Genomic DNA, 115,343 nt, shown 5'->3' on the forward strand with positions numbered 1-115,343 from the left:
CGCCATCCGGCGCTGCCCCAGGTGCGCCGTCCACTCCCCCTCGACCTCGGCGACCACGGCCCGCGCCACCACACCGGCGGCCAGGCCCCGTTCGGCGACCCGGACCAGGCGGGCGCGCGCGTCGGTGGGGTCGGCGGTGCGCTCCACGTAGCCGGCGCGCTCCAGCTGGTCGACCAGGAACCCCGCGGTCTGCCTGGTGACCTGCGCGGCCTCGGCCAGCTCGGCCAGCCGCGAGCCGTGGGGCGCGACGCGCTGGAACAGGCGCGCCTGCGCGGGTGTCACGTCGTCGAACCCGGCCTCCGCCAGCGCCGCGAACACCCGGTGCTCCAGTTCGAGGTGCGGGACGTGCAGCAGCAGGTCCATGTCGAGGTCCGCCAACGTCACTCCTCCCGGTGGTGGGAGCGCTGATTGAACCAGTCGCCGGCCCGTCTGCCACCTACGGCCCGAAGCCCTACCGCGGGCGGCGGGTGCGCCGCACGCCCGGGACGACCGGACCACCCGCCGGGCCGCCACCCGGACGGGTCGACGCCGGCGCGCCCGCGGCCCCGGCGGTGCTCCCGGGGGTGTCGCGGCGGCGCTCCGGGTGATCGCGGCCGGGCCGGGCGTCACGGCCGCCGCCCCAGCCGGGTGAGCTTGAGCGCCAGGTGCAGCTCCAGCCTGGCCGCCCCGTCGGCCAGGTCGCGCCCGGTCAGCTCGGCGATGCGGCCCAGCCGGTAGTACAGGCTGGTGCGGTGCAGGTGCAGGGCCCGCGCGGCGGCGCGGGCGTCGCACCCGCGGTCCAGGTAGACCTCCAGCGTCGTGCGCAGCACGTCGGACAGCCCGGCCAGCACCGCCGCCGGCTCCGCGCCCAGCAGCAGGCGGTAGGCGCCCAGGTCCGACCAGCGCGCGACCCGGGGCAGCGCCGGGTCCAGCGCGGACAGCTCGGCCGCCGCCAGCGCCTGCCGGTAGGCCGCGCCCGCCCGGTCCGGCGGGTGCGGGTCGCTCACCCCGACGTGCCCCGCCAGGTCGGGCGGCGGGTCGGCGGCGGGCACCGTGCGCACCACGCGCGGGTCCAGCGCCACCACGACCCGCACCGGCGCCCGCTCGCCCACCCGCACGGCGGCGGCCAGCACGGGCAGGTGGCCGGCCACCGCCGCCGGGTCCACCTCGCCGAGCACCCACAGGTGGCCGACCAGCGCCCCGTGGTGCCGCAGCGGGAAGCCGACGCGCCCCTGGAACCCCAGCGCCTCGTTCGCGGGCACCCGCACCGGCCCGGTCGCGGCGGCCACGCCGTGCCGGTCCTGCCACTCCGCGACCTCCGGCGGCACCCGCCGGGCCAGGATCGCGCGCACCCGCGCCGCGTCGACCTCGTCGGTCTGCGCGCTGTGCCCCACCACCCGGCCGGTCACGTCGTCCACGGACACCCCGCGGCCCAGCACCCGGGACAGCTCGTCGAGCAGCTCCTGCATTCCGACCACTGTAGGAACAACTCCCGACCGGGCGCGGTCGCGGCGCGGGTCCGGCCGGCCCTAGCGTCGGCGGCGTGACCGACAGCAGGATCGCCCCGTGGGCCTCGCCGCGCGCCCGCCGCCGCCTGGCCGAGGTGGAAACCGCCGTGTCCGCCGACCTGAGCGCCGCCGGGGTCGCCCGGACCGTGCGCGCCGCCCTGGACGCGCACGCCGCGCAGGTCGACGACGACGGCATCGTGCTCTACGCGGGCGCCAACGTGCTCAGCCCGACCGCCGCCGCGGCGATCCCGACCTCGCTGTCCGGCCGGCCCAGCATGGGCTGGCCGGGCGAGAAGTACCAGGTGGGCCTGGAGCACCTGGACACCCTGGAGGTGCTGGCCCCGCTGCTGGTCGCCGACCTGGTGGAGGGCGCCCACGCCGAGGTGCGGCTGCAGAGCGCGACCCTGGCCAACCTCGCGGTCTACACCGCCTTCGCCCGGCCCGGCGACACGATCGCCGTGCTGCCCGAGGCCGCCGGCGGGCACGCCAGCCACCACGCCCGAGGCGTGCCGGCGGTGCGCGGGCTGACCGTCGTGGACCTGCCCTACGACCCGGGGCGGTTCGACGTCGACCACGCGCGGCTGCCCGGCTTCCTGCACGCGCACCGGCCGCGGGTCGTGGTCCTCGGGGCCAGCCTGATGCTGTTCCCGCACGACGTGGCGGCGGTGCGGGCGGCGTGCGACGAGGTCGGCGCGATCCTGCTCTACGACGCCTCGCACGTGGCGGGCCTGGTGGCGGCCAAGGCGTTCCAGCGCCCGCTGCACGAGGGCGCGCACGTGCTGACGTTCTCCACCTACAAGTCCTTCGGCGGCCCCTCCGGCGGCTGCGTGGTCACCCGCGACCCCGGGCTGGCCGAGCGCGTCTCCACCGTGGCCTACCCCGGGATGCTGGCCAACTACGACGCCGGCCGCCTGGGCGCGCTGGCCGTGACCGCCGCCGAGCTGGCCGAGCGCGGCGCGGACTACGCGGCGGCGTGCGCGGCCAACGCCCGGGCGCTGGCCCGCGCCCTGCACGACGAGGGGTTCGCGGTGGCCGGGCGGGACGGCGAGTTCACCCGCTCCCACCACGTGGCCGTCGACGCGCTCGCCCTGGGCGGCGGCGAGGCGGCGGCGGTGCTGCTGGGCGAGGCCGGCGTCTACCTCAGCGGCATCGGCCTGCCGTGGCAGCGGCCCGACGAGGGCCTGCGCGGCCTGCGCGTCGGCACCCAGGAGATCACCCGGCGCGGCTTCACCCCGCGGGACCAGCCGGCCGTCGCGGCGCTGCTGCGCCGGGCCCTGCTGGACCGCGAGGCGCCCGACCGCGTCCGCGCCGACGCCGTCGCCCTGCGCCGGGAGGTCAACCGCCGGCCGGCGTGACCGGGGCCCCGTCGCCCTGCGGCCGAGCCGGGTGAGGCGCACGACACCCCCGGTTTTGGACGATCGTCCAGTACGATCGTCCAAAACCGGGAGGCACGATGTCACAGGTCAGGGAGCGGCTGCTCGGCGCGGCCGCGGAACTCATCGCCGAGAAGGGCTGGGGCGCGGTCAGCACCCGCGTGCTGGCCGAGCGGGCGGGCGTCGGGTCGGGCGTGGTGCACTACCACTTCGACTCCACGCAGGCCGTGCTGGTCGAGGCCGCCGTCGGCGCGCTGCGGGCGGCGCTGGCGGGCCTGCCCGACCTGCCGGCCGCCGCCGAGCCCGAGCAGGTCCTCGACGCGCTGCTGGCGGCCCTGGACGAGGCGGGCGGCCAGGAGCTGTTCACCGAGACCTTCCTCGCCGCCACCCGCAACGACGACCTGCGGCGCGCCGTCGCCGCGGTGCTGGCCGACTTCCGCCGCGTCCTGGCCGCGTGGCTGGCCGACCGCGGCGTCCCGTCCCCCGAGGCCACCGCGGCGGTGCTCGCGGCCTCGGTCGACGGCCTGCTGCTGCACCGCGCGCTGGACCCGGGGCTGACCCGCGCGGTCGTCGTGCCCGTCCTGGGCCGGGTCCTGCGATGAGGGTCGTGGTCTGCGGGGCCGGGATCACCGGCCTCACCCTCGCCGGCCTGCTCGCGGCCGACGGCCACGACGTCGTGGTGCTGGAGCGCTCCCCCGCCCCCCGCCCCGAGGGCTACATGATCGACTTCTTCGGGCCGGGCTACGACGTCGCCGAGCGGATGGGCCTGCTGCCCCGGTTCCACGAGCTGGGCTACCGGTTCGCCGAGGCCGGCTACCACGACGCGACCGGCAGGCGGCGGGCCGGGCTGAGCTTCCGGCGCTTCGCCGAGTCCGTGGGCGGGCGGATGGTCAGCATCATGCGCCCCGACGTGGAGCACGTCCTGCGCACCGCCCTGCCGGCGCGGGCGGCCCCGCGCTACGGCGTGTCCGTCGTCGGGGTGGACGACCGGGCCGACGGCGTGTCGGTCGCCCTGTCCGACGGCACCGCGCTGCGGGCCGACCTGCTGGTGGGCGCGGACGGCATCCACTCGACCGTGCGGCGGCTGGTGTTCGGCGAGGAGCGGCGGTTCCTGCGCCCCCTGGGCTTCCACACCGCCGCGTTCACCTTCACCGACCCCGAGGTGCACCGGCTGGTCGAGGACCGGTTCTGCCTGACCGACACGGTGGACAGGCAGGTCGGGTGCTACGGGCTGCGCGACGGGCGGGTGGCGGTGTTCACCGTGCACCGCACCCCGGACCGGACCCTGCCCGACGACCCCCGGGCGGCGGTGCGCGCGGCCTACGGCACGCTGGGCTGGATCGTGCCCCGGGCGCTGGACCGGTGCCCGCCGGAGGTCTACTACGACCTGGTCGCCCAGGTCGAGCTGCCCCGGTGGAGCACCGGCCGGGTCGTGCTGGCCGGCGACGCGTGCGGCGCGGTGTCCCTGCTGGCCGGGCAGGGCGCGTCGTTGGGCATGGGCGGGGCGTTCGCGCTGGCCGGGCACCTGGACGACCCGGCCGCCTACGAACGCCGCTGGCGCCCCGTCGTCACCGGCAAGCAGCAGGTCGCCCGGTCCGGCGCCCGCTGGTTCCTGCCCGCCACGGCCCTGCGCCTGCACGCCCGCCGGTGGATGATGCGCCTGGCCGGGCTGCCGTGGGTGGACCGCCGGATCGCCCGCAGCCTGGTCGGCAAACCGACCGCGCTGGTCGGCGACTGATCGCGCTGGTCGGCGACCGGCCGCGCGTCACGCCGACGGGTCCGCCCACCGCGCGCGGGCGGCCGGGACCTCGGCGGCCACCGCGGGGCGAACGCCGCCGAGGCCGGCTCAGCGGGGACCGGCCGCCGCGGCGCAGCGCCGGGCCAGCCGCGCGAAGGCCGCCCTCAGCTCGGGCGGGCCGACGACCTCGATGTCGGCGTCGAACCCGCCGAGGGCGGCGGCCAGCGCGGGCCACGACCAGGAGCCCAGCACGAGCCGGCAGCGGTCGGGGCCCAGTGGCTCGACCACCCCGTCGCGCAGGTGGCCGGACACGGCGTCGGCGGGCAGGCCGAGGACGACCTCGCCGCGGCAGGGCCAGTCCGCCGGGCCGGCGGAGCCGCGGAACCGGCCGGTCACGAAGGCCGGCACGTCGCCCCCGGGCACCTCGCGCGGGGTGAAGCGCGGCCCGGTCGGGACGCGCGGGGTGACCCGGTCGGCGCGGAAGATCCGCCAGTCCGCGCGGTCGAGGTCCCAGGCGAGCAGGTACCAGCGCCCGCCCCGGGCCACCAGGTGGTGGGGCTGCACCCGGCGCGGCGGCCGGTCGGCGGCCGGGGTGGTCGCGCCCTGCGGCGGGGAGACGGGGGCGTAGTCGAAGCGCAGCACCTCGCAGGCGTGGACGGCGGCGGCCAGGGTGGCCAGCACACCGCTGTCGACCTGCGGTTCCGGTCGGGGCCACGCGACGGTGGTGAACCCGAAGGTGTCGACGCGGCGGCGCAACCGCGCGGGCATCACCTGCCGCACGGTGTTCAGCGCGCGCACCGCGGCCTCCTCGATCCCCGCGCCCGCGGTGGTGGCGATCCGCAGCGCGACGGCGAGGGCCACGGCCTGCTCGTCGTCGAACAGCAGCGGCGGCAGCTCGGCCCCGGCGCCGAGCCGGTAGCCGCCGTCGGGCCCCTTGACCGCCGCGATGGGGTAGCCCAGCTCGCGCAACCGGTCGACGTCGCGGCGCACGGTGCGCGGGCTGACCCCCAGCCGCTCCGCCAGCAGCGCCCCGGGCCAGTCCCGGCGCGCCTGGAGCAGCGAGAGCATCGACAGCAGCCGCGCTGAGGTTTTCGGCATGACCCCCATCCTGCCCCAGGAAGCGGACACATCCTGGCCGCTTCCGCCCGCTGCCCGGCGAGACGCCGGCCGACGTCCTCCGCCGCCACGAGCAGGCCGCCGCCCGGACCGCGCAGGCCGCCGCCACCGTCGCCGACCTGTCGGCCACCCACCCGCTGCCGGCGGCGGCGTGGAACGAGTCGGGCGCGGTGTTCGGCGTGCGCCGCGTCCTGACGCACCTCATCGCGGAGACCGCCCATCACGCCGGGCTCGCCGACATCCTGCGCGAGGCGCTCGACGGACAGGAGTCGAGCTGCCCCCCGTCGCGGTGGGGCCGGGCGCTCGCCCGGCCCCACCGCGCCCGGGATCAGCCGGCGGGCTCGCCGAACCAGCGGGAGAGGTGCCCGTCCAGGTCCAGTTGGTCGTCGCCGATCCAGGCGACGTGGCCGTCGGGGCGCAGCAGGAGGCACGGGACGTCCAGGGCCGCGGTGGGGTCGGCGAGGTGGTCCACCCGGTCCGACCAGCCGCCGACGCCCAGGCGCCCGGTGCGGTCCAGCAGCAGGCCGCGGCCGCGGTGCAGCAGGTCGTAGAGGCGGCCCCGCCGCACGTCGATGTCGGGCAGGCGGCGGCCGAGCAGGTCGGGGCCCGCGCCGAAGTCGTAGCGGATGCCGACAGCGGTGATCTTCTCGATCAGGTGGCGGTTCACCACGTCGAACTCCACCAGCTCGGTGAGCAGCCTGCGCACCGCCCGCGGGCCCGGCCCGGTGGACAGCAGCTCCAGCTGGGCGCGGGTGTTGTCCAGCACGTCTTCGGCGACCGGGCGGCGTTCGGCCTGGTAGGTGTCCAGCAGCGGGTCCGGCGCCCAGCCGCGGACCTGAGCGGCCAGCTTCCAGCCGAGGTTGACCGCATCCTGGACCCCCAGGTTGAGGCCCTGCCCGCCGAGGGGCGGGTGGATGTGCGCCGCGTCGCCGGCCAGCAGCACCCGCCCGACCCGGTAGCGCTCGGCCAGCCGGGTGGCGTCCCCGAAGCGGGACGACCAGCGCGGGGAGTGCACGCCGAAATCGGTCCCGGCGACGGCGCGCAGCCGCTGCCGGAACTCCTCGACGGTGGGCGGCTGCGCGCGGTCGCCGACGCCCGCGGCGGGGACCACCACGCGGTAGACCCCTCCGCCGAAGGGCCTGAGGTCGAAGGACCCGGCGGTGTGGTGGACCTCGGCCACCTTGGCGGCGATCTCCGCCTGCGGCACGCCCACCTCCATCTCGCCCATCAGCGTCCAGTTCCGCGCGGGCTCGCCGGGGAAGCCGACGCCGAGCAGCTCGCGCACCGCGCTGCGCCCGCCGTCGCAGCCGACGAGGTAGCGCGAGCGCAGCCGCTCGCCGTCGGCCAGCTCGACGGTCACGCCCTCCTCGTCCTGTTCGAGGCCGACCACCGCGCACCCGTGCCGGACCCGCGCGCCCAGGTCGACGGCGTGCTCCTCGAGCAGTCGGACGATGACCGGTTGCGGGATGCCCAGCAGGTAGGCGTGCGCGGAGTCCAGGTTCCGGGGCGCGGGTGCGGCGATGGCGGCGAAGAACCCGCCGGCCGGGCGCCGCCGGCCGCGTTCGAGGATGCGCTCCAGCAGCCCGCGCATCGCCATCAGCTCGATGCTGCGGATGTGCAGACCGACCACGCGGACGAACGACGCGGGCTCGGTCTCCTTCTCCAGGACGAGCACCCGCACGCCGTGCAGCCGCAGTTCGGCGGCCAGCATCGCACCGGTCGGCCCGCAGCCGACGACGATCACGTCGGGCCGATCGGCGCCGTCCGCCGACGGCTCGGCGGTGACCTGCGGAAAGTTCATGGTGTTGCCTTTCGGGAGTGCCTTGTCGGCGGCGCTCCCGGCGACACCTACGTCAGTCGCCCGGCCGTGACGGGAAGGGGAGCACCCACAGCGCTACAGCGTTCACGGGTCTCACCTCCTCGGGCGGGGTCACGGTCCACCGCAAGCTACAAGTCCGAGCGCGACCCGTCCAACCCCTTTCCGACGTCGACGCGGGACCTGCGAGCAGGGTGACCGACCGCCCCGGTGGCCCTTGCACACCGCGTTGCGGAGCAGGCGGGGACACCACCGCCTTTCGTCACGGTGACGACCCTCTGGTTCCGGGGGGAACAGCGCGCCTATTCGCCCGGTGTCGGGAGCAGGGCCTGCCCGACGAGGTCGGCGGCGCTGCGGGAGGGGTCCCGGGCGGCGTGGTTGTAGACCTGTTCGGTGGTGTCGAGGCTGCTGTGGCCGACGTCGGCCTGGACGTGGACCAGCTCGGCGCCCGCTTCGACCGCGGTGGTGACGTAGAAGTGGCGCAGGGCGTGGGGGTGCATGGTGTCGGCGACATCGCGCAGCGGGTCGCCTGCCGCTGCGGCGATGCGGCGCAGCAGTTGCCAGATCGCCTGGCGTTGGTAGCGGTTGCCGGTGCGGGTGGTCAGCAGCGGCTGTGACCGTGCCGCGGCACGGCTGCCCGCCCGCGACACCTCGGTGCTGAGGCTGGTGCGGTGGTGCAGGTAGTCCATCAGGGCGGTGTCGGCGAGGGCGTGGAGGTAGACGATCCGGACCTTGCCGCCCTTGCCCCGCACGCGCAGGGCACGTCGGCCCCGGGTGACGTGCAGGTCGGAGCGGTCCAGGTGGCAGATTTCGCTGACGCGCAGGCCGAGGGTGAACAGGGCGACGACCGCGCCGGCGCGTGCGGTGTCCACGGGGCCGGCGCCGCGCCGGGGTGCGACGGCGGCGTCGTAGAGGGCGCGGACCTGCCGGTTGGTGAGGGTGACGGTGCTGGTGGTGCTGTCACGGGCGACGACCAGGCCCAGGCGGCGGCGGTCGAGCGCGGCGGGGTTGCCGGCGGCGAGTCCGACGTCGGCCAGGTGGGTGTAGAGGGCTTTGACGGTGGCCAGCATCCGGTCGCGGGTGGCGACGGCCGCTCCCGCGTCGGCCAGCCGGCCGAGCCAGGTTTTGACCTCGGTCGACCGGGCGCGCAGGGGGTCCAGCCCGTGGTGGGCGCACCAGCGGAACCAGTGCAGGTGCCGCAGGTGACCGCGTGGCGCGGGCGGTGGGCGACGCCCGTCGTCGCTGTCGGCGAGGGAGATGCCCACGGCGTCGGTGTAGCGGTGCACGGCCTGCGCCCAGGCGGTGTCGTGCCACGCCCACTCGCGGATGTCGGCGGCGCCGACCGGCAGGCCGAGACCTTCGGCGTAGGTGCGCCGGGTGGCGGGGTTGCCGTAGCCGGCGAGCCACTCGGCGATCTCGCCGAGCAGGGCCGCCGGGTCGTCCACCCCCGGCCACGGGCCGTCCGAGGGCCCCCGGTTTTTCCGGGTGTCGTCGACGCCGCCGCGGACAGCCTGGATATCACTCATCGTGCCAACCGTTCACCCAAGAGTAGCGAAGATCCGACCACCCTGATCTTAGCTACAAAAGCTTTGTTCTGTAGCTGAGTGATGTTGCGGTTACTCAACTCCAACATGGGGTTGATGGTTGGGTAACCTTCTACTAGGATTCGATCATGACTCAGACCGTGACCAGGACCGGGCGCTGCGCCTTCGAGCGCTGCCGCGAGCCGCTCCCGGCGCCGGGTCCCCGCGGGGGCCGGCCGTTCGAGTACTGCCCGGAGCGCGACTGGCCCGGCGGTTACACGTGCAAGCAGCTGGCCGCCGCCGAAGCCGCGTTGGCCGAAGCGCTCGGAACCGCCCCTTCTCCCCACCTCGCGGGCGCGACGAGCGCGTTCGTCGACACCGCCGACCGCGTGCTGGAGCCGCTGACCGCCCTCGCCTCGGCCCTGCAGGAGCTGCGCACCAGCGCCGCGGCGGAGGTGGCCGCCGCCGCCGAGCAGGCCGACCGGTCGCAGGAGGAGGCGGCACGGGAACGCGCGCTGCGCGAAGCGGCGACCAGGCGGGCCGACCAGGCCGTGGCCGACGGGGACACCGCCGAGCAGGAGAAGCTCGCGGCGCAGGCGGACCGGGAGCTGGCCCGGGAGGAAGCCCGCACCGCCCGCGAGGAGCGGGCCGAGGCGCTGCGCGCCCGCCAGGACGCCGAGGCCGCCAAGCACGAGGCCGACCTGGCCCTGGCCCGCGTCACCGCCGAACGCGACGCCGCCCGCCGGCAGGCCGACCAAGCCGCCGCCACCGCCACGGCGACCGTCGCCGCCATCACCGCCGCCGCCGACCAGCGGGTGCGGGCGGCGAGCACCGCGGAGACCGCGGCGCGCGAGCAGGCCGCCGAACTGCGCGCGGAGGTGAAGGCGCTGCGCCAACGGCTGGCCGAGCAGGAGCAGGAACTCCGGTCCGCCGAGCGGGCGTCCGAACGCCTGCGCGGCGAAACCGAGCAGCGCATCGAGCGGATCACCACCGACGCCGAGCGGCGCGTCGACCAAGCCCGAGCCGAAACCGCCGCGTTGCGCACCGACCAGGACCGGCGGGCCGGCGAACTCGGCGCCCAGACCGAACGCGCCGACCGCCTCCAACGAGCCTGCGACCACTACCTCGAACTGCTCGACCGGATCGCCGAGACCGCCGAGACCGCCGAGCAACCCCCGGGCGACGGCGGAACCGATCCCGCGGGGCAGCGGAGCCCGGCGCTGCGCGCCGTGGCCGTGCTCGCACGCACACGAGCGACCACAGGGGCATGACCCGACCGCGCGGTCCGGGGCCGTGACCGGCGCAAGCGCCTCGACCGACCACACGACCGGGCACACCATCCAGACCCGCCGCCCGCGCGGCGGCCTGCGGGGTGCGCTCCGACTCCAGCAACAGCGGCCGCCGCACCCCGGCACCCACGTGGCATTCGGGCCGGCCTGGCGACCGGGGTCCTCGCGGTCCGGGTTTCGTCAGGGCCGGGCAGTCGAGCCTCGTGCCCGGCTTGGCGCACTCCCCAATTCTGCGGTGGGCGCCCCGCCGACCGCCCCTACCCTGGCCGGGTGCGGCCCGACCGGAACGACCCGGAGCACCCGGCGGCTGACGGTCGCGGGCCCGGCAACGGGATCCGCGCCGACCGCATCGAGGGGCCGGTCGTCCAGGCCGGCACGGTGTACGGCGATGTCAACGTCCACCTGCGCCGGCAGCACCGGGTCGTGGACGAGGAACGGCGGCGCGAGCGGCGGGAATTGCTGAGGAACGGCGCCTCCGGGCTGGGCGCGCTGCTCGTGATCGCCGCGGCGATCACCCTGCCCCACACCCTCCCCTGGGCGAAGAGCGCGCTCACCGACGTCGGCCCCGAGGACGCCCCGAACGTGTCGACGTCCCACGTCGGGGACTGCGCCGCGTGGAACGCCCGTTCCGAGCCGGACCGCTCCGGCGGTCCTGTCCACGGCGGTGTGGCGGTGCTGGTGAAGGTCCCCTGCTGGCACCGGTCCGCCCTCTACCGCGTCACCGCGATCGTGCCCGAGACGGCGGTGCTCGACCGGGTGCGCGCCGGGGAGCAGTCGGGCGAGCAGGCGATCAAGGACCTGTGCCGATCCGAGCCCGGCTGGGGCAGCGGCACCTACGTCAGGTCGACCGACACCGTCTTCTGCCTGGCCCACGACTAGCCGCCCGCCCGGTTGCGGTCACGGCCGGACAGCCGCCCGGCCCGGCGCGGCCCGGGTGACCGGTCACCCGGGCCGCGGCGCCCCGCCGTCCGGGGCCGCCTCGGGGCCGGGCTCGTCCGGCGGCAGCCCGCCCAGGGCGGCGCGGTAGTCGCGGGTGAGGCGGGCGGGCCAGTCGGTGTGGGTGACGACCACGTCGTCGGCGTGGGTGAGCTGGTCGACGGCCCCGACCGGGGCCAGGTCGCGCAACCGGGGGTCGGTGATGCCCGAGCGCAGGGAGCGGACGTAGTCCGCGGCGTTGGCGACCTCGTAGGGGCGGACGGCGTCGTTGACGCCCACCTCGAACGGGGCGCGGCGGGGTGGGACGGGCGGCCCCAGCGCGAGGTCGTTGTGCCGCTCCCCCAGCCGGGTCAGCAGCCGGCCGAGCGCGGCGGTCGCGGTCGGCTCGTCGCCGGTCAGCGCCGCCTCCAGGTCGGGGGTGAGCGCCGGTGCGGCGTCGAGCCGGCCGAAGGCGGCCCCGTGCCACTTGTCGTAGGGCCGGTAGCGCCGCTCCTGGAGGAAGGCGAGGTCCATGGCCAGGCGGCACAGCTTCGCGGTCAGCAGGCGCGTGCCCAGCGCGTCGCCGGTCTCCGCGCAGCGGCCCCGCTGCGGTTCGGCGTTGCCGATCAGGTGCCAGCCGCTGAGCATCAGCCAGCGCCACACGTCCGGCGGGTACCAGCGCAGGGCGGCCCGGGTGCGGGTCAGCTCGCCGGTGTCGTCGCGGAACACGCGCCCGGCGGTGACGTGCAGCAGCCGCTGCTGCGGCAGGCCGAGCCAGTGCGCGGCGTCCAGCCCGGCGCGGGGGTCCAGGCCGAGCGCCCCGACGACCCACCGCCCGACGGTGCTCACCTCGACGTGGTGGGCGACCGACCCGGCGGCCAGGGAGAACCAGGCGGTGGCGAAGCCGTCGAACACCGGCGGCAGGCCCGCGTCGACCCGGGCCGCGACCTCCTCGACGTGCTCGGCGGCGACGAGGACCTGCACGCGCGGGCCCCACTCGTGGTCCTGCGACCGCGGGGTGTCGAAACCGAGCACCTCCGAGCCCTCGCCGAGCAGGCAGGCGGCGTGCGGGACGCCGACCAGCGGCGCCACCGCGCGGGTGTAGAAGGCTTCGGCGAGGTCGAGACCGGGGACGAAAGCGGCTGCCACTCCGACGAGGATATCGGCGCCGGCGGTATTCCGGGCGGCTTTTCGGGCGGCTTTCCGGGCGGCGCATTCCGGGCGCCGCTCCGCAACGGCGGCGGGTTCTCCCGTTCTCCGCGTTGCCCGCCGGTCCGATCGGGCACTAGGGTGTGTCGCGTGACTGCCGGGTCGGCCATGGGCCATTACCGAGACGGGCACCCGGCCGAGGCGTGAGCCCGGGGCGGGCCAGAGGCCCGCCGGTGCCCGCATCCCGCGCCCCGCGCGGTGCCCCGCATTTCCCGGGCGGTGTCGTCCGCCCTGTTCCCGCGCGCCCGACGCGCTTTTTCGGCACGCCTCCCCCCGGTGTGCCCGTTCTCGGCACGGCTTTTTCCCAGGCAGTCCCCAGCGCAAGAGGAGAGCGTTCACGCATGGATTTCAACCAGCAGGTCATCGAGGAGTTCCGCGCCAACCGCGGGCGGGTCGGCGGGTACTTCGAGGGGGGTCGCCTGATCCTGTTGACGACCACCGGCGCGCGGTCGGGCCTGCCGCGCACCACGCCGCTGGCCTACCTGCCCGACGGGGAGCGGATCCTGGTCATCGGGTCGGCCGGCGGGTCGGACAAGCACCCCGACTGGTACCACAACCTCCTGGCCGACCCGGTGGTGACGGTGGAGGACGGTGTCTTCACCTACACCGCGAAGGCGACGGTCCTCGCCGGGCAGGAGCGCGCGGCGGTGTTCGCCCGCGCGGTGGAGGCCGATCCCGGCTGGGGCGCCTACCAGGCCAGGACCTCGCGGGTGCTGCCGGTGGTGGCGCTGGAGCAGGTCGCGGGCGGCCCGCCGGAGGCCGGGTCGGCGGGCGAGGTGCTGCGGGTGGTGCACGACGCGTTCCGGCGGGAGCTGGGCATCATCCGCGGCGAGGTCGCGGCGGCGGCCCCGCGGCTGGGCGCGCAGCTGCGGATCAACTGCCTCACGTTCTGCCAGGGCCTGGAGTTCCACCACCGCATGAAGGACGGCGGGATGTTCCCGGCCCTGGGCGACCGGCACCCGGAGCTGGACGCGGTGTTCGCGCGGCTGCGCCGGGAGCACGAGCGGATGGCGGTGCTGCTGGCGGAGTTGGCGGAGGCGGTGTCGGGTGACGGCGAGGACGTGCCGGCCCGCGTGGACGGGCTGATCGCGGAACTGGAGGCGCACCTGACCTACGAGGAGGAGCAGGTGATCCCGCTGCTGGACGCGTGAGCGGATCCGGTGCGCCTCCCGGCCGTCGGGGTGGCGGCCGGGTCAGCCGGCCAGGAACGCGGTGAGCAGGGGGAGCACCCCCGGGGCGAGCTGGTCGAGCCGGGGCACGCCGGGCGCGGGGTCGGCGGTGAACAGGCCGTGGTCGGCGCCGGGGAACACGGCCAGGCCGGCGGTGTGCGGCGCGAACGCGGCGACGCTCTCGGGCACGGGGATGATGTCGTCCGCGCCGCCGAACAGCGCGAGCACGGGCAGGTCCAGCCCGGCCAGGTGCGCGACCGGGTCGACGTCCATGTTGCGGGCGAAGAACGCCACGCGCTCGGGCCGGTCGTAGACCAGCGACACCTGCGGGTACCAGGGCCGGTCGCGCCACCGCTCCTGGTCGGCGACGACCGCCGCGGGCGAGTGGCCCGCCCGCAGCCGGCGGGTGCGCTCGTCGACCCACGCCAGGGCCTCCCGCGTGGGCAGGCCGGCCAGGACGAGCGAGCGCTCGATGCGCCAGCGCTCCTGGTCGGCCATGGACATGCCCGGCCCGGAGACCACGACCACGTGGTCGACGGCCCCGGTGGCCGCGGCGAGCAGCGAGACCCAGCCGCCCTGGCTCCAGCCGATCACGCCCACCCGGCGGGGGTCGACGCCGGGCCGGTCGCGCAGCACCCGCACCGCGGTCAGCGCCTCGGCGGCGCGGTCGGCCAGCGACTGGTCGCGCCAGTTGCCCGGTGACGCGCCGCAGCCGGGCTTGTCGTGCCAGAGCACGGCCGCGCCGCAGGAGGACAACCACCGCGGCCAGTCGCCGTGGTCCTCCAGCGCCGAGTTGCCCGAGCCGTCGACCAGGACCAGGCCCGGCAGCGCCGGACCGGTGGCGGGTCGGCGCACGCGGGCCCGCAACGCGCCGACCTCGGCGTCCTCGGTGATCCACACCGGTTCCACGGTAGCGGCGGCCCGGTGGATTCCCGGTGACGTCGTCGTGCCCCGCTGCGGGGGTCCGCGCGGGGCCGGTCGAGCTGCCCCGCCCCGGCGGCGTCGCGACGGTGACCGCCACCCCTGCGCAGCACGGCCCCGAGGGCTGCGAGCCGGTCACCGGGGAGGTCGTCGGCTTCGTCCTGAGCGGCGCGGACCTGCCCACCGCCTGCGTCAGCGGCGACAACGCCTCCCTGGACGTGGTGCGGGAGGTCGCCCGGCGCGTCGGCCCGGTGGGCGCCGCGGTCCTGTTCGCCGGGGCCGCCCGCACCCCCTTCTTCGACGGCGCGCTGGTCACCCTCGACGGCGCGCTGGCCGCGGAGGCGGCCGTCGTCCTCGGCGCGCGCCGCGTGGTCGCGGCCCACTGCGACAGCCGGGGCCACTTCACCGAGGGCTACGACGACCTCGTCGCCGCCTTCACCGCCGCCGGGGTGCTCGACCGGCTCCAGGCGCGCTGACGGGCCGGGCCCGCGCCGCCGGCGGGGTCACCGATCGCCGGTGCGCCGCGCGACGATGGCGGCGTGGGGCCGCCGGCCCGGGTCGACGCGGCTCTCCGTCGCCTCCACCTGGAAACCCGCGTCCCGCAGCCGCCGCGCCATCTCCTCGACGGGCCAGAAGTAGGCGGTCGTCACGGCGTGCGGGAACGGCTCGACCCGCGGGCCCTCGAACAGGCCGAGCAGCAGGCCGCCGCCGGCGCGCAGGCACCGCGCGAACTCGCCGAGCACGCGGGGCACGTCCTCCGGGTCGGTGTGGATGATCGAGTACCACGACAGGATCCCGGCCAGCGAGCGGTCGGGGACGCCGAGCCGGTCCAGCTCGGCGACGCGGAAGGAGGCGTCGGGGAACCGCGAGCGGGCGTACTCGACGAAGTCCGGCACGAGGTCCACGCCCTCGACGTCGCAGCCCCGGCCGCGCAGGAAGTCGGTCCACTGCCCCGGACCGCACCCCGCGTCGACCACGCGCCCGGCCACCCCGTCGGCCCACCGGGACACCAGCTCCCGGTCCGGCTCGTCCATGGCCTCCGGCGAGCAGAACAGGTCGGCGTACTCCTGCGCCCGTCGGCTGTAGGCGTCCCGCACGTCCTGCACCGACACCGAGAACCCCCCGAACCCCGTGGCGCCCGGCCCCTCCCGGCGCGGGGACGATCATGCCGCAGCGCCCGCGCGCCCACCGCGGCGGGCACGTGCCCTGCCCCGCGCCGCCTCCCGGGGGTCGGGAAAGGCGGTGGTCCCGGCCCGGCGCGCGGCGATACTCGCCGCATGGGAAAAACCTACGAGCGGATCGACGGGCGGCTGCGGGAGTTCATCGAGGCGCAGCCGGTGTTCTTCACCGCCACCGCGCCGCTGGCGGCCGACGGGCGCGTCAACGTCTCCCCCAAGGGCCGCGCGGGGACGTTGCGGGTGCTCGACGAGCGGCGGCTGGCCTACCTCGACTTCGGCGGCAGCCACGCCGAGACGATCGCGCACCTGCGGGAGAACGGCCGGATCACGCTCATGTGGTGCGCCTTCGACGGCGCGCCGAACATCGTGCGCGTGCACGGCACGGGCGAGCCGGTGTTCCGCGACGACCCCCGCTTCGCGGTGCTGGCGGCGGGGTTCGGGCAGGCGGACGGGCCGGGGGTGCGGGCGATCGTGGTGGTGACGGCGGAGCTGGTCCAGGACACCTGCGGGTTCGCGGTGCCGCTCATGGACTACCGGGCGGAGCGGACCCTGCACGCGGACCTGTTCGGGCGCAAGTCCGAGGAGGAGTTCGCGCGGTACTGCGAGGGCAAGGAGTTCAACCGCAGCAGCATCGACGGCCTGCCGGCGCTGCCCCTGCCCCTGCCGCCGAGGCCGTGACCGCAGGACGTAACCGCAGGACGTGACCACAGGGCCGGGACGCAGGGCGGGGACGCGCGGAGGCGGGGTGCGCCGGGATCGGGGCTGCGGCGCCGGTGGGGCTCCGGCGCGGGGCGGGGGCGCCGCCCGGGTTCAGGGCACGACGCGGAAGTGGGTGGTCAGCCGGCCGTCGGCCAGGACGTGGAAGGCGAAGGCGGGCGGCTGGTCGAGGTCGACCTCCCGCTCGGACTCCCACGGCAGCGGCACCGCGGAGGCGAGGGCGGGCGCGACGAGCACCGGCCGGCCCGCGAAGGTGGTCGCGGCCCCGGTGTGGGCGTGCCCGCACAGCACGGCGACCGCGTTGTCGTGGCGGCGCAGCACCGCGGCGAAGCGGTCGGCGTCGCGCAGCCCGATGGCGTCGAGGGCGGGCTGGTGCAGCGGCGCCGGCGGGTGGTGCAGGCAGACCAGCGTGGGCGCGCCCTCGTCGAGCACCGCGTCCAGCCAGTCGAGGGTGTCGTCGGCGAGCCGACCCTCGGCGCGGCCGGGGACGGTGGAGTCGCACAGCGCCAGCACCGCGTCGCCGACCCGGGCGGTGCGGTCGACCGGGCCGTCGCCGGGCCCCTCGCCCAGCAGCGCCGCCCGGAAGCCCCCGCGCTCGTCGTGGTTGCCCGGCAGCAGCAGGACCGGGTACCTCGACCGGAGGTGTTCGCGGGCCTGCTCGTACTCGGCGGCGAGGCCGTGGTCGGCGATGTCGCCGGTGACCAGGACCGCGTCCACCGGGCCGGGCAGGGCGTCGAGGTGGTCCACGACGCGGCGGACGCGCCCGGTGGCGCGGGGGCCGCCGTCGAAGTGCGGGTCGCTCAGGTGCGCGATGACCATCACCGCGCCGAGGGTAGTCGCGTCGGCGGCGGGTCACCGGCGAGTCCGGCGAACCGGCCGCCGACGGGCCGGGCGCGACCTACCCTGGCAGGAGGGGGCGGGTGACGCCGATCACTCCGGGAAGGGGGCGGTCGTGCCGGTCGTGGCTCAGCGCAACCGCGCCGTCGTGCGCCGGGTGGCCGGCCTGGCCCGCAGCACACCGGGCCGGCTGAGCCTGCTGGCGCTGCTGCTGGTCGTGGCGAGCCTGGTCGCCGGGGCGGTGACGGCGGCCGCGGTGCAGCGCCGGTCGGCGGCGCTGGCGGCGCTGGCCGACCGCAGCGAGCCGCTGGCGTTCGCCGCGCAGGAGGTCTACCGGGCGATGGCCGACGCCGACGCGACGGCGGCCGGCGCGTTCCTGTCCGGCGGTGTGGGGTCCGCGGCGCTGCGCGAGCGGTACGAGGCGGACGTGGCCAGGGCCGCCGCGGCGCTGGCCGCCGCGGCCGGCGGGAACACGCGCTCACCCGGGCTCGCCGGGCCGCTGTCGACGATGTCCGGGCAGCTGCCGGTCTACACGGGGTTGGTGGAGACCGCGCGCACGCACAACCGGCAGGGCAACCCGGTCGGCGCGGCCTACCTGCGCGAGGCTTCGGACCTGATGCGGGAGCGGCTGCTGCCCGCGGCGGACGAGCTGTACCGGCTGGAGACCCGCAACGCGCGGCGGGACCTGGCCGACGCGGCCTCGCCGCCGTGGCCGGAGCTGGCGGCGGGGCTGCTGCTGCTGGCCGCGCTGGTCGCGGCGCAGCGCCACCTGACGCGCAGGACCAACCGCGTGTTCAACGTCGGGCTGGTGGCGGCGTCGGCGGCGTGCGTGGTCTCGCTGCTGTGGGTGCTGGTCGCGTCGCTGGTGGTGGTGCGGGGCGCGGCGCGCGGCGGGCAGGACGCGGCGCGGCTGGACCTGCTGGCCAGGGCGGGGATCGCGACCCTGGCCGCGCGCGGCAACGAGACGCTGGCCCTGGTCGCGCGCGGCAGCGGCGGCGAGTACGAGCGGCTGTACCGCTCGGCGAGCGGTGAGCTGGGGGACCTGCTGGGGCGGGCCGGCGCGACGCGGGGCCCGGTGGCCGAGGCGGGCGCGCAGCACCGCCGCTGGCAGGAGGCGCACGAGCGGGTGCGCGCGGCCGACGACGAGGGCGACTTCACCGCGGCGGTGGAGCTGGCGCTGGGTCCCGGCGAGGACGGCGCGGCGGTGGCGTTCGGCGAGCTGAGCTCGGACCTGGCCGAAGCGCTGGAGCTGACCAGGGCGGAGCTGACCGGCGGGATCGCCCGCGCGCGGGGCGCCCTGACCGGCGCGGTGCCGGTGGTGGCGCTGCTGGCGCTGCTGACGGCGGCGGCGTCGACGGCGGGGCTGTGGCAGCGGCTGAAGGAGTACCGATGACGGGTCGCGCGCGAGGTCTGCTGCTGTGGTCGGCCCTGGCCGGGCTGGTCGCCGGGTGCGCGCCGGTGCCCGGCGGCGCGCCGGGGATCGAGGCGTCGCCGGTCGTGCCCCGGCCGGCCGGGGTGGTGGAGCTGACCGCGCCGCCGAGCGCGGCGGCGGTCCCGGCGCCGTCCTGCGACCCCACCGCGAGCCTGCGGCCGACCGGCGCGCTGCCCGGGCCGGGGGCGCTGCCGGCCGGGTCGACGATGGCGCGCATCCGGCAGCGGGGCAGGCTGGTCGCCGGCGTCGACCAGAACACCTACCTGATGGGGTTCCGCAACCCGCTCTCCGGGGAGCTCGAGGGGTTCGACGTCGACATGGCCCGCGAGGTCGCCCGCGCGATCTTCGGCGACCCGACGCGCGTGAAGTTCCGGGTGCTGACCTCCGACCAGCGGATGCCCGCGCTGGAGGACGGCGACGTCGACGTCGTGGTGCGCACGATGACGGTCACCTGCGAGCGGTGGCAGCGGGTGGCGTTCTCCACGGTCTACTACGAGGCGGGGCAGCAGGTGCTGGTGCCCCGCTCCTCGGAGGCGACCGGCATCGAGTCGCTGGGCGGGCGGAGGGTGTGCGCCACCAAGGGGTCCAGCTCGCTGGCCAACGTCGCGAACTCCCCCGCCGGGCCGATCCCGGTGCAGGTGCGGGACTGGACCGACTGCCTGGTGCTGCTCCAGCAGGGCCAGGTGGACGCGATCTCCACCGACGACACGATCCTGGCGGGGTTCGCCGCGCAGGACCCCTACACGAAGGTGGTCGGGCCGAAGTTCACCGCCGAGCCCTACGGGATGGCGTTCCGCAAGCACGAGGAGGACTTCGTGCGGTTCGTCAACGCGCTGCTGGAGCGGTTGCGCGCGGACGGCACGTGGGCGGCGGTCCACCGCCGGTGGCTGGGCGAGCCGCCCGCGCCGCCGGTCGCGGCGTACCGGGACTGACCGGCGTGGGCGTCGGGGTGGACCGCGGTGCGGGGCCGGTCGGGCTGCCGGTCGGGGCGCGGGCGCGGCGGGCGGCGGGGCGGGGCCCGCGGGAGCGGGCCGTGGCGGGTGCGGCCGGGCGGCGCCCGCGGGCGCCGGGAGTTTCCGGCGCGGCGCGGGCACTGGAAGGGCCGCGCGCGCGTTTTCCCGAGGTGTGGGAACAGGAGGTGGCCGAGGTGGAGTCGGCGGCGCGCGAGGTGCCGTGCGGCCCGCGGGCGGGCGCGGTGGCGGCGTCCCGCTGCCGGCGGGCGGCGGCGGGGCGGACGGGGGCGGCCCGATGAGCGGGTGCCCACGGCCGGGGTGCCCACGGCCGGGGTGCGGCGGCGCGGTCGGCGGTGACGGGTGCTGCGACCGGTGCGGGCAGGCGGCGCCGGTCCCGGTGGGCACGGCCGCCGCGCCGGGCGTCGGGCAGGGGACGGCGCCGGGCACCGCGCCCTGGGCGGCGGCGGCGGCGGTCGCGGCGCCGGGCGGCCGGTCGCGGCGCTCCTCGGGGCGGTCGTCGGGGCGGGGCCGGCTGGGCGCGGGGCTGGTGGAGGTGCCGCCGGCGCCCTACCGGGACCCGGAGGCGGCGGTCCTGGCGAACCCGGAGGTGCCCGAGGCCAAGCGGTTCTGCTCCGGCTGCGGCAGGGAGGTCGGCCGCGGCCGGGACGGGCGGCCCGGCCGGGTGGAGGGGCACTGCGCGCACTGCGGGCACCGCTACTCGTTCACGCCGAAGCTGCGCCCCGGCGAGGTGCTGCACGGGCAGTACGAGGTGCTGGGGTGCCTGGCGCACGGCGGGCTGGGCTGGATCTACCTGGCGGCCGACCACGCGGTCAGCGACCGGTGGGTGGTGCTCAAGGGCCTGCTGGACTCCGGTGACGCGGACGCGATGGCCGCGGCGATGGCCGAGCGGCGGTTCCTGGCGGAGGTGGAGCACCCGAACATCGTCAAGATCCTCAACTTCGTGCGCCACGTCGACCGGGCCTCCGGCGAGCTGGTGGACTACATCGTGATGGAGTACGTGGGCGGCGCCTCGATCAGGGACATGGTCGAGCGGTCGCGGGCGGGCGGCACGGGCCGGGGGGCGCTGCCGGTGGCGCAGGCCATCGCCTACGCGCTGGAGGTGCTGCCGGCGCTGGGCTACCTGCACGGGGTGGGGCTGCTGTACTGCGACTTCAAGCCGGACAACGTGATCCAGACCGAGGAGCAGCTCAAGCTGATCGACCTGGGCGCGGTGCGGCGCGCCGACGACCGCCGCTCCCCCATCTACGGCACCCTCGGCTACCAGGCTCCCGAGATCGGCGCGGTCGGCCCGTCGGTGGCCTCGGACCTGTACACGGTGGGCCGGGCGCTGGCGGTGATGTGCTTCCCGTTCGACTTCCGCCACGCGCACCGGGAGTCGCTGCCCCCGGCGCGGGAGGAGCCGGTGCTCGCGCGGCACGACTCGCTGCGCCGGTTCCTGGCGCGCGCCACGCACCGCGACCCGGAGCGGCGCTTCGCCTCGGCGGAGGAGATGGCCGAGCAGCTGACCGGTGTGCTGCGGGAGGTGCTGGCCGAGCAGGACGGCGTGCCGCGGCCGGGGGTGTCGCGGCAGTTCACCCCGGAGCGGCGGGCGTTCGGCGTGGCCGGCGTGCCGGCGGCGCGGGCCGCGGCGGCGGGCCTGCCGGTGCCGCACGTGGACGCGGCGGACCCGGCGGCGGGGTTCCTGGCCACGGCCACCACCGGCGACCCGCACGAGCTGGTGGCGGCGCTGCGGGCGGCCCCGGCGCCGACGGTGGAGGTGCGGTTGCAGGTGGTGCGGGCGCTGGTCGAGGCGGACCGGGTGGCCGAGGCGGAGGCGGAGCTGGCCGACCTGGCCGACCTGGTCCACCCCGACGACTGGCGGCCGACCTGGTACCGGGGGTCGGCGGCGCTGGCGCGGGGCCGGGCCGACCCGGCGCGGGCGGAGTTCGAGCGGGTGTGCGACGTGCTGCCGGGCGAGGCCGCGCCGAAGCTGGCGGTGGCGGTGTGCGCGGAGCTGGCGGGCGACGCCGAGGCGGCGGCGGCCGGCTACCGGGTGGTGTGGCGCACCGACCGCGCCCACGTGAGCGCGGCGTTCGGGCTGGCGCGGGCGCTGCTGGCGGCCGGTGACCGGGCGGGGGCGGTGGCGGCGCTGCACTCGGTGCCGGAGACCTCCAGCCACCACGTGGCGGCGCAGGTGGCGGCGGTGCGCGCGCTGGCGGGCGGCGGGCGGGCCGACGTGCTGGCGGCGGGGGCGCGGCTGGCGGGGCTGGAGCTGGACGCGGCGCGGCGGGCGGCGCTGACCGCGGAGGTGCTGCGCGCGGCGCTGGGGTCGCCGGCGGACGGCGGTGGCGGGCCGCCCGGCCGGCTGCTGGGCTGCGAGCTGAGCGAGTCGGGGCTGCGGCTGGGCCTGGAGCGCTGCTACCGGCAGCTCGCGCGGCTGGCGGACAGCCCCGAGGAGCGCATCGCCCTGGTCGACCGCGCGAACGCGGTCCGGCCCAGGACGCTGGTGTGACGGCGGGGGGCGCGGTGGAGCTGTGCCCGGCGTGCTCGGCGGCGGTGGCGCCGCGGGACCGCTTCTGCGAGCGGTGCGGTCGCGGCCTGCTGGTGCGGCGCACGCCCGTGGGCGGGCCGGCGGCACGGGCCGCGGGGTGCGCGTGCGGCGGGTCGTTCGCCGCGGGCGGGTCCTGCGGGCGGTGCGGGCGGGCGCGGTCGGCGGCGCGCGACCGGGTGGAGTTCGCGCTGCCGGGCGTCGCCGGTGTCAGCGACCGGGGCAGGCGGCGACGGCGCAACGAGGACTCGATGGCGTTCGGCCGGGTGCGCGGGCGCGGGGTGGCGGCGGTGGTGTGCGACGGGGTGGCGTCCTCGGAGCGGGCCGGGCAAGCCTCGCAGGTGGCCGCGGACACGGCGGTGGACGTGCTGCTGGCGGCGGTGGGGTCGGGCGCGGACCCGGAGGGGGCGACCGCGGACGCGGCGCTGGCCGCCGACGCGGCGGTGGCCCGGCTGGCGCGGGCGGGCGCGCGGGAGGCCGTGCCGTCCTGCACGTTCCTGTCGGCGGTGGTGACCGGGGAGTCGGTGACCGTGGGCTGGGTGGGCGACTCGCGCGCCTACCTGGTGTGCGGGTCGGGCGCGGCCCGGTTGACCACCGACGACACCTGGGCGGCGCGGCTGGTCGCGGAGGGGGTGCTGACCGAGCGGGAGGCGCTGGCCGACCGGCGGGCGCATGTGCTGTCGCGGTGGCTGGGCGCGGACTCGGCGCTGGACGCGCCGCAGGCGGTGACCTTCCGGGTGGCGGCGGCCGGGCTGCTGGTGCTGTGCAGCGACGGGCTGTGGAACTACCTGCCCGAGCCGGAGGACCTGCTGGCGGCCCTGCCGCGCGGGGTGGCGCCGGTCGAGGTGGCGCGGGGGCTGGTGGAGGTCGCGCTGGGCTCCGGCGGGCACGACAACGTCACGGTGGTCGTCGTCCGACTGCGGGGCGGGCGTGGCGCCTGAGCGCGCGGTCGGGGCGTCCGGCGACGGGGTCGCGGCGGTGGGCGCGGGGCCGGCGAACGGGACGGCGGTCGACCGGTCGGCGGACCCGCCGCGCCCCGGCGCCCCCCGACCGCCGCCCTCCGCCCCTCGACCGCCGCCCCCCGACCGCCGACCGCCGGCCGACGGCGACGGCGTCCGCGTGGGAGCGTGGACGACGATCACCGCGCGCCGCTCGGACCCGCGAGGGACCGGGGTGCGGTCCGGTGCGCGGCGGCCTGGGGAGCGGTGCGGTCCGCAGTGGTGCGGTCCGCGGCCGGGTGCGCGGTTCCGGGCGGTGCGGCGGTGTGCGGTTCACCGAAGGCCGGGCGGGGCGCGGACGTGCGCGGGGGCGGCCTGACGGGCGGTTTCGCGCCGCGCGCCGCCCGGGGCGCGGCCGGGGGCCGCCGCGGGTGGCGCGGCGCGTGGAGCATGGGGTGTGGGGTGGCGGGACCACGGGGAGGGGTTTCGATGGGTGACGAGGTCGACCTGGTGCTGGCGCAGTGGCGGGTGGAGCGGCCGGATGTGGACACCTCGCCGGTCGCGGTGCTGGGCCGGGTGGCGCGGCTGGCGCGGCTGGTGGACCGGGAGGTCAAGGAGTTCCTGGCGCGCTTCGACCTGGAGCCGGGCGAGTTCGAGGTGCTGACCACGCTGCGGCGGACGGGCAGCGTGCACGGGCTGACCGCGGGCGCGTTCCTGAACTCGGCGCTGGTGACGGCGGGGGCGATCACCAACCGCATCGACCGGATGGCGGCGAAGGGCCTGGTGGTGCGGGTGCCGGACGCGGCGGACCGGCGGGTGGTGCGGGTGCGGTTGACCGACGCGGGCCGGGAGCTGGTGGACTCGATGCTGGCCGAGCACATGGCGCGGCACGCGAAGCTGCTGGAGCCGCTGGACGCGCCGACCCGGGCGGTGGTGGCCGACGCGCTGCGGACGCTGCTGGAGCGGTGCGAGTAGACCGGTCCCGCCGGCGTCAGCGGGGCACGGCGTCCAGGGCCTTGAACACCCGCTTGTCCGACACCGTGTGCCGGGTGGGGATGTTCTGGGCGAAGTAGCTCAGCCGCAGCTCCTCGATCATCCACCGCACCTCGTCCAGCTCCGGGTGCGGCTCGTCGGCGGGCAGCAGGCCGCGCAGCTCCCGGTACTCGGCGTGGACCCGGTGGACGCGGTCCATCCAGTCGCGGTCGCGGTCGAGGTTGGTGGTCAGCTTCTCCAGCCGGCGGGAGATGCCCTGCAGGTAGCGGTGCAGGTCCGACAGCCGCGCCGCGCCGGCCTCGGTGACGAAACCGGCGTGCACCAGGCCGGCGAGCTGGGCGCGGACGTCGGCGAGGGACTCCTCGAACGCTGCGCCGCGGATGCCGGCCAGGCGCAGCTCCACGTCCTGGGCGGCGTCGAGCACGGCGCGGACCTCGCGGACGACGTCGAACACCGTCTCGCCCAGGTACTTGCGCACGTAGTCGACGAGCCGGGCGAAGCCCTTGGCGTCCCACGCCGGCCCGCCGGCGGAGGCCACCAGGTGGTCGACGGCGGCCGAGATGCAGTCGGCCAGCAGCGGCGCGACGCCGCCGTGCGGGTTGCGGGTCAGGGTGAGCTTCTCGGCGTTGGTCAGGCCGCGCTGGAGCAGCTTCACCGGGGAGGGCACGGCCAGCAGCAGCAGCCGGCGGGTGCCGGCGCGCATGGCCAGCTCCTGGCGGCCGGGGGTGTCGAGGATCTCCACCGCGACGCTGTCGCCCTTGTCGACCAGCGCCGGGTAGGCGGTGACGGTGATGCCGGCCTGCCGCCGCTGCACGCTGCGGGGCAGCTCGTCGAGGTCCCACGTGGTCAGCCCGGTGCGGGCGAGGTTGGCCGCGGCGGCGGCCAGGCTCTGCCGCAGCTGCCCGCGCAGCTGCTGCTTGAGCCGGGCGAGGTCCTTGCCGCTGGCCAGCTCGCGGTCGTCCTCGTCGACGACGCGGAAGGTGAGCTTGAGGTGCTCGGGCACCTGGTCGAGCTGCCACTGCTCGCGGGGCACGACCACGCCGGTCAGGGCGCGCAGCTCGCGTTCCAGGGCGGGCAGCAGCGGCTCGTCGGGGTCGATGCCGGCCAGCGCGGCGGCGGCCACGTCGGGCACCGGCACGAAGTTGCGCCGCACGGGCTTGGGCAGCGACCGGATCAGCGCCACGACCAGGTCGGTGCGCAGGCCGGGCACCTGCCAGGACAGGGCGTCGTCGGGCACGGTGGCCAGGGCGGGCAGCGGCAGCCGCACGGTGACGCCGTCCACGGCCGCGCCGGGCTCGAACCGGTAGGTCAGCGGCAGGGCGACGCCGCCGCGGGTGAGCTGGTCGGGGTAGGCGTCGGGGCTGACGTCGGCGCGGTCGTTGACCAGCATCGCCTTGTCGAAGGTCAGCAGGTCCGGCCGGCTGTGCCGGGTCTTCTTCCACCAGGTGTCGAAGTGCCGGGCGGAGACGACCTCCGGGCCGACGCGCTGGTCGTAGAAGTCGTAGAGGGTGTCGTCGTCGACCACGATGTCCCGCCGCCGCGCCCGGTTCTCCAGCTCGGCGACCTCGTCGAGCAGCGCGCGGTTGTGGTGGAAGAACCCGTGGTGGGTGGTCCACTCCCCCTGCACCAGGGCGTGGCGGATGAACAGCTCCCGCGACAGCTCCGGGTCGATGCGCCCGTAGTCGACCTTGCGCGCGGCCACGACGGGCACGCCGTAGAGGGTGACCTTCTCCAGCGCGACGACGCCGCCGCGCTTGGCCTCCCAGTGCGGTTCGCTGTAGGTGCGCTTGACGATGTGCCCGGCCAGCCGCTCGGCCCACTCGGGCTCGATGCGGGCCACGATCCGGCCCCACAGGCGGGAGGTCTCGACCAGCTCGGCGGCCATCACCCACTGCGGGGGTTTGCGGAACAGCGCCGAGCCGGGGAAGATCGCGAACTTCGCGCCGCGCGCGCCCAGGTACTCGGTGGCCTGGCGCTTGCCGGCCTCCCGCTTGGGCACGTCCTTGACGCCGATGTGCGACAGCAGCCCGGACAGCAGCGAGACGTGCACGGCGCGGGGGTCGGCGGGCTGGTCGTTGACGTGCACGCCGAGGGTCTTGGCGACCTGCCGCAGCTGGGTGTAGATGTCCTGCCACTCCCGCACCCGCAGGTAGTTGAGGAACTCGGCGCGGCACAGCCGGCGGAACTGGTTGGACGACAGCGCCTTCTGCTGCTCGCGCAGGTACTGCCACAGGTTGAGGTAGGCCAGGAAGTCCGAGTCGGGGTCGGCGAAGCGCCGGTGCTGCTCGTCGGCGGCCTGCTGCTTGTCCGAGGGCCGCTCGCGCGGGTCCTGGATGGACAGCGCGGCGGCGATGACCATGACCTCGCGGACGCAGCCGTTGCGGTCGGCCTCGACGACCATGCGGGCCAGCCGCGGGTCGACCGGCAGCTGGGCGAGCTTGCGGCCCAGCGGGGTGAGCTTCTGCTCGGCGGGCACGATCGCGCCCAGCTCCTGCAGCAGCTGCACGCCGTCGTTGACGTTGCGGGCCTCGGGCGGGTCGATGAACGGGAACGCCGCGATGTCGCCCAGCCCGATGGCGGTCATCTGCAGGATGACCGAGGCGAGGTTGGTGCGCAGGATCTCCGGGTCGGTGAACTCCGGGCGCGCGTCGAAGGAGTCCTCGCTGTAGAGGCGGACGCAGATGCCCTCCGAGACGCGCCCGCAGCGGCCCTTGCGCTGGTTGGCCGAAGCCTGCGAGATCGGCTCGATGGGCAGCCGCTGCACCTTGAGGCGGTTGCTGTAGCGGGAGATGCGGGCGGTGCCGGGGTCGACCACGTACTTGATGCCGGGCACGGTCAGCGACGTCTCGGCGACGTTGGTGGCCAGCACGACCCGGCGGCCCCGGTGCGGCTGGAACACCCGGTGCTGCTCGCCGAACGACAGCCGCGCGTACAGCGGCAGCACCTCGGTGCCGGGCAGCTCCAGCGCGGCCAGCGCGTCGGCGGTGTCGCGGATCTCCCGCTCGCCGGACAGGAACACCAGCACGTCGCCGGGCCCCTCGGCCTGCAGCTCGCGCACCGCGTCGCACACCGCCTGGGTCTGGTCGCGGTCCGGGTCGGCGCCGGGGTCGTCGGGGTCCACGACCGGCCGGTAGCGGACCTCGACGGGGTAGGTGCGGCCGGAGACCTCGATGATCGGCGCGTCGCCGAAGTGGCGGGAGAACCGCTCGGGGTCGATCGTCGCGGAGGTGATGACCAGCTTGAGGTCGGGTCGGCGCGGCAGCAGCTGCTTGAGGTAGCCCAGCAGGAAGTCGACGTTGAGGCTGCGCTCGTGGGCCTCGTCGATGATGATCGTGTCGTAGCGCGACAGCATCCGGTCGGTCTGGATCTCGGCCAGCAGGATGCCGTCGGTCATCAGCTTGACCAGGGTGTCGTCGCCGGACTGGTCGGTGAACCGCACCTTGTAGCCCACCGCCGACCCCAGCGGCGTGCCCAGCTCCTGGGCGACGCGCTCGGCGACGGTGCGGGCGGCCAGCCGGCGGGGCTGGGTGTGGCCGATCTGGCCGAGCACGCCGCGCCCCAGCTCCAGGCACACCTTGGGCAGCTGGGTGGTCTTGCCCGAGCCGGTCTCGCCGGCGACGATGACCACCTGGTGGTCGCGGATGAGCGCGGCGATGTCGTCCTTGCGGGCGCTGACCGGCAGCTCCGCCGGGTAGGTGATCCGGGGCACGGCCTCGCGGCGCAGCGCGACCCTGAGCTCGGCGCGCTCGACCTCGGCGGCGATCTCGGCGTGGACGGCCTCGCGCGCCGCGGCGTCGCGGACCCTGCGCGCCCCGTCGAGCCTGCGGCGCAGCCGCCGCTGGTCCGCGGTCATCAGGTCGGACAGGCGTCGGTGCAGGTCGGCGTGCGCGGTGGTGTTCATGCTGCGACCAGGATAGAGGCCCGACCCGGGCGGGGCCGCCGATTATCGGGCCGGTGGCGGCGGTGTGGCCGCCGCCACCCGCCCGGTCACGCGTCGAAGGGCGACCGGCCGTCGCGGATGCCGGCGACCAGGGCCCGCAGCCGCCCCATCAGCAGCCGCTGCACCCCCGGGCCGAAGCTGATCCGCGCCGCGCCCCGCCGGCCCAGCTCGGCCGGCGCCGGCGCACCGGGCCCGAGCCCGACGTTGACCGGCCCCCGCACCGCGCGGCAGAACCGCTCCACGTCGGCCTCGGGCAGGAAGATCGGGTACACGCAGTCCGCGCCGGCGGCCAGGTAGGCCAGGGCGCGCTCCACGCCTTCGTCGAACGAGCCGCTGCCGTGCAGGAAGACGTCCACGCGGGCGTTGACCACCAGCGCCGGGTCGGCGGCCCGCACCGCGCCCAGGAACTCCACCTGCTCGGCCTGCCCGACCAGCGCGCCGGTGGCCGGGTCGGAGTCCTCCAGGTTGCAGCCCACCGCGCCCGCGTCGGCCAGCCGCGCGGCGATCTCCGCGGGCGGCAGCCGGTAGCCGCGCTCCACGTCGGCGGTCACCGGCACGTCCACCGCGCGCGCCACCCGCGCCACGGCGGCGAACGCCTCGTCGGCGGGCATGTCCTCGCCGTCGTCGTAGCCCAGCGACGGCGCGACCGCGGCGCTGGCGGTGGCCACGGCGGGGAACAGCTCCGCCACCACGCGCGCCGACGCGGCGTCCCACGCGTTCGGCAGCACCAGCGGGTCGCCGGGCACGTGCAGCGCGCGCAGCGCGGCGGCCTTTTCGGCAGCGGTGTTCACAAGGACCTCCCGGACGTGCGTGGCGGCGACCACGCAGTTGTGCGTGCCAGCGGTGGCGATCGCCCGCGGCGCTCCCGCGCCGGGAGCGCGATCGCCATGATCACCACCCTAGGAAACCGCCGGCCCTTGACAAGGTCCACTCCCTCGCCACGCCCCCGGACCACTCCGGAGGCTGACCCCGGCCCGGCTGCGACGCCCCGCCGAGCACGCCTGCCGGCCCGGGACCTGACGCGACACCGGGACCCCGGGCCGAGCCGCTCACCGCAGCGCGCCCGGAACCCGCCCGAGCACGGGGCGCAGGCCCACGACCGTCACCACCGCTGCGGCAACCCCGGCCGGTGCGTGCCGACCGACCACTCGAAACCCTCCGGGTCCACCACCCGGCAGACGTAGTTGCCCCACTCCTTCAACTCCGGCTCCCACACCGGCTCGCCGCCCGCGCCCACCGCCCGCGCGTACAGCGCGTCGACCTCCGCCTGCCCGTCCACCGCCAGGTACAACCCCAGCCCCGAGGTGTCGCCCCGGCGCGGCGCGCGCTCGTAGCCGTCCCGGTCGCTGAACACCATCAGCGCCGCCCCACCCCGCCGCAGCTCCGCGTGCGCCACCCCGCCCAGCTCGTCGGCGAACCGCATCGTCGTCTCGAACCCGAACACCTCACCCAGCCACGCGATCGCCTTGTCGGCGTCACGACAACCCAGGTACGCGTGAAGAGAAGTCATGGCGCGAGCCTGCACCCCATCGCGGACGACCACCGCCCTCGACCACCGGCCGCGCGCAAACCCGCCGTTCGGCGGATACCGGACCCGCCGCCGACCGGTGAGGTTGGGTGCTGCGATGCGTCGGGGGCACGTCGAGGGGAGAGGTCGAGGGTGTTCCGACCCGTGCCGACGCCCGTCCTGCCACCCAGCACCGCACTGGCCGCCGTGGCCACGGCCCCGCCCGACCGGGCCTGGCTCGCCGGCACCACCGGCGTGTTCACCAGCCGGGCCTCCGCGCCGCTGGTCCTGCGCTGGACCGGCGCCGACTGGGCCGAGGAAGCCCTGCCCGCGCTGCCCGCCGCCGCCAGCCTCGCCGACATCTCCGCCGCCGCGCCCGACGACGTGTGGGCCGTCGGCAACAGCGCCGGCCGCCCCCTGGTCCTGCACTACGACGGCGACCGCTGGCACGCCGTCCCCACACCCCGCATCCCCTGGGCCAAAGCCGTCGCCGCCCTCGCGCCCGACGACGTCCACGTCGTCGGCGCCGGCAGCGACGCCCTGCACTGGGACGGCCGCGAGTGGACCCGCGCCACCGCCCTGACCTCACCCCGCGAAACCCTCCACACCATCACCGCCACCGCCCGCGACGACGTCTGGGCCGGCGGCGGCGGCCTCACCGGCGCCGCGCCGGCCACCTACGAGTACCCCGTCCTCGTCCACTGGGACGGCGCCGCCTGGACCGACCGGCACGGCCCCCGCCTCGACCACGGCCACATCGCCCGCCTGGCCGCCGCCGCACCCGACGACCTGTGGCTCGGCCACGCCCACGACACCGAAGGTCTGCACGTCCACCACTACGACGGGCGCCGCTGGACCCCCGTGCCGCCACCGCGGGACACCGACCGGCTCAGCCTGCACGGCGTCGCCGCCGGCTGGACCTGGGGCGTGCGCGCCGCCCGCCGCAGCTTCGAGACCCGCCCCGCCTACCACCGCTGGACCGGCGACGACTGGACCCGCGTGCCCCTGCCCGACGACCTCGACCGCACCCCCGCCTCGCACGTCGGGCTGACCACCGACGGCCACACCACCTGGGCGTTCCTGAAAACCGCGGCGGGCGTGCGGATCCTGCGCCACACTGCCCCGTGACCTCCGCCGCCACCCTCACCGTCCTGGGCTCCGCCACCCCCTACCCGCGCCCCGACCGCCCGTGCTCGGGCTACCTGCTGCGCGCCGCCGGCACCGCCATCTGGGTCGACGCCGGACCCGGCACCCTCGCCGCCCTCCAGCGGCACCTGCGCCCCGACCGCCTCGACGCCGTCTGGATCTCCCACACCCACGCCGACCACACCGCCGACCTGCTGCCCGCCTACTACGCCCTGCTGTTCGCCGACCTGCGCCCACCGCGCCCCATCCCCCTCTACGGGCCGCCCGGCCTCGCCGACCGCCTGGAGGCGTTCCTCGCGAGCACCGGACCCAACCCGGCCTCCGCCGCCTTCGACGTCCACGAGCTGCACGACGGCCACCGCGCCGACGTCTGCGGGTTCACCCTCACCAGCCACGCCGTCCAGCACGGCGTGCCCGCCTTCGGCCTGCGCGCCGCGCACGGCGACCGCACCTTCGCCTACTCCGGAGACACCGGCCCCTGCCCCGCGCTGACCGACCTCGCCGCCGACGCCGACCTGTTCCTCTGCGAGGCCGACGGCAGCGACCCCACCCCGCACCACTGCACGCCCGAGGACGCCGCCTCCGCCGCCCGCGGCGCGCACCGGCTGCTGATCACCCACGTCGGCCACACCCTCACCGAGGAGCAGGCCGCCGAACGCGCCGGCGCCCCCGTCGCGCAACCCCACGAGGTTCACCACATCGGATGACGGGCGCCCGCAGCGGACAGCACCCGCAGCGAAAGCCGTCCCGGGGTGCGGGAGACCAGGCGGTGGGCCGGGGACCGTCCCAGATGATCACCCGTTCGGTTGATGCGAATGCGCTCGTGCACGCACCACTGTTGGCGCATACCCCTTTCGTGGAGAACCCGAGCACAAGGAGCGCCTCGTGGCGGACCAAATTCGCACCACCGGCAAGTGGATCTCAGTCGACCCGAACACGCCCGAGATGAAGCTCGACGGCCTGGGCAGCGATCACATCAAATGGGGCGTCCCGGCCTCGGGCGACCCGAACGCCGGGCGGAGCGAGTACGAGTTCACCGGCGCCCTCGCCCACACGAAACACGACGGCAGCAACAAGTTCGAGGTCACGCTGGGCACGTTCACGCACCACAACTACGTGATCCTGATGGGGCAGCAAACGGAGTTCCAGGCGACTCTCGAGGTCGACATCGAGTTCAAGGACGATGGCACCAAGCACAGGTGCACCGTCGTCTTCTCCCACGTCGAAACCGTCAACTCGCCTGGTTACGTGGACGACAAGGTCAAATTGCCGGAGGTCTCCGGCAACGAGATCGTGCACGTCGAAGGTGTCGAGTACAAGGTGTCGATCGTCGGTTTCCTGGTGGGCGGCCACGGCGAACCGCTGCCCCAATTCCTCAGCGCCGAGGGCAGGCACAACGAGGCCGACATCATCGCCAGGTTCGAGCGGACGAACCCGTTGGTCGGCGGCTGAACCGCGGACGGGCTCCCCGCCGTCGGGCCGGCCCACCCGCGGCGGGCGCGTGGCGGCGGTCAGCCGAGGCGCAGCACGGTCTCCTCGATCTCCGCGCCCCGGGCGGGCGCGTAGGAGACCTCGGTGCCGACGATCTCGAAACCGGCCCTCCGCAGGACCCTGAGCGATGCGAGGTTGTCGCTCGCCGCGCGGGCGTGCAGGGGGCGGACCCCGACCACGTCCAGGAACAGGGCGAGGGCCCGGCCGGCGACCCCCTGCCCCCAGGCCGGGCGGTCGACCCAGTAGGTGATCTCGGTGTCGCCCTCCACGACGAAGCCGGAGATGCTGCCGACGAGGAGCCCGTCACGGGTCACCGCGCGCAGGGTGACGTCGGGGGAAGCCCTCACCTTCGCCATGTGGGCGTCGAACGCCTCGCGGTCGTCCGGGTCCTCGGCGGTGAACGCCGCCATCCGGACCGACTCCGGGTCCCGCATCTGCTCGAACAGGGCGTCGAGGTCGGAGTCCTCGACCGACCGCAGTGCCACCTCCCCCATCGACGTCCTCCTCATCGCGCACGGGCCGGCGAGCAACCTATCAGCGACGTCCGACGATCCCGGCCCCTGCGATCACCCGCGTACCCGGCCGCCACCGTGCTGTGGGGGCTCCTTCGAGGCGGGTTTTCCGGGCGGTTTCTCGGGGTGGATATTATTTTGGTATTCACTGAAATGATCAAAGTCATCAAGATGGTTGATCCGGGTTGTCGCCGTGAGGCGCCCCGCCCCTGAACCCGTTGGAGGACAACGCTGTCACCTGCGCCGGGCTGTGACGCACGGCGCACGGCCGGTTGTTAACTGTAAACAAGCTACCGCCGAACGGGCGCGGCCGGTCGGATCAACGCACTACGACTTCCGGCCGCTTGCCCGGTTTTGTTCCACTGCTGTTTCCACATAGTTTGAGCTGCGGTTTTGCCCGATTCGCAGGTCTTGGGCAGGGAGCTGACCTGCGCCGCCGAGCGGTACCTGAAACCGCTTCACGTCCGATGGGGGCATTTACGCGGCCGTTAACGCCCATACGATCGGTGCACTTGGTCGTCCGCCCCGGCCGATGGCGTCCGCCGCCCGACCGGTGGCCCCCGGACTACCCTGCACTGTCCGGGGGCCACAAGTCAGACGGGGCGAGGACCCCGGCGCGTCACGCCCCCGTGGTGCCGCCGACGACGGCGTCCGAGGAGGGCTCCTCGCCGGTCTTCTCCGGCGGCGGCACGATCCCGGACAGGTCACCGCCGTTGTCGTTGACCCGCAGCACGAACGGGCGGGTCCGGGTGTACTGCACCACCGACAGCGACGCGGGGTCGACCACGATGCGCTGGAAGCCGTCCAGGTGCACGCCCAGCGCGTCCGCGAGCACCGCCTTGATCACGTCGCCGTGGCTGCACGCCACCCACACCGCGCGCGGCCCGAACTCCGCGGTGACCCGCGCGTCGTGCGCCCGGATCGCGGCCACGGCGCGGGCCTGCACGGCGGCCAGGCCCTCGCCGCCGGGGAACACCGCCGCGGACGGGTGCTGCTGGACCACCTGCCACAGCGGCTCGTCCAGCAGGTGGCGGATCTCCTTGCCGGTCCACTCGCCGTACTCGACCTCGGCCAGCCGGGGCTCCTCCACCGCCGCCAGGCCCCGCTCGGCCAGCAGCGGCGCCAGCGTCTGCCGGCACCGCTCCAGGGGCGAGGTCACCACCGCGTCGACCGGCACCCCGGCCAGCCGCGCCACCAGCCCGGCCGCCTGCTCCGCGCCCCGCTCCGCCAGCCCGACCCCCGGCCGGCGGCCGGCCAGGACCCCGGAGCCGTTGGCGGTCGAGCGGGCGTGTCGGAGCAGGATCGCGGTAGCCACGGCGACCAGCCTAGGTGGGGTTGATGAGGCCCATGGACAGCAGGCCCATCAGCACGATGCCCAGCAGCAGCCGGTACCAGACGAAGGCCGAGTAGCTGTGCTTGGACACGTAGCGCAGCAGCCAGGCGATCGTGGCGTACCCGACGACGAAGGAGACGAGGGTGGCCACGACCATCTGCGGCACCGAGGCGGCGTTGGGCTCGGAGCGGTCCAGCACGTCCGGGATGGAGAACACGCCCGCGCCGAACACGGCGGGCAGCGCCAGCAGGAACGAGTAGCGGGCGGCGGCGGCCCGGTCCAGCCCCAGGAACAGGCCGGCGGTCAGCGTGCCGCCCGACCGGGACACGCCGGGGATCAGCGCCATCGCCTGGGCCAGGCCCATGCCGACGGCGTCCTTGAGCTGCAGCCGGTCGCGCGCGTGCTTGGCGAGGTGGTCGGCGAGCCCGAGCAGCAGGCCGAAGACCACCAGCACGGTGGCGGTGATCCACAGGTTGCGCAGCGAGCTGCGGATCTCGTCCTTGAACACGTAGCCCAGCACGCTGATCGGGACCGACCCGATGATCACGTACCAGGCCATCCGGTAGTCGTCGGTCTTGCGCGCCGCCGCGCTGAACAGCCCCTTGAACCACGCGGCGACGAAGTTGCCGATGTCGCGGGCGAAGTAGATCAGCACCGCCAGCTCGGTGCCCAGCTGGATCACCGCGGTGAACGACGCTCCCGCGTCGTTGCCGAAGAACAGCGTGGACACGATCCTGACGTGCGCCGACGAGGAAATGGGCAGGAATTCCGTCAAGCCTTGGACGAGTCCGAGGACCAGGGCCTGCAACCAGCTCAACTACCCACTCCTGCCAGATCCAGAGCTTCGGTCGCGGTGCGTAGCGCCGCGATCCCCTGGTCGAGATCTTGCAGCATGGGTGAAAGGGTGAGCGTGGTGACCCCCGCTTCGGCGTAGGCGCGCATCCGCTCGGCGATGCGCTCCTTGGGCCCCAGCAGCGAGGTCGCGTCGAGGAAGTCGACCGGCAGCGCGGCCATCGCGCCCGCGTAGTCCCTGGCCAGGTACCTGTCCCGCACCTCGGCCGCCGCCGCGGCGAAGCCCATGCGCGCAGCCAGGTCGTGGTAGAAGTTCTTCTCCCGGCTGCCCATGCCGCCCACGTACAGCGCCGCGTAGGGGCGCACGTGGTCGGCGCAGGCGCGCCAGTCGGCGCCGACGGACAGCGGCGCGGTGGGCACGACGTCGAACCCCTCCAGCGTCCGGCCGGCCTTCTCCCGGCCCCGGCGCAGGGCCGCCAGCGGGGCCGCCGAGTGCTCGGGCGAGAAGAAGACCGCCAGCCAGCCGTCGGCGATCTCGCCGGCCAGCTCCACGTTCCTCGGGCCGACCGCGGCGAGGTAGACCGGCAGGTGCTCGCGCACCGGGTGCACGGTCAGGGTGAGCGCCTTGCCCGGGCCGTCGGGCAGCGGCAGCCGGTAGTGCTCGCCGTCGTAGCGCAGGCGCTCCCGGCGCAGGGCCGCGCGCACGACGTCGACGTACTCGCGGGTGCGGGCCAGCGGCTTGTCGAAGCGCACGCCGTGCCAGCCCTCGGAGACCTGCGGCCCGGACACGCCCAGCCCCAGCCGGAACCGGCCGCCGGACAGGGAGTCCAGGGTGGCGGCGGTCATCGCGGTCATGGCCGGGGTGCGCGCCGGGATCTGCAGGATCGCGCTGCCGACGTCCACGCGCCCGGTCTGCGCCGCCACCCACGCCAGCACGGTCGGCGCGTCGGAGCCGTAGGCTTCGGCGGCCCACACCACCGAGAAGCCCAGCCGGTCGGCTTCCCTGGCCAGTTCGAGGTTCGCGGCGTCGTTGCCCGCGCCCCAGTACCCGAGGTTCAGTCCCAGTCGCACCAGCCGGACCCTACCGGCGGGTAACTGCGGGCGCCAGGGCGGGCCCGCTCCCCCGCCCCGGCCGCTCCCCCGCGCGCCGGGACGAGGGCGAACAGCACGCGCGCGCCGGCGGCCTACTCGTGCGGGTGAACCCGGTCGGGCCGCACGCGACCGCGCGCCCGCGCCGTGTGGATCACCCTTTAGGCTCCCCCACGTGGAACAGCGATACCTCGGCCGCAGCGGACTGCGGGTGTCCCGGATGGGCCTGGGCACGATGACCTGGGGCCGCGACACCGACGCGGACGAGGCGGCCACCCAGCTGCTGGCGTTCACCGAGGCCGGCGGCACGCTGGTGGACACCGCCGACGTCTACGCCGAGGGCGAGAGCGAGCGCGTCCTGGGCGGCCTGCTCGGCGAGGTGGTGCGGCGCGACGAGCTGGTGATCGCGACGAAGGCGGTGGCCCGGCGCGACGACGGCCCGTTCGGCGGCGGCGCGTCGCGGGGCGCGCTGCTGGTCGCCCTGGAGGGCTCGCTGCGCCGGCTGGGCGTGGAGCACGTGGACCTGTGGCAGCTGCACGCCTGGGACGCGGCGGTGCCGCTGGAGGAGACGCTGTCCGCGCTGGACGCGGCCGTGACCTCGGGCAAGGTCCGCTACGTCGGGGTGTCGAACTACTCGGGCTGGCAGCTCGGCACGGCCGCCGCGCTGCCCGGCCACGTGCGGATCGTCTCCACGCAGGTGGAGTACTCGCTGCTGGAGCGCGGCGTGGAGCGCGAGGTCGCGCCGGCCGCGGAGCACCACGGCATCGGCCTGCTGCCGTGGGCGCCCCTGGGCCGCGGCGTGCTGACCGGCAAGTACCGCAACGGCACCCCGTCGGACTCGCGGGGCGCTTCGTCGCACTTCGCGGGCTACGTCGAGCAGCACCGCACGGAGCGGGCGGCGCGGATCGTGCAGGCGGTGGCGACGGCGGCGGACGGCCTCGGCACGTCGCCGCTGTGCGTGGCCCTGGCCTGGGTGCGCGACCGGCCGAACGTCGCGGCCCCGATCGTGGGCGCGCGCGACAGCGGCCAGCTGCTGGGCTCGCTGGCGGCCGAGGCCCTGACCCTGCCCCCGGCCATCCGGGCCGCCCTGGACGACGTCAGCGCCGTGGGCTTCGGCTACCCCGAACGCCCCATGGGCTGACCAGTCGCGCCACGACGACGAGTTTCCCCGGAAAGCACCACGACGCCCCGACTTCCCGGCGCTTGTGCTCTTCGCTTTCCCTGAGTCCAAGAGCTTGTTTCAACAATGGTTCTACGCAGCGGGACCACGGCAGAGGGACCACGACGCAGGGCGACGGTCCGCACGCAGGTCCCCACTCAAGTCGGGAACGCTGTGCAGCGGGACCACATCATCGCTCGTACACCAATCCGCCGGCGCGATCCCCCTCTTTCCGTCCTTGACCCGTCCGGGCTCATCCGTGAGGGCAAGCGCTCCACCGCGGCCCCGCTGCTCAGCAGCGGTGGCGGCGGTGGTCGCCGAAGACCTCGTCGACGAGGTGGAACCACTCGCGGATACCGCCCAGCCGGTCTTCGAGCCAGGTGGCGGCGTCGGTCGCGAGGTCGAGGGCGCCGGGGGTCCGCAGGCGGTCGGTCAGGTGTTCCACCAGGTGCCGGATGCGGCGCACCGGGGGCGGGTGGGTGCCCGCGAAGGGCACGGGCAGGCCCAGTTCGGCGGCCAGGCGGGCGGTGACCTCCTGGAGGAACGGGACCAGCAGCAGGGCGCCCACCAGGCAGGGCTCGTGGGCGTCGAGTTCGCGCGGGGTCAGGTCGTCGAGGGTGTGGAGCAGGAACGTGGCGGCGATGCGGTCGGCCTCGTGCTCGCGGGTCCAACCGACGGACTGGGCGTCCAGCGGGCCGACCGGGGTGTTCGGGTCGGTCCAGCGGCGGGCGTCGAGCAGGTGGCCGGCCTGCACGTGGGCGACCTCGTGGGCGATGACGAACTGGGTGGCGCGGCGCAGCATGAGGCTCGTCAGGGCCTGCCGCCTGCCCGACAGCTCGGGCAGGGGGCGGGCTTCGACGGCTCCGTTGCCGTAGAGGTGGGCGTTGACGGCCTCGGCGAGGGCGTAGGACGCCTGGTCGGCGGTGAGCAGCGGGGGTGTGCCGTAGGCGGGCAGCGCCCCGGCCATGGTCTTCAGCACGGCGGAGAGCAGACCGGTCAGGCCGCTGTTGACCAGCACCAGCACGCCGCGGCCGGGCACGGGGACGCTCAGGCCGTCGAGGGTGCCGGTGGGGAACACGCCGGCGAGCACGGGGGTGGTGACGGGCCGGCCTGCGGTGCGGGCCAGGTGCAGCACCTCGGGCTGCAGGGCGTCCAGGGCCTGCTGGAGGGCGTGGAGGTGGTCGGCGCGGTAGGCGGCGGGGCGGGCGCGCACCTCGGCGAGCCGCTCCAGCCTGGCCTGCGGGGATTCGGCGGCCACCTGGGTCCAGGTGTGGTAGCGCCGGACGGGGTCGGCGGGCCGCGGGGCCGCGGCCAGGCCGTCCACCACCCGCCTGGACCGCAGCAGCTCCCCGTGCCGGCCCCGCAACTGCTCGACCGTCATCGGCGTCGCCTCCCTTCACCCGGGATAGTCGCGGAAAGCCCGGTCGGGGTACGGGTGGCGGGTGACTACCACCCTGCCAGACCAACGACAACACCCTCCCCCTGCGTGACGATGGTTGTTTCGTGATGGATGCTGGGAGGACGTCTCGCGATCGGGTCAACAGGAGGTTCGACGTTGCGCCGACAGGCCGCGGTAGTGCTCACCGGGACCGCGCTGCTCTCCGGGTTGCTCTCCGGCTGCGCCGGCGAGGGGAACTCGGGTGACCCGTTGCAGGTGGCCGCGACGCTGGAGCCGGCCGGGCCCGCGGTGTCGCCCGAGCAGCCCGGGTCCCCCGCGGGGACGGTGGTGCCGCTGGGCCGGGCCACCGCCGTGGCGGTGGTGGGCGACCGGGTGGCGGTGGCGGTGGCCGAGCCGCCGTCGGTGCTGCTGTACCCGCTGGACGCGGTGGCGGCCACCGCGCCGCGCGTGGTGCCGCTGCCGGGTGTCGCCGAGCGGCTGACGGCCGTGGGCGACGCGGTGGAGGCGCCGGTGCCGGGCAGCGGGGTCGTGGTGACGGTGCGGCCCGACGGGTCGACCTCCCGGCGGGAGGTCGACGGGGGCCCGGTGGACGTGGCGGTCGTGGCCGGCCGGACGGTGGTGGCGCGCCGGGACGCGAAGCTGGTCGGCGTGGACGACCGGGTGGTGACCGGGGTGTCGAGCCCGGACCGGGTGGTCGCGGCCGGCGCCGACGCGGTGGTGCTGGACCGGCCGCGCAGCGCGGTGTTCGACGTGGTGCTCGACGGGGAGGGCGGCCCGTCGCTGGGCGCCGGCCTGCGGGCGGGCGACGGGGCGACCTCGGCGGTGGGCGACCGGTTCGGCCGGGTGCTGGTGGTGGACACCCGGGGTGGCGAGCTGATGGCGTTCTCGGTGCGGCCGCTGATCATGCGCCAGCGCTTCCCGGTGCCGGGCGCGCCCTACGGGATGGCCTACGACGGCACGCGCGACCTGGTGTGGATCACGTTGACCGCGGTCAACGAGGTGGTGGCGTTCGACGTCGCGGGGGGTGAGCCGGTGGAGCGGTTCCGGTTCCCCACGGTCCGCCAGCCGGACTCGGTGGCGGTGGACCCGGGCAGCGGGCGCGTGTTCGTCGCGTCCGGGGACGGCCAAGGGATGCAGGTGATCGGGATATGAGCGACGGGGTGGTCGACGGGGATTGGGAGTACCGGCCGCTGCGGCTGCCGGCCGGTGTCTCCCGCCGCACGGCGACGACGCAGCTCACCCTCCACGCCGAGTTCGCGGGCTGGGAGCTGTCCAGGACGCTGCTGTTCGGCGACGGGTCGCGCAAGGTGTGGCTGCGCCGCAGGCGCACGACCGCGACGCTGCCGGGCGTGATCACCTGACCACTCCCGGTACCACCACAGCTGTGGTACCACAGCTGTGGTGAACGTCAGCTGAGCTCGGCGAACGCGGCGGCGGGGTCGCGGTCGGCGCGCCCGGCGGGCAGCCACCGCCCGTCGCGGGAGCGGTAGGGGTACCAGCGCCCGTCGCGCCCGTAGCGCAGTTGCCGGTCGCGCACGGTCCACCGGTTGCGCCAGACCCGCGCGGCGGGCAGCTCCCCGTCGGCCCAGGCGGCGCGGGCACGGGCCGCGTCGGGCCCGGCCGGCGTCCAGGGCTCCTCCAGCACCTCCAGCCCGGCGGGGCCGCCCTGCCGCCAGGCGGCGACCTCGGGCGGGCGGGCGTCGAGCCGGTCGGCCAGCTCCGGGTGGGCGGCGGCCAGCCGGATGCGGTCGCGCCGTTCGTCCGGCTCGGGCAGCTCGCCGGTGAGCAGCAGTTCGCGGGCCTTGGCCGCCGCGTCGGCGACCAGGACCGCCAGCACCGCCACGTCGAGCCCTTCGACGGGCTCGAACTCCGGCAGGGGTCCGAGGTCGGCCGGCGGCGGGTCGGGGGGCAGGTCGACCGGCGGCCGGGCGTGGGCGTCGGTGGCCGGCACGCCGCGGGCTCCGGCCGGGGGGCGGGCCCCGGCGACGACCTCGTCCTGGTCCCGGCCGCGCAGCAGGAGCAGCACCCACGGGTCGGCGTCGAGCAGCCACGACGCCTGGTGGCACAGGGCGGCGGCGTGCCGGCAGGGCAGTTCCCAGCCGGGGCAGGTGCACTCGGGGTCGAGGTCGCCGATGCCGGGCAGCAGCCGCACGCCCGCGTCGGCGGCGGCCTCGGCGAGCTCGCGGGGCATCTCGCGGTCGAGCAGGGCGGCCAGGTGCCCGGTCTTGGCGGCGACCTGGCCGAGGAAGCGGTCCCACTCGGCGTCGGTGAACGGCTCCAGCCGCACGGTGGTGTGGTAGGTGTCCTCGGTGTCGTAGACGGCGGCGGAGAGCCGGCCGGGGCTGGCGGTGATGGTGCCGACCAGGCCGGCGTGGGCGTACCCGCGGCCCTGCCGCAGCGGGCGCTGGTCCAGCGAGGTGTCCTCCACCGCCTGCAGCCAGGCCCGGCCCCACCAGGAGCGGGCGCGGCGCACGCCCTTGCCGAACGCCGGGAAGCCCTTGACGCGCCCGCTCACGCCCTCAGCTCCACCAGGTCGGCCAGCTCGGCGTCGGTGAGCTCGGTCAGCGCGCCCTCGCCGCGGGCCAGCACGGAGTCGGCGAGGGCGCGCTTGGCGCGCAGCAGCCGCGCGATGCGGTCCTCGACGGTGCCCTCGGCGATGAGCCGGTGCACCTGCACGGGCCGGGTCTGGCCGATGCGGTGCGCGCGGTCGGTGGCCTGGTCCTCCACGGCCGGGTTCCACCAGCGGTCGTAGTGCACGACGTGGTCGGCGCGGGTGAGGTTGAGGCCGGTGCCGGCGGCCTTGAGCGAGAGCAGGAACACCGGGACCCCGCCGTCCTGGAAGCGGCGCACCATCTCCTCGCGGGCGGGGACGGGCGTGCCGCCGTGCAGCAGTTGGCTGCCGACGCCGCGCGCGGTCAGGTGCCGGCCGATGAGCCGGGCCATGGCGACGTACTGGGTGAACACCAGCACCGCGCCGTCCTCGGCGAGGATCGTGCCCAGCAGCTCGTCGAGCAGCTCGAGCTTGCCGGAGCGGCCGGCGAGGACGGGGTCGGCCTCCTTGAGGTACTGGGCGGGGTGGTTGCACACCTGCTTGAGGCCGGTGAGCAGCTTGACGACCTTGCCGCGCCGGGCCATGCCGTCGGCCTCGGCGACTTCGGCCATCAGCTCGCGCACGACCGCCTCGTAGAGGCCGGCCTGCTCGCGGGTCAGCGCCACCGGCCGGTCGGTCTCGGTCTTGGGCGGCAGCTCGGGCGCGACACCGGGGTCGGTCTTGCGCCGGCGCAGCAGGAACGGCCTGACCAGGGCGGCGAACCGGGCGGCGGTCGCCTGGTCGCGGTCGGCCTCGATCGGGGTGGCCCAGCGGGCCTTGAACCGGGGCAGCGGGCCCAGCAGGCCGGGGGTGGTCCAGTCGAGCACGGCCCACAGCTCGGTCAGGCTGTTCTCCACCGGGGTGCCGGTGAGGGCGACGCGGGCGGCGGAGGGGATGCGGCGCAGCGCCTTGGCGGTGTCCGAGGCGGGGTTCTTGACGTGCTGGGCCTCGTCGGCGACGACCAGGCCCCAGTCGACCTCGGCGAGCCGGTCGGCGTCCAGCCGCATGGTGCCGTAGGTGGTGAGCACGAACCCCTCGTGCGCCGGCTCGCGGCCCGCGCCGTGGTAGCGGCGGACGGGCACGCCGGGCGCGAAGCGCTCGACCTCGCGCTGCCAGTTGCCCAGCAGCGACGCCGGGCACACGACCAGGGTGGGCCCGGCGGCGCGGTGCAGGTGCAGGGCGATGAGGGTGATGGTCTTGCCCAGGCCCATGTCGTCGGCGAGGCAGGCGCCGAGGCCGAGCGAGGTCATGCGGTCCAGCCAGCGCAGCCCCTGCAGCTGGTAGTCGCGCAGGGTGGCCCGCAGGGCGGCGGGTTGTGCCACAGCCCGTTCCGCGGCGTGCTCCGGGTCAGCCAGGCGGGCGCGCAGGTCGGCCAACCAGCCCGTGGCGGTCACCGGGACCTGCTCGCCGTCGATCTCGGCGACCCCGGTCAGGGCCGCGCCGAGGGCTTCGACGGCGGTGACGGGCTTGAGGTCGCGTTCGCGGGCCTTGCGGGCCAGCTCGGGGTCGACCAGGACCCAGCGGTCGCGCAGCCGCACGACCGGGCGGTGCGCTTCGGCGAGCCGGTCGAGCTCCTCGGGGGTCAGCGGGTCGTCGCCGAGCGCGAGCTGCCAGTTCACCGCGGTGAGCCGGTCGGGGCCGAAGAAGGACGGGCGCTCGGCCGAGCCGCCGAACACGGCCTTGGCCGACAGGTCGCGCACCAGCTCGCGCGGCCAGTGCACCTCCACGCCGGCCGCGGCGAGCCGCGTCGCGCCGTCGCGCAGCAGCAGGTCCACGTCGGAGTCCAGCAGCGCCACCTCGTCGGGCACGGGCAGGTCGAGCAGCCGCTCCAGCGGCGGGAACGCGCGGGCGGCGCGGCGCAGGCCGACCAGGGCCTCGGACCGGGCGCGCGGGTCGGCGCCCGCCCACAGCCGGGCGGCGTCGACCACCGCGGTCGGGTCGGCCAGGCTGTGCACCTGGACCACGGCGCGCAGCGGGTCGTGCCCCTCCACGCGCAGCGAGATCCGCACGCCCGGCTCGGCCCAGGCGCGCAGGTGCGCCACCCGCTGCGGCGCGGTGGCGGCGAAGGCGGGCGCGCCGGCGGCGCGCGCGGCCGCCGCGCCGCGCGGCAGGGTGTCGGCGACGGCGTCGAGGAACGCGCGCAGGTGCGGTTCGGCCTCGGCCAGCTCCAGCGGGTCGCGGCCGGGCAGCGGCACGGCGCGCGCGGCGGCGGGCATGGCCTGCGCCAGCTCGCGGATCCGCCGCGCGTCGGCGGCGTCGAGCGGGCCCAGCCGCCAGGCGTCGAAGTCGCCGTCGGTGACGGCGGGGCGGACCCGGCCGCGGGCGATCAGGTGCAGGGCCAGGACCACGGCCGCGCCCCAGAACGCGGCGGCCGGGTCGGCGCGGGGGTCGCGGCGGGCGCGCGAGAGCAGCGGCACCGCACGGGCCACCGGCAGCCGCACGGCGGCGACCTCGTGGGCGGCGCCGTCCGGCCGGGCCAGGACGAGCCGGCCCGCGGGCGGCCGGTCGGGCAGGCCGTCGCCGTGGAAGGCCAGGGTGGACGTGCGCGGTGGGTCGGCGGGTTCGAAGACGACCGCGCACCGCTCGAGACCTGTGTCCAGCGCTCCCCCTAGATCACCGGGGTCCGAGCATAGCCCAGCTGCCGGGCGCGCCGGGCGAGCCGCGTTCGCCCGCCATCGGGTACGCGCCCTCCTCCAGCCGCCGCACCAGGCCCCGCGTCCACCGCGCCCCGCTGTCGGCCGCGTGCCGCCACAGCCCGAACAGCTCCCGCACGTGCGGCGGGCCGCCCCACTCGGCGGCCTGGCTGCCCGCGGTGTCGCGCCGGTCCTCCAGGGCCGCCAGCCGCTCGCGCAGCAGCGCCACGGCGTCGGCCCGGCTCAGCGACGGCAGCAGCGCCAGGCCCGCGCCCAGCAGGTCCGGGCGGGTCTCGGGGCGGCGCAGCGCGTCGCGCAGCAGCCGCTGGAACTCCCGCTCGCCCTCGGCGGTCAGCACGTAGTCGGTGCGCGCGGGCGGCACGGTCTCGTCGGTGAGGCACCCGTCCTTGGTGAGCTGCTTGAGGGCGTGGTAGATCGAGCCCCACTTGACGTTGGCCCACTCCCCCGCGCCCCAGGACATCAGGTCGTTGCCGATCAGGTAGCCGTGCGCGCGGCCGTAGCCGCGCACCACGCCGAGGACCAGCAGCCTCGTCGCCGACATCGTGTTCCTGTCCTGCCGTAATCCGGTTCCGCGACCAGGGTAGGCCGGGCCAGGATGGGCCGATGACCCCTGTCGCGACGACCGACGCCCGGCGGCGCGCCCGGGCCCGTGCCGCGGGTGGCGCCGCCGCCCGGCCCGACCCCGGCGGACCGGGCGGGCGGCGCGCGCGGGCAGCGCACCCCGCCGGAGGGCGCGCGGTGATCGGGAGGTGGGTGCGGTGATCGGGCTGCGACCGTTGGACGAGCACGGCCTGGAGCGGCTGCTGGCGCTCGCGGTGTCCGACGCCGACCCGGGCGACGTGATGCCGCCCGGCTGGACGCCGGACCGGGCCGAGGAGTTCCGCGAGTTCTACCGCGCCCTGCTCGCCGACGCCTACGAGATCCGCGACGGCGACCGCACGGTGGGCATGATCCGCCTCACCGCGGCCGGGGAGACCGGCCTGTGGGTGGCCCGGTCGGCGCGCGGCGCGGGCGTGGGCGCGCAGGCGGTGTCCCGGGTCGTCGAGCAGGCCCTGCTGCGCGGCCTGCGCGTGGTGACCGCCGAGACCACCGCGGGCAACGCCGCCGCCCTGGCCGTGCTGCGCCGGCTGGGCGCGGCGGTCGAGGTCGACGGCGAGGCGGTGCGCGCGCGGATCGAGGTGCCGGCCGAGCCGTCGCCGCGGATCGCCGACCCGGCCCGGCTGGCGCACGAGTACCTGGACTTCCACCGCAACACCCTGCTGCGCAAGCTGGACGGGCTGTCCGAGCAGCAGCTGCGCGCCTCGCGCGTGCCCTCCGGCTGGACGCCGCTGGGCCTGGTCAAGCACCTGGCCCACGTGGAGCTGCGCTGGTTCCGGTGGTACTTCGCGGGCGAGGACGTGGCCGAGCCGCGCGGCAACCCGGCGGTCGAGCGGGCCGAGTGGACCGTCGAGGAGGGCGAGACCACCGCGGGCATCCGGGCGTTCCACCGGCAGCAGTGCGCGCGGTCCCGGGAGATCGCCGCCGCGGCCGACCTCGCCGACCGCGCGGCGCGGTGGCCGCGCGACGCGGGGCCGCCGCCCACCCTCGCGTGGATCGTGTTCCACATGGTGCAGGAGTACGCCCGGCACGTCGGCCAGCTCGACGTGGTGCGCGAGCTCACCGACGGGGTCACCGGGCCGTAGCGCGCGGCAGGCCCCCGACGACCGCGTGACCGCCGCGGTCACGGGGTGACGTCGCCGGTCAGGACGCCGGCCACCACCGTCCCGTCGACCTCCGCCGAGCGCGCCACCGCCGCGGCGAACCCGGCGCGCTCGAACGCCGCGAGGGTGGCCGGCGCCTGCCGCTCGCCGGTCTCCACCAGCAGCGACCCGCCGGGCGCCAGCCACCGGGGCGCCCCGGCGATCACCCGGCGCTGCACGTCCAGCCCGTCCGCGCCGCCGTCCAGCGCGGCCGGCGGCTCGTGGTCGCGCGCCTCCGGCGGCATCGTGGCGATCGCCGAGGTGGGCACGTACGGCGCGTTGGCCACCACCACGTCCACCCGCCCCGCCAGCCCGGCGGGCAGCGCCGCGTACAGGTCGCCCCGGAACACCCGCTCCGCGCCGAGGTTGCGCCGCGCGCACCGCACCGCCGCCGGGTCCAGGTCCGCCGCGTACAGCCGCACCGGCGCGACGGCCGCCAGCGCGGCGCCCACCGCGCCGCTCCCGCAGCACAGGTCCACCACCACCGCGCCCGGCCGCAGCAGCGCCGCCGCCCGCTCGACCAGGAACCCGGTGCGCAGGCGCGGCACGAACACCCCCGGCTCCACCGCGATCCGCAGGCCCCGGAACCACGCCCACCCGAGCACCTGCTCCAGCGGCTCCCCGGCCACCCGGCGGGCGACCAGCGCCTCCAGCGCGCCGGGCGTGCCCGCCTCCCGCACCAGCAGCGCCGCCTCGTCCTCGGCGAACACGCAGCCCGCGGCCCGCAGCCGCGCGACGACACCGGGCAGCGACGACACGTCCACGATCAAGGGAACGCCTTCCGCGATTCCACGGGCGCCCCGACGCTCAGCCGGACTCCGGCGGACCGGGGGGCGACACCACCACGACGACGGAAACGGGTCCCACCCCCTCGCGCTCGGCACCGGACAGGTCCGCGAACCCTACCCCACCGATCGGGTGATGGCGGCGTCGATGCCGTCGAGCAGCACCTCCAGGCCGACGGCGAAGTTCCACTCGGCGTCGCGCTCCAGGTAGGGCGTGCACTCGTCGCCGGTCGGGGGCGGGTCCTCCTCACCCAGCCACGCCGACAGCGGGAACCGCTCCTCGAACCGCGCGGAGTGCTCCTCCAGCAGCGGCGACCGCGTGTACCACCACTCCTCGTCGGACACGCCGGTCTCCCGGGCGGCCCGCCGCGCGTCGGCGATCACCGCCGCCGAGCCCCGCACGAACTGCGACACCGACCCGACCACGCCGCGCAGCACCGACCGCTCCAGCCCGGTCTCCCGCAGGACGCGCAGCAGCGTCTCCAGCATCCGGAACTCGTTGGGCCCCAGCACCGGCCGCGCCTGCGACACCTGCAGCACCCACGGGTGCCACAGGTAGAACGCGCGCACGTCGCCCGCCCACGCCGTCAGCGCCGGGCGCCACCCCCGCTCCAGCGGGTAGTCGGCGGGCAGCTGCCCCAGCACCTTGTCGTACATCAGGTCGATCAGCTCGGCCTTGTTCGGCACGTAGGTGTAGAGCGCCATCGCCGTGCGCCCCAGCCGCTCCCCCACCGCCCGCATCGACAGCGCCGCCATGCCGTGCTCGTCGGCCACCGCGATGGCGGCGTCCACGATGGCGTCGACGCTCAGCCCCGGCTTGGGGCCCGGCCGCGCCCCCGGCTCCGCCGAGCGCCACAGCAGCTCCATCGACCGGCGCGCGTCACCTTGCCCGGCGAACACCACCACTTGCGTCTCCTTACGCCATAAACTAACCTGGCTCGGCACTTTACGCCATAAACAACGCAGGGGGAACAACCGCATGGCAACCGCGGCCGACAGCCACGACGTCATCCAGGTCCGAGGCGCCCGGGAGAACAACCTCAAGAACGTCGACGTCGATATCCCCAAACGACGCCTCACCGTCTTCACCGGCGTCTCCGGCTCCGGCAAGTCCTCCCTCGTCTTCGGCACCGTCGCCGCCGAGTCGCAGCGCCTGATCAACGAGACCTACACCGCGTTCGTCCAGTCCTTCATGCCCAGCCTCGGCCGCCCCGACGTGGACGCCCTGCGCAACCTCAGCGCCGCCATCGTCGTGGACCAGGAGCGCATGGGCGCCAACTCCCGCTCCACCGTCGGCACCGCCACCGACGCCCACACCCTGCTGCGCATCCTGTTCAGCCGCCTGGGCACGCCCCACGTCGGCCCCGCCGGCGCGTTCAGCTTCAACCTCCCCGAGGGCATGTGCCCCGACTGCGAGGGCCTCGGCCGCGTCACCACCATCGACGTCGACGAACTGGTCGACAGGGACAAGTCGCTCAACGAGGGCGCCATCAAGGTCCCCGGCTTCACCCCCGACAACTGGTACGTCCAGACCTACGCCGCCTCCGGCTTCCTCGACCCCGACGCCAAGCTCGGCGACTACACCGAGCAGCAGTGGGCCGACTTCCTGCACAAGGAGCAGACCAAGATCAAGGTCGGCAGGAACAACCTCACCTACGAAGGTCTCGTGCCCAAGGTGCAGCGGCTCTACCTGTCCAAGGACCGCGAGTCCATGCAGCCCCACATCCGCGCCTTCGTCGACCGCGCCGTCACCTTCGCCACCTGCCCCGCCTGCGGCGGCGCCCGCCTCAACCGGGCCGCCCTGTCCTGCCGCATCGACGGCGCCACCATCGCCGACTGCTCCGCCATGCAGATCAGCGACCTCGCCGACTGGGTCGCCAAGATCGACGACGACTCCGTCGCCCCCATGACCGCCACCCTCAAGGACACCCTCGACTCCCTGGTCGAGATCGGCCTGGGCTACCTCAGCCTCGACCGCCAGTCCGCCACCCTCTCCGGCGGCGAGGCCCAGCGCGTCAAGATGGTCCGCCACCTCGGCTCCGCCCTCACCGACGTCACCTACGTCTTCGACGAGCCCACCGTCGGCCTGCACCCGCACGACATCCAGCGCATGAACGACCTGCTGCTGCGCCTGCGCGACAAGGGCAACACCGTCCTGGTCGTCGAGCACAAACCGGAGACCATCCGCATCGCCGACCACGTCGTCGACCTCGGCCCCGGCGCGGGCGCCGGCGGCGGCGAGATCCGCTTCACCGGCACCGTCGACGACCTGCGCGCCTCCGACACCCTCACCGGCCGCCACCTCGACCACCGCGCCCGGCTGCGCGACCGGCCCCGCACCCCCACCGGGCAGCTGCCCATCACCGGGGCCACCCTGCACAACCTCCGCGACGTCAGCGTCGAGGTCCCCCTCGGCGTCCTCACCGTCGTCACCGGCGTCGCCGGCTCCGGCAAGAGCTCGCTGATCCACGGCTCCCTGGGCTCCCGCGACGACGTCGTCACCGTCGACCAGTCCCCCATCCGCGGCTCCCGGCGCAGCAACCCCGCCACCTACACCGGCCTGCTCGACGCCGTCCGCACCGCCTTCGCCAAGGCCAACGGCGTCAAGGCCGCCCTGTTCAGCGCCAACTCCGAAGGCGCCTGCCCCCAGTGCAAGGGCATCGGGCTGGTCTACACCGACCTCGCCATGATGGCCGGCGTCGCCACGGTCTGCGAGCGGTGCGAGGGCAAGCGGTTCACCCCCGAAGTCCTCACCCACCGCCTGCGCGGCCGCGACATCAGCGAAGTCCTCGCCATGTCCGCCACCGAGGCCCGCGACTTCTTCACCGAGAAGCAGGCCAAGGCCGTCCTCGACCGGCTGGTCGACGTCGGGCTGGGCTACCTGTCCCTCGGCCAACCCCTCACCACCCTGTCCGGCGGCGAGCGGCAGCGCCTCAAGCTCGCCATCCACATGGCCGAGAAGGCCGGCACGTACGTCCTCGACGAACCCACCACCGGCCTGCACCTCGCCGACGTCGACAAGCTGCTGGCCCTGCTCGACCGCCTCGTGGACGACGGCAACACCGTCATCGTCATCGAGCACCACCAGGCCGTCATGGCCCACGCCGACTGGATCATCGACCTGGGCCCCGGCGCGGGCCACGACGGCGGGCGCGTCGTGTTCACCGGCACCCCCGCGGACCTGGTCGCCGACGGCAGCACCCTCACCGCCCAGCACCTGCGCGCCTACGTGGCGCCCCGGTCCTGACGAAGCCCCCCGCCCGAGAAACCCGGCCCGAGAACGGGAGAACCCCGTGCCGCTCCTGCACGTCACCGCCGTCCACCCCGTCACGCCGCACGTCGTGCGCGTGCGGTTCACCGGGGACGGCCTGGACGACTTCCCCACCTGGCCCGACCAGCAGCTGAAGCTGCTCATCCCCAAACCCGGCCACCCCGTGCCCGACCTGCCCGTCGCCGCCGGCGACCGGTACGGCCTGGGCTGGTACCAGGCTTACCAGGCCCTCCCGGAGGAACGGCGCCCCTGGCTGCGCAGCTACACCGTCCGCGCCCACCACCCCGACACCCACGAGATCGACATCGACTTCGTCCTGCACGCCGACGCCGGCCCCGCCACCCGCTGGGCCGCCTCCGCCCGCCCCGGCGACACCCTCGGCCGCTACGGGCCCTCCGCCGCCTACCGCACCACCCCGGGCCGGTTCGACTGGATCCTGCTCGCCGGCGACGAGACCGCCCTGCCGGCCATCGCGAGCCACCTGGCGGCGCTGCCGCCGGGCAGCCGCGCGCTGGTCCGCGCGGAGGTCGCCGGGGCGGAGGAGGAGCAGGTCCTGCCCAGCGCCGCCGAGGTGGACCTGCGCTGGGTGCACCGCGGCGACGCCCCGCCCGGCCGCGGCACCGCGCTGCTCGACGCGGTGCGCGCCGCCGAGTTCCCCGAGGGCACGCCGTTCGCCTGGATCGCCGGCGAGGCGGGCGCCGTGCGCGCCCTGCGCCGGCACCTGATCGACGACCGGGGCCTGACCAGGCAGCAGATCGACTTCGCCGGCTACTGGCGGCTCGCCCTCACCCAGGACGACGCCCCCACCGAGGAAGACCTCGCCGAGGCGCGCGAACGCGTCGCCGAGTGAGCCCGGGAGCCCCGGTCGCGGCTCTTCCCGCGACCGGGGCTCCGCCGTGCGCCGGACCGCCGTGATCTTTGATTCCAGTCTGCACTGAAATCATGGAATAAATTGATCAACCCGGCGCGGACCGGGCGCCCTGCCACTGAGCGGAAACCGCCGCTGTCGCGGTCGCCCCCGGTGCAGCAGGCTGCTCCCATGCGCACACAGGTCGCCATCGTCGGTGCCGGTCCCGCCGGGTTGCTGCTGTCCCACCTGCTGTCCCTGCGCGGCATCGACTCCGTGGTGGTGGAGAACCGCTCACGGGAGTACGTCGAGGCCCGCATCCGGGCCGGGGTGCTGGAGCAGGGCACCGCGGACCTGCTGGTGGAGTCCGGTCTCGGCGACCGGCTCAAGTCCCGCGGGCTGCGGCACGACGGCATCCACCTGCAGTGGCCCGGCGAGCGCCACCGGATCGACTTCCACGCGCTCACCGGGCGCTCGGTGTGGGTCTACGGGCAGACCGAGGTGGTCAAGGACCTGCTCGCGGTGCGGGCCGACGCCGTGCACTTCGAGGTGTCGCGGACCGCGCTGCACGACGTCGACGGCGACCGGCCGGCGCTGTCCTTCGTGGACCGCGACGGCACGGCCCGCACCGTGCGGGCCGACGTCGTGGTCGGCGCCGACGGGTTCCACGGCGTCAGCCGCCCCAGCATCCCCGAACCGCTGCGCCGCACCTGGCAGCGCGACTACCCCTACGGCTGGCTGGGCGTCCTGGCCGAGGTCCCGCCGTCCACCGACGAGCTGATCTACGCCTGGCACCCGCGCGGGTTCGCCATGCACAGCATGAGGTCGCCGGAGCTGAGCAGGCTCTACCTCCAGGTCGACCCGGCGGAGAGCGTCGAGGCGTGGTCCGACGACCGCATCTGGGACGAGCTGCGCACCCGCCTGGGCCTGGACGGGTGGTCGCTGGCCGACGGCCCGATCGTGGACAAGGGCATCACGCCGATGCGCAGCTTCGTCAGCACCCCGATGCGGCACGGCCGGCTGTTCCTGGTCGGCGACGCGGCGCACATCGTGCCGCCGACCGGGGCCAAGGGCCTCAACCTGGCCGTCGCCGACGTCGCGGTGCTGACCGAGGCGCTCGGCGCGTTCTTCACCGAGGGTCGCACCGACCTGCTCGACGGCTACGAGGAGCGGGCGCTGCGGCGGGTGTGGCGGTGCACCCACTTCTCGTGGTGGATGACGTCGATGCTGCACACCTCGGGTGACGAGTTCGACCGGCAGCTGCAGCTGTCCCAGCTCCGCTACGTCTGCTCGTCGGAGGCCGCGGCGACCGGCCTCGCCGAGAACTACGTCGGCCTGCCCCACGAGACCGGCCGCTGAGGGGGCCCGCCGCGCGGCCGGCTCAGCCCGCCCGGTCGACGGGGGTGACGGTGCCGCGCGCGCCGTCGACCCGGACGCGGTCGCCGGTGCGCAGGCGGGCGGTGGCGTCGCCGCAGCCGACCACGGCGGGGATGCCCAGTTCGCGGGCCACGATCGCCGCGTGGGACAGCGGCGCGCCGACGTCGGTCACGACCGCCGCCGCGCGCGGGAACAGCGGTGTCCACCCGATGTTCGTCACGGTCGTCACCAGGACCTCGCCCGGCCGCAGGGCCGCCCCGTCGGCCACCGACGGGATCACCCGCACCACGCCCTCCGCCACGCCCGCCGCGCCGGGCAGGCCGGTGACCTCCCGGCCGGGCGGCGCGGCGGCGGCGGGGGCGTGCACGTCGCCGCGCCGGTCCGGGTCCGCCGCCCAGGACACCGGGTCGAAGTGGCCGCGGATCACCGTCGGGTAGGGCGGCAGCGCCCGGTAGCGCTCGTAGGCCCGGCGGCGGGCCGGGATCGCCGACACCGGGCCGGGGTCGCCGCCGAGCACCGCCGCGGTCTCGGCCAGGGACAGGAAGAACACGTCGTGGCCGGTCAGCTCCCGCGCCCGCACCAGGAACGCCCGCAGCACGCCGAACCCGCGCACCATCTCCGAGCGGGCGCGCTCGCGCAGCCGGACCGCCGCCCCGTGCGCGGCCAGCGCGCGCCCCAGCCGCGCGGCCCGGCGCGGGTGCGCGGCGACCAGCCGCCGCCACGCCGCCTCCCGCGCCGCCGCCTGCCCGGCCAGCAGCTCCGCCGGGTCCGGGCCGTCGACCGCCGCCTGCCGGTCCAGCCAGTCGGGGTCCTCGGCGGGCCGGGGCGCGGACAGCTCGAACTCGTCGGCGAACCGGTGCCCCCACTCCCGCAGGTAGGTCTCGCGGTCGATCTCCCCGCGCCGCAGCCGCGCCAGCGCCAGCAGCGGGCCGAGGCCGGCCAGCTCGCCGGCCGGGCCGTGCGCGCCGGTCAGCAGCGCGGCGGCGTCGCGCTCCCCCACCAGCCGGCGCAGGGTGCGCCGCAGCCGGGCGCCACCGCCGCGGGCGCCCGCCCGCGCCCCCGCGTCGTAGACGCGGATGTCGTCGCGCAGGAAGACCTCCACTTCGGACACCCACAGCGCCAGCAGCCGCGCCGGGGTGTCGGCGTCGGCGATCCGGTCGCGCAGCCGCCCGGCGCGGGCCGGCGCGGCGGCCAGGAGCCCCTCGACGCGCCGGGCGTACTCGCGCTGCTGCCGGAGGAACGGCGCCAGCGCCGCGAGCGCCGCCCGCACGGTGGCCGGCCGCGACATCGGCAGCGCCGGCACCCGCACGCCGTCGGGGAGGTGGCCGAACACCTCCGCCGCCAGCCGCCGCGCCGGCCCGCCCAGCCCCAGCGCGGAGCCGACGGCCAGCACGGCGCTGAGGTTGAGGTAGAACCGGCCGCCGATGTTGCCGGCGGTGGGGTGCCCGCCGATCGGCGGCTGCGCCAGGGCCTGCGCGACGGACCAGGTGGCGGGCGTCATCACGCTGGGCACCGCCTCGCCGAGGTTCGCGCACGTCCACAGGTAGTCGCCGCGCAGGCTGTCGTTCCACACCTCCTCCAGGGCGGTGATCGGCCGGGCCTGCAGCAGCGCGAACCGGCCGCCGACCCGGGCCCACTCGACGTCCACCGGCGCACCGACCAGCTCCTGCGCGCGGGCGCCCAGCGCGGCCAGCTCGAGCACCTCCCGGTCGTCGAGCAGGTCTCCCCCCGAGGTCACGGCCCCGTCCACCACCGCGTACCGCTCCGGGGTGACCTCCCCGCCCACCAGCGCGTCGCCGGGACCGGGCGCGGCCTCGACCACCGTCCGGTCGCGGGCCCCGGTGACCGGGTCGGCGGTGAACAGCACGCCGGCGGCGTCGGCGGGCACCATCTCCTGCACCACCACGGCCATCGCCGCGTCGGCGACGCCGTGGCGGGCGCGGTAGGCGACGGCGCGCTCGGTCCACAGCGACGCCCAGCAGCGCCGCACCGCGTCGAGCACGTCCCGGCCGCGCACGTCCAGGACCGTGTCGTGCTGACCGGCGAACGACAGGTCGGGCAGGTCCTCGGCGGTGGCCGAGGACCGCACCGCCACCGGGCCGGCGGGCAGCGCGGCCAGGATCGCGGCGGCGACCTCCGCCGGCACTTCCCCCGCCGCGACCGACGCGGCGTCGGGTCGCCCGACGCCCAGGCCCGCGGTGAACGCGCGGTAGGCGTGCGTGGTCACGTGGAAGCCGTCGGGCACGGGCAGGCCCGCCCGCCGCAGCCGCGCCAGCGACGCGCCCTTCCCGCCGACCACGTCGAGGTCGGCCCTGGGATCGTCCAGCGGCAGCACGAGAGCTCCGGTCCCCATCCGGTGATCCTGGCAGGCTCGGCGCGGGCGCGTCCCGGGAACGCGGTCACCCGCCGGCGCGCTGCTCCGCGGGCGGGCGGCGGTCGCGCCCCGCGGCGCGCCGGGCCGGGCGGGTCAGCGCCACCCCCACCAGGACCACCGCCATGCCGGCGACGACCCCGGGCGTCAGCGGCTCGTCGAGCACCAGCGCGCCGAGCGCCAGGGAGACCACCGGCAGCAGGTAGCCGACCGTGGCGGCGCTGGTGGCGCCCTCGTCCTCGATGATCCGGTAGTTCAGCACGAACGTGGCCCCCGTGCCGAAGACGCCCAGGACCACCACCGCGACCACCGCGGTGGCGTTGAGGTGGGCGGGCGGCGAGGCGGGCAGCGCCAGGGCGCTCAGGCCGGTGGCGGCCGCCAGCTGCGCGGCGGAGATCGCCACCGGCCCGCCCCGGCCGACCAGCTCGCGGCCCATGTAGGCGAACGCCACCGCGTAGCTCGCCGCCGCGCCGAGCAGGGCGAGCGCGCCCCAGCTCGCCAGGCCGTGCCGCTGCCACGGCGCGAAGATCACCAGCACGCCCGCGAACCCGAGGACCAGCCCGCCGACCCGCCGCGGGGTCGGCCCGCGCTCGGTGCCCAGCAGCAGGCCGATCAGCAGCGACCACAACGGGGTCGTGGCGTTGAGCACGCCCGCGACGCCCGAGTCCACGCTCTGCTGGCCGATCCCGAACAGCACGAACGGCAGGGCGTTGCAGAACAGCGCCGCCACCGCCAGGCGCGCCCACGTCCCGCGGTCGCGCGGCAGCCGCTGGCGCCGCACGAGCGCCAGGCCCAGCAGGACCGCCGCGCCCAGCGCGCAGCGGACCACCGCGATCTGCACCGGGGCCAGGCCGGTGAGGGCCAGTTCGATCCACAGGAAGCAGGAGCCCCACAGGAGCGCCAGAAGACCCATCCGCACCGCTGATCCGCTCAACACCCCGCTCACGCTGCCGCAGGGCTGCCGTTAAGAAAAGTGAAGGCTTCTGGACGAGCTTTAAGCCCTGCTTCAAGATCGGCAGGGACCCGCTGCCGACAGGTCCCCCCACCGCCTCAGCGGGTGCGCACCATCAGCGAGTCCACCCCGTGCACGATCGACGCCGTCCGGAACGACGGGCGCTCGTCGGCCAGGCGCAGGTCGGGGAAGCGCCGCAGCAGGGCCGGGTAGGCCGCCCGCAGCTCCATCCGCGCCAGCTCCGCCCCCACGCACCGGTGCGCGCCGTAGCCGAACGCCAGGTGGGCCGAGACCTTGCGCGCCGCGTCGAAGTCCATGCGCTCCAAGCCCTCGCGGTTGGCGGCGCTCAACGACACCACCACCACGTCGCCCTCCTCGACCCGCGTCCCGCCGATCTCCAGGTCGTGCTTGGCGAACCGCGGGAACGCCACCTGCACGACGCTCAGGTGCCGCAGCAGCTCCTCCACCAGCGGGCCGACGGCCTGGTCGTCGTCGCGCATCGCCGCCCGCGCCGCCGGGTCGCCCATCAGCACGATCGCGCCCAGCGCCAACATGCTCGCGGTGGTGTCGAACCCCCCGGTCAGCACGCCGTCGGCCAGGCCGGCCAGCTCCGCGTCGCTGACCTCGTCGCCGTGCTCGCGGATGATCATGCCGATGAGGCCGTCGCCGGGCGACCGCCGCTCCCGGCGGACGATCTGCTCCATGTACCGCAACGACTCCGAGATCGCGCCCAGCGCCGAGGTCGCGCCGCCGAACAGGTCGAACCGCGCCGCCGCCAGCTCCTGGAACCGCGCGCGGTCGCCGTAGGGCACGCCCAGCAGCTCGCAGATGGCCAGCGAGGGGATCGGCAGCGCGAACTCCCGCACCAGGTCGACCGGCCCGTCCGCCGCCTCCATCGCGTCCAGGCGCTCGGTCACGATCTCGTCGATGCGCGGCACCAGCCGCGCCAGCCGGCGCATGGTGAACTCCGGCGTCAGCAGCTTGCGCAGCCGCGTGTGGTCCGGCGGGTCGGCGAAGCCCAGGCCGCCGGGCGTCTGCTCGATCCGCCCCACCGCCGCGCCGAGCCGGGCGTAATCGTTACTGAACGCCTCTGTGTCGGAAAGCACTTTTTTCGCCTCGGCCTGGCCTGTGACCAACCACACCTTCACCCCGAACGGCACCGGCAACCGGTGGACCGGCCCCGCCTCCACCATCCGCCCCAGCTCGGCGACCGGCTCCACCCCGTCCCGCTTCAACGGGACCAGCGCGCGATCCGGGAGCAGCGACAACGCCCGCGAACCGACCTTCCCCATCACCCAGCGCGTCACCGAACGCCGTGCGACCCACGCCACCAATCCGTCGCGCACCGACGCCAGAGTCGCCATCCCACACCCCTCTTCCCCAGGTTGATCTGCCCGACGGTAACCGTACGTACGAGCGAGCAGCATCGAGCCACAGGCGGATTGACATGCCGCAGCCGGTGTCGGACGATCGACGATCGCGCAAGTCACGCCCATTCCGGGCATCCGAAACCGTGATCCGCACCACACAGGATGCCGCACGACCCGAACGGTGCAGCCGGCCCACCCGATCGGGGCAGCACGACCCCACGGCGGCGAGCCGCCGAACCGACCCCCGGGAGCCTCGGGACCGCGCCTGGCAGGGCCGCGCCGGCGGTCAGCGCCGCCGGGCCGCCAGCAGCAGCCCCAGCCCCGCCGCCGACAGCACCAGGCCGATCGCGTACGCGCTGCGGTAGCCGAGCACCTGCGCCAGCGCCAGCAGCGGGCCCGACAGCATCGCGCTGATCTTCGCCGTGTTGGTGAACAGCGTGGTGGCGTGCCCGGGGCGATCCGGGGCCAGGTCCTGGAAGTAGGAGATGCCCACGCCCATCACCGCCGCGATCACCACCGCGTGCAGCGCCTGCGCCGCCGCCACCTGCCAGGTCGCCTGGGTCGCCAGCATCACGCCGTAGTAGGCCAGCGCCACCGCGCCGCCGACGAGCACCAGCCGCCGGTGGTCGACCCGGATCGCCAGCGCGCCGAACCCCAGCATCAGCGGGATCTCCAGCGCCGCGCACAACCCCAGGACCAGCCCGGCGTCACCGGTCGTGCCGTGCAGCACGTCGGTCACGTACAGCGGCATCGCCAGCACGCCCACCGACGTCGCGCCCTGCAGCAGCACGAACGCCACCGCCGCGAGCACGACCTCCCGACCCGGCCCCGACCGCGCCCGCCCCGCGACCGCGACCGCTCCCCCGCCCAGCTCCGGCAGCAGCAGCGCCGTCACCAGCGCGGCCACCAGGTACACCGCGGCCGCCACCGCGAACAGGCCGGTGAACCCGGCCGAGTCGATCAGCAGCGCGGCCAGCGGCGGACCGCCGACCCAGGACACCGAGACCATCGTGCGCAGCGCGCTGATCGCTAGCGGCCCCCGCGCCGAACCGGTGCGCTCCAGCGCCTGCCGCGCGTAGGCGAAGGTCTGCGGCATCAGCGACGACGCCACCGCCGCCAGCGTCAGCGACACCACCAGCAGCAGCCAGTAGTCGCGCAGCAGCGCGAACAGCCCGGAGGACACCGTGCCCGCCAGCGCCCCGCACACCAGCAGGTTGCGCCGCACCGCCCGCGCGTCGGACAGCCTGCCGAGCACCGTGCTGGTGACCACGGCGGACAGCGCGCTCGTCAGCAGGAAGGCGCCGACCGCGACCGGGCCGGCGTGCAGCTCTTTGATCAGGAACAGCGACAGGAACGGCCCGGCGAGCGCGTAGCCCAGGCCGGTCAGCAGGTTCACCGACAGCAGCGGCAGGAAGGGCCCGGAACGGGGCTGGACGGGGGTTTCGCTCACGAGGGCCACACCGGTCATCCTCACCACCGCGCCCCCCGGCGGAGAAACGGGATTCCACCCGTTGGACGGTGAGGGCGATCACCTGCCCGGCCGGCCTGGACCGTTTGCCCGTCGGGCGGGTCGGGTACGGCAGGCGGGTGGAACATCGAGGACCCGACGCACAGCACGAAGGCGAGATCGACCCGGCACAGGTGAAGCGGAACGTCCGGCTGGTCGTCGCGCGACTGCGGCAGCGGCTCACCGCCGCGGGGAACCCGGGGCTGTTCCAGGCGTTGCGCGACGGGGCCGCCGAGGGCCGCTCGACCGGCCGCCACCGCCGGGTCGATTGATCTTTAAGTCGACACTGAAGGAATTATTCCGACAGAAGATCAGGTGCCGCGCCGGTCGCGGTGATCATCGGCGGCGTGGGGGCCGCCGGAGGGCGGCGGGTCCGCCCGCACGGGTGCGGCCCCCGTCCCGACCGGGATGGGGGCCGCACCCGTGCTCCGCGTGATCAGCGCTCGGGCGCCGCCTCCACGTCGCACCACCGGACCAGGCCCGCGATGCGCGGTTGGCCGTCGTGCCGCCACCGCATCGAGGCGCGGGCCATCGCGCCCGGCTCGGCGACCCGGCTGACGCCCGCGCGGGCCAACTCCCCCGCCGCGCGCCAGAACTCGTCGCCCACCGCGCCGAGCCCGACGGTCTGCAGGTGCGCGGCGTAGGGGCGCATCGCCGCCACCGCGGCGGCCACGTCGGGCACCGCGACGATCCGCGCCACCCGGTTGCCCGCGCCGCTGAGCGGGAGCAGCGCGTCGTCCAGCACGACCGTCCACTCCAGACCGCCGGCCGCCCAGACCTCGCAGGAGGCGCGCCCGGCGGCCCGCCACTCGGCGACCAGCCGCCGGTGCTGCAGCACCGCGGCGTCCTGGTCGGCGACCGCGCCCGGCGGGCAGTCGGCGGCGGCGCGGCGCATCGCGTCGGCCACGTGCTCGGCGACGGCGCGGGCGTGCTCGGCGGCCACCAGGTACACCTGGGGCGACAGGCAGGCGTGCTGGTCGAAGTCGCTGCAGTCGGCGGCGATCCGGCGCGCCACCTCGGCCGGGCCGTGCAGCCGGGCGTAGGCGGCGCTGACGACGCCGAAGGACAGCTTGTGGCCGTGCTCCTCGTAGAGCTGGTGGGGCGCGACCTTCGCCCGGATCGCCGCGCACGCCTGGTCGCTGCCGTAGGCGATGACGGCGTCGGCCTGCTCCAGCGCGGCCGACATGGTCGCGTCGTCGTCGCGGTCCCAGTAGGTCGCCACCACCGCGTCGGCCAGCCGCGGCTCCACCTCGTGCAGGGTGCGCAGGAACGCGGCGGTGAAGTGCGGCTCCTTGGCCGGGACCTTGGCGATGACGCTGGACTTCACCAGCAGCGCCCGCACCAGCGACCGCGCGGGCAGGCCCGGGACGTTGCCGGAGAACACCGCCAGCGCGGTGCGCGGCCCGACGGCCGTGGCGCCGCCCCGGAAGCCGTCGAGCACCTCCGGGTCGCCCAGCTCGCGCTCCAGCGCGGCGATCAGCGACGGCGCGCGGAGGGCGACGCCGACCTCGGCGTCCAGCGCGCGGTCCACCGTCTCCACCGACATGCCCGTGACCCGCGCGGCGGCCTCGACGGCCGCGCGGCGCTCGGGGAAGTCGCGCTTGGCCCAGCGCTCGGCGGCCACGTCGACCGCCTCCACGATGCGGCGCACCGGCAGGTCGCGCAGCCGCTCGTGCGCGCGGCGCAGGCCCTCGCCGGTGGCGGCCCAGTCGGTCGGCCGCGCGCCGCGCCACTCGTGCGGGCCGGCGGACAGGGTGAAGGGCTCGGTCTCGGTGTCGCACCACCGCGGGATCCAGGACACGCTCACGGCTCACCGGCCTCCGGTCATCTCGTCGAGGGACAGCGAGCAGCCCCGGCTGGTGCTGCCCGCGACGCGGCCCGCCACCGCCACGCCGTCCGGGGTCGCCACGCCGAGGTCGCCGGTCAGCAGCACGTGCGGCCGGTCCAGCACCGACAGGTCGGTGATCTCCAGCAGGCCCGGTCCCTCGGTGCGGAACTCGCGGGTGCGCGGGTCGCGGACGCGGGGCCCGCCGAAGTGCCGGTAGGCTTTGGGGCGCTCCCCCAACGGGCCCACCGGCACGTCCGCCGCGTCGTAGAGCTGGTTGGCCAGCTCGGTCATCCCGAAGATGTTGTCGAACTCCTCGACGCCGAACACGCGCCGGACGGCCGTGCGCAGGTCGTCCACCCGCATCACCCGCGACCTGCCCTTGAAGCCGCCGCCGTCGTACATGCGCGAGCCCGGCGGCAGCTCCCAGCCCCGGCCCTGCGCCGCCAGCCGGTCGCAGGCGTTGACGAACGCGAAGCTCGCGCCCACCAGCACCACCGGCAGCCCCTCGGCGACCGCCGCGTCCAGCGTCGCGGCCAGCAGGTCGTAGTCGACGCCGGCCGGGCCGACCACCGACGTGCTCAGCTCCGGGTCGCCGCACTCCTCCTGGATGCGCGCCAGGTCGAAGGCGATCGCCATGTCCGGCGCGGCCTCCTCGGTGGGCGCGAACCGGACGACGACCGGCCGCTCGCCGGCGCGCGCCACGCTGCGCCGGGCGTTGGCCCGCACCGCCAGGGCCTTGAGCTCCAGGCCCAGCCGGGAGTAGCGCACGCTGCCCCGCACCGAGCCGGTCGTGCCGCTGGTGCGGAACACCCGCACCGCGGGCTCGTCGGGGAACAGGTGCGGACCGCCGTCCTTGTAGGCCGTGTCCGGCACCCCCACCCCGGCGCCGACCTGCTTCCAGTACCGCGCCACGTCGGGCGCGTTGGCCGCGGCCAGTTCGACCAGCTGCCCGTGCAGGGCCGCCGGATCGCCGACCCCGTCGGTGACGAGCAGCGCCATCTCCTCGAACAGGCGTCCGACGTGCGGGTCGTGGTGGGCAACGGTCATCGACTGCCTCCATGCGGTCGAGAGGGCGACCCGACGAGAAGTCGGGCGGAAGGTGGTGACATCCCCAGCGGGCGCTCCGGTGCGCCCTGGTGTCCATCCCCGGCCGGGCAGCGACTTCGGCACGCTAGCAACGTCCACTCGCGACCTACAAGGAAGTTCGGCTGAACGCAGTACCCCTTCACCCCGCGACGCCGGGTCACCGCTTCGCGGCGCGTCGCCACCGGGAGCAGCGCCCTGAGCCGATCGCAGCCGGGCGCGCTGCGGCCGTTGCCGCGCCGCCGACGGCTCCGCACCGGATCGCGGGCAGGCCCACACCGGATCGCGGGCGAACCCGTGTCGGATCGCGGACAGGCGCGTGCCACCCGGTGACACGCGCCTGCCCGCGATCCGGCACTCCCCGCCCCGACCCTGGCCGCACATGACGCCGAGTGGAGGAACGATGGACTACGCCTTCCAGGCCGAGGGCCTGGTCAAGCGGTACGGGAGGACGACCGCGCTGGCCGGGGTCGACCTGGCCGCCCGCACCGGCACGGTGCTCGGGGTGCTGGGGCCCAACGGCGCGGGCAAGACGACCGCGGTGCGCATCCTGGCGACGCTGCTGCGCCCCGACGGCGGCCGGGCCACCGTGGGCGGGCTCGACGTGGTGGAGCACGCCGCGCGGGTGCGCCGGCTGATCGGGCTGACCGGGCAGTACGCGTCGGTGGACGAGGACCTCACCGGCACGCAGAACCTGGTGCTGATCGGGCAGCTGCTCGACCTGCGCACCGCCGAGGCCAAGGCGCGGGCGGCCGAGCTGCTGGCCGGGTTCGACCTGCTCGACGCGGCCGGGCGGCCCGCCAAGACCTACTCGGGCGGGATGCGGCGGCGGCTGGACCTGGCCGCGAGCCTGGTCGGCCGGCCGGACGTGATCTACCTCGACGAGCCGACCACCGGGCTGGACCCGGCCAAGCGGGACGACATCTGGAACGTGGTCCGCTCGCTGGTCGCCGACGGGGCGACCGTGCTGCTGACCACGCAGTACCTGGAGGAGGCCGACGCGCTGGCCGACGAGATCTCGGTGATCGACCACGGCCGGGTCATCGCGCACGGCACGCCCGCGGCGCTCAAGCGGGTCGTCGGCGGCCAGACGGTCCTGGTCCGGCCCGCCGACCCCGGTCGGCTGGCCGACGCCGCCGCCGTGCTGGCGGCGGTGTCCGGGCACCAGCCGGAGTCGCCGAGCCGGGGCGTGGTCACCGTGCCGGTCGCCGGCGACACCGCGTTCACCGAGGTGGTGAGGCGGTTGGACGCGCTGGGCATCGGGGTGGCCGAGCTGTCGCTGCGGCTGCCCAGCCTGGACGAGGTGTTCTTCGCCCTCACCGGGCAGCACACCGAGGAGGCGGCATGACGCTCACCGCGCACCGCACCGCGCCCGCGCGGGGCGCCGACCGGCCCTTCGCCCTGGTCCGGCACAGCCTCGTGCTGGCCGGGCGCAGCCTGGTCAAGACCGCGCGGACGCCCGAGCAGCTGCTGGACGTGACGCTCCAGCCGGCGATCTTCGTGGTGGTCTTCGTGTACCTGCTGGGCGGCGCGGTGGCCGGCTCGACGCACGGGTACCTGCAGCTGCTGCTGCCCGCGATCATGGTGCAGAGCACCGTGTTCGCCGGGGTGGCGACCGGCGTGAACCTCAACGCCGACATCGGCAAGGGGGTCTTCGACCGGTTCCGCAGCCTGCCGATCGGCCGGTCCGCCCCGCTGGTCGGCTCGGTGCTCGGCGACCTCGTCCGGTACGTGGCGGCGGTGGTGTCGCTGCTGCTGTTCGGCGCCCTGATGGGGTTCCGGGTGACCACCGGGCTGCTGCCCGCCCTGGCGGCCTGCCTGCTGGCGATCCTGTTCGCCTTCAGCCTGAGCTGGGCGTTCGTCCTGGTCGGGATGCTGGCCCGCACACCGGGCTCGGTGCAGGGCATCGGGTTCCTGGCGCTGTTCCCGCTGACCTTCGGCACGAGCATGATCGCCCCCGCCGAGACGCTGCCGGGGTGGCTGCGGTCGTGGGTGGAGGTCAACCCGGTGACGCACGTGATGACCGCGGCGCGCGGGCTGATGGTCGGCGGCCCGGTGGCCGGGTCGGCGCTGTGGGCGCTGCTGTGGTCGGCGGTGTTCGTCGCGGTCTTCGCGCCGCTGGCGGTCCGGGCCTACCGCCGGCGCGCCTGAGGGCCGCGGGGCGGTCGGCGCCCCGCGGCGCCCGGTCCGGCGCGGGCCAGGGGGTCGCGCCGGACCGGGCGTCACCGCGGCAGGGCCAGCGCGACCGCGTCCGCCCGGTCCAGGGCCACCCCCGAGGCGTAGGCCAGGTCGTAGGCCGCCGCCCCGATGTCGGCCCGCAGGCGCTCGGCCAGGCGCACGATCTCCGGGTGCAGGGCGTCGGGGGCGCCGCGGAGCTGTTCGGCGGCGCCGAGCAGCACCGCGGCGCCGGCCGAGTCGCCCCGCCGGGCGCGCGCCGCCGCCCCCGCGACCGCCACCAGGGCCGTGATCGGCATGTCCTTGGCCAGCGCGGCCTGCTCACCGGCCTGCCGCAGGAGGTCCTCGGCGGGCTCGCCGCGGTCGATCGCCAGGTGCGCCCGCGCGCACAGCATGACGGCCACGACCTGCGGCACGACGACCTGCTCGCCCTCCAGCGCGACGGCCGCCGTCTCATACTGCCGGGCCGCCTCCGCGAGGTCGCCCTCGTAGCGGGCCAGGTCGCCGAGCATGATCCGGGCGAACGCGACGCTGCGCACCGACCACGGCTGGGACACCCGCGCGGTGCGCACCAGCTCCCGGTACTCCGCCCGCGCCCGCGCCACGTCGCCCTGCCGCAGGCGGGCGTTGGCCAGCACGATGCGCTCGTGCGCGGCGTCGTCGTCCGGGTCGAGTTCGCGCAGCAGGGCGACCGACTCCTGCAGCGCCTCCACCGCCCGGTCCACGTCGCCGAACGCCAGGTGCGCGTCGGCCACCGCGGTCAGCGCCTGCGACAGGCCGAACCGGTCGCCCACCTCGCGCAGGCCCGCCCCGGCGACCAGCAGGTCGTCCCGCGCGCCCGCCATGTCGCCGACGTTCTCGCGCACCGCGCCGCGCACCATCCACAGCATCGCCCGCGCCCACGGGTCCGGGTGGTCCAGGCGGGCGTCCACGGCCCGCACCGCGCTGTCCGCCTCGTCCAGCAGCAACCCCACCACCGGCTCCAGCAGCACCAGGACCGGGTGGTCGGTCGGCGCCGTGGCGGCCAGGTCCCGCAGCCGGGCCACGTGCTCGCCGGTGTTGCGGAAGCCGCTGGAGATCGCGTCGTTGATCAGCAGGAACGCCGCCACCACGTGTCGCGCGGCGGCGGGCGAGTCCCCCGGCACGCCCAGCGCCAGCCGGAACCACCCGACCGACTCGACGCGGTTGCCGCGCACGGTCCAGAAGATGCTCATGGCCGCGGCGATGCGCACCGCCGTGTCCGCGTCGCCGCGGTCGGCCGCGAAGTGCAGCGCCGCCAGCACGTTGTCGCGCTCGGCGTCGAGCCGGGCGAGCCACGCCAGCTGCTCCTTGCCGCGCAGGTGGGGCTCGGCGGCCTCGGCCAGGTCGCGGTAGTGCTCGGCGTGCCGCTCGCGCGCGGCGCCGACGCGCCCGCTCTCGCCCAGCCGCTCCAGGCCGTACTCGCGGATGGTCTCCAGCATCCGGTAGCGCGGGCCGCCGGGACCTTCGACGACGTGCAGCAGCGACTTGTCCACCAGCGCGGTGAGCAGGTCGAACGCGTCCCCGCCGACCAGGCCCTCGGCCGCCTCCGGGTCGACGCCGCCCGCGAACACGGCCAGGCTCTCGGCGAAGTCGCGCTCGGCGGGGTCGAGCAGGTCCCAGCTCCAGGCCACCACGGCGCGCAGCGTCCGGTGGCGGGGCAGCGCGGTGCGGCTGCCCCCGGTGAGCAGGCGGAAGCGGTCGTCCAGGCGGGCGGCCAGCTGCTCGGGCGAGAGCGAGCGCAGCCGGGCGGCGGCCAGCTCGACGGCCAGCGGCAGCCCGTCCAGCCGGCGGCAGACCTCGGCCAGCACGGGCGCGTTGTCCTCGGTGACCCCGAAACCGGGCCGCACGGCCGCGGCCCGCTCGGCGAGCAGCCGCACGGCGGTGTCCTCGTCCAGCGGCGGCACCGGGACGATGGCCTCGCCGAGCACGCCCAGCGGCTCGCGGCTGGTGGCCAGCACGCGCAGCCCCGGGCACCGGCCCAGCAGCTCCTCGGCGAGCCGGGCGGCGGTGTCGACCACGTGCTCGCAGTTGTCCAGCACGACCAGCGGCTCACCGCGCGAGAGCGTCTCCACCAGGCGGCCGACGGTGTCCAGCGGCGCCTGCGGGTGGTCCACGGCGCGCTGCTCGCGCAGGCCCAGCGCGCCCAGCAGGGCCGTCGCCACGTCCGCCGGGTCGGTGACGGGCGCCAGCTCGACCAGCCACGCGCCGTGCCGCAGCCGGGCGGCGGCCGTCGTGGCGAGCCGGGTCTTGCCCGCGCCGCCCGGCCCGACCAGCGTGACCAGGCGGTGCCGGTCGAGCAGGCCGGCGACCCGGTCCAGGTCCTCCCGGCGGCCGACGAAGCTGGTCAGCGGCAGCCGCAGGTTGCCGGCGCGGGGCGGCTCGGGCGGCTCCGCGCGCAGGATGTGGCGGTGGGTCTCGCGCAGCTCCGGCCCGGGGTCCGCGCCCAGCTCGTCGGCCAGCCGGCGGCGGACCTCCTCGTAGGCGGCCAGCGCCTCGGCCGGGCGGCCCGCCGCGAACAGCGCCCGCAGCAGCAGCGCCTGCAGCCGCTCGCGCAGCGGGTGGCGGGCGGCGAGGTCGGTCAGCTCGGCGACCAGGTGCCGGCCCGACCCGCAGGCCAGCTCGGCCTCGGCGGCGTCCTCGACCGCGCCGAGGCGGGTCTCCGCCAGGCCCGCGACGTGGCCGACGGCGAACGGCAGGCCCGCCACGTCGGCCAGCGGGGCGCCGCGCCACAGCCGCAGGGCCTCCCGGGCCAGCCGGCGGGCGGCGGGCGCGTCGCCGGCGGCGAGGGACCGGCGCGCCTCGCGGGCGAGCCGGTCGAACAGGTGGGCGTCGACGGCGTCGGGCGGCAGGTCCAGGCGGTAGCCGCCGTGGGCGGAGCGCAGCGCGGCCGGGTCGGGCAGCGCGCGGCGCAGCCGGGACACCAGCGACCGCACCGCGCCCACCTCGTCGGCGGGCTTGTCCTCCGGCCACAGCGCGGCGGCCAGCTCCTCCACCGTGACCACGCGGCCCGCGCCCAGCGCGAGCCGGACCAGCAGCGCGCGCACCCGCGTCCCGCCGATCTCCACCGACGACCCGTCGGCCGTCACCGCCAGCGGCCCCAGCACCCCTACCCGCACCGGCCCAACTCTGCCACGCCCGCGCCGGCGGACCGGCGGCCGGCGGGCGGGCCGTGTATGCGGATTCCGGAATAATGAGCACCCGTCAGCAACGCGACAAGAGCGCCGGCGCACCCGCATAGCGCTTCGGGCGGGTTCACCCAGGGTGACCGGCGGCGGCAATGCCCGCTTTTCCGCGGCTCCGCCCACCCAGCCACGACAGGGGCGGTCGAGAACACCCGGTGGAATGACTGGGAGCGCTCCCGGCGCGGTCGGTAGCATTCGCTCCGACATGCGCAAAGGGTCCACGGCAAGGCAAAAGTGCCACACGGTGGCCGCAGTATTGCGGTCGACCGGGATGATCCGGCGATTTCCGCAGCAACGATGTAACCGGAAGGGCTAACGAAGCGTCATACAGCACGATATCCGCGCTGTGGGGGACCGATTCCACGCCGGCAGTACGAGTCGGGTCCCCATGCCCCCGATGCAAACCACCAGCCACCTGGAGTGCCGGATGAACAGCCGTGTGGTCGAACTCGAAACCGCCCTGTCCCGACCCGCCCCGGACCGGAGGGAGGCTCGGCACCTGGCGGTCGAGTTGGCCGACACGCTCGACGCCACCACCGCCCGGCGCCACCTGGACCGCCTGCTGCGCTGCGTGACCGCGCTGACCCGGATCGGTTCGGCGGACGCCGGCGAGGAACTGCTCGACGCGATGCTCGACCTGGTCGAGCCGGGCAGCGAGGAAGCCGCCAAGGTGCGCGACCAGCGGGCGCTGGTCGCCGTCGCGCGCGGCCGGTCCGACCTGGTCGGCCGGCACATCGCCACGCCCTGGGCGGGCGGGCCCGCCGGCTCCATGGCCGCGCGGGTCGTGCCCGAGGGCGGCAGGTGGTCCGCTGACAACGGTGTCGGCCTGACCGCCGCGATCGGGGTGGGCGTGGCCCGCGCCCGCGCCGAGCGGCTGCCCGCCGCCGTCGGCGACCGCGTCCCCGCCGCGCCCGACCTGCTCGCCGAGCCCGCCGACGACCCCGACGCCCTCGAACTCGACCTCGCCCGCAGCGCCGTCGCGCACGGCGCCGACCACCCGCGCACCCTGGCGCTGCTGATCGGCCTGCGCTCGGCGCGCTTCCAGCTCGCCCGCGACCAGGGCTGCGCCGACCGCGTCGGCGAGGCGCTGGCCGACCTGCGCGAAGCCACCGACCGCGTGGTCGCCGCCCTGGGCCCGCACCACCCGCAGTCCCTCGTCGCCCGCGCCAACCTGGCGTCGGCCGAGTTCGAGCACGCGCGCGTGCGGCGGTCGGCCGGCCAGGCGCAGCTGGTGCTGCCCAGCCTGCGCGGCGCGGCCGACCTCGCCGTGGCCAAGCTCGGGCCGGACCACCCGCACTCCCTGGTCGCCCAGTCCAACCTGGCCGCCGCCGAGCTGGAGGTGGCCCGCGCCGAGGGCGCGCACGCGCAGGCCCGGCGGGCGCTGGACACCGTGCGCACGGCCGCCGGGCGGGCCGGCGCGCTGCACGGCGCCGACCACCCCGCGACCCGGCTGCTGGCCCGCCAGCTGCGGGCCTGCGAGGTGCAGGCGGGCGAGGCCGGGACGCGGCGCGCGCTGGAGGACGTGCACGTGCCGGTGGAGGAGGCGGCCCGCCTGCTCGCCCGCACCCGGCCCGCGATCCCGCTGACCCGCAACGCCGTGCCCCGCCAGCACCCGGTCCGGGTGGCCCCGGCCGCGGGCCCCGCCCTGGCCACCGACCCGCAGTGGCCCGCCCACAGCCTGCTGGGCCGGCTGCGCGACCACACCCGCCAGGAGCTGCTCACCGTCGGCACGGTGGTGCGCTACGCCGCCGACCGGGAGCTGATCGAGCAGGACGCGCGCGACACGCACGCGTTCCTGCTGCTCGACGGCGTGGTGAAGGTGCAGGTCACCGACGAGGCGGGCGACACGGCGGTGCTGGCCATCCGGGTCGCAGGCGACCTGGTCGGCGAGATGGCGGCGCTGGACCACAAGCCGCGCTCGGCGACCGTGGTGACCTGCGGCGACGTCGTGGCGAAGCTGATCACCAGCGCGGAGCTGACGGCGTTCCTGCACCGGCGCAACGACATGTTCGTCGAGCTGATCAGCGTGGTCGACGACCAGCTGCGCTGGGCGAACAAGCGCCGCCGCGACTTCCTGTCGCACACCGCCGCCGAGCGCGTGGCGCGGGTGCTGGCCGAGCTGGTCGGCTCCTACGGCCGCCAGGAGCGCGGCGGGTGGACCCTCGGCATCCCGCTGACGAAGGTCGAGCTGGCGTCGATGGCCGGGATGAAGCCGCGCACGGCGGAGAAGGCGTTCAGCGACCTGCGCAAGGCGGGCGTGGTGGTCAGCCACTACCGGCGGGACGTGCTGGTGCCCGACCTGGAGCACCTGCGGAGGTTCGCGCGGCTGGACTGACCGCGGGCACGGCTCGGCGGGCCTGGTGGTGACGGGCCGGTGTCGACGGCGGTGGGTGCGCCTCCCGGCCCGGCCGGCACGGCTGCGCCGGGCCGGTCGCGGCCACGAGCGGGTGAACTTGACCGGCGCCACAGCGACGACCGGCCTGTTTGCGCTGGTAGAGCGCTTGTGAGCAGGTGGGCGAAAAAATTTTGACCGAGCGGGAACAGGAAACTTGAGCCTATCGTTGTCAAGGGTGAGCGGCGGGCGACGACCGCCGCAACCCTGACTGGAAGGTGTGGAAGGAGTCCTGTGACGATGTTGATGCGCACCGACCCGTTCCGCGAGTTGGACCGGCTCACGCAGCAGTTCTTCGGCGCCAACGGGACGACGGCCCGTCCCGCCACCATGCCGATGGACGCCTACCGGAGCGGCGAGGAGTTCGTCGTGCAGTTCGACCTGCCCGGCGTCCCCGCGGACTCCATCGACCTCGACGTGGAGCGCAACGTCCTGACCGTGCGCGCCGAGCGCAAGGCCGTCGGCGACCACGAGTACCAGGTCGCCGAGCGCCCCCGCGGGGTGTTCAGCAGGCAGCTGTTCCTCGGCGACGCGCTGGACACGGACAACATCGAGGCGACCTACGACGCGGGCGTGCTGACCCTGCGCATCCCGGTCGCCGAGCGCGCCAAGCCGCGCAAGATCTCCGTCAGCGCGGAGTCGCAGCCCAAGCAGATCGACGCCTGACCGACCGCCGGCCCCCGGCTCCCGCCCCTCCCGCCCGGCCCTCTCGGCGCCGGGCGGGGGAACGGGGCAGGGGGCCGGCGGCCACCCTCACCCGCCCGACCGGGCCCGCCTCACGGCGACGCGGGCTCGAACACCACGTCCACCCAGAAGTTCAGCCCGCCGGGCGCCGCCGTCGACGGCATCCCCGAGCCGGACCCGTGCACCCCCGCTCCCCCTTCCGGGGTCGTCAGCGGGGGCGAGTCCACCCGGTGCCCGGCGAAGTACCCGTCGCTCAGCGCCGGGTACCCGTGCACCGCGTAACTGCCGACGTACGCGCCCCCCGCGGCCACCGGCACCGGAGAGGCGAACGCCAGCGTCTGCCACCCCTCCGCGGTCCCGCCCGGGAACGGCCCGGTGGCCAACTGCGTCCCGTCCGACGCCCACAGGTACCCGGTGTGCGGGCCGGGGTTCATGGTGGTCCGGTAGAACCTCACCCCCGTGACCACGCCGTCGACCGTGGGCGTGAACCGCACGCCCACGTGGGAGAACGTCCTGAACGGCTCCCACCGCCGCGCCGGCAGCGCGGCGGCGCTGAACAGCGTGCACGGGCACGTCTGCGCCGCCGTCGTGGTGAACCCCCACGTGATCGGGGTCGGCATCGCGTTCGCCGTCTCGTCCGCGGCGCGCACGCTCACCGAGTGCCGGGTGTTGGCCGCCAGCCGCGCCTTCGGGGTCCACACCACCGTGTGCCCGTCCTCGGTCCGGCTCAGCGTCCCGTCCATCCGCGCCCCGCCGCCGTCGGTCACGGTGAACGCGGTGCCGGCCAGGTCGACCGGCTCGTCGAACGTCGCGGTGACCGGCCCGTCCAGGTCGACCTCCGTGGCGCCGTCCAGCGGGGTGTGGCTGCCGGCGACCGGTGGCGCGGTGTCCCCGCTGAACGTGTAGACCACGTCCACCCAGTAGTTGTTGCCCTGGTGGGTGTTCGTCGGGAACCCGCTGCCCTCCCGGTACACGCCGTTGGGCGCGTCCCAGCCGTTGTGCGGCGCGGTCAGCGGTGGCGACCGCACGTCCCGCGCCTGGAAGTAGCCGTGGTCCACGGCGAACCGGCCGCGCGGCGCGGTGTAGGAGGCGACGTACGACGTGCCGGCGCGGATGTCCACCGGGGTCGGGAAGATCAGCGTCTGCCACCCCGTCGCGGTCTCGCCGCCGAACGTGCCGGTGGCCAGCCGCGCGCCGGACGCGGACCACAGCGAGCCGGTGTGGGCGCCGGTGTTGCCCTCCCCCTTGTAGAACTTCACGCCGGCCACCTTGCCGTTGTAGGCGGCCTCGAACCGCACGCCCAACTCGTAGGGGCTGCCGTCGGCGGCGGAGGTGGTCGTCGGGACGGTGGCGCCGCTGAACAGCGAGCACGGGCAGTCCGCCGACGCCTGCGTGGTGATCGACCACGTCGTGGTGGACGTCGTGGTGTTGCCGTTGACGTCCGCCGCGAGCGCGTTCACCGCGTACCGGGTGTCCGCGGCCAGTGCGGCGCTGGGCGTCCACGTGACGGTCCTCTGGTCGTCGGACAGGGTGATGGCGCCGGTCAGCTTCACACCGCCCGGGTCGGTCAGCCACACCCGCGGCGACGCCGGGTCGATCGGCTCGCTGTAGGTCAGCGACACGGACGCGCCCACCGGCACGCCGGTCGCGTCGGGCGCGGGCGCCCGGGACTCGACGGTCGGCGGCGTGTGGTCGCCGTTCAGCCCGCTGCGGTAGACGACGTCGACCCAGTAGTTGTTCTTGTTGTGGCTGGTGCCGGGGAACCCACCGCCGTAGCGGAACACGCCGTTGCCGCCGTCGACGCCGTCGGCGAGCGCGTTGATGCCGCCGTAGGACGCCTGGTCCCGGAAGTAGTCGGGATCGACCGCGTAGCGGCCGTTGGGCGCGTTGTACGACACGACGTAGGTGGTGTTCGCCTGGACGCTGACCGGCGACAGGAACGTCAACGTCTGCCAGCCCGTGCTCGTCTCGTCGGCGAACGTGCCGGTGGCCAGCAGCAGCCCCGAGGACGACCAGAACGAGCCGGTGTGCGTGCCGGTGTTCCCGACGCCCTTGTAGAACCGGACGCCGAGCACCTCGCCCCGGCCGTCGAACCGGACCTTGGCGCCCACCTCCACGGCGGCGGTGTCGGCGGTGGCGGGCTCGGTCGGGGTGGTGAAGTCGTCCCACACCGTGCACGGGCACGTCGCCGGGCGCGGCGAACCCGTGGTGAACGCCCAGGTGTGCGCGGCGGCCTGGTTGCCGGCGGCGTCGCGCGCCCGCGTGGACGCCGTGTAGGACGTGCCGGCCGCCAGCGCCTCCGCCGGGGCGAACCGCGCCGCGGTGCCGTTCACCGACACCGCGCCGGCCACCGCGCCGGCGGGACCGGTCAGGGTGAACTCGACCGACGCCGGGTCGACCACCTCGTCGTAGGTGGCGCTCACCGCCTGGCCCGGCGGGACGCTGCCCGCACCCGCGCCGGGGAACAGGGCGGAGATCCCGGGCGCGCGCGTGTCGGCCCCGGCTTCCGGCGCCCACACCACGTCGACCCAGTAGTTGCTGCTGCGGGCGCTGGAGTCGGGGAAGCCGCCACCGGCCCGGAACACGCCGTTGGCGCCCTCGCCGGCGCCGGACTGGAGCGCCGTCAACGGCTCCAGGTGCCGGGCGGACGTGGCGAAGTACTCGACGTCGGCGGAGAAGTGCCCGGTGGGCGACAGGTAGGAGACGACGTGGACCTGGTTGGCGGCGACCGCGACGGGCGCGGCGAACAGCAGCGTCTGCCAGCCGCTCGCCGTCTCGTCGGTGAACGTCCCGGTGGCCAGCCGCGCGCCGGACTCGGACCACAGCGAGCCGGTGTGGGCGCCGGTGTTGCCCGGTCCCTTGTAGAACCGGACGCCGCGCACGAAACCGTCCGACGCCGCGCGCCACCGGACGCCCAGCTCCATCGCGGACGGGTCGGCGAGGTCGAGCGCGGCGGGGGTGTCGCCGTCGTTCCACAGGCCGCACGGGCACACCCGGGCCGCGACGGCGGGCGTGGCGGAGGCCGTGCCCAGCGCGCCGCCCGCGGCGTCCAGCGCGCGGACGCGGAGCTGCGCCTGCCCGGACGCGGTCGGCGTGTAGGTGTGGCTCCACGTCGACGCGCCCGCCGCCCACGTGGCCGCGCGCCACAGCGAGCCGCCGTCGGTGGACACCTCGACGGCGGCGACGCCGGCGGGTTCGGTCACGGAGCCGGAGAACGCGTAAGGCGTGCCGACGGTCGCGCCGGCGGGCACGTCGGTGAACCCGACGGCCGGGGCTGCTGCCGGGGGCGGTTCGGCGAGCGCGGGCGGCGGGCTCGCCACCGCCGGGGCGAGCAGGGCGGCGGCGAGGGCGACGACCGCGAGCAGCCGCGTCACCGCCGTGCCGGCGTGGGGTGGTCTGTGCCCGAGGGCACCGGATAAGGACATGGACCTCTGCCTCTCCCCCGGAGCCGCACGGCCCCGGTTCACGGCGGGGATCGGCGCGGCGGCGCGGGCCGTTACCGGGCGGGCCGCCGGGCCACCGCCCCCGCCCGGCGGCGCATCGGTTGCGGCACAACCGTTCCGCCGACCCGCGCAGCCGGCGCGCGCCGGCTGCGCGGCACGCGCGTTGCGGCTTTCGGTCCAACCCGGACCGGAAAGGGCGGCACGGCGGGCGGTGGGCCGCTGGTCGGGCGGTCGCGCCCGCGGACGGCGGTCTGCGCCGAAGTGCGGTCGGTCGCGGCGGTCCGGGTTCCCGGCACGAGGAACGGTCGGGTTCCCGCCGCAGGAGCAGCCAAGTCCCCGCCACGCACGGGAGGGCGGCCGACCCTCCACTGCGCGGCGCCGCCGGACCCCCATCACGGGAGAGGCCGGGTCCCGCCGCGGGGAGCACCCCCGGCCCGTCCGCAGGAGCGGCCGGGTGCCGGTCACGCGGAGCGGCCGGGTTTGCCAAGCTGGACCGGTGACGATCACCTCCGCGCTGGCCGCCCTCACCGCGGGCGACCCCCGGCGGGCCCGGGACCTCGCGTCCGCCGCCGGCACGCCGCTGGGCCGCGCGCTGGCCGCCTACCTGGCCGGGGACGCGGACGGGACGGTCTACGACCGGCCCGCCGCGTTCCGGGCGTTCATCGGCGGCGGCGGCAACACCGGCCTGTACGCGGCCGTGGGCGCGGCGCTGGCCGACCTCGCCGGGCGGCTGCGGCCCGCGTCCCTGCTCGACGTCGGCTGCGGTGACGGCCGAGCGCTGCTCCCTGGGCTCGCCGGCCACCGGCCCGACCGGCTCACCCTGGTGGAGCCGTCGGCGGCGCTGCTGGAGGCGGCGGTGCGGGGCGTCCCGGGCGGGATCGCGCTGGACGCCCGCAGGACGCGCGTCGAGCCGTTCGCCGGGACCTGCGGCCGGTTCGACCTGGCCCAGTCGACGTTCGCCCTGCACACCCTGCCGCACGAGGTGCGCGACGGCGTGCTGGCCGCGCTCGCGCCGAAGGTGGGCGCGCTGGCGGTGGTGGAGTTCGACGTGCCCGACCTGCCCCCGCGGGACCGCCTGCGCTTCCTCGCCGAGACCTACGAGCGCGGCCTGGCCGAGTACGGCGCGGACCGGGACCTCGTCGCGCAGGGCTTCCTCATGCCCGTGCTGACCGGCCAGCTGCTGCCCGGGGCGGTGCGCTCGACGTGGGAGCAGCCCGCGGCCCGGTGGGCGGAGCAGGTCCGGCGCGCGGGTTTCACCGACGTCCGCGTGCGCCCGCTGCACGATTACTGGTCGTCGCCGGCTTTCCTGCTCACCGCTTCCGGGGCCGCCCGGCCTTCGGGATTCCGAGCCTGATCCCCCGGTGACCGCGCCACCGGCGCGCACCACCCACGGGGTGCCCCGATCACGGGGACGTCCCGCTGTCGGCCCCTTGCCGGCGCACGGGCGCGCACCGTGCGTCGCCGACAAATCCGATCGTTCGCCGAATCGTGTCGGCCATTGCCACCAACCGGAGTAATTGCGCCGTCAGGGCTCAGCGCTACCCATTCGGGCGACTGTACACGGTCAAATAGCCGATGCTAGCGTAATCCCCGGCCACGACCGAGGGGGAATAACTTCCTCCCGAATTCACCGCCGCCCATTCAGCCCGTGAATCCCGTGCTCGATTGTTCCGGCTGTGCGCGCACCCACGAGGAGAGCATTCACCCATGACCACCGTCGTACCCGGCGTCCTGCGCACCGAATACCAGAAGTCCGTGGCGGCGTACTGGAACGCCGAGCGCGACCCGGTCAACATCCGCCTCGGCGAGGTCGACAACCTCTACCACCACCACTACGGGCTGGGCGCGTACGACGAGTCCGTGCTGACCGGCCCGGAGGACACGCGCGACGCGCGCGTGATCGCCGAGCTGCACCGGCTGGAGACCGCGCAGGCCGACTTCCTGCTGGACCGGTTCGCCGGCGTCGGCGCGGAGGACCGCCTGCTCGACGGCGGTTCGGGGCGCGGCGGCACGAGCATCATGGCCAACCGGCGCTACGGCTGCCGGGTGGACGGCGTGTCCATCTCCGAGAAGCAGGTGGAGTTCGCGAACGACCAGGCCCGGCAGTGGGGCGCGGCGGACCGGGTGCGGTTCCACTTCCGGAACATGCTCGACACCGGTTTCGAGACGGGCGCCTTCCGCGGCGTGTGGACCAACGAGACCACGATGTACGTGGACCTGTTCGACTTGTTCAGCGAATTCTCCCGGCTGTTGCAGCACGGCGGGCGGTACGTGTGCATCACCGGCTGCTACAACGACGTGACGGGCGGGCGCTCGAAGGCGGTCAGCCAGATCGACGAGCGCTACACGTGCAGCGTGCACCCGCGCAGCGAATACTTCAAGGCGCTCACCGCGAACAACCTGGTGCCGATCGAGGTGGTGGACCTGACGCCGGAGACCATTCCGTACTGGGAGTTGCGGGAGCGCTCGTCGGTGGCGACCGGGGTGGAGTCCTCTTTCCTGACCGCGTACCGCGAGGGCAGCTTCCACTACCTGCTCATCGTGGCCGACCGCGTACACGGCCGCGTCTGAGCCCACCCGGCGCCTCCCGCCGCACGCGACCCGGCCCGGGCCCTCCACCGGTCGCCGACGCCGACCGCGACCTGCCGACCGGTGATCACCGCGCGCTGATCACCGGTCGCCGGCGCCCCACCGCGGGCGCCACCCCGGTCCGACGGCTTCAGCACGGCGGCTCCGGCCCGGCGGCTCCGGCTCACCGACCCCGGCCCGACGACCCCGGCTCAACGGCTCCGGCCCGATGACCCCCGCCGACCCGGACGGCCGGCCACGGATCACCGAGGGCGCGGATCACCGAGGGCGCGGCCGACCTCACCACCGCCGACCTCACCACCGCCGCCCCCACTGGCTCGCCGCGAGCCCCCCGGCGCCGCGCTCAGCGGTCCGCCCCCGTGGCGACGGCGCCCGGGGTGACCCGGTCGGACAGCAGGCGGCCGGGCCACTCCCCCACCCGGAACGCGTCGCCCGGCGTGAACCCGTTGCGCCGGTAGTACTCCACCAGCCGGCCGTCGCCGCCCGCGTAGCAGTCCACCCGCACCAGGCCGACGCCCAGTTCGCGCGCCTGCGCGCGGGCGTGGTCGAGCAGCGCGCTGCCGACCCCGCGACCAGTGAACGCGCGCGAGGTCACCAGCAGCCGCACGTACAGCTCGGGCTCGTCGGCGGCGGGCACGCCCTCCGGCGCGGTCGGCGAGTGCGTCAGCGCGCCCGCCGGCCGCCCGTCGACCTCCGCGATCCACACCGCGTCCTCGCGGACGCGGTCCGCGATCCGGCCGGCCCGCCGGGGGTCGGCCGACCACGGCTCGCTGCCCCACTGCCCGGTGCGCCCGGAGGCGGCCAGCCACGCCACCGCGCCGTCCAGCATCGCCATGATCGCCGACAGGTCGTCCGGTCCGCCTCGACGGATCTCCACCCGCGCCCCCTTCCCACACCAGGTCCACGGCCACTGTACGTCCCGACACGACAGGACCCGATTAGTCCACTGTGGACGGGAGGCGGCCCCGCGAACCGGGCGGCGCCCGACCGCGGCGCGACCGCCCCCTTCGGCCCGACGACCGGAGAACTCGCCGGCTCCGGGCGCACCTCCACCGCGGCCCCCGGGGCTTCAGCCCTCCGGGTTGCCGCGCGGGCGGAGGCGGCCGGTGGGCAGGGGCGGGGCGGGGAGGCGGCGGCCGGGGTAGCCGTCGACGTGGCCGAAGCGCTCGGAGGCGGACTGCCACTCCTCGCGGAAGCGGACCACCTCGTCGTGGTCGCGGGCCACGAAGTTCCACCACATCACGATCCGCTCGCCGAACGGCTCGCCGCCCAGCAGCACCACCCTGGCCGGGACGTCGCCGGGGTTGGCCAGGCGCAGCGCGTCGTTGCCCGCGCCGAGGAAGCCGAGGTCGCCGCGGTCCAGGCGGGCGCCGGCGAAGTCGACCGCGCCGAGGTCCACCAGCACCCCGTGCTCGAACGCCGGGTTCGCGGCCAGGACCAGCCGGGCGCCCGGCTCCACCACGAGTTCCGCGCCCAGCAGCGGGGAGAACGTCGTCACGGGCGAGACCCGGCCGGCCAGCTCGCCCAGGAAGACCCGCGCGGTGGCGCCGTCGAGGGCCAGCGGGGGCGGCACGTGGTGCTGGAAGTCGCGCGGCGCGTCGCGGTGGGCGTCGGGCAGCGCGATCCACAGCTGCACGCCGTGCAGCACGGTGGTGCCCGGCAGCGAGACCTCCGAGTGGCAGATGCCGTGGCCGCCGGTCATCAGGTTCAGCTCGCCCGGCCGGACGGTGGCGTGCACGCCGAGGCTGTCGCGGTGCTCGATCTCGCCGGTGAACAGCCAGCTCGCCGTCTGCAGGCCGGTGTGCGGGTGCGGCGCGACGTCCATGCCGCCGGTCACCGACACGTCGTCGGGCCCGTAGTGGTCGGCGAAGCACCACGCGCCGATCATCGACCGGTCCCGCTGCGGCAGCGTGCGGCGCACCGTCATCGCCCGCGGGCCGCCCAGCGGCACGGCGCGCGGGCGCAGGACCTCGACCCGCGACCGCTCGCCCGCCGCGCCGGTGCACACCAGCTCGGCGGGGTCGGCCTCCACGTTGCTCATCGGGTCGGCTCCGATCGGCTCGTCACCCGGCCATCGTAAGCACCGCGCGCACCGCCGCGGCCGGGCGGAGCAGGCTGCGCCGGTTCACCCGGCGGTCGCGGACACGCGCCGCCCGCATTCCGGAGGATTTCACGGAGCCCGGTCGTCCAGCCCGTTCCCGGTCATCGGGAAAGCGACACGGCCCGATAACCGGTATTTCACCGAACACCACTTCCAGTGACCGGTCGGGCCGGTTCCCACCGGTCGGCGGGGGCAGCGAAAAGGCCGGCGGAAAGGTCGACACCGGGCAACTCGGTCGACAGCGCCGGCCACGAACGATTTCCGAAAGGCGCGGGAAGCGCGGGGCGGTCGACCACGTCGACCGGCCGAACCGGTCCGGGCGGCGCCGCACGGGCGCCCGGAGGTGTCAGTCCACCGCCGTCCAAGGCGTGAAGGCGCCGTCGCGGCCGTCCCCGGTCGCCGCGTGCAACCGGCCGTCGGGCCCGACGTACAGCGCCACCGGCCGGCCCCGGTCGTCCACGACCGCCGCCGGGTAGTCCAGCGGCGCGCCGCCGATGCCCGCCCACGAGCCCGTCGCGTCGGTGGTCACGCCGCCGTCGCCGGACCGTCCCACGACCGTCAGCCGGCCCCCGGCCCACACCGCCGCCAGGCCGCCGGGGCCACCCGGTCCGGGACCCCGGACCGGGGTCGACCAAGATCCACTCGACCGGGTGACCCGCGCGACCTCACCGGTGTCCGCGACCGGCACGACGACGGTCGTCCCGCCCGGCGCGGGCACCGCGACCGGCGGTCCGGCGGGCGGCACCGGCGGGAACGCGCCGTCCCACCCGCCCGACGCCCAGTGCACCACCGCCTTCGTCGTGCTCGCGAACACCTCCGGCGCGCCGTCCGGCCCCGGCGCCGCGCTCAGGCCGTCCTGCACGTCCTGCCCGCCCAGCCGGTCCCACCGCCCCCAGCGCCCGTCCCCGTCCTGCTCCGCCCGGCTGACGCCACCGGTGGCGTCGCGCACGAACACCGCGAGCCGCCCGTCACCGTGGGCGGCCACCGCCGGGGTCCCCACCCGCGCCGCGCCCGGGTCGGGGCTGCCCAGCGACACCCACCCCCGGTCGTCGCGGCAGGTGATCTCACGGGTGTCCAGCCGGCGGCCGCACACCGTCAGCCCGCCCCGGCCGACGCCCACCGCCAGCCCCGCGGCCAGCGGCCCGTCGACCCGGTCGGGCGCCGCGCCCTCCCAGCGGTCCCCGGTCCGCCGCCACCGCAGGACCTGCGCGCCCTGCACGGCGAACGCGTGCAGCCGGCCGTCCGGGCCGCGCGCCGCCCACGACGTGCCGCGGTCCCACCGGTAGTACATGCGGCGCGGCCAGCGGTCGTAGGAGGCCGGGCCGACGGCCAGCCGGTCGTGGCGCTGGTAGGCGGCGAAGTGGCCGATCTTGTCGTCCTGCTGGGCGGGCGCCAGGTTCGCCGGGGCGGTCTCGGTGTTGTAGTCGCGGTAGCCGACCTGGGTCAGCCGCGGCCGGCCCGGCCCGCGGCGGTGGATCCGCCCCGCGGCCTCGGCGAACCGGGCGCTCATCACGTGGTCGGGGTGGTCGTGCCACGGCCGCCAGAACGGGTAGGCCGGGTCCGGGTCGGCGTCCTGGGTGCGCAGCACGGTCGGCCGGAACTCCGCCATCAGCCCGACCAGCACCCTGATCAGGCCGTTGCCGGTGTACCGGGAGGGGGTGGCGACCACGCCGCCGGTCGGCAGCAGGGTCCGCACCGAGTGCCAGCCGCGCCGGTCCTCCCACAGCCGGCGCAGCGCGCCCCGGCCGCCGTCGGCCCTCGGGTCGGCGTCCTCGGGCAGGTTCAGGAACACCAGCGCCACCTGCGGGCGGGCCCGCAGCGCGTACCGCTCGGCCGCGCGCCCGTCGGCCAGCGGCATGGCCGCGCCGTCCCACTCGTCCGGGACACCCGCCATCCGCGCGTAGGCCGCGCGGGCGCCGGCCTGGCGGGCCGCCGAGTAGCCGTTCGCGTCCGGTTCCTCGGCTTCACCGGCGGTGAGGAACACCGTCATCAGCCGATGCCCCGATCGGATGGCGTCACGCACGTCCGGGTTCATGAACAACAGGTCGTCGTCATGGTGAGCGACGATCTGGAGGTATGCGACCTCGTCGACCGCCGCGGGCGGTGCGGTAGGGTCCCCGCAGGCCACGAGCACCGCCAGGAACAATCCCACGAGCAGTGCGAAAGGTCTTGTACGTGCCATTGCCCGAGTGCCCCCATCGCATTCCACCCCTGCTGCGGCGGACAGGCTACCGACAGGAAGGCGGCAGCGCGGAACCGGTGATCAGGATGACGCCGAGCAACGGGAGAGGCTCGCGCGGCGTCGTTAACCAGGTGGGGACCGCACAGCGGTGACGGATCGGCACGACAGTGTCTTGAGGGGTTTCGAGGGGACTTGTGCGCATCTCGGTGGTGGTGCCGTGCTTCAACGAGGAAGCCGGGCTGGAAGAACTCTACGCGGCGCTGACCCGCACGCTGCCCGCCCTGGGCGACGACTTCGAGGTCCTGCTCGTCGACGACGGCAGCAGTGACGGGACGCTGGCCGTGCTGCGGGCCCTCGCCGAGCGCGACCGGCGGTTCAAGTACCTGGCGCTGAGCCGCAACTTCGGCAAGGAGGCCGCCATGCTGGCCGGCCTCGGCCACGCCACCGGCGACCTCGTGGCCATCATGGACGCCGACCTCCAGCACCCGCCCGAGCTGCTGGAGCGGATGATCGGCCTGGTCGGCGCGGGCTACGACCAGGTGATCGCCCGGCGGTCCCGGCGCGGCGAGGCCCCGCTGCGCCGGATCGTCTCGACGCTGTACTACCGGCTGATCAACAAGGTGGTCGACGTCGAGCTGCAGAACGGCGTCGGCGACTTCCGGGTGCTCAGCAGGCGCGCGGTGCAGGCGCTGCTGTCGCTGGGCGAGTACAACCGGTTCTCCAAGGGCCTGTTCTCCTGGATCGGCTTCGACACCGCGGTCATCGACTACGACAACGTGGCCCGGCACAACGGCACCAGCAGCTGGACCTTCCGCAAGCTGCTCAACTACGGCATCGACGGCGTCGTGTCGTTCAACTCCAAGCCGTTGCGCGTGGCCATCTACCTGGGCGCGCTGGTGACCGCCGTCGCCTTCGGCTACGCGACCTGGGTGCTGGTCCACGCCGCGCGGCACGGCGTGGACGTGCCCGGCTACGTCACCGTCATGTGCGGCATCCTCGTGCTCGGCGGCCTGCAACTGCTGTTCCTCGGGGTCATCGGCGAGTACGTCGGCCGCATCTACTCCGAGGCCAAGCGCCGGCCGCACTTCCTGGTCAAGGAGTCGGGCGGCGCCGGGCACACCCCGGTGACGCTGCCGCTGGGCCGCGGGGTCGCCGAGCACGCGGCCGAGATCATGGGAGAGGTCGTGGCCGGGCCGTTCACCGAGCGGGCCCCGCGGTGACCGCCCGGCTGGGCCGCATCGTCCGGTTCGGTCTGGTCGGCGTGCTCAACACGGCCGTGTACTACCTGCTGTACCTGCTGCTGGGCGCGGTGGTCCCGTACCTGGTGGCGCACGTGGCCGCGTTCGCGCTGGCGATGGTCGGCTCGTACTTCCTCAACTGCTCCTTCACGTTCCGCACGAAGCCCTCGCTGCGGACGTTCCTGCTGTTCCCGCTGTCCAACGCGACGAACTTCGCGGTGACCACCGCGGGTCTGTACGCGCTGGTCGCGTGGCTGGGGGTTGACGAGGGGATCGCGCCGCTGCTCGCCTCGGCGGTGGCGATCCCGTTCACGTTCATCATCGCGCAGGTCGTGCTGCTGGGGCGCCAGCGGCCGACAGCGCCACTGCTCAAGGAAGAGGAACGGACGTCGTGAGGACGCTCGTCCACCGGCCGTCGCGCGGACCGCTGGTCGCGCTCGGCGTGTGCGCCGCCGTGGTGCTCATCGCGCAGATCCCGTTCCTGCGCAACCGGTTGTTCTACGTGTGGGACGACAGCGCGGTGCAGTTCCTGCCCACCTGGCACCACCTGGGCGACCGGGTGCTGGCGGGCCACTGGCCGCCGCTGCTGGACGTCGACAGCTGGATGGGCGGCAACCTCGCCGCCGAGGCGCTGTTCGGCATCTGGAACCCGGTGAACCTCGCGAACTACGTGCTGGTCGCGCAGTTCGACGACCTCGCGGTGGCCGCCGTGGTGGTCAAGACCGAGTTCCTGACCCTGCTGGCCCTGGGCGCGTACCTGCTGTGCCGGGAGTACGGCGCGGGGCGCGGGCCCTCGGCGGTCATCGCGATCGCGCTGCCGTTCAGCGGGTTCACCCTGTACTACGACGCGGCGACCTGGGCGGCCGGGCTGATGGCGTTCACCTGGCTGCCGTTCACCTGGTGGGCGGCCCGGCGGGCGGCGCGCGGGACGGGCAACCCGCTGTGGGCGTTCCTGTTCGGCGCGCTCGCGGTGACCACCGGCAACCCGTACGGGCTGCTGGGCGTGTGCGTGGTGATGGCCGCGCTGCTGGTCGAGTCCTGGCTCCGGCGCGACCGGGGCGCGGTGGTGCGGCTGCTGGTCGTCGGCGGGCTGGTCGCGCTGCTGGTGCCGCTGGTGTACCTGCCGCTGCTGGGCAGCTCCGCGGTGACGACGCGGGCCGGCCAGGGCTTCGCCAGCGACGGGACGCTCATGCCGCGGCTGTCGGAGCTGCTGAACCTGAGCACCATCAGCCACCAGCCGATCATCAAGGGCTTCGGCAACAGCGTGCGCATGTTGACGCCCAGCGTGTACTTCGCCTGGTTCGTCGTGCCGCTGCTGCCGTGGCTGCGCTGGAGCCGGCTCCGGGAGCGGTGGCGCCCGCTGGCCGGCGCGTTCGTGGTGGCGGCGGGCTACCTGCTGCTGGCCGTGGGCCCGTCGAACGTGTGGATGTTCCGGTTCCCGCTGCGCCACCTGGAGGTCGTGTACCTGGCGCTGGGCGTGCTGTTCGCGGTGCTGCTCACCGGCGGCCCGCGCACCGACCACGCGAAGCGCCGGGCGCTGCTCACCGGCGGGGCGCTGCTGCTGACGGCGTACCTGGCGTTCGCGGCGGGCCCGTGGCAGTGGCGGCACCACCTGGTCGCGCTGGCGCTGATGGCGGTCGGGGTGGCGGCGGCGCTGTGGGCCGCGCGCAAGGCCCGGCCCGCCGGCGCGTACGGCGTGCTGGTCGCCGGGGTCGCGGTGGGGCTGTTCGCGCAGACCGCGTGGTTCCCGTTCAACGGCGACGTCGCCGTGCACCACTACCCGCGGTCGATCACCGAGCTGCGCGCGCAGACACCACCGCACCGGGGCACCACGTTCCCGGTCGGCACGGTGCTGCCGGGCAACGTCGGGCTGATCGCGGGGCTGTCGTCGGTCGGCTCGTACACCGGCATGTCCTTCCGCGACTTCGCCTCGGCGGTGTGCATGGTCTACCACGGCGCCACCTGCGCGGGCAGCCTGGAGAAGGTCTTCGCGCCGACCGACGTGGAGGGCCGGCCGCTGGTCGACCTGATGCGGGTGGAGAGCGTCATCGTGGAGAACGCCGTGCGGCCCGACGTGCAGCCGCCGCCCGGCTGGCGGGTGTCGGCCACGACGCCCCGGGAGACGGTGATCAGCCGCGAGCAGCCGCTGCCGTGGCCGGGCGGGCGGCTCGGGCACGCCACGGCCGGCGTGCGGGTGGAGCAGGACGTGGCGCCGGACGACCGCGACGAGTCGGTGCGCTTCGACAAGCCGCGCGGGCAGGCGGGCTCGCTGGTGTTCGCCCGGCTGGCCTGGCCGGGCTACCGCGCCGAACTCGACGGCCGGCCGCTGACCACGCGGCAGGGGCCGGCGGGGCTGCTGGTGGTGGACCTGCCCGCCGACGCGACCGGCGGGCAGGTGGTCCTGCGGTGGACGCCGCCGGGGCTGGCGGCGGGCAGCGCGCTGGCCGTGCTGGGCCTGGTGGCGGCCGTCGCGTACGCGGTGTTCACGCGGCGGCGGGCGCGGCGCGACCCGCCGGTGGTGCTGGAGAGCCGTTCGGAGCGCGCGGAGCTGTCCTCGACGGGCTCGTGAGCACCGCGGTCGACGGGTGGCCGCCGGCGGGCTCGGGCGCGTCGGCGGTCACGGCCCGGCGCTCCCGGGCAGCTCGCCGGTGGGTGCTGCGCGCCGGTGCGCGGACCACCGCGTCGCGCGGTCCGGCGGGTCACCGGCAGGGCTTGCGCAGCACCGTTCCCGAGGTGCCGGGCAGTTCGACCGCGACGACCTCCGCGTCGTCCTCGTCCAGGTAGGTGGCGCCGAGGTCGACGCGCACCGGGTCGCTCCCGGTCGGGTTCGCGTTGACGACCGCCGCGCCGCAGGTGAAGTCGCGGCGGAACACGTTGGGCGCGATCGACCGGTAGGCGTCGTGCGCGGTGCCCAGGTCCCAGTCGTACATCGGGTGGCGGGCGTTCGGGTCGCCGTAGTCGTCGGGCTTCGCCACCTCGGCGATCGCGGCCCGGTGGCCGGTCACCAGGAAGTAGCCGGCCATCGCGTACCGCAGCGGTCGCTCCTGGCCCGGGCTGAAGTGCGGCTGCACCCAGGTGATCTTGCCGCGCCGCTCGTTCGACGCCACCTCGGCGACCTGCCTGCTCCAGCCCTGGTCGTACTCGTGCAGGAAGTCGTCGTCGCCGAACACGAGCCACCACTCGTCGAACCCGCCGTCCAGGTGCTCCAGGTAGGCGTCCCAGGCCCCGTCGTGGAACCGGGCGTTGGACATGTTGGCGACCGTCTTGAGGTTGGCGGCGGAGAACCGGTGCTCGATGTTGGCGAGCATGGACTTGTAGGCGTCCTGGAACCCGGTGTCCGTCGGGTACTTCGCCGGGCACCGGCCCGGGTGGTAGGCGTCGCACGGGAACAGGGCGTTGTCCAGGAACACGCCGTCGAAACCGGTCGCCTTGCTGTCCTCGATGACGTTGGCGGCCCAGAGGTCCTGGTAGGCGGTGTTGCCGACGTCCATCTGCCAGTGCTCCGGGTAGCCGTCGTACTCGATGCGCTTGCCGTCCGGGTCGAGCAGGAACCACTCGGGGTGCTCGCGGTCGGCGAGGCAGTAGGGCACGCCGGTCGGCAGGTGCTCGTCGTCCACCCCGTCGCGGCAGGTGTAGCCGCGGGTGGAGGACAGGTCCTTGTAGACGTACACCTGGACGTCCCGGTTGGCGGCCTTGAGCTTGCCGAGCAGGTCGCCCTCCCAGGCGTTCAGCACGATGTACTTGTGCCGCCTGGCCTCCTCCGCCGCCATCTCGTCGCTGACCGGCGTGCCCTTGAAGTGCAGCCAGAACGAGTGGGCGTCGCCTTGGCCGAGGTAGGACCGCGTCGTCGCGCCGCCGGGGCTCACCGCTGAGGTGAGCCCCGGCGGCGCGAGCAGTAACGCGGTCGCCACCACCGCCACCGCACCGAGTCTGCGCGACACCCGGCCGCGGTTGCCGTCTTCGCGTGGGGAACGAAACGCCATGGCTCACCTCGCCGACCCAGCAGTCACTCGACGGTGCGACCCCGACCGTGCGATCCGGACTGCCGACCTGGACCACCGACGACGCCGGGCCCGCAGGTCGGCGTCGGAGAGGTGGTGGGAAGCGATCACGGGCCGAATCGGCGTTGTCACGGGCCCATACTGGAGTGGCTACCCGTCGGGTGTGGACGAAAACTTGCGGTGACAACGGGCGATCCGCCGAAAACGCCCGTGCGGAGCACACCGCCACCTGTCCGGGCACCCCTTGCGGCGGAAACCCGCGCGATGCGGTCAGCGCCACCACGGGCCGTGAGCGGAGACCGCACTTCTCGGCGCCGGAACCACACTTTGGCGCGCAGCACCGCCACCCGTCCCGGGAGTTGCCGAGCCGCACCGGAGTCGGAGGGTATGCCGAGCCGCGCCGAAGTCGGCAAGTGCGCCGCGATGCGCGGTGCACCGCGATACGCGGGACGGCGGATGCGCCGCGATGCGACGGGCACGCCGCAGAGCGCGGTACGGCGAGTGCGCCGGGCCGCGCGGGACCGCGAGTGCGCCGCAGAGCGCGGTACGGCGGGTGCGCCGGAGCCGGCGTGCGCCGCGATGCGCGGGACGGCGAGTGCGCCGGAGCCGGCGTGCGCCGCGATACGCGGGACGGCGGATGCGCCGCAGGGCTCGGGGCGGCGGTGCGACGGCGAGCGGGCCGGTGCCGAGGAGCGCGGCGAGCCGCGGCGAGGGGCTACCCCGAGCCCACCGCGTCGAGCCACGCCCGGCGGGCGACGCCGCGGGTGAACTCCCGGACGTGCAGCCCCGCCCGCAGCCACGCGACGGGGAACGCGTCCCCCGCGTCGCGCACGATCCGGCCGAACGCGTCGCGCTGCCGGTCGCGGGAGGCGGCGGCCAGGTCGGCGAGCAGTTCGGCGGTCGCGGTGAGGCCGTTGCCGGTCAGCGCGGACACCTCGCGCGACGCCGACGCGACCGCCGCCACCGCCCGGCCGCCGAGGGTGACGCGGTGCAGGACGTTCTCCAGCGGGCGCAGCGGCGGCGGGGTCCGGTCGGCGGGCTCCGGGCGCGGCGGCAGGTCGGCGGTGGACCGGCCTTCCACGTGGGACCGCTGCACCCGGTCCAGGCCCAGGTCGACGTGGTGGCGCAGGTCGGCCGGCAGCGCCAGGTCGCCGGACACCGCGAGCGCGACCGCCGTGCCGGGGCGGTCGGGCGCCAACCGGGCCACCACCCGCAGCCGCAGACCTCCGGCGTGCGCCAGGACCCTCAGGTTCTCGCGGGTGCGCTCGCCGTCACCCACCAGGTCGAGCACCACGGCTCCTCCGGCCCCGGCCGCCGAGCCGGCGGTGGCCGCGCCCGGAGTGGAGCCGGAACCTGAGGCCGCATCCGGGGAAGAACCCGAGCCGGAAGCCGGGTCCCAGGTGGAGCCGGAACCGGTGGCCGCGTCCGGAGTGGAGCCGAGGCTGGAAGCCGCATCCGGGGAAGTGCCCGAACCGGAAGCCGCGCCCGGGGCGGGGGCCGTGCCCGTGGCGCGGTCCGGAGCGGTGACGGCCAGGCGGAGGGCGTTGCCCGCCGGGCCCAGCACGACGCCCTCGACGAACAGCAGGTCCGCTCCCGCCGGGCGGTGGCCGTCCGGGCGGGTGGCCGCCTCGAACGCGCGGGCCACCTGGTCACCCAGGGGCTGCGCCCACAGCCGGGTGAACGGCGGCGCGTCCCAGGGCGCGCCGGGGGCCGCGACCGCGCGCACCGCCTTGCCCGCCCCGAGCCGGTGGTCGGGCGACGCGGTGCCGCCGGACAGCAGCAGGCCCTCGCGCCCCAGCCGCCGCTGGGTCAGGCCGGACTCGCCGATCGCCACCGGGCCGTCCGCGACGGCGACGCGCTCCGCCCCTCCGGGCATGATCGCGGGAACGGTCCACAGGGCGCCCGAGTCGTCCACGAGGTGCGTGACCACGCCGCCGTAGCCGGAGGTGGTGACCACCGGCTCGGTGCACAGGCCGTACAGGCGCAGCGCCCCGACCGGCCGGTACTCGCGCCGGGCGGTGCCGCGCAACTCGGCGGTGGCGCGGTCGGCGGTGCGCAGGTCGTGGCAGAGCAGGAGGAGGTCGACCAGCTCGGCGGTGAGCACCTCGCGGTCGAACGTCGAGTCGCCCGCCCGTGCCGCGGCCAGCGCGGCGGCGATGCGCAGCCCGCCCGCCGCCGCCCGGTGCAGGCCGGCCACCCGCGCGGTGTGCACCGCGCGCAGCAGCTCGGCCCGCACCACCGCCCCGCTGCCGGTGGCCCCGGCGCGGAGGATCGCCGCGCACGCCGTCCAGAGGGCGTTCGCGGCGGATCGCTCGGCGGCGCGCACCTCGGTGGGCGCGTCGGCCGGCACGAGCCCGCGAGCCCGGTCGGCGGGACCGGCCGCGGGCGCTCCGACAGCGGGCGAGGTCTCCGGTGAGGTCGCACCCGCAGGCCGCCCGCCCGGAAGGGCGCCGACCGAAGGCGTGTCCGCGGAAGCCCCGACCGGGAGCTGCCCATCCGAAGAGGCACCGACCAGCGGCGTGTCCACGGAAGCCCCGACCGGTAGCTGCCCATCCGAAGAGGCACCGGCCGAAGGCGTGTCCGGGGGTTGCGCGTCGGCCTCGGCGGGGAGGGGCGGTTCGGCGACGGGCGCCGCTGCCGCCGCGACGGCCCGGTGCAGGCAGCGCGGCGCGAGCAGGCAGGTGCAGACCAGGTCGTCGGCCGCGGCCAGCACGCCGCCGCGCAGGGCCCAGGTCAGCGTCGTCTCCGCGTCGAGTTCCGCGCGGGCCGCGTGCGCGTCACCGACGACCTCCCACGTCCCGGCGCGGTCCAGGGAGGCGTCGGTCCGCTTGCGCAGCCTCGGCGGGAGGGCGTCGAGCACGTCGGCGACCACGGCGGGCGCCACCGGGGGCAGGGTCATCCGCGCACCTTCTCCCCCACCCAGCGGGCCAGCTCCTGCGGGCTCAGCGCGGCGACCGGCATCCCGGCCGCCACCAGCGCGCCGGCCACCGACGTCGAGTACCGCGCCGCGCCGCGGTCGTCCAGGCTCGCGCAGCCCAGCACCGTGACGCCGGAGGTCACCAGTTCGCGCACCTGCCCGACCAGGGACGCCACCGGACCGCCCTCCTCGAAGTCGCTGACCAGCACGACCATCGTGCGCTCGGGCACCGCCACCAGGGACCGGGCGTGGCGCAGCGCGCCGGCGATGTGGGTGCCGCCGCCGACCCGCACCTCCAGCAGCAGCGACAGCGGGTCCGCCACCCGGTCGGTCAGGTCCACCACCTCGGTCGAGAACGCCAGGAAGTGCGTCGACAGCGCCGGCACGCCGGCGAAGACCGACGCGGTCAGCGCCGCCCAGACGGTGGACGCCTCCATCGAGCCCGACACGTCCACCACCAGCACCAGCCGCCAGTCGGTCGCCCGGCGGCCCCGCGTCCGGAACACCGGCCGCTCGGGGACGACCAGGACGCGGCCGTCGGCGGTGCGGCGGGCGGTGGCGAGGTTCGCCCGCAGGGTGCGCGGCAGGTCCAGCCGGCCGCCCGGCCGGCGCGTGGGCGTCGGCAGCTGGAGGCCGGTCAGCGCCGGTCGGACGCGGTTGGCCAGCTGCGCGGCCAGCTCGCGCACCAGCCGCCCCACCAGTGGGCGCAGCCCCGCCAGCGCGTGCTCCGACAGCCCGCCCGCCAGCGACAGGACGTTGCGCAGCAGCTCGACCGACGGCCGCACGGCGCCGGGGTCGATCTCCAGCGCGGCCTCCAGCCGCCCACCCTCGACGGCGGCGGCCAGGACCTCTTCCCGGATGTGCTCCCCGAACAGCGCCCGCAGCTCCTGCGACCACTCGCGCACGTCGGGGAACGGCGACGACAGGTCCGCCCCGAGGCCGCCCGGGTCGCCGGCCGCCGCTCCCTCGCCGCTCTCGCGGCCGTACAGCTCGTCCAGCGCGGCGGCGTACCGGGCGCCACCCGCCGGCCGCTCGCCCCGCGCGCCGAGCACCAGCCGCCACCGCACGGACGCGGTCAGCGAGCCCGCCCCCTCGCCGGGGCCGGCCGCGGCCGGCAGCGCTTCCGCGGACCCGGCCGACACCGCTTGCGGCACAACGGGTCGCGCCGCCGTCGGGCGCTCCTCGGCGGCGGCCCCGAGCGGTTCGCCCGGCGCCGCTCCGTCCGAAGTGGACCCGACCGGCCGGCTCAGGCCGTGCGCGCGCAGGGTTTCCAGGGCGGACCGCTCGGCGGCCAGCCACACCGCCAGCAGTTCCGGGTCCGGTGCGCCGGCCGCGTCCACGCGGTCGCCGGTGCGCTGCTCGACCACCACCAGCACCCGCGCCCGCGCGGCCGGGCCGATCGAGGTGAACGCGCCGCGCAGCGCGGGCAGCCGGTCCAGGAAGTCCCGGTCGGCCAGGCCCTCCACGCGGTCCAGCAGCGGGGTCAGGGCCTCGGTCGTCTCCAGCAGCGGCGTCGCCGCCGCCAGCACGCCCGTCAGGCCCCCGCGCAGCACCGCCCGCCGGTCCGGGGTGGTCGCGCCGTCGACCCAGGCCGCGACGCGCTCCCCCAGCGCGCCCGGCGACCCGAGGCCGAGCAGCACCCGCGCCGCGCCGGCCGCGCCCGCGATCAGCGGGGCGCCCTCGTCGGCGAGCCGGCGCAACGCGGCGGCCAGCCGGACGCCCGTGCCGTGCGCGTCGTGGCGCTGCCCCAGCTCCACCAGCGCCCGCGCGTCCGCCGGGTCCTCCGAGCCCGCCAGGCCCGCCAGCTGCGCCACCGCCGCCGTCTCCAGTTCCACCGCCAGCAGCGGGTGGTCCGCCAGGACCTCGGGCGGCGTGCCGGGCACGTGGCCCGCGCGCACCCGGTCCAGCAGGTCGAGGCCGGCCAGCAGGTCCCGCACCGTCCCCGCGGCCGGCAGCACGGCCCCGGCGTCGGACAGCAGGTCGCCGACCAGGTCGGGCAGGCCGCACGCCGCCGCGTCGGCCAGGTCCGCCAGGACGCCGGCCGGCGTCTGCCCGCCGGCGCGCTCGCGCTCGGCCCGGCGCGCGCGCAGGCGCCCGAGCGCGGCCAGCGGCAGCGTCGCGCCCCACAGCCCGGCCACCGGCAGCGTCGCGGCCGTCGCCGGCGTCCACGCCGCGGTCCAGCGGGTGGTCAGCGCGTCGCCACCGCCGACGCCGGTGGTGGCGGTCTCCTCGCCGTAGGGCACGCCCAGCACGGCCAGCCGCCGCAGGGTCGTCTCGCGGCGGGCGTCCAGGTCGGACCGCAGCGGGTCCAGGCGCAGCGCGACCGGCTCGCGGGACCCCGGACCGGGCAGGCGCAGCTCGGCGAGCAGCGCCTCCACCGCCGGGGCCAGGCCGGAGCGGGGCGTGCCGGGCGCCAGGGCGCCCGTGCGGCGGCCCACCAGGACGTCACCGGCCGCGCGGGCGACGACCCGGCCCCGCCCCAGCGGCTCGGCGTGGGTCAGGACGGTCTGGACGGCTTCGACCACCTCGCCGCGGCCGGGCGCGGGCAGGCCGCGCAGGCGGGCCAGGTCGACGGCCAGCCGCAGCGCCTCCCGCGCCTCGCCGGGACCGGCGGGGTGGCCCGCCTCCCGCACCCGCGCGCAGATCCGCACGATGACCGACGCGGCGGCGGCCTCCACGGCGGACGGGTCGCCCGCCGCCTCCAGCACGGCCTGCTGCCACTCCGGGTCGCGGATGCCCGCCGGGTAGCCGGAGCGCTCGTCCAGCAGCGCGAAGCCGTAGGGCACCAGGGAGGTCACGACCTCCGCGCCGGCGGGCTCGGCGGGCGGCGCGACCGGGCCGCCCAGCAGGGCCGCCGCGTGGAACGAGCCGACCACCGCCGCGCACCGCCGCCCGCCCGCCTCGGCGACCGCGCGGCGCATCCACCGCTCGCGGCGCAGGTCGAACGGGTCGACCCCGGCGCCGCCCTCGGCGTCGCGGCGCAGCGCCCAGCCGACGAGCAGCGCGGCCCGGCGCACCGCCTCGGGGATCTGGCCGGGCGCCGCGGCCTCGACCAGGCGGTCCCACAGGTCGTCGCCGTCGCGGCCGGTGACCGACCGGCGCAGGGCGTCGGCCAGCGGCGAGGCGGATTCCCCGACCCGGTCGGCGGCGGGGCCGCGGGCGGCCAGCGGCAGGTCGCAGGGGCGGACCTCCACGCCGTTGCGGTGGGCCCAGCGGATCGCCGCCAGCTCGGGCGAGAAGTCCGCGAACGGGTAGAAGGCGAGCCCGCTCCCGTCGCGCCGCGCGCCGGACAGCGCGACCGGCGCCGTCAGGCCCGGGTCGGCCAGGTGCGGCAGCCACGCCCCGAGCTCCTCGGGCAGTTCGACCAGCAGCACCTCCGGGTCGGCCGAGTCGAGCAGGGCGGGCACCACGGCGGCGAGCGCCGGCGAGTGGTGCCGCACCCCGATCAGGAACGGCGCGCGGTGACCGGCCAGCCGCTCGGCCACCGCGAGGTCGGCCTCGGGCGCGCCGCCGGACCGGGCGGCGGGAGCGAAAGCCGCCCGACCGCCCGACCCACCTGCCGGCGAGGAAGCCGCCGCCGGCAGGGCACCCCGCAGCCCGGGGTGGGCGGAACCCGCTCCCGGCCGCCCAGCCGACCCGCCGGCCGGCGCGGGAGCCGGCAGCGCACCGCTCGACCCCGCGGAACCCGCCTCGGCCGCGCCACCCGGCCGAGCGGCACCCACCCCGGCCACCGGCCGAGCGGCACCTGCCCCAGCCACCAGTCGGGCGGCACCTGCCCCAGCCACCGGCCGGGCGACGCTCGCCCCAGCCACCGGCCGGGCGGCACCCGCCCGAGCCGCCCCTGGGGGACCGCCCGGCCCGTCGGGGGTCGCGCGGCCCCGATCAGGCGTCGAGGACATCGCGGAGTTCCCAGAGGCGCCGCCAGGTGCGGGCGCCGGTCTCGGCGCGGCGGCGCACCGCGCCGTCCCAGTAGCCGAGCAGCCGCGCCGCGTCGCCCGGGTCGTCCTTGCGGACCACGCCCAGCAGGTGGCCGGGCAGCAGGGACAGCGGGTCGCGGTCGCCGGGGAAGTACGCGTCGGACAGGCCGAGGGCGGTGGCCACCGACACCGCTTCGGCGGTGCTCATCACGGTGGAGGGTCGCTCCACCGACCAGCCCTCCTCCGACACGCCGTTGCGCAGGTCCCGGAACGCCGTGACCAGCACCTCCAGCACCACGTCGTCCACCGCGAACGGCGCGTTCACCCGGTCCAGCGCCGCCTTGGCCTGCCGGCGCACCAGCGCCGTCTCCGCCGCCAGGTCGCCGATGGGGCCCACGGCCTCGAAGTTGAAGCGGCGCTTGAGGGCCGCCGACATCTCCGACACGCCCCGGTCGCGCAGGTTCGCCGTGGCGATCACCGTGAAGCCCGGCGCGGCGTGGACCGTCGCGCCGTCGGCCCCGGACAGCTCCGGCACGGCGATCCGGCGGTCGGACAGGATCGACACCAAGGCGTCCTGCACCTCCGGCAGGCAGCGCGTCACCTCCTCGACGCGCACCACGCCGCCGGTGCGCATCGCGGTGAGCACCGGGGACGGGACCAGGGCCCGGGGGCTGGGGCCCTCCGCCAGCAGCAGCGCGTAGTTCCAGCCGTAGCGCAGCTGGTCCTCGGTGGTGCCGGCGGTGCCCTGCACGACCAGCTGGCTGGTGCCGCACACGGCGGCGGCGAGCAGCTCGGACAGCATGGACTTCGCCGTGCCCGGTTCACCCACCAGCAGCAGCCCGCGCTCGCCCGCCAGCGTGACGACGGCGCGCTCGACCAGCGCCCGCTCCCCCACGAACTTCGGGCTGATCACCATGCGGTTCGGCACGCCCGCCACCGGCTCGGGCAGGGCCAGCGCGTCGCCGCTGCCGGTGACGAACGCGACGGCGGCGCGCGGGGTGAGCCGCCAGCCGGGCGGGCGGCGGCCGGTGTCGTAGGCCGCCAGGAACGCCAGCTCCTCGGCGAAGGCGTCCTCGGGCGGGTCGACCTGGCGCGCGGCGGTCACCGGCGGCCTCCGGTCCTGAGCTCCTCGTAGGCGGGCGCGTCGCCGTCCCGCACGCGCCGCCAGGCGCGGGCGAACAGGGCGGCGACGGGTTCGCGGGGCGCGATCACCCCGGTCGGGTGGTCGGTGAAGCCGAACATGGGCGCTTTCCAGCTCTCCAGGGGGACGTGCGGGCTCGCCAGCGGCAGCCAGCCGCCGGGCAGGAACAGCGAGCGGCCGGCGCGGGCGCGCTTCGCGGTGAGGACGAGGTCGGTCTCCGCCAGCGCGGCGCGCGCCTTGCGCAGGCGGGCGGGCTTCCAGCCCGTCCAGCGGGCGACGTTGGCGTCCGTCGGGTCGGGCAGCGCCAGCAGCTGCAGGTAGAGCAGGGCCGCGTCCTCGGCCAGGCCGAGCTCCCCGGCGACCTCCGCCACCAGCTGCGCGCCCGGGACCTGGTGGTAAGCCTCCGGGTCGCCGGCCGGGGCCACCGCGCACGCCGCGGCGAGGCCCTCGTCGGCGAGGTCGGCCAGCGCCTGCCCCAGCTCCCGGCCGCCGGTCACCTCCACCACCGCCGCCAGCAGTTCCCGGTCCTCGGGGCCGACCAGGCCGGGGCGCACCGTGACGCGGCAGTACCCGCCGTGCGTCCGGGCGACGTGCAGCCAGTCGCGCGGCTGCACGGCACCGCCCTCCGCGGGCGGCTCCTGCCCCAGCAGGCCGGCCAGGGAGTCCACCTGCACCCAGCCGCCCAGGTCGACGGCGAAGCCCGGGTGGGCCACGCGCCGCCGGGCCAGCGCCAGCGACACCGGCAGGGCCGACCGCAGCGGCGAGCCCGCCGGCAGGCGGTAGGCCAGCCACCGCAGCACCCCCGGCACGGCCCGCAGGGTCGACCCGCCGAAGCCGTCGGGGTTGCGGGCCCGCAGGGTCGTGCCGTCCAGGCGCTGGTCCGAGTCCTGCGTCAGCCACGCCGTGCGGTCCGGGTCGAGCACGCCCGTCACGTACTCGCCGGCCCCGCGCAGCGGCAGCAGCTTCGTCGCGTCCTGCAGCACGTCGTCGGGCACCGGGCGGCGCAGGCCCCGCTCGGCCACCCACATCTCGGCGACGGCGGCCACGTCCGGCCCCGTCGTCCACAGCTCGGCCGGGTCTTCGGGCACGGCGGCGGCCAGCAGGCGGCGGCGGAACGGGCCGTCCAGCGGGCGCAGCCGCTCCTTCGCGGTCTTCGCCCCGGCGGCGGACAGGCCCAGCAGGCGGCGTTCGGCGGTGGACAGGTAGTGCGCGTCCCACCGGTCCACGCCCGCCATGCCCGCCAGCAGCACCGTCGCCTCGGCGGTGCCCAGGCCGGTGCGCTCCACCAGGGCAGGCACCGCCTCGGCGACCCACGGCGCGGGGCCGCGTTCGGCGAGGGCGGCCAGGAACCGGTCGGCCCGCTCCCGCCCGAACGGCGCGCGCAGCTCGTGCGCGGACACGACGCGCCAGCCGGGCGGCACCTCGAACGCCCCGGGGGTGCGGGTGAACTGCACGCCCCCGTAGCGGTTCCCCTCCCGGGGCCGCCACTGCTCGTGGGACGCGGCGATGAACCCCTCGCCCACCGGCGTCACCCGGTGCAGCGGCGTCGCGGCGCCGTCGGGCACCGTCACGGTGAGGGTGCGCCAGTGGCCGGAGCCCTCGGCCAGGCCGCTGTCGGCCACGCACCGCAGCACCAGCGCCAGGGCCTCCCGCTCGTCCTGCGGGGTGAGCGGGGACGCCGCGCGGTAGGCCAGCGCGGGCAGGGCGGGCAGCGCCTCGAACCAGTCGCCGCTGCCCGGCGGGGGCAGCTCCCGGCCCGCCGGCCGCGGTTGCGCCGCGGTCTCCGCCAGGGCGGCGAGCAGGTCGGGCAGCGTGGTCCGGGCGCCGGCGCGCACGTGCCTGGAGCGACCGCCGCCGAACCACTTCAGCGCCGACTCGACGGTCTGCTCGCCGATCGCGGGCCCGACCGGCGCGAGGGCCACCGGGCCGACCTCCCGGGCCGCGGCGGCGACGCCGGCGTAGGCGGCGCAGCCGCGCGCCAGCCCGGCCGCGCGGCGCACGAGGTCGACCACGCCCGCCAGCAGCGCCGGGTGGGTCAGGCCGGGCAGCGCGGCGGCCACCGCGGCGGCCACGTCGTCGCGCTCGCCGCGCACCAGGGCGGCCAGCCGCTCGCGCCGGTCGAGCCCGTCCCCCTCCGGCGGGACCGCCGCGATCATGGCGTCCACGGCCTCGCGGGTGACGGCGCGCAGCGCCGCCGAGCCCGCCTCGTCCCGGGGTCGCAGCACGTGCCACCACGGCACGGCCGGCACCAGCGGCGTGCCGGCGGCGTACTCCGGGCAGCCCTGCTCCGGGGCCACCCGGCCCAGCACGACGCCCCGCGCGTCCAGCACCGACACCGCGTTGCCCGCCGGCCCCACGGTCAGCCGCGCGCCACCGGGCAGGTCCAGCAGGCCCACCGGGCGCGGGCCGGCGGCCAGCCGCACGCGGCGGCCGTCGACGCCCTCGCCCAGCCAGGAGCCGTCGGCCTCGCGGCGCAGCCGCCAGCCGTGCAGGCCGCCGGCCGCGCCCAGGGGGCTGCCCTCGGTGGCCGCGACCGCCGGCCGCAGGTCGCAGCCGGCCAACTCCAGCTCCGCGCCGTCCGCGGCGAAGTCCTCCAGGAACCCGGGCAGGCTCGCCCGCCCGCGCTCGCCGGTGGCCGGGTCGACCTCGACCCAGCGCACCGCGCCGTCCACGCGCACCGCCGTCCAGAGCGAGGCGCCGTCGCCGAACGCCGTGCCGGCCGCGGGCACCTGCGTGTCGCCGGGGCGCACCGCCCGCCGGCCGCCGAAGCGCGCGTCGCCCGCCAGGGCGATCGACGGCAGCGCCGAGTCGGCCTCGCGGTAGCGCTGCGGCCCGTCGCCGGTCGGGTCGAACACGCGCTCCGGCGCGTCGCTCCAGTAGGCCAGCTCGTGGTCGGGGCCGTCCCAGCGCACCAGGAGCCGGCCGGCCACCCACCGCGCCGTCGGCTCGAAGCGCCACCGGTGGCGGGCGTCGGCCGGGATGCGGGCGACGTGCTCGGCGAGCACCCCGTCCGGCCCGACCACCACGAACGCCTCGCCGCGCCGCAGCACCAGCGCCGGCCAGCCCTCACCACACACGACGACGCCCTCGCCCTTGGGCGCGGCGCCCGCGGCCAGCCGGACCACCGCCTCGTCCAGCGCGGGCCAGCCCAGCTCGTCGAGCAGGCCGGCGCGCAGCGTGGCGCGCAGGGCGGCGGCGACGTCGGTCGCGGCGATCGCCTCGGCCGCCTCCGGCACGTCCGCGAACGCCTCGGGCAGCCGCAGCAGGGCCAGCTCGTCGAGGTGGGCGGTCAGCTCGGGCAGCCCGGCGGGCGAGCGGTCGGCGCGCCCGGCGAGCCACCGCCGCAGCGCGACCCGCAGGCCGGGCACGACCAGGACCCCGCTGAGCACGTCGACGCCGACCACCTCGCCGCGGGCCGCGGCGCGGAGGTGGCCGACCACGCCCGCGCCGAGCGGCCCGCCCAGCAGCTCGGACTCGGCGAGCGCGGCGAGGTCGCGCCGCCCCTCGCCCTCGTCGGCCAGCCAACCGCCGACGTTGACCACGACCTGCTCGCGCCGGGGCGGCGCCAGCGGCACGCCGCCGGCCACCAGCAGGTCCAGCAGGTCCAGCTCGTCCTGCCGCCAGTCGCTGAGCACGCGCACCGGCACGCCGTCGGCGGCCAGCCTCGGCGCCATCGCCGCCGCCAGGTCGAGCAGCGTCCGCGACCGCCCCACGCCGCGCCAGCCGCCGCGGCGGACCGACACGACCGACGACAGCCACTCGGCCGCGTCCGCCGCGCCGCCCGGCTCGACCAGCTCGCGGGTCGCACCGCACGCGCCCAGGATCCCGAACCAGGTGTCCAGGGTGGACGCCGCGGCCGGCACGAACGCCAGCAGCCGGGCGCGCACCGCCTCGTCCCGCTTCGCGAGCGCGACCAGCGAGTCCCGGTAGGACTTCCAGAACGCCGCGCCCGCGTGGCCGATCGACGGGCTGTCCAGCACCGCCCGCAGCAGCCGCTCGTCCTCGGCCGCCGCGTCCCGCCCGGCCGCCCTCGCCAGCCGCCTCAGGTCCTCCGGCATCCCCGTGTACGGGGGCAGCCCGCCGCGCGTGCGCTCCACGCACAGCGTCACGAACAGCTCGTAGGCGGCGCCCGGCTCGTGCTTGCGCGCCAGGCCCTTGGCGTGCGCGGACAGCGCCTTCGCGGTCAGCGCGCCGGCGAACGCGAACTCGAGGAACACCTCGCGGACGCGCTCCGGGTCGACCGCCAGGTCGTGCACCTCCTCCGCCTCGCGCGCCTTGCCGAACATCGACGCGGCGTAGGTGGTGTTGCCGTGCTGCAGGAAGATCCGGCCGGCCTGCTCGTAGAAGGTGGGCAGGAAGTGCGGCGCGGAGCGGCCCAGCATCCCGCCCAGGGCGGTGAAGCCGTCCTTCGCCGCGCCGGCCTTCGACTTGGCGGTGCGGGCCAGCCGCTCGACGTCCTTGACCAGGTTGAGCGCGTGGTGGGCGTTGTCCGGGTCGTTGATCAGCGCCCACGCCGGGAAGCCGAGGGCGCTGCGCCGCCCGGTGCCCACCGCCGCCACGCGGCCGGGCGCGTCGAACCCGAGGTACTCGCAGGTCAGGTCCTCGGCGCGGCCCAGGACGGCGGGCGTCAGCCGCACCACCACCCGGTCGCCCAGGGCCGGGTGCGCGTAGCGGCGGGCGGTGACCGCGTCGCGGTCCTGCCCGGTGGGCGCCGCGCCGGGCAGCACCGCGCCGGCGGCGATCAGGGCCTTCTCGTCGTGCTCGCTCACCGGGCCACCTCTTCCGCCACGACGCGCCCGGCGTGGATCGCCGAGGCCATGCGCATCCCCTCGGACCACGCGACCGGTCCGACGTCGGACAGGGGCAGCGCGGTTCCGTCCTCCAGGGACCAGCGCAACCCGCCGGTCCACGCCTCGCCCTCCGGGTAGTCCGCGCCGATCCAGTACCGGGCCTCGACCACCCGGCCGCCCTCGAACGCCGAGTACACCGCCTCGCCGCCGCGCACCGGGTAGCCCAGCGAGCGGCACCGGCCGACCACGTGCGCGACCTCCGCGAACCGGCCGCCGGAGAAGTCCTCCACAGAGGACTTGCCGACCGGGTGCGGCACGCGGGCGAAGGTCTGCCGGAACAGCTGCTGCACCTTCTGCTCGACCCCCAGCTCCGCGCCGAACTCGCGCAGCTCCGCCAGGTCCTCCAGCAGCACCGGGTGCGGGATGGACACCACCTCGGGCCGCAGCCGCACCGTGTCGCCGTCCAGGGTGACCACGCCGAGCCCGCGCCCGGGGTCGGCGTCGCGCAGGAACCCGGCCTCGCCGTCGGCCACGACCACCAGGTCGCGCAGGGCGCTCGCCCACGCCTCGTCGGCCCAGACCTCGGTGATCAGCGCGCGCGGCACCGGCAGCGACCGCACCAGCCAGCCGTCCACTGCGGACAGGCACTCCGCCTCGTGCCGCGCCAGCCACTCCGAGAGCTGGCGCAGCTGCACCACCCGCGGATCGTCCTTGATGGACGCCGGGACGGCGGAGAGCACCTTCCCCTTGGCGTTGCGGGCCTGGACGCGCCCACCGTCCCCAAGCCGCACCTGGTACCCGGAAGCGGCGTCCAGCCAGCCCACGGTTCCTCCTGTGAAGTCGATCCCGAACCCGTGGGGCGGAGGTTAACGAGGGGCACCGACAAAAACCGCCCGCGGGCCGTTCCGCAACGGGGCTGTGATGATCCGCGCGGACCGGACCCCCGGCGCCGCCCGACACCCCGCCCCGGGGAGGAACCGGGGGCGGGGCCGGTCCTGCGCCGAGACGGCCGGCGTCGCGGCCGGTGGCGCCGAAGCGGCCCGCACCCCCGGGCGGGGTCCGACCGGCGGCGGGGCGCTCCCCGGCGGGGCAGGCCCGAAGTCCGGTCCCGGCGGACGGGCTCCCGGCGGTCGTACGGTCGAGGTGTCCCCGGTCGGCGGGCCGCACCCCGGTGGGTGTTGCGCCGGACGGCCGAACCGCAACGTACGGTGGACCTCGAGCGTGTCCACCGTGGCAGGGAGAGTCGCATGGCCGAGCGGTCCCGGATCAAGAGCGGTCGCGTGCTGCGCACCGAGCAGGTCGCACCTCGGATGATCAGGGTCGTGCTGGGCGGCGAGGGGCTGGCCGGGTTCGCCGTCGGCCCGTTCACCGACAGCTACGTCAAGCTCCAGTTCCCGCAGGAGGACGTCGTCTACCCGGACCCGTTCGACCTGACCGCCATCCGCGAGACGATGCCCCGCGACCAGTGGCCCCGCACCCGCACCTACACCGTGCGCCGCTGGGACGCCGAGGCCGGCGAGCTGTGGATCGACTTCGTCACGCACGGCGACTCGGGCATCGCCGGGCCGTGGGCGGCCAAGGCCCAGCCGGGCGACGTGCTGCACTTCGCCGGTCCGGGCGGCGGCTACGCGCCGGACCCGACCGCGGACTGGCACCTGCTGGCCGGTGACGAGAGCGCGTGGCCCGCCATCGCCGCGGCCCTGGACGCGCTGCCCGCCGGCGCGGTCGCCAGGGTCTTCGCCGAGGTGGACGGCCCGGAGGACGAGCTGGACGCGCCGTTCGACGTCGTCTGGCTGCACCGCGGCGACCGCCCGCGCGGCGAGGCCCTGGTGGCGGCCGTGCGCGCGCTGGAGTTCCCGCCCGGCCGCCCGCACGTGTTCGTGCACGGCGAGGCCGCGATGGTCAAGCAGCTGCGCGGCCACCTCCGGCTGGAGCGCGGGGTGGCCCGCGAGCAGCTGTCGATCTCCGGCTACTGGCGGGTGGGCAAGGACGAGGACGGCTGGCAGGCCGGCAAGACCGAGTGGAACCGCCAGGTCGAGCAGGAGCAGGAGAACCCGGCGTGAGCGGGCCGCCGCGCCGGTCCCCCGGGCGGCCCGCCCGGGGTTTCCCGACCGGCACCGCCGCGTAGGGGCGTCGGGCCGCGGCGCGGTGTGGAGCGGCCGGTGGGTCGCGCCGGCGCCCATCGACCCGGAGCAGGCCCGACGGCTGCGCGTCGCCGGTCGGACGCGCACGTCCCGGTGCGCGCGCCGCTGCGGCGGCCCCCGCCGCCGTTCGCACGTGCCGGTGGCGTTCGGGTTAGCATCGCGTGCTTGCCGGGTGTGGCCGACGGGGGAGGCGATGAGTGGTCCGCGGGTCGTCTGACGTCGACACGTCGGTCGCCGGGGTGGTCGAGGCCCGGTGGGGCGTCCGCCCGGAACCCGCGATCGCCCGGTACGCCGAGCCCGGCTGGCAGTGGTCGCCGATCCCGGTGGAGAAGCGGTGCCCCCGCTGCGCCGGCGGGCTGCACGGCCTCTACCGGGCCCACCCGCACCGGGGCAAGCAGCAGTTGCAGGCCGCCGTGGTGTGCCCGGGGTGCCCGGCGTCGTTCACGCTGCGCGAGCTGCAGCTCTCGCAGCGGTCGGTGCTGGGCGAGCTGCGGCCCGAGGCCGTCGCGCGGCGGGCTGCCGAGGACGCGCAGCTCGCGGCGCTGGCGCGGGAGGCCCGTGCGCACCACGAGGAGGTCCCCGGTCCGCCTGCCGCGACGGACCCCGCCACCGCGACGGGCCCGACCTCCGCAGCGGGTCCGACCGGAGCGACGGGCCGGCCGAAGCGGGAGCGGCGGCCGGGGCGCAGGCCGGGACCGCCCGCCGGGACCGGGCTCGTCGAGGCCGAGGACCCGGCCGGGCCCGCGCGGCCGACCGGGCTCCCGGCCGGCGCCGGGCCCGCGGAACCCGCCGACCTCCCCGGACCGCCCGCGCCCGACGACCCGCTCGACAGCCCGGGACCACCCGGGGAACCCCGGCCCGCACGTGCGGCGCGGCGGATGTCGACCACCGTCATGGCGGCCCGGATCAGGTCCGTCCTGGCCGGCTCCGAAGCGGTGCCCACGGCGCAGGACGACGTCCCGGCCCTGCCGCCCGCCCTGGTCGACGCGGCCGGCGCCGGCCCGGTGTGGTGGTGCAAGACCACCGACCCGACCCTCAAGCCACCGGCCGGCGTGACCGACGGGCGCGTCCTCATGCCCGACCGCCCCGAGTTCGACGACCTGCGCGAGCTGCTCACCCGGGAGGGCGTGGCGCACCGGTCGGTCCGGCACTGGCTGGAGCAGGAGACCGTCTCGTCGCTGACCGGCCCGCTGCGGGCCACGGCCTGGCTGTCCGAGGTGGGCGGTGTCGTCCCGGAGCCCTGCGAACCCGTCGGCGAGGACGGCGCGCTCGCCGCGCGGCTCGCGTTCGACCTGCTGTGGGACCTGCACGAGCCGGCGCCCGCCGCGCCGCCCGACCCCGCGCCGGCGGACCGGCTGGTGCCGCCGCGGTGGCTGCCCTACCTGCCGTTCCCGCTGCTCAACCCGGCGCAGGCGCAGGCCGCGCCGCACATCGTGGACGAGGACTCGCACCTGCTGATCACCGCGCCCACCGGCGCGGGCAAGACCGCGATCGGGATGATGGCGGTGCTCAAGGCGATCCTGGAGGAGGGCCGCAAGGCCGCGTGGCTGGTGCCGCAGCGCTCGCTGACCGACGAGCTGGACCGCGAGCTGGAGACCTGGCGCGCGCGGGGCCTGCGGGTGGAGCGGCTGTCCGGCGAGTACGCCGTCGACGTCGAGCGGGTGCGGGCGGCCGACCTGTGGGTGGCCACGACCGAGAAGTTCGAGGCGATCTGCCGGGCCGCGTCGCTGCAGGCGGCGCTGGGCGAGGTCGGCTGCCTGGTGGTCGACGAGATCCACCTGCTCGGCACGCCCGGCCGGGGCGCGCTGCTGGAGGCGCTGCTCGCGCGGGTGCGCGGCGCGGACTCCCCGGTGCGCATCGTCGGGCTGTCGGCGACGGTGTCCAACGCCGCCGAGGTCGCCGAGTGGCTGGAGGCGGAGCTGGTCGCGACGAGCTGGCGGCCGTCGCGGGTGACCTGGCAGCTGCCGACCGTGCCCGCCGCGTCCGGGTACGCGGCCAACGCGCGCCTGCGCGAGCAGGTGGTGGTCGACCTGACCGCCCGGCACACCGCCGAGCGGGGCAGCGTCCTGGTGTTCTGCGGGTCCAAGCGCAACGTGCGCTCCACCGCGATGGCGATCGCCGCCGACCGGGGCGCGCCCGTGCACACCGTGGCCTCGGACGACGTGGACGGCCTGACGCAGGTCTGCGCCGAGGTCGGCGTGCGCCTGCACTACGCGGACTACGAGCACAAGCACGCCGCCGAGCGGGCGTTCCGGGAACGCCGGGCCGACGTCCTGGTGGCCACCTCCACGGTCGCGGCGGGCGTCAACCTGCCGGCCCGCGCGGTGATCGTGCGCGACACCGCGGTCGGCGGCGAGGCCATGGACACGTCGATGGTGCTGCAGATGTTCGGCCGCGCCGGGCGGATCGGGGCAGGCGAGACCGAGGGCTGGTCGTACCTGGTGGTGGACGAGCACCAGCGGGCGGCGTGGCAGACGCGGCTGGTGGCGGGCTACTCGGTGTACTCGCGCATCCACGAGAGCCTGCCCGACCACGTGCTGGCGGAGGTGCTGCAGGGCCGCATCACGTGCCTGGCCGACGCCGAGGCGTGGTGGGTGGAGACGCTGGCCCACGCGCAGGGCGACGACGCGCTGCAGCCGGTGCAGGACGCGGTGTCGTTCCTGGTCGACGAGGGGCACCTGGCCGCGCGGCCGGACGGCGCGCTGGCGATCACCGAACTGGGCCGCCTGACCGCCCGGATGATGGTGTCCACGCACGCCGGCCACCGGCTGCGCTACGCGCTGCGGCTGCTGCCACCGCCACCGGACCCGGACGCCGCCGAGGACGCGCTGACCCTGGTGCTGTCGGTCGCGGTGCGCGACCTGGCGGCCATCCCGGTGCCCGACCAGGTGCGCCCGGCGGTGGCGACGGCGGTCAAGGCGGGCGGGCGGGCCTCGCGGATCACGCACACCGCGTCGGTCAAGGGCCTGGGCTCGCAGACCACCACCGCGCCGGGCGACCTGGCCCGCGCGGCGCTGCTGCTGGCCGCCCGCTCGCCGCACCTGTTCGCGCCGGGCCGGACCCGCCGCAGGGTCGCCGCGGGCATCCCGCTGACCACCCTGCACCCGGTGTTCGACCAGGCGCCGCGCTACCTGGCGTGGCTGGCGGCGCAGGGCGCGCTGGGCACCGTGCACCCGTGGATCGCGGTGGTGGCCGCGGACCTGGACCACCGCGTGCGCTGGCGGCACCTCCGGCCGCGGCGCGGCGCGGGCCGCCTGCTGTGGCTGTGCGAGCAGATGGCGACCCGGCAGCGCGCCCACGACCTGGTGCCGGAGATGTGGCGCTCGGCGCTGGCGCGCGGCGTGCGCTCCCCCGACTGGCCGCCGGGCCGCCCGCCCGCCGAGTGCGGGCTCGACCAGGCCGGCTACACCGCCCTGCTGCGCGAACGCGCCACCACCGCCGCCCTGGCGGTGCACGAGGACCACGCGACCGTCGCGGGCACGGTGGCGGCGTCGGCCGTCACGTGGCACGGCAAGCACCACAGCCCGCCGACCCCGACCCGGGCGGCGACCGAGGTGCCCTTCCCCGACGCCCCCGACGAGCCGGACACCGCGGACCGGGGCGTGGCGGTGTTCACCCGGCGCGGCGACTACCGCGCCACGGGCTGGCTGTCGGCCTACGACGCGCTGGCCGACGACGCCGAACCTCCGCCGCCCGCGCCCGCCCGCCGCGGCCTGGGCGCCGTGCGCGCCCCGCGAGCCTGAAACCCCGTCCCGACCTCGTCGATGTCCTGGTGGTGCAAGTGAACCGGCCCTCCGCCCGCTCGTGGGCGTTCGACCTCATCGCGCCCGACGACGCCGTCCGCGCACGGGCCCTGGCGCGGCACCAGGCCCTGGTGGAGGGCAGCGGCGCCGCGCTGCGCTGGACCAACCGGGTGTGGCGGGAGGCCGGCACGCCGCTGCCGACCCAGCCGCACCTGGCGGCGGAGATGGACCAGGCGCGCGCCGACCAGCGCTGGCACCACGACCAGACGCTGTTCGGCCACCTCGACAGGTTCCTGGACGCCGACCTGGAGGACGAGGTCGCGCACGCGCTGTACGGGCCGTTCGTGGTGCTGTACCTGCGCTGGGAGGCGTGCCACCCGGCCGAGTGGCGCTCCCCCGCCTCGGACCTGTGGTCGCCGTGGTCGCGCAAGGAGGTCGTGCTGCGCCGGCTCGGCCGGTTCGGGGTGCCGGAGGGGATGCGGCCGGACGTCGCGAACCTGGTCATCACCGCCCTGCACCGCCAGTACCGGTGCAAGGACTGGATGTACGCGCAGTTAGTGCCGCACGTGGCCGACAGCGGTTTCCGCGCCAGGGTCTCCGCCCTGCTGCACGCCCCCGACCCGGTCATCGGCCTGCGGGCCCGGTTCGTCCTCGACATCGCGGACCAGCCGGAGCGGAGGGTCACGCGCGCCACCTGGCGCCGGTGGCTCGAACTGCACCGCCTCCCCTGAACCCCGGGCCGCCGCAGCGGTCACCCATCGAACTCCGGCGACGCCGCCGCCGGCAGCGCGCCGAGGTCGTCGAGGTCCAGCCGGGCCGGCAGGTCCGCCGCGACACCGGTCGTCACCGGGCGCGACCCCGGACCACCGGACGGGGTCCCCCGGCCGGTCACGGTCCGTTCACCGCGAAGACGTTCCGGTGGGTTACAAAGCGCGCGCCCGTCGTCGAGGTTGGAGGCCCCGTGGTCCGTCCTGTCCGCGTTCTCGCAGTGCTGCTGGCCTGCGGGATGAGCATGTCGGTGCCCTCACCCGCCGGGGCGAGGACGCCCGAGCGGTTCCAGCGGGTCGACACCATGCCGGTGCACCGCAACAGCTCCGCCGACCAGCACACGGCGGCCGAGATCGCGGCGGCCACCGCCGACGGCGGGACCGTGGTCCACACCGACTCCCCGGCCCGGCGGATCGGCTTCACGAAGGTCCGGGACGGTCGGCTGACGCCCGACGGCGTGCTGCCCCTGCCCGGTGAGCCGACCTCGGTCGACGTCCTGGGCCGGCTGGCGCTGGTCGCGGTGAACACCTCCGGGTCGTCCACCGCGCCCTCGGGCGCGCTGCTGGTGGTCGACCTCGACTCGCGCGAGGTCCGCGCCCGGCACGAGCTGGGCGGGCAGCCCGACTCCGTCGACATCTCCCCCGACGGCCGCTACGCCGCCATCGCCGTGGAGAACGAGCGCGACGAGGACGTGGACGGCGGCCGGCTCCCGCAGGCCCCCGCCGGGTTCCTCGCCGTGGTCGACATCCAGGGCGCGCCGGCCGCCTGGGCGCTGCGCAGGGTCGAGCTGACCGGACTGGCCGAGGTCGCGCCGGAGGACCCCGAACCCGAGTACGTCAGCGTCAACGGCCGCAACCAGGTCGCGGTCACGTTGCAGGAGAACAACCACATCGCGGTCGTGGACCTGCCCTCGGGCGCGGTGGTCGGCCACTTCTCCGCCGGCTCCGCCACCGTCACCGGCGTGGACACCGAGGACGACGGCCGGATCGACCCGTCGGGGACGATCACCGCCCCCCGCGAGCCCGACGCCGTCGCGTGGCTGGACGACCGCACCCTGGCCACCGCCGACGAGGGCGACTACCGGGGCGGCTCCCGCACCTGGACGGTGTTCGACGCGGCGTCCGGCCGGGTCGTGCACTCCTCGGGCAACGAGCTGGAGCAGGTGGCGATCCGGCAGGGCCAGTACGCCGACGGCCGGTCGGACAACAAGGGCGTCGAGCCGGAGGGCCTGGCCGTGGCGACCTTCGGGCGGCACCGGTACGCGTTCGTCGGCCTGGAGCGGGCCAACCTGGTCGCCGTCTACGACGTGGACGACCCGCGCCGGCCGAGGTTCCTGCAGGCCCTGCCGACCGGGGTCGGGCCGGAGGGCCTGCTGCCGATCCCCGCGACCGGAACCCTGGTCGTGTCCGCCGAGGAGGACTCCGCCGAGGACGGCGTGCGCTCCTCGCTCAGCGCCTACCGCCTGACCCGCACGCCGCTGCCGGTGTCGTTGCAGCGCAACCAGGGCGCGCCGTCGATCGTGTCCGACGGCATCGGGTTCGGCGCGCTGTCGGGGCTGTCGGGCATCCCCGGCGACCACCGCTCCGTCGTCGCCGTCGCCGACTCCGCCTACCGGCCGACGCGCGTGCTCACCGTCGACACCCTGGCCGCGCCCGCCCGCGTCCGCGCGGAGCTGACCCTGACCAGGGGCGGCGCGCCGGTGGGCTACGACGCCGAGGGCATCGCGGCGCGGCGCGGCGGCGGCTACTGGGTGGCCGCCGAGGGCGACGGGAAGAAGACGCCGAACCTGCTGGTCGAGGTCGCCGCGTCGGGCGCGGTCGTGCGCGAGGTGCCGCTGCCCGACGGCGTCGCCGCCACCGCCACCGGCAACGGCTTCGAGGGCGTGGCCACCACCGGGCGCGGCGCGGGCGAGCAGGTGTGGGTCGCCGTGCAGCGCGAGTGGAAGGCCGACCGGCTCGGCCAGGCGACGCTGGCCCGCTTCACCCCCGCCACCGGCGAGTGGGCGTTCGCGGCGTACCCGCTGGACGCCGCGAGGACCGGCTGGGTCGGCCTGTCGGAGCTGACCGCGCTGGACGACCGCACGCTGCTGGTGCTGGAGCGGGACAACCAGCGCGGCGACACCGCGGCCACCAAGAAGGTCTACCGGGTCGACGTCTCCCGCCTGCGGCCGGTCGCGGCCGGCGAGCCGAAGCCCGTGGTGGCCAAGGCCCTCGCCCGCGACCTGCTGCCCGCGCTGCGGGCCGGTGGCGCGGCGGCCCACGACAAGGTGGAGGGACTGGCCGTCGTCGGCCACGGCCCGCTGCGCAGGCTGGTCGGCGCGGTGGACAACGACGGCGTGGACGACGCGCCGGGCGAGTCGGTGTTCCTGCGGCTGGGCCTGATCCGCTGATCGGCCGACTCCGGCCGCGCCGGGGCGCCCGCCCCGGCGTAGCCTGGAGCGGTGCGATCACCGATCCGATCGGCGGGGTAGGGCGTTGGGGCTGTTCACCCTGTCCGAGGCGCGGCACGAGCTGGCGCGGCTGCGCCCGGTGCTGGACGGGATCGTCGCGCTGCGGGCCGACGCCGCCGAGCTGTCCGCCGCCCTGGGCGGCGGCGCGCCGACCGCCCTGGGCGGCCTGGCCGAGTTCAAGGCGGCGCAGGCCCGGCTGGACGAGCTGATGACCACCGTGCAGGTCTCCGGCGCGGAGCTGAAGGGCTTCGCGCCGCTGCTGGTCGACTTCCCCGCCGACCTCGACGGCGAGCCGGTGCTGCTGTGCTGGCTGGAGGGCGACCCGGAGCTGGCCTGGTACCACCGCGCCGACCTGGGTTTCGCCGGGCGTCGCCGGCTGCCCTGACGGCGCCCGGCTGCCGGCGGCTACCAGGTGAAGACGAACTCGTACCAGGGGCCGTCGATGGGCGTGTAGGAGTAGCCCTCGGCGAGCCGGGTGCTCGTGGGCGCGCGTTCCGGGCAGTAGGCGAACCCGCTGCTGCCGAGCAGGACGTCGCCGTGCCGCAACGTGATCAGCGTGCACGGCCCGTTCGGGTCCGCGGTGGCCCGGCTGATCGAGTACAGCCCGACCTCCCGGCGGTCCACCCGCCGGTCCGGCCGGGCCTGCACGTCCGCCACGAGGCGTTCCAGCTCCGGCCGGTGGGCCTCGAAGACCACCCGCTCCACGACGCCGGAGCGCGCCGTCGCCCAGGTCGCCACCAGCAGGGCGGGCACGAGCGCGCACGGCCACAGCCGGCCCAGGCGCCGCGACCGGGGGCGCGGCAGGGCGGCGACGGCGAGCACGCCGACCGCCGCCCAGGCCGCGACGACCACGACCCAGCACGTCAGCGCCACCAGCAGCAGGCCGAAGTAGCCGCCCGGGACGGCGACCGACCACAGCGTGCAGACCACCGGGACCGACGCCGCCACGACCGGTGTCCAGGGCGAGCGCCACGGCGGCACGCGAGCAGTCATGTCAACGCCGACGCCGCCGGGGGCCGTCCGGTTCCCCCGGCGCGGCGGTCGGACCGGGCGGGGCCGGAGTCCACAAAGGATTGTCCGGTGACCGGACGCGGGGGGCGGATCGCTCCCCGTCGAGTGGCCCCACCGCCGGCGCGGCTCTAGATTCGGTGCACGAGCAGTGCCGATCGGATCGGGAGGGGCATCCGTGGCGACGGTTCCGGCGGCGGGGCGCGACGGCAGGCGGTGGTGGGTCCTGGCGGGGTTCGCGGCGGCGGTGGTCGTCGTCGCGCTGGTCGGCTCGCTGGGCGTCCAGGGTTCGCGGGAGGAGTACGCCGCGCTGGCCAAGCCCGCCTGGGCCCCGCCGGGGTGGCTGTTCGGGCCGGTGTGGTCGGTGCTCTACGCGATGATCGCGGTCGCCGGGTGGCTGGTCTGGCGGCGGGTCGGCTTCACCCGGCCGCTGTGGGTGTACGCGGCCCAGCTCGTGCTCAACGCGCTGTGGACGCCGCTGTTCTTCGGCGGCGGCGCCTACGGCCTGGCGCTGCTGGACATCTCCGCCCTGCTGGTGCTGGTGGCGGTGACCATCGGGGTCTTCCACCGGGTGTCCCGGAGCGCCGCGCTCCTGCTGGTGCCGTACTGGCTGTGGGTGGCCTACGCGACGGCGCTGAACTTCGCCCTGTGGCGGGCCAACTCCTGACGCGAGGCGGCCCGCGCCGAGGGGTCCGCCCCGGCGCCGGGGGCCGCGCCGCCCGGCGTGCGGCTCCACCGGCCGTCCGGGTCCCCGGCGGCGCGCAGCGGGCGCGCGGCGCGTCCCGACGGCGCCTTCCCGGCCGGTGCGGCGGAGTCGCGCGCGGCTGAATCCGGTGCTGTGTGCCTTCTCCCAGCGCGGTCCGGGCGCCCGGATCACGGTTACACTACAAACGTAGACGAACCGGCGCTTCCGAGGAGCACGATGCCCAAGGTGATCGACCACGACGAACGTCGCGAGCACATCGTCGACGTGACGTGGGGCCTCATCGTGCGCGGTGGCCTGGAGGCCGCCACCATGCGTGAGATCGCCACCGCCGCGGGCTTCGCCAACGGCGCCCTGAAGCGGTACTTCGCCAGCAAGGACGCGTTGGTGGAGGCCACCTTCGAGCGCGCGCTGTCCATGGTGCACAAGTACATCGCCGGCGCGGTCGCGGACCGCTCCGGGCTGGAGGCGTTGCGCGCCATGTGCTACGGCTCGATGCCGCTGGACGCCAAGCGCGTCACCGCGGCGCGGGTGCTGCTGGTGTTCTGGCAGATGTCGTTGTCCAACAAGCGGTTGCACGACCGGTACCGGGAGCACCTGAAGGGCTGGCGCGGCCTGCTGCACGAGCACATCCGGCGGGCCCGCGCGGACGGCGAGATCCGCACCCCGCTGTCGGACGAGCAGCTGGTCGACGAGATCGTGCTGATCAACGCCGGGGCCAACGTGATGAGCCTGGTCGGGCCGCGCTACTCCACGCGCAAGCTCCAGCGGCAGCACCTGGACTCGTTCTTCGAGCGCATCGCGCGCGACTGAGCCCGGACGGGGCTCCGCCCCCGCCGCGGGGTCGGCGGGGGCGGAGGCTGGTGGCCGGTCAGAGCGCGGAGACGAGGAAGTCGACCACGTCCGCGTGCGAGACCGGGGAGGCGGGCAGGTCCGTGTACAGGCCGTAGAAGCCGTGGACCTGGCCGTCGTACTGCTTGTGCGTCGTCGGCACGCCCGCCTTCGCCAGGCGGGCGGCGTACTGCTCCCCCTCCGACCGCAGCACGTCGTACTCCGCGGTCATCACCAGCGCCGGCGGCAGGCCGGTGAGGTCGGGCGCCCGCGAGGGCAGCAGGTAGGGGTCGTCCAGGTCGCGGGGCGAGGACGGGTACTGCTCGAAGAAGAACCGCATCGAGCCGGCGGACATGCCGAACCCCTCGGCGCAGTCCGCGTAGGACCGCAGGCCGGGGTCGTCCGGGTGCGCCGTCACCGGGCAGACCAGGACCTGGGCCGCGAGCCGCGGCCCGCCCCGGTCCCGGCACAGCAGGGCGAGCACGGTCGCCAGGTTGCCGCCCGCGCTCTCACCGCCCACCGCGACGCGGGAGGCGTCGACGCCGTGCTCGACGCCGTGGACCACCAGCCAGGACAGGGCCGCGTAGCAGTCGTCCGGCGCGGCCGGGTACGGGTGCTCCGGGGCCAACCGGTACTCCACCGAGGCCACCGCGACGCCCGCGTCCCGGCAGATCCGGCGGTTGACCAGCTCGTTCTCCTCGATGCCGCCGATGGTCCAGCCGCCGCCGTGCATCCAGAGCAGCAGCGGCGTCGGGCGGGCCGCCTCGGGCCGGTAGAGGCGGACCCGCAGGTCGCCGGCCGGGCCGGGCACCGCCAGGTCGGTGACCGAGCGGACCTCCGGCAGTTCGGCCGGCACGGTGACGCCGGCGGCGAACGCGGCCCGCAGCTCGGCGGCCGTCCGCGGCGCCGCGCCCGCGGGGGGTGGGGCGGTCGCCGAGAACATCTCGGCGACCGCGGGGTCGAGCGGCATGGGGAGGGGTCTCCTCGGGGGCGGGTTACCAGGAGCCGTCGGCGTTGACCGCGCGGTCGGTCCACAGCGGGTCCAGCGCGGCGCGCAGCTCCGCGCCGTGCTCCTCGGCCAGCCGCAGGGCGCCGAGGTTGTCCTCCAGCTGCGCCATCCTGCTCACGCCGAACAGCACGTTGGCGACGGCGGGGTTGGCCAGGCAGAAGGCGATGGCGACCTGCGCCGCGGTGGCGCCGTGCTCGGCGGCGACCTCGGCGACCTTGTCCGCGGCCTCGCGGATGGCGTCCCGGATCCCGCCCGGGTCGGCCCCGATCTTGCGCTCCGGGAACTTGCGGCCGGCCAGGATGCCGCCCTCGAAGACGTCCGAAGCCTGGAGCGCGAGCCGGCCGGAGGAGAAGTAGCCGCCGTAGAACTCGCCCTCGGCCATGGTGCGCCGCGCGATGCTGTACTTCAGCTGCGCGAACACCGGCGGCGTCATGCCCTCCCGCTCCGCGAACGCCAGCGCCTCGGCGAGGTCGGCGGCGACCCAGTTGTTCACGCCCCAGGCGTCGAAGCGCCCGGCGCGGATCTGCTCGGCCACGTCGGTGACGATCGAGGGGATGTCGGGCGGGGACATGTAGTCGCCGACCACCACGCTGTCGGCCTTGTCGACGCCGATGCGCTCCAGCGAGGTCGTCATCTGCTGCTCGAAGCTGGTCGTGGGGTACTCCCACAGCCACAGCTTCCCGCACAGGTGGTAGTCCTCGCGCGCGATGCCCGCCGCGCGCACGGCCTCGCCGAAGATGATGTCGGTGCGCGCCTGCTCGGCGTGGGGCCCCATGTTGTAGTGCGCGACGTCGAACAGGGTCGCCCCGACGTCCGCCGCGCGCCGCAGCAGCGCCACCGCGTCGTCGAACTCCATCCGGTCCCACGTGTTCCACGAGCCGAGCCCCAGCAGCGGCACCTGCGGGCCGCCGGGCCCCAGCTGCCGGACCGGGACGCGCGGTGCCTCGCCCATGAGCGCTCCTCACTAACCGCCGGAAGTTTGGATTAGTCTACATGTATAGACTAAAAATCGGGAGGTGCCCCTTCGGGGACTCCCAAGGGGACACCGCTTCCTCTACGGGCGTTGACGCCACCGCCCGACCGCGGGCTCCCGGCGGCGACCGCCCCGACCCGGGCGCCGACCGCGGGGCGGCCGGAGTACCTTCGGCCCCATGCGGCAGCTGTTCGCGCACACCGGCCGGAACACCGTGGCCTACCTGGACTTCGGCGGCCCCGGGACACCGGTCCTGGCGCTGCACGGCAGCTTCGGCCGCGGCGCGGTCTTCACCGGGCTGGCCGCGCGCCTCGCGGGCGTCGCGCGGGTCGTCGCCCCCGACCAGCGCGGCCACGGCCGCACCGGGCGCGCCGACTCCTACTCCCGGGACGACTTCGTGGCCGACGCCGCCCACCTGGTGCGGGCGCTGGGCCTGGCGCCCGTCGTCGTGCTCGGGCACTCCCTGGGCGGCATCACCGCCTACCAGCTCGCCGCGCGCCACCCGGACCTGGTCTCCGCGCTGGTGGTCGAGGACGTCGGCCCGGTCATGCGCCGCCCCGAGGTCGCGCACCCGGTGCTCGACGTGCGGGGGTGGCCCGCGACCGCGCCCACCCGGGAGGAGCTCGCCCGCGCGATCGCCGAGCACGTCCCGGACAGCGGCTACTTCATGCAGAGCGCGGTCCGCGAGGGCGGGCGCTGGCGCCTGCTGTTCGACTGGGACGACATGATGGCCGTCCAGCGGGGCGGTGTCGGGGACTGGTGGGCGGACTGGCTCGGGTCGACCTGCCCGGCCCTGGTGCTGCGCGGCGGGCGGAGCCCCCTGCTGCCCGCGGAGCTGGCCCGCCGGATGACCGCCCGCCGGCCGGGCGCCCGGCTCGTGGAGTTCCCGGACGCCGGCCACTGGGTCCACGACGACGAGCCCGCCGCGATGGCCCGGGCGATCGAAGCGTTCCTCCGCTCCCCCGGGCCGTCGACGCCCTGACCCCGGAGCCCGGCGGGCGCCGGGCTCCGGGGGGCGGCCTCAGAGACCGCGCTGCAGGTGCTCGGACAGGAGCCGGACGAACCGCGACGCGTCGGGCAGGTCGCCGCCCTCGGCGAGGAGGGCCATGCCGTGCAGCAGCTCGGCGGTCCCGGCCAGCGCCGTGCGGTCCCCGGCCCCGGAGAACGCCTCCCGCAGCCCCGAGACCAGCGGGTGCTCCGGGTTGAGCTCCAGGATCCGCTTGACCGGCGGCAGCTCCTGGCCCATCGCCCGGTACATCTTCTCCAGCGTGGGCGTCAGGTCGTGGGCGTCGCCGACCACGCAGGCGGGCGAGGTCGTCAGGCGCGTGGACAGGCGCACCTCCTTGACCTCGTCGGCCAGGGTCTCGGCCAGCCACGCCAGCAGGTCGGCGTAGTCCTTGCGCCGGTCCTCGGCCGCGGCCTTCTCCTCCTCGGTCTCCAGGTCGACCTGGCCCTTGGCGACGGACCGGAACTGCCTGCCCTCGAAGCCCGGCACCGCGTCGACCCACATCTCGTCGATCGGGTCGGTGAGGATCAGCACCTCGTAGCCCTTGGCGCGCAGCGCTTCCAGGTGCGGCGAGTGCTCCACCTTGGCCCGCGAGCCGCCGGTCATGTAGTAGATGTGCTGCTGGTCCTCCTTCATCCGCTCCGCGTACTGCGCGAGCGTCGTGGGCCGCTCGGCGTCGTGGGTGGAGTCGAACGAGGCGATGGCCAGGATGGCGTCGCGGTTCTCCGGGTCGCCGAGCAGGCCCTCCTTGACCGCCGCGCCGAACTCGCGCCAGAACGTCGCGTACTGCTCGGGCTTGTCGGCCTGCATGGCCTTGACCGTCGAGAGGACCTTCTTCACCAGGCGGCGGCGCATCAGCTGGATCTGGCGGTCCTGCTGGAGGATCTCGCGCGAGACGTTGAGCGAGAGGTCCTGGGCGTCCACCACGCCCTTGACGAACCGCAGGTACTCCGGCATCAGCTCTTCGCAGTCGTCCATGATGAAGACGCGCTTGACGTAGAGCTGCACGCCGCGCTTGCGCTCGCGCATGAACAGGTCCAGCGGGGCCTGCGACGGGATGAACAGCAGCGCCTGGTACTCGAACGTGCCCTCCGCCTGCATGCGGATGGTCTCCAGGGGCTTGTTCCAGTCGTGGCTGACGTGCCGGTAGAACTCCGCGTACTCGTCCTCGGTGACCTCGGCGGACGGGCGGGCCCACAGCGCCTTGCGGGAGTTGATCGTGGTCGGCTCCGCGCCGTCCTCGCCCGCGAGCCGGATCGGCCAGGTGATGAAGTCCGCGTAGCGCTTGACGATCTCGGTGATCTTGGCGGCGGAGGTGTAGTCGGCGAGGTGGTCCTCGTCGTCGGCCGGCTTGAGGTGCAGGGTGACGGAGGTCCCCTGCGGGGCGTCGGCGACGTCCTCGATCGTGTAAGTGCCCTCGCCGGCGGACTCCCAGCGCACGCCCTCGGCCGAGCGCGGGTGCCGGGTCACCAGCGTGACCTTGTCCGCGACCATGAACGTGGAGTAGAAGCCGATGCCGAACTGGCCGATCAGGTCCTGCGAGGCGGCGGCGTCCTTGTTCTCGGCCAGCTTGCGCAGGAACTCGGCCGTGCCCGACTTGGCGATCGTGCCGATCAGGGCGATCACCTCGTCGCGGGTCATGCCGATGCCGTTGTCGCGGACGGTCAGCGTGCGCGCCTCGCGGTCGGCCTCGATCGCGACGTGCAGGTCCGAGGTGTCCGCGGTCAGGTCCTTGTCGCGGAAGGTCTCCAGCCGCAGCTTGTCCAGCGCGTCGGAGGCGTTGGAGACCAGCTCGCGCAGGAACGTGTCCTTGTTCGAGTAGATCGAGTGGATCATCAGCTGGAGCAGCTGACGCGCCTCTGACTGGAACTCGAGCGTTTCCACGTTCGTCCTCTCTCAGTATCTCCGTCGACCGTCGTCGACCCGCGATCGTATCGACCCCGGCCCGCCCCGGGCGACGGACCACGCCGCCGGCGCGCCCCGTCGCCCTCAGAACTCGCCGCAGCACACGTGCGCCGACCACTCGGGCTCGTGCCACCAGTGCCCGTGGTCGCGCGCGGCCGAGGGCGCGGGCGGCAGCGGGGCCGCGGCGGCGGCGACCGGCTCGGCGCGGTAGGGGGCGAGCAGGTCCTCGACCCGGTGCGGCACGCCGCCCACCATCACCAGCCGCACCGCCGCCGCGGCCCGGACGTCGGCCAGCGGGTCGCCCGCCACCAGGGCCAGGTCGGCGTGCGCGCCGGGGCGCACCGCGCCCAGCCGGCCCGCCATCCCCAGCCACTCCGCCGCGTTGCGGGTCGCCGTGGTCAGCGCCTCCAGCGGGGTGAAGCCGAAGGCGACCATGGCCCGCAGGTTCTGGTGGGTCGAGGTCGCGACGTGGTCCAGCGGCGCGTCGGTGCCGCAGACGACCAGGCCGCCCGCGCGGTGCACGCGCAGCGCCATGTCCACCCAGCCCGCCAGGACCTCCCGCGACCACGGCGAGGCCGGGGTGCCCGCCGCGTCCGCCTCCTCGACGTAGCGCCGGTGCTCCCACGGCGGGAACAGCACCCGCGTGCGCTCGTCCTCCACCAGCGACCGGTCCTCGGCGTACAGCACGCGGGCGTGGAACAGCGTCGGTGTCACCGACATGCCGGACTTCGCGAACAGCTCGACGACGTCCTGGTACGCGCGGCCGGTGCGGCTGATGGTGTGCGAGTAGCCGAGGCGGTTGGTGGCCCCGACGTGCTCCATGCCGTCCATGCCGAGGTCCGCCGCCGGGTACAGGTAGTGCGACGTCAGGCGCAGACCGGCGCGGTGCGCGGCGGCGGCGGTGGCCCGCTGGAGCTCCACCGGCAGCCGCACGTAGGTCTTGACCAGGTCGTAGTCCAGTTCCAGCGCCCGCTGGACCTCCAGGTCCAACTGCTCGCGCGACAGGGTCGGCCGCATGAAGTCGTAGTAGACGCGGGAGCCGTCGATCGCCTCGCCGGTGGCGAGGTAGCGGGGCCCCACCAGGGTCCCGGCGGCCAGCGCCTCCCGGGTCTCGACCATCTGGTAGGCCGGATCGCC

Annotated in this window: 85 protein-coding genes and 1 pseudogene (1 of these 86 running past the window's edge); 42 read left to right on the forward strand and 44 right to left on the reverse strand. The window is 76.1% G+C overall.

The window, feature by feature from the left end:
- Nucleotides 1-378: MarR family winged helix-turn-helix transcriptional regulator (locus JOE68_RS00005; protein WP_239562068.1), on the reverse strand; the 378-nt coding region annotated here is incomplete at its 3' end.
- Between the two features lie 227 nt (nt 379-605).
- Complete coding sequence (locus JOE68_RS00010; protein WP_204840279.1) at nt 606-1,448, reverse strand: helix-turn-helix domain-containing protein; 843 nt, start codon at nt 1,446-1,448, stop codon at nt 606-608.
- A gap of 74 nt (nt 1,449-1,522) precedes the next feature.
- Between JOE68_RS00010 and glyA the strand changes: the two genes are divergently transcribed.
- From glyA to JOE68_RS00025, 3 genes are all read left to right on the forward strand, one after another.
- The gene (glyA, locus tag JOE68_RS00015; RefSeq protein ID WP_204840280.1) at nt 1,523-2,842 is read left to right on the forward strand and encodes a serine hydroxymethyltransferase; all 1,320 of its coding nucleotides are present in this window, start codon (nt 1,523-1,525) and stop codon (nt 2,840-2,842) included.
- 98 nt (nt 2,843-2,940) lie between these two features.
- Nucleotides 2,941-3,462: a TetR/AcrR family transcriptional regulator gene (locus JOE68_RS00020; RefSeq protein WP_204840281.1), complete on the forward strand. Its 522-nt coding sequence runs from the start codon at nt 2,941-2,943 to the stop codon at nt 3,460-3,462.
- Nucleotides 3,459-4,598, forward strand: a complete 1,140-nt coding sequence (locus tag JOE68_RS00025; protein WP_204840282.1) for an FAD-dependent oxidoreductase — start codon at nt 3,459-3,461, stop codon at nt 4,596-4,598. The genes JOE68_RS00020 and JOE68_RS00025 overlap by 4 nt, the downstream gene beginning before the upstream one ends.
- Before the next feature lie 108 nt (nt 4,599-4,706).
- On the opposite strand, the gene JOE68_RS00030 is transcribed toward JOE68_RS00025, so the two are convergent.
- The gene (locus JOE68_RS00030; RefSeq protein WP_204840283.1) at nt 4,707-5,696 is read right to left on the reverse strand and encodes a helix-turn-helix transcriptional regulator; all 990 of its coding nucleotides are present in this window, start codon (nt 5,694-5,696) and stop codon (nt 4,707-4,709) included.
- 35 nt (nt 5,697-5,731) lie between these two features.
- On the opposite strand from JOE68_RS00030, the pseudogene JOE68_RS00035 reads away from it, so the two are divergent.
- Nucleotides 5,732-5,965, forward strand: a pseudogene (locus JOE68_RS00035) (mycothiol transferase); the annotation flags it as partial.
- 77 nt (nt 5,966-6,042) lie between these two features.
- On the opposite strand, the gene rox reads toward JOE68_RS00035, so the two are convergent.
- Both rox and JOE68_RS00045 read right to left on the reverse strand, forming a co-directional pair.
- Entirely contained in the window at nt 6,043-7,515 is a 1,473-nt protein-coding gene (rox, locus tag JOE68_RS00040) for a rifampin monooxygenase (protein WP_204840284.1), read from the reverse strand.
- Nucleotides 7,516-7,832: 317 nt separating this feature from the next.
- On the reverse strand, nt 7,833-9,056 hold the full coding sequence (locus JOE68_RS00045) for a tyrosine-type recombinase/integrase (protein WP_204840285.1): 1,224 nt from the start codon (nt 9,054-9,056) through the stop codon (nt 7,833-7,835).
- Between the two features lie 146 nt (nt 9,057-9,202).
- Here JOE68_RS00045 and JOE68_RS00050 point away from each other — a divergent pair, with 146 nt between their 5' ends.
- Both JOE68_RS00050 and JOE68_RS00055 read left to right on the forward strand, forming a co-directional pair.
- Complete coding sequence (locus JOE68_RS00050; protein WP_204840286.1) at nt 9,203-10,324, forward strand: coiled-coil domain-containing protein; 1,122 nt, start codon at nt 9,203-9,205, stop codon at nt 10,322-10,324.
- 288 nt (nt 10,325-10,612) lie between these two features.
- Nucleotides 10,613-11,221: a hypothetical protein gene (locus JOE68_RS00055; protein ID WP_204840287.1), complete on the forward strand. Its 609-nt coding sequence runs from the start codon at nt 10,613-10,615 to the stop codon at nt 11,219-11,221.
- 63 nt (nt 11,222-11,284) lie between these two features.
- On the opposite strand, the gene JOE68_RS00060 is transcribed toward JOE68_RS00055, so the two are convergent.
- Nucleotides 11,285-12,406, reverse strand: coding sequence for a DUF4037 domain-containing protein (locus JOE68_RS00060; protein ID WP_204840288.1), 1,122 nt, complete (start codon nt 12,404-12,406; stop codon nt 11,285-11,287).
- Between the two features lie 401 nt (nt 12,407-12,807).
- On the opposite strand from JOE68_RS00060, the gene JOE68_RS00065 reads away from it, so the two are divergent.
- Nucleotides 12,808-13,617: a nitroreductase/quinone reductase family protein gene (locus JOE68_RS00065; protein WP_204840289.1), complete on the forward strand. Its 810-nt coding sequence runs from the start codon at nt 12,808-12,810 to the stop codon at nt 13,615-13,617.
- Nucleotides 13,618-13,659: 42 nt separating this feature from the next.
- Here JOE68_RS00065 and JOE68_RS00070 read toward each other — a convergent pair whose 3' ends face one another.
- Complete coding sequence (locus tag JOE68_RS00070; protein WP_204840290.1) at nt 13,660-14,535, reverse strand: alpha/beta hydrolase family protein; 876 nt, start codon at nt 14,533-14,535, stop codon at nt 13,660-13,662.
- A 35-nt stretch (nt 14,536-14,570) separates the two neighbouring features.
- Between JOE68_RS00070 and JOE68_RS00075 the strand changes: the two genes are divergently transcribed.
- Nucleotides 14,571-15,032, forward strand: coding sequence for an MBL fold metallo-hydrolase (locus JOE68_RS00075; protein WP_204840291.1), 462 nt, complete (start codon nt 14,571-14,573; stop codon nt 15,030-15,032).
- A gap of 27 nt (nt 15,033-15,059) precedes the next feature.
- On the opposite strand, the gene JOE68_RS00080 is transcribed toward JOE68_RS00075, so the two are convergent.
- Nucleotides 15,060-15,668, reverse strand: a complete 609-nt coding sequence (locus JOE68_RS00080) for a class I SAM-dependent methyltransferase (RefSeq protein ID WP_204840292.1) — start codon at nt 15,666-15,668, stop codon at nt 15,060-15,062.
- A 165-nt stretch (nt 15,669-15,833) separates the two neighbouring features.
- Here JOE68_RS00080 and JOE68_RS00085 point away from each other — a divergent pair, with 165 nt between their 5' ends.
- Nucleotides 15,834-16,412, forward strand: coding sequence for a pyridoxamine 5'-phosphate oxidase family protein (locus tag JOE68_RS00085; protein ID WP_204840293.1), 579 nt, complete (start codon nt 15,834-15,836; stop codon nt 16,410-16,412).
- Nucleotides 16,413-16,544: 132 nt separating this feature from the next.
- Here JOE68_RS00085 and JOE68_RS00090 read toward each other — a convergent pair whose 3' ends face one another.
- Nucleotides 16,545-17,270, reverse strand: coding sequence for a metallophosphoesterase (locus JOE68_RS00090; protein ID WP_204845837.1), 726 nt, complete (start codon nt 17,268-17,270; stop codon nt 16,545-16,547).
- A gap of 133 nt (nt 17,271-17,403) precedes the next feature.
- Between JOE68_RS00090 and JOE68_RS00095 the strand changes: the two genes are divergently transcribed.
- From JOE68_RS00095 to JOE68_RS00115, 5 genes are all read left to right on the forward strand, one after another.
- Entirely contained in the window at nt 17,404-18,681 is a 1,278-nt protein-coding gene (locus JOE68_RS00095; RefSeq protein WP_307819383.1) for a GlnX family signal transduction membrane protein, read from the forward strand.
- Nucleotides 18,678-19,652 carry a glutamate ABC transporter substrate-binding protein gene (locus JOE68_RS00100; RefSeq protein WP_204840294.1) on the forward strand — a complete coding sequence of 325 codons (975 nt, stop codon included), beginning with the start codon at nt 18,678-18,680 and terminating at the stop codon, nt 19,650-19,652. Before JOE68_RS00095 ends, JOE68_RS00100 begins: the two co-directional genes overlap by 4 nt.
- A 418-nt stretch (nt 19,653-20,070) precedes the next feature.
- Nucleotides 20,071-22,185, forward strand: coding sequence for a serine/threonine-protein kinase (locus tag JOE68_RS31610; RefSeq protein ID WP_307819384.1), 2,115 nt, complete (start codon nt 20,071-20,073; stop codon nt 22,183-22,185).
- Complete coding sequence (locus tag JOE68_RS00110) at nt 22,182-23,162, forward strand: PP2C family protein-serine/threonine phosphatase (RefSeq protein WP_307819385.1); 981 nt, start codon at nt 22,182-22,184, stop codon at nt 23,160-23,162. The genes JOE68_RS31610 and JOE68_RS00110 overlap by 4 nt, the downstream gene beginning before the upstream one ends.
- 486 nt (nt 23,163-23,648) lie before the next feature.
- On the forward strand, nt 23,649-24,134 hold the full coding sequence (locus tag JOE68_RS00115; RefSeq protein WP_204840296.1) for a MarR family winged helix-turn-helix transcriptional regulator: 486 nt from the start codon (nt 23,649-23,651) through the stop codon (nt 24,132-24,134).
- A 16-nt stretch (nt 24,135-24,150) separates the two neighbouring features.
- Here the strand turns inward: JOE68_RS00115 and hrpA are convergent, their stop codons facing one another.
- The 3 genes from hrpA to JOE68_RS00130 all read right to left on the reverse strand — a co-directional run bounded on the left by hrpA (nt 24,151) and on the right by JOE68_RS00130 (nt 29,602).
- Entirely contained in the window at nt 24,151-28,053 is a 3,903-nt protein-coding gene (hrpA, locus tag JOE68_RS00120) for an ATP-dependent RNA helicase HrpA (protein WP_204840297.1), read from the reverse strand.
- A gap of 86 nt (nt 28,054-28,139) precedes the next feature.
- The gene (locus JOE68_RS00125) at nt 28,140-28,883 is read right to left on the reverse strand and encodes an isocitrate lyase/PEP mutase family protein (RefSeq protein ID WP_204840298.1); all 744 of its coding nucleotides are present in this window, start codon (nt 28,881-28,883) and stop codon (nt 28,140-28,142) included.
- Nucleotides 28,884-29,194: 311 nt separating this feature from the next.
- On the reverse strand, nt 29,195-29,602 hold the full coding sequence (locus JOE68_RS00130) for a VOC family protein (protein ID WP_204840299.1): 408 nt from the start codon (nt 29,600-29,602) through the stop codon (nt 29,195-29,197).
- Between the two features lie 162 nt (nt 29,603-29,764).
- Between JOE68_RS00130 and JOE68_RS00135 the strand changes: the two genes are divergently transcribed.
- From JOE68_RS00135 to JOE68_RS00145, 3 genes are all read left to right on the forward strand, one after another.
- The gene (locus JOE68_RS00135; protein WP_204840300.1) at nt 29,765-30,727 is read left to right on the forward strand and encodes a hypothetical protein; all 963 of its coding nucleotides are present in this window, start codon (nt 29,765-29,767) and stop codon (nt 30,725-30,727) included.
- Nucleotides 30,724-31,452, forward strand: coding sequence for an MBL fold metallo-hydrolase (locus JOE68_RS00140; protein WP_204840301.1), 729 nt, complete (start codon nt 30,724-30,726; stop codon nt 31,450-31,452). Before JOE68_RS00135 ends, JOE68_RS00140 begins: the two co-directional genes overlap by 4 nt.
- Before the next feature lie 178 nt (nt 31,453-31,630).
- Nucleotides 31,631-32,197: a choice-of-anchor K domain-containing protein gene (locus JOE68_RS00145; protein WP_204840302.1), complete on the forward strand. Its 567-nt coding sequence runs from the start codon at nt 31,631-31,633 to the stop codon at nt 32,195-32,197.
- Nucleotides 32,198-32,256: 59 nt separating this feature from the next.
- Here JOE68_RS00145 and JOE68_RS00150 read toward each other — a convergent pair whose 3' ends face one another.
- From JOE68_RS00150 to JOE68_RS00165, 4 genes are all read right to left on the reverse strand, one after another.
- A complete protein-coding gene (locus JOE68_RS00150) occupies nt 32,257-32,730 on the reverse strand; it encodes a GNAT family N-acetyltransferase (RefSeq protein ID WP_204840303.1) in 474 nt (157 codons plus the stop codon).
- A gap of 637 nt (nt 32,731-33,367) precedes the next feature.
- Nucleotides 33,368-34,063, reverse strand: a complete 696-nt coding sequence (locus JOE68_RS00155) for a histidine phosphatase family protein (RefSeq protein ID WP_204840304.1) — start codon at nt 34,061-34,063, stop codon at nt 33,368-33,370.
- Nucleotides 34,064-34,073: 10 nt separating this feature from the next.
- On the reverse strand, nt 34,074-34,898 hold the full coding sequence (locus JOE68_RS00160; protein WP_204840305.1) for an undecaprenyl-diphosphate phosphatase: 825 nt from the start codon (nt 34,896-34,898) through the stop codon (nt 34,074-34,076).
- Nucleotides 34,895-35,944, reverse strand: a complete 1,050-nt coding sequence (locus tag JOE68_RS00165; protein ID WP_204840306.1) for an LLM class F420-dependent oxidoreductase — start codon at nt 35,942-35,944, stop codon at nt 34,895-34,897. The genes JOE68_RS00160 and JOE68_RS00165 overlap by 4 nt, the downstream gene beginning before the upstream one ends.
- A 193-nt stretch (nt 35,945-36,137) precedes the next feature.
- Here JOE68_RS00165 and JOE68_RS00170 point away from each other — a divergent pair, with 193 nt between their 5' ends.
- On the forward strand, nt 36,138-37,103 hold the full coding sequence (locus tag JOE68_RS00170) for an aldo/keto reductase (RefSeq protein ID WP_204840307.1): 966 nt from the start codon (nt 36,138-36,140) through the stop codon (nt 37,101-37,103).
- Nucleotides 37,104-37,413: 310 nt separating this feature from the next.
- Here JOE68_RS00170 and JOE68_RS00175 read toward each other — a convergent pair whose 3' ends face one another.
- Entirely contained in the window at nt 37,414-38,502 is a 1,089-nt protein-coding gene (locus tag JOE68_RS00175; RefSeq protein WP_204840308.1) for a M48 family metalloprotease, read from the reverse strand.
- Between the two features lie 174 nt (nt 38,503-38,676).
- Between JOE68_RS00175 and JOE68_RS00180 the strand changes: the two genes are divergently transcribed.
- Nucleotides 38,677-39,672, forward strand: a complete 996-nt coding sequence (locus JOE68_RS00180) for a YncE family protein (RefSeq protein WP_204840309.1) — start codon at nt 38,677-38,679, stop codon at nt 39,670-39,672.
- Nucleotides 39,669-39,881 (forward strand): DUF5703 family protein, encoded by a 213-nt coding sequence (locus JOE68_RS00185; protein ID WP_204840310.1) that lies wholly within the window; start codon nt 39,669-39,671, stop codon nt 39,879-39,881. Before JOE68_RS00180 ends, JOE68_RS00185 begins: the two co-directional genes overlap by 4 nt.
- 47 nt (nt 39,882-39,928) lie before the next feature.
- Here the strand turns inward: JOE68_RS00185 and JOE68_RS00190 are convergent, their stop codons facing one another.
- From JOE68_RS00190 to JOE68_RS00200, 3 genes are read right to left on the reverse strand one after another with little or no spacing between them, the layout of a single operon-like run.
- On the reverse strand, nt 39,929-41,035 hold the full coding sequence (locus tag JOE68_RS00190) for an SWIM zinc finger family protein (protein WP_204840311.1): 1,107 nt from the start codon (nt 41,033-41,035) through the stop codon (nt 39,929-39,931).
- The gene (locus JOE68_RS00195; protein WP_204845840.1) at nt 41,032-43,710 is read right to left on the reverse strand and encodes an SCO1167/SCO6262 family helicase; all 2,679 of its coding nucleotides are present in this window, start codon (nt 43,708-43,710) and stop codon (nt 41,032-41,034) included. Before JOE68_RS00195 ends, JOE68_RS00190 begins: the two co-directional genes overlap by 4 nt.
- 13 nt (nt 43,711-43,723) lie before the next feature.
- Nucleotides 43,724-44,305, reverse strand: coding sequence for a PadR family transcriptional regulator (locus tag JOE68_RS00200; protein WP_204840312.1), 582 nt, complete (start codon nt 44,303-44,305; stop codon nt 43,724-43,726).
- Nucleotides 44,306-44,522: 217 nt separating this feature from the next.
- Between JOE68_RS00200 and JOE68_RS00205 the strand changes: the two genes are divergently transcribed.
- The gene (locus tag JOE68_RS00205) at nt 44,523-45,446 is read left to right on the forward strand and encodes a GNAT family N-acetyltransferase (RefSeq protein ID WP_204840313.1); all 924 of its coding nucleotides are present in this window, start codon (nt 44,523-44,525) and stop codon (nt 45,444-45,446) included.
- Nucleotides 45,447-45,484: 38 nt separating this feature from the next.
- Here the strand turns inward: JOE68_RS00205 and JOE68_RS00210 are convergent, their stop codons facing one another.
- Together JOE68_RS00210 and JOE68_RS00215 are read right to left on the reverse strand one after the other, a co-directional pair.
- On the reverse strand, nt 45,485-46,273 hold the full coding sequence (locus JOE68_RS00210; RefSeq protein WP_204840314.1) for a putative protein N(5)-glutamine methyltransferase: 789 nt from the start codon (nt 46,271-46,273) through the stop codon (nt 45,485-45,487).
- A 132-nt stretch (nt 46,274-46,405) separates the two neighbouring features.
- Entirely contained in the window at nt 46,406-47,194 is a 789-nt protein-coding gene (locus tag JOE68_RS00215) for a TetR/AcrR family transcriptional regulator (RefSeq protein ID WP_204840315.1), read from the reverse strand.
- Between the two features lie 73 nt (nt 47,195-47,267).
- Here JOE68_RS00215 and JOE68_RS00220 point away from each other — a divergent pair, with 73 nt between their 5' ends.
- From JOE68_RS00220 to JOE68_RS00230, 3 genes are all read left to right on the forward strand, one after another.
- On the forward strand, nt 47,268-49,535 hold the full coding sequence (locus JOE68_RS00220; protein WP_204840316.1) for an ATP-binding cassette domain-containing protein: 2,268 nt from the start codon (nt 47,268-47,270) through the stop codon (nt 49,533-49,535).
- Nucleotides 49,536-49,581: 46 nt separating this feature from the next.
- A complete protein-coding gene (locus JOE68_RS00225) occupies nt 49,582-50,409 on the forward strand; it encodes a siderophore-interacting protein (protein ID WP_204840317.1) in 828 nt (275 codons plus the stop codon).
- 189 nt (nt 50,410-50,598) lie between these two features.
- Complete coding sequence (locus JOE68_RS00230; protein WP_204840318.1) at nt 50,599-51,765, forward strand: 4-hydroxybenzoate 3-monooxygenase; 1,167 nt, start codon at nt 50,599-50,601, stop codon at nt 51,763-51,765.
- A gap of 22 nt (nt 51,766-51,787) precedes the next feature.
- On the opposite strand, the gene JOE68_RS00235 is transcribed toward JOE68_RS00230, so the two are convergent.
- From JOE68_RS00235 to JOE68_RS31615, 4 genes are all read right to left on the reverse strand, one after another.
- Complete coding sequence (locus tag JOE68_RS00235; RefSeq protein WP_204840319.1) at nt 51,788-54,136, reverse strand: PEP/pyruvate-binding domain-containing protein; 2,349 nt, start codon at nt 54,134-54,136, stop codon at nt 51,788-51,790.
- 46 nt (nt 54,137-54,182) lie between these two features.
- Entirely contained in the window at nt 54,183-55,067 is an 885-nt protein-coding gene (locus JOE68_RS00240; RefSeq protein ID WP_204845841.1) for a DMT family transporter, read from the reverse strand.
- A gap of 137 nt (nt 55,068-55,204) precedes the next feature.
- The gene (locus tag JOE68_RS00245) at nt 55,205-56,470 is read right to left on the reverse strand and encodes a cytochrome P450 (protein ID WP_204840320.1); all 1,266 of its coding nucleotides are present in this window, start codon (nt 56,468-56,470) and stop codon (nt 55,205-55,207) included.
- Nucleotides 56,471-56,762: 292 nt separating this feature from the next.
- Nucleotides 56,763-57,926: a sugar efflux transporter gene (locus tag JOE68_RS31615; protein ID WP_307819389.1), complete on the reverse strand. Its 1,164-nt coding sequence runs from the start codon at nt 57,924-57,926 to the stop codon at nt 56,763-56,765.
- A gap of 191 nt (nt 57,927-58,117) precedes the next feature.
- On the opposite strand from JOE68_RS31615, the gene JOE68_RS00255 reads away from it, so the two are divergent.
- The gene (locus tag JOE68_RS00255) at nt 58,118-58,255 is read left to right on the forward strand and encodes a hypothetical protein (RefSeq protein ID WP_204840322.1); all 138 of its coding nucleotides are present in this window, start codon (nt 58,118-58,120) and stop codon (nt 58,253-58,255) included.
- A gap of 164 nt (nt 58,256-58,419) precedes the next feature.
- Here JOE68_RS00255 and JOE68_RS00260 read toward each other — a convergent pair whose 3' ends face one another.
- Both JOE68_RS00260 and JOE68_RS00265 read right to left on the reverse strand, forming a co-directional pair.
- Nucleotides 58,420-59,790 carry an acyl-CoA reductase gene (locus JOE68_RS00260; RefSeq protein ID WP_204840323.1) on the reverse strand — a complete coding sequence of 457 codons (1,371 nt, stop codon included), beginning with the start codon at nt 59,788-59,790 and terminating at the stop codon, nt 58,420-58,422.
- Between the two features lie 3 nt (nt 59,791-59,793).
- Nucleotides 59,794-60,858, reverse strand: a complete 1,065-nt coding sequence (locus JOE68_RS00265) for a long-chain-fatty-acid--protein ligase (protein WP_204840324.1) — start codon at nt 60,856-60,858, stop codon at nt 59,794-59,796.
- 439 nt (nt 60,859-61,297) lie between these two features.
- Here JOE68_RS00265 and JOE68_RS00270 point away from each other — a divergent pair, with 439 nt between their 5' ends.
- Together JOE68_RS00270 and JOE68_RS00275 are read left to right on the forward strand one after the other, a co-directional pair.
- Nucleotides 61,298-62,242: an ATP-binding cassette domain-containing protein gene (locus JOE68_RS00270; RefSeq protein ID WP_204840325.1), complete on the forward strand. Its 945-nt coding sequence runs from the start codon at nt 61,298-61,300 to the stop codon at nt 62,240-62,242.
- A complete protein-coding gene (locus tag JOE68_RS00275; RefSeq protein ID WP_204840326.1) occupies nt 62,239-63,045 on the forward strand; it encodes an ABC transporter permease in 807 nt (268 codons plus the stop codon). Before JOE68_RS00270 ends, JOE68_RS00275 begins: the two co-directional genes overlap by 4 nt.
- 71 nt (nt 63,046-63,116) lie before the next feature.
- On the opposite strand, the gene JOE68_RS00280 is transcribed toward JOE68_RS00275, so the two are convergent.
- On the reverse strand, nt 63,117-66,206 hold the full coding sequence (locus tag JOE68_RS00280) for an AfsR/SARP family transcriptional regulator (RefSeq protein WP_204840327.1): 3,090 nt from the start codon (nt 66,204-66,206) through the stop codon (nt 63,117-63,119).
- 493 nt (nt 66,207-66,699) lie between these two features.
- Here JOE68_RS00280 and JOE68_RS30675 point away from each other — a divergent pair, with 493 nt between their 5' ends.
- Nucleotides 66,700-68,607 (forward strand): cyclic nucleotide-binding domain-containing protein, encoded by a 1,908-nt coding sequence (locus JOE68_RS30675; RefSeq protein ID WP_239562071.1) that lies wholly within the window; start codon nt 66,700-66,702, stop codon nt 68,605-68,607.
- A gap of 297 nt (nt 68,608-68,904) precedes the next feature.
- The gene (locus JOE68_RS00290; RefSeq protein WP_204840328.1) at nt 68,905-69,330 is read left to right on the forward strand and encodes an Hsp20/alpha crystallin family protein; all 426 of its coding nucleotides are present in this window, start codon (nt 68,905-68,907) and stop codon (nt 69,328-69,330) included.
- Nucleotides 69,331-69,440: 110 nt separating this feature from the next.
- Here JOE68_RS00290 and JOE68_RS00295 read toward each other — a convergent pair whose 3' ends face one another.
- On the reverse strand, nt 69,441-72,773 hold the full coding sequence (locus JOE68_RS00295; protein ID WP_204840329.1) for a DUF4082 domain-containing protein: 3,333 nt from the start codon (nt 72,771-72,773) through the stop codon (nt 69,441-69,443).
- A 514-nt stretch (nt 72,774-73,287) separates the two neighbouring features.
- Here JOE68_RS00295 and JOE68_RS30680 point away from each other — a divergent pair.
- Nucleotides 73,288-74,145: a class I SAM-dependent methyltransferase gene (locus tag JOE68_RS30680; protein ID WP_307819391.1), complete on the forward strand. Its 858-nt coding sequence runs from the start codon at nt 73,288-73,290 to the stop codon at nt 74,143-74,145.
- A 353-nt stretch (nt 74,146-74,498) separates the two neighbouring features.
- Complete coding sequence (locus JOE68_RS00305; RefSeq protein ID WP_204840331.1) at nt 74,499-75,362, forward strand: geranyl diphosphate 2-C-methyltransferase; 864 nt, start codon at nt 74,499-74,501, stop codon at nt 75,360-75,362.
- A gap of 361 nt (nt 75,363-75,723) precedes the next feature.
- Here the strand turns inward: JOE68_RS00305 and JOE68_RS00310 are convergent, their stop codons facing one another.
- From JOE68_RS00310 to JOE68_RS00320, 3 genes are all read right to left on the reverse strand, one after another.
- Complete coding sequence (locus tag JOE68_RS00310; RefSeq protein WP_307819392.1) at nt 75,724-76,257, reverse strand: GNAT family N-acetyltransferase; 534 nt, start codon at nt 76,255-76,257, stop codon at nt 75,724-75,726.
- 192 nt (nt 76,258-76,449) lie between these two features.
- Nucleotides 76,450-77,421 carry a pirin family protein gene (locus tag JOE68_RS00315; RefSeq protein WP_204840332.1) on the reverse strand — a complete coding sequence of 324 codons (972 nt, stop codon included), beginning with the start codon at nt 77,419-77,421 and terminating at the stop codon, nt 76,450-76,452.
- A gap of 406 nt (nt 77,422-77,827) precedes the next feature.
- Entirely contained in the window at nt 77,828-79,633 is a 1,806-nt protein-coding gene (locus tag JOE68_RS00320) for a PIG-L family deacetylase (protein ID WP_204840333.1), read from the reverse strand.
- A gap of 224 nt (nt 79,634-79,857) precedes the next feature.
- On the opposite strand from JOE68_RS00320, the gene JOE68_RS00325 reads away from it, so the two are divergent.
- The 3 genes from JOE68_RS00325 to JOE68_RS00335 are packed head-to-tail and all read left to right on the forward strand — an operon-like array spanning nt 79,858 to nt 83,470.
- Entirely contained in the window at nt 79,858-80,883 is a 1,026-nt protein-coding gene (locus JOE68_RS00325; protein WP_204840334.1) for a glycosyltransferase family 2 protein, read from the forward strand.
- Nucleotides 80,880-81,296 (forward strand): GtrA family protein, encoded by a 417-nt coding sequence (locus JOE68_RS00330; protein WP_204840335.1) that lies wholly within the window; start codon nt 80,880-80,882, stop codon nt 81,294-81,296. The genes JOE68_RS00325 and JOE68_RS00330 overlap by 4 nt, the downstream gene beginning before the upstream one ends.
- Nucleotides 81,293-83,470: a putative glycosyltransferase family protein gene (locus JOE68_RS00335; RefSeq protein WP_204840336.1), complete on the forward strand. Its 2,178-nt coding sequence runs from the start codon at nt 81,293-81,295 to the stop codon at nt 83,468-83,470. Before JOE68_RS00330 ends, JOE68_RS00335 begins: the two co-directional genes overlap by 4 nt.
- Nucleotides 83,471-83,600: 130 nt before the next feature.
- Here the strand turns inward: JOE68_RS00335 and JOE68_RS00340 are convergent, their stop codons facing one another.
- From JOE68_RS00340 to JOE68_RS00365, 6 genes are all read right to left on the reverse strand, one after another.
- Entirely contained in the window at nt 83,601-84,812 is a 1,212-nt protein-coding gene (locus JOE68_RS00340) for a putative glycoside hydrolase (protein ID WP_204840337.1), read from the reverse strand.
- Between the two features lie 805 nt (nt 84,813-85,617).
- Entirely contained in the window at nt 85,618-87,801 is a 2,184-nt protein-coding gene (locus JOE68_RS30685; protein ID WP_239562072.1) for a hypothetical protein, read from the reverse strand.
- On the reverse strand, nt 87,798-91,304 hold the full coding sequence (locus JOE68_RS00350) for a DUF5682 family protein (RefSeq protein WP_204840338.1): 3,507 nt from the start codon (nt 91,302-91,304) through the stop codon (nt 87,798-87,800). Before JOE68_RS00350 ends, JOE68_RS30685 begins: the two co-directional genes overlap by 4 nt.
- Before the next feature lie 397 nt (nt 91,305-91,701).
- Nucleotides 91,702-92,841 carry an ATP-binding protein gene (locus JOE68_RS00355; protein WP_204840339.1) on the reverse strand — a complete coding sequence of 380 codons (1,140 nt, stop codon included), beginning with the start codon at nt 92,839-92,841 and terminating at the stop codon, nt 91,702-91,704.
- Nucleotides 92,838-97,646 (reverse strand): hypothetical protein, encoded by a 4,809-nt coding sequence (locus JOE68_RS00360; RefSeq protein WP_204840340.1) that lies wholly within the window; start codon nt 97,644-97,646, stop codon nt 92,838-92,840. Before JOE68_RS00360 ends, JOE68_RS00355 begins: the two co-directional genes overlap by 4 nt.
- Entirely contained in the window at nt 97,643-98,491 is an 849-nt protein-coding gene (locus JOE68_RS00365) for a DUF4132 domain-containing protein (protein ID WP_204840341.1), read from the reverse strand. The genes JOE68_RS00360 and JOE68_RS00365 overlap by 4 nt, the downstream gene beginning before the upstream one ends.
- Before the next feature lie 423 nt (nt 98,492-98,914).
- Here JOE68_RS00365 and JOE68_RS00370 point away from each other — a divergent pair, with 423 nt between their 5' ends.
- The 5 genes from JOE68_RS00370 (at nt 98,915) to JOE68_RS00390 (ending at nt 107,156) form a co-directional block, all read left to right on the forward strand.
- Entirely contained in the window at nt 98,915-99,730 is an 816-nt protein-coding gene (locus tag JOE68_RS00370; protein ID WP_204840342.1) for a siderophore-interacting protein, read from the forward strand.
- Nucleotides 99,731-100,008: 278 nt separating this feature from the next.
- Entirely contained in the window at nt 100,009-103,554 is a 3,546-nt protein-coding gene (locus JOE68_RS00375) for a DEAD/DEAH box helicase (protein WP_204840343.1), read from the forward strand.
- A 38-nt stretch (nt 103,555-103,592) separates the two neighbouring features.
- On the forward strand, nt 103,593-104,285 hold the full coding sequence (locus JOE68_RS00380; protein ID WP_204840344.1) for a hypothetical protein: 693 nt from the start codon (nt 103,593-103,595) through the stop codon (nt 104,283-104,285).
- 230 nt (nt 104,286-104,515) lie between these two features.
- Entirely contained in the window at nt 104,516-106,711 is a 2,196-nt protein-coding gene (locus JOE68_RS00385) for an esterase-like activity of phytase family protein (protein ID WP_204840345.1), read from the forward strand.
- Nucleotides 106,712-106,796: 85 nt separating this feature from the next.
- Nucleotides 106,797-107,156, forward strand: a complete 360-nt coding sequence (locus tag JOE68_RS00390) for a DUF2203 domain-containing protein (RefSeq protein ID WP_204840346.1) — start codon at nt 106,797-106,799, stop codon at nt 107,154-107,156.
- Nucleotides 107,157-107,176: 20 nt separating this feature from the next.
- On the opposite strand, the gene JOE68_RS00395 is transcribed toward JOE68_RS00390, so the two are convergent.
- Nucleotides 107,177-107,764: a hypothetical protein gene (locus JOE68_RS00395; protein WP_204840347.1), complete on the reverse strand. Its 588-nt coding sequence runs from the start codon at nt 107,762-107,764 to the stop codon at nt 107,177-107,179.
- A 193-nt stretch (nt 107,765-107,957) separates the two neighbouring features.
- Here JOE68_RS00395 and JOE68_RS00400 point away from each other — a divergent pair, with 193 nt between their 5' ends.
- Both JOE68_RS00400 and JOE68_RS00405 read left to right on the forward strand, forming a co-directional pair.
- Entirely contained in the window at nt 107,958-108,446 is a 489-nt protein-coding gene (locus tag JOE68_RS00400; protein WP_204840348.1) for a TspO/MBR family protein, read from the forward strand.
- 255 nt (nt 108,447-108,701) lie between these two features.
- Nucleotides 108,702-109,295: a TetR/AcrR family transcriptional regulator gene (locus JOE68_RS00405; RefSeq protein ID WP_204840349.1), complete on the forward strand. Its 594-nt coding sequence runs from the start codon at nt 108,702-108,704 to the stop codon at nt 109,293-109,295.
- 58 nt (nt 109,296-109,353) lie between these two features.
- Here JOE68_RS00405 and JOE68_RS00410 read toward each other — a convergent pair whose 3' ends face one another.
- On the reverse strand, nt 109,354-110,283 hold the full coding sequence (locus tag JOE68_RS00410) for an alpha/beta hydrolase (protein WP_204840350.1): 930 nt from the start codon (nt 110,281-110,283) through the stop codon (nt 109,354-109,356).
- Nucleotides 110,284-110,308: 25 nt separating this feature from the next.
- Nucleotides 110,309-111,274 (reverse strand): aldo/keto reductase, encoded by a 966-nt coding sequence (locus tag JOE68_RS00415; protein ID WP_204840351.1) that lies wholly within the window; start codon nt 111,272-111,274, stop codon nt 110,309-110,311.
- Nucleotides 111,275-111,473: 199 nt separating this feature from the next.
- Here JOE68_RS00415 and JOE68_RS00420 point away from each other — a divergent pair, with 199 nt between their 5' ends.
- Nucleotides 111,474-112,277: an alpha/beta fold hydrolase gene (locus JOE68_RS00420; RefSeq protein WP_204840352.1), complete on the forward strand. Its 804-nt coding sequence runs from the start codon at nt 111,474-111,476 to the stop codon at nt 112,275-112,277.
- Between the two features lie 39 nt (nt 112,278-112,316).
- On the opposite strand, the gene htpG is transcribed toward JOE68_RS00420, so the two are convergent.
- A complete protein-coding gene (gene htpG, locus JOE68_RS00425; RefSeq protein WP_204840353.1) occupies nt 112,317-114,185 on the reverse strand; it encodes a molecular chaperone HtpG in 1,869 nt (622 codons plus the stop codon).
- 105 nt (nt 114,186-114,290) lie between these two features.
- Nucleotides 114,291-115,343: the 3' portion of an amidohydrolase family protein gene (locus JOE68_RS00430; protein WP_204840354.1), read on the reverse strand. The gene runs 2,067 nt beyond the window's last position; the window shows 1,053 of its 3,120 coding nt (coding positions 2,068-3,120); the start codon falls outside the window, past its right edge; the stop codon is at nt 114,291-114,293.

This window comes from Saccharothrix algeriensis, from assembly GCF_016907655.1.
Lineage (GTDB): Bacteria > Actinomycetota > Actinomycetes > Mycobacteriales > Pseudonocardiaceae > Actinosynnema > Actinosynnema algeriense.

Excerpts from the sequence above, each read along its gene's own strand:
- JOE68_RS00200 (WP_204840312.1), bottom strand. The coding sequence starts at position 44,305 with ATGTCGGCGACGAGGCTGCTGGTCCTCGGCGTGGTGCGCGGCTACGGC.
- JOE68_RS00410 (WP_204840350.1), bottom strand. The coding sequence starts at position 110,283 with ATGCCGCTCGACCCCGCGGTCGCCGAGATGTTCTCGGCGACCGCCCCA.
- JOE68_RS00370 (WP_204840342.1), top strand. The coding sequence starts at position 98,915 with ATGGCCGAGCGGTCCCGGATCAAGAGCGGTCGCGTGCTGCGCACCGAG.
- JOE68_RS00010 (WP_204840279.1), bottom strand. The coding sequence starts at position 1,448 with ATGCAGGAGCTGCTCGACGAGCTGTCCCGGGTGCTGGGCCGCGGGGTG.
- JOE68_RS00290 (WP_204840328.1), top strand. The coding sequence starts at position 68,905 with ATGTTGATGCGCACCGACCCGTTCCGCGAGTTGGACCGGCTCACGCAG.
- JOE68_RS00245 (WP_204840320.1), bottom strand. The coding sequence starts at position 56,470 with ATGGCGACTCTGGCGTCGGTGCGCGACGGATTGGTGGCGTGGGTCGCA.
- JOE68_RS00185 (WP_204840310.1), top strand. The coding sequence starts at position 39,669 with ATGAGCGACGGGGTGGTCGACGGGGATTGGGAGTACCGGCCGCTGCGG.
- JOE68_RS00230 (WP_204840318.1), top strand. The coding sequence starts at position 50,599 with ATGCGCACACAGGTCGCCATCGTCGGTGCCGGTCCCGCCGGGTTGCTG.
- JOE68_RS00020 (WP_204840281.1), top strand. The coding sequence starts at position 2,941 with ATGTCACAGGTCAGGGAGCGGCTGCTCGGCGCGGCCGCGGAACTCATC.
- JOE68_RS00085 (WP_204840293.1), top strand. The coding sequence starts at position 15,834 with ATGGGAAAAACCTACGAGCGGATCGACGGGCGGCTGCGGGAGTTCATC.
- JOE68_RS00065 (WP_204840289.1), top strand. The coding sequence starts at position 12,808 with ATGGATTTCAACCAGCAGGTCATCGAGGAGTTCCGCGCCAACCGCGGG.
- JOE68_RS00270 (WP_204840325.1), top strand. The coding sequence starts at position 61,298 with ATGGACTACGCCTTCCAGGCCGAGGGCCTGGTCAAGCGGTACGGGAGG.
- JOE68_RS00240 (WP_204845841.1), bottom strand. The coding sequence starts at position 55,067 with ATGGGTCTTCTGGCGCTCCTGTGGGGCTCCTGCTTCCTGTGGATCGAA.
- JOE68_RS00025 (WP_204840282.1), top strand. The coding sequence starts at position 3,459 with ATGAGGGTCGTGGTCTGCGGGGCCGGGATCACCGGCCTCACCCTCGCC.
- JOE68_RS00305 (WP_204840331.1), top strand. The coding sequence starts at position 74,499 with ATGACCACCGTCGTACCCGGCGTCCTGCGCACCGAATACCAGAAGTCC.
- hrpA (WP_204840297.1), bottom strand. The coding sequence starts at position 28,053 with ATGAACACCACCGCGCACGCCGACCTGCACCGACGCCTGTCCGACCTG.
- JOE68_RS00045 (WP_204840285.1), bottom strand. The coding sequence starts at position 9,056 with ATGAGTGATATCCAGGCTGTCCGCGGCGGCGTCGACGACACCCGGAAA.
- JOE68_RS00150 (WP_204840303.1), bottom strand. The coding sequence starts at position 32,730 with ATGGGGGAGGTGGCACTGCGGTCGGTCGAGGACTCCGACCTCGACGCC.
- JOE68_RS30675 (WP_239562071.1), top strand. The coding sequence starts at position 66,700 with ATGAACAGCCGTGTGGTCGAACTCGAAACCGCCCTGTCCCGACCCGCC.
- JOE68_RS00275 (WP_204840326.1), top strand. The coding sequence starts at position 62,239 with ATGACGCTCACCGCGCACCGCACCGCGCCCGCGCGGGGCGCCGACCGG.
- JOE68_RS00175 (WP_204840308.1), bottom strand. The coding sequence starts at position 38,502 with ATGACGGTCGAGCAGTTGCGGGGCCGGCACGGGGAGCTGCTGCGGTCC.
- JOE68_RS00405 (WP_204840349.1), top strand. The coding sequence starts at position 108,702 with ATGCCCAAGGTGATCGACCACGACGAACGTCGCGAGCACATCGTCGAC.
- JOE68_RS00420 (WP_204840352.1), top strand. The coding sequence starts at position 111,474 with ATGCGGCAGCTGTTCGCGCACACCGGCCGGAACACCGTGGCCTACCTG.
- JOE68_RS00220 (WP_204840316.1), top strand. The coding sequence starts at position 47,268 with ATGGCAACCGCGGCCGACAGCCACGACGTCATCCAGGTCCGAGGCGCC.
- JOE68_RS00030 (WP_204840283.1), bottom strand. The coding sequence starts at position 5,696 with ATGCCGAAAACCTCAGCGCGGCTGCTGTCGATGCTCTCGCTGCTCCAG.
- JOE68_RS00265 (WP_204840324.1), bottom strand. The coding sequence starts at position 60,858 with ATGACCGTTGCCCACCACGACCCGCACGTCGGACGCCTGTTCGAGGAG.
- JOE68_RS30685 (WP_239562072.1), bottom strand. The coding sequence starts at position 87,801 with ATGACCCTGCCCCCGGTGGCGCCCGCCGTGGTCGCCGACGTGCTCGAC.
- JOE68_RS00295 (WP_204840329.1), bottom strand. The coding sequence starts at position 72,773 with ATGTCCTTATCCGGTGCCCTCGGGCACAGACCACCCCACGCCGGCACG.
- JOE68_RS00115 (WP_204840296.1), top strand. The coding sequence starts at position 23,649 with ATGGGTGACGAGGTCGACCTGGTGCTGGCGCAGTGGCGGGTGGAGCGG.
- JOE68_RS00395 (WP_204840347.1), bottom strand. The coding sequence starts at position 107,764 with ATGACTGCTCGCGTGCCGCCGTGGCGCTCGCCCTGGACACCGGTCGTG.
- JOE68_RS00100 (WP_204840294.1), top strand. The coding sequence starts at position 18,678 with ATGACGGGTCGCGCGCGAGGTCTGCTGCTGTGGTCGGCCCTGGCCGGG.
- JOE68_RS00090 (WP_204845837.1), bottom strand. The coding sequence starts at position 17,270 with ATGGTCATCGCGCACCTGAGCGACCCGCACTTCGACGGCGGCCCCCGC.
- JOE68_RS00050 (WP_204840286.1), top strand. The coding sequence starts at position 9,203 with ATGACTCAGACCGTGACCAGGACCGGGCGCTGCGCCTTCGAGCGCTGC.
- JOE68_RS00235 (WP_204840319.1), bottom strand. The coding sequence starts at position 54,136 with ATGGGGACCGGAGCTCTCGTGCTGCCGCTGGACGATCCCAGGGCCGAC.
- rox (WP_204840284.1), bottom strand. The coding sequence starts at position 7,515 with ATGAACTTTCCGCAGGTCACCGCCGAGCCGTCGGCGGACGGCGCCGAT.
- JOE68_RS00130 (WP_204840299.1), bottom strand. The coding sequence starts at position 29,602 with ATGACTTCTCTTCACGCGTACCTGGGTTGTCGTGACGCCGACAAGGCG.
- JOE68_RS00415 (WP_204840351.1), bottom strand. The coding sequence starts at position 111,274 with ATGGGCGAGGCACCGCGCGTCCCGGTCCGGCAGCTGGGGCCCGGCGGC.
- JOE68_RS00315 (WP_204840332.1), bottom strand. The coding sequence starts at position 77,421 with ATGAGCAACGTGGAGGCCGACCCCGCCGAGCTGGTGTGCACCGGCGCG.